Here is a 112,811-nt window from a genome sequence, read left to right as displayed (position 1 = left end):
CGCGCGGGCGAGCAGGGCCGGGGCTTCGCGGTGGTGGCCAGCGAAGTGCGCAGCCTGGCCGGGCGCAGCGCCGAGGCGGCCAAGGAAATCAAGACCCTGATCAGCGCCTCGGTGCAGAACGTGGAATCGGGGTCGGCCCAGGTGGCGCAGGCGGGCCAGAGCATGGAGGAAATCGTGGCGAGCGTGCAGCGGGTGAGCGACCTCATTGGAGAGATCACGGCATCCTCGACAGAGCAGCGCGACGGTATCGCCCAGGTGAACCAGGCGGTGACGCACCTCGACCAGATGACGCAACAGAACGCGGCGCTGGTGGAGGAGTCGACGGCGGCGGCGGCCTCGATGCGCGACCAGGCGCAGAGGCTGGCCGAGGTGGTGGCCATGTTCAACGTGGGGGCCGTGGCCAGCCGGGCTCCCACCGCGCCCGCCCGTTCCGCGCCACCCGCCATGGCGCCGAGGCCCGCCCCCGCCGCCAAGGCCCGCGTGGGTACCAGTGCCAGCGGCAAGCCCGCGGCCAGCACCAAGGCGCCAGCGGCCGCGCGGCTGTCTTCCCCCGCGCCGGCCGCCGCCCCCAAGGCGGCTGCCCCGGCACCATCTCACCCACCGGCGCCACGCGCCACCTCGGGAGGCAACGACGATGAGTGGGAAAGCTTCTGATCCGGGGTGGAGGCCCTGGCCGCTACCGAACTGATTGCTCTCGAAATAATAGCTGAAGGCGCTTGACCAGCAAGCGCTGGAGGCCATTTTTTGCAAAAATAGGCGCCAGGGGGCGCTGGCGCCCTGACTCTTGCCTCCCCCGTTCCACCTCTGTGCCCCGTTTGCGCCGCTCGCGGTCCGTGCCCGGCGTGCGCCCGCGTGGCCGCCGGTGGGGAATGCGGGTTTCTCCCGGTGAGGTGCTGGCGTGGCGGCGCGCCGGGCTGGCGTAGGCTATGGGTTGTTTGCTGATGTAATCGGATGTTTCCCTGGCGAGCCTCGCCTTGCATGAAAACACTACAGATCCACGAGGAAGAACAACCCATGCAACTCGACAATATCCGCGTTTCCCGCAAGCTGTGGGGCGCATTTCTGGGCCTGATGATCGGCATGCTGCTGCTCTCGGGCTTTGCCCAGAACCGGGCCAACAGCTCCATGTCCTCGGCGATCGACGCCGTCGTGGACATCGAGGGGCGCATCTCCGCCGCCGTGCGCTGGCGCGGCGCCACCGAGACGGCCGTCACCATGGTCATGGGCGGCGCCGTGACCACGGATGCCGTGCTGGCCGAGCAGTATGGCGCCAAGGTCAAGGAGATCATCGGCAACATCAACAAGGTGCAGGAAGGCATCGTGGCCTCGGCCACCGCCCCCGAGGAAAAGGCTGCGCTGGACAAGGTGCTGGAGGCCCGCAAGGCCGTGCTGGCGGCCACCGCCAAGACCTGGGAGCTCAAGGGCGCCGGCGACGCCGTGGCGACCCAGCGGTTCGCCGACAACGAATTCGCCCCCCTGGTCACCAAATACCTCAAGGCGCAGGACGACTTCGTCGCCACGCTCGAGACGCGCCGCGACGCCATCCGCGCCGACGCCTCGGCGCGCCGCGTGGAATACGCGATCTGGGGAATCATCACCTCGCTGGTGCTGATGGCCGTGGGGCTGTTCCTGGCCTGGAAGCTGGTGCGCTCCATCACCCTTCCGTTGGATGAGGCGGTGAACACCATCGACGCCATCGCGGCGGGCGACCTCACCCAGGAGCTGCAATCCGTCCGCAAGGACGAGTTCGGCCACATGCTGCGTTCGCTGTCGGCCATGTCGGCACGCCTTCGCGGCGTGGTGAGCGAGGTGCGCTCGGGGGTGGACTCGGTGTCGTCGGCGTCGATCCAGATCGCCAACGGCAACCATGACCTGTCGGCGCGCACGGAGCAGACGGCCTCCAACCTGGAAGAGACGGCGGCGAGCATGGAAGAGCTGACGGCCACGGTGAGCCAGTCGGCGGACACCGCGCGCCAGGCCAACCAGCTGGCCGGAACGGCCGCGCAGGCGGCGGCACGCGGTGGCGAAGTGGTGGGCCAGGTGGTCACCAGCATGCAGCAGATCACCGACAGCTCGCGCAAGATCAACGACATCATCGGCGTCATCGACGGCATTGCCTTCCAGACCAACATCCTGGCGCTGAATGCTGCGGTGGAGGCGGCCCGCGCGGGCGAGCAGGGCCGGGGCTTCGCGGTGGTGGCCAGCGAAGTGCGCAGCCTGGCCGGGCGCAGCGCCGAGGCGGCCAAGGAAATCAAGACCCTGATCAGCGCCTCGGTGCAGAACGTGGAATCGGGGTCGGCCCAGGTGGCGCAGGCGGGCCAGAGCATGGAGGAAATCGTGGCGAGCGTGCAGCGGGTGAGCGACCTCATTGGAGAGATCACGGCATCCTCGACAGAGCAGCGCGACGGTATCGCCCAGGTGAATCAGGCGGTGACGCACCTCGACCAGATGACACAGCAGAACGCGGCGCTGGTGGAGGAGTCGACGGCGGCGGCGGCCTCGATGCGCGACCAGGCGCAGAGGCTGGCCGAGGTGGTGTCGGTGTTCAACGTGGGCGCGGTCGCGGTGCGCGCGCCAGCAGCACCCCGCCCGGCGCCCGCTGCCGCGTCCCGGCCGGCCGCGGCCAAGGTGGCCGCCACCCACCACCCGCGCGTGGCGGGGGCCAAACCCGCCGTTGCACGGCCTCCAGCACCGGCCCCGGCCCGGCTTGCGCCGCCCGCGGCCCCGGCGGCCCGGCCCGCGCCACCGCCGGCGGCGGCTTCCCGTGGCGGCGATGACGACTGGGAGAGCTTCTGACGGCCGCCCCTGGGTTGGGCTGGTTGCTACTAAATAGATAGCTTCCGGCGCTTGCCAGCCGTGCGCGGGCGGCCCATTTCATCGCGCCATCTGCCGCCTTCTCCATGAAGGCTGCCCCCACTGCCTTGGTTCCTGTGGCGCCTTGTGCGCCGTTCGTTTCCGCGCACCCCCGAAAAGGACTTGCCCATGCCCCTCGTCAACATCCGCCTCGCCCGGCGCGACCTGCCCACCACGGCCGCGCAGAAGGCGGCGCTCATCGCCGGCGTCACCCAGCTGATGCAGCAGGTGCTGGACAAGCGGCCCGAGACCGTGACGGTCATCATTGACGAAGTGGACCCCGAAAACTGGGGCCAGGGCGGGGAGCCGGTGACGGTGATCCGCCAGCGCCGCCAGTGACCCGTGCGCGCAGTCCTCAGAGCTGCGCGCCCTCGACCAGGAACTGCACCTTGCGCTCGCCCTTCCACTCGTTCACATCGAGGCGGAAGGCCAGCAGCACGCGCGCGGGCAGTTGCTCGGTGTGGCCGAACCAGATGGCATCCACCGGGTTGCCCTGGTGCATGAGCTTGATCGACAGATGGTTCTTGGACTCGCCCACCAGTCGCTGGCTCACGATCTGCACTTCTTCGCTGAACGTGGGGGGCGCAAAGCCCTGGCCCCAGACCTCGTGGTGCAGGGTGTCCACCATGTCGGCGCGGCAGTATTCGGGGGCCAGGGGGCCGTCGGTCTCGATGCGGCGGGTGAGGGTGGAGGCATCGAGCCACTCCTGCGCCACCTGGGCCAGGGCGCGCTCGAACACATCGAACGCTTCTTCGGCCACGGTGCAGCCCGCCGCCATGGCATGGCCGCCGAACTTCAGCAGCACGCCCGGGTGGCGCTTGGCCACCAGGTCCAGCGCATCGCGCAGGTGAAAGCCGGGGATGGAGCGGCCCGAGCCCTTCAGCTCGTGCTCCTTGCCCGGTGCGCTGCTGGCCGCGAACACGAAGGTGGGGCGGTGCAGCTTGTCCTTGATGCGGCTGGCCACGATGCCCACCACGCCTTCGTGGAAGTCGGGGTCGAACACGCTGATGGCCGGGGGCGGCTCCTCGTCTTCCTGGAACAGGCTCTCGGCCATCAGCATGGCCTGGTCGCGCATCCCGCCCTCGATCTCGCGGCGCTCGCGGTTGATGCCGTCGAGCAGGCCCGCCAACTCGGCGGCGCGGCCTGCGTCGTCGGTCAGCAGGCATTCGATGCCCAGCGTCATGTCGGCCAGGCGACCCGCGGCATTGATGCGCGGGCCCAGCGCAAAGCCAAAGTCGAACGTGGTGGCCACCGGGGCCTTGCGGCCTGCGGCATGGAACAGCGCGGCGATGCCTGCGGGCATCTGGCCCGCGCGGATGCGCTTCAAGCCCTGGGCGACCAGGCGGCGGTTGTTGGCGTCGAGCTTCACCACATCGGCCACGGTGCCCAGCGCCACGAGCGTGAGCAGCGGGTCGAGCTTGGGTTGCAAGGGCTGGTGCGCCCCCACGCTCCCCACTACGTGTGGTTCGCTGCCCCCCAGGGGGGCGCTCGCGCCTTGGGGCGGCCCGGCGGCACTCGGCGCATCAAAGATTCCGCGTGCGCGCAGCTCGGCCCGCAGCGCCAGCAGCACGTAGAACATCACGCCCACACCGGCCATGGACTTGCTCTCGAACGTGCAGCCGGGCTGGTTGGGGTTGACGATGGCGTCGGCCGCCGGCAGTTCGGGCCCGGGAAGGTGGTGGTCGGTCACGAGCACCTGCAGGCCCAGCGCCTTGGCCTCGGCCACGCCGTCCACGCTGGCGATGCCGTTGTCCACGGTGATGAGCACGTCGGCGCCGCGCTCGGCCACGCGCCGGGCGATGGGGGGCGTGAGGCCGTAGCCGTCGGTCACGCGGTCGGGCACGAGGTAGTCCACGTGCTGCGCGCCCAGCAACCGCAGGCCGCGCACGCCCACGGCGCAGGCGGTGGCGCCGTCGCAGTCGTAGTCGGCCACGATGACAAGGCGCTTGTTTTGCGCCATGGCGTCGGCCAGCAGGCGGGCGGCGGTGTCAATGCCTTTCAAACCCGAGGGAGGGAGCAGGCGGCCCAGGCCGTCGTCCAGCTCGTCCTTGGCACGCACGCCGCGCGCGGCATACAGGCGGGCCAGCAGCGGGTGCACGCCGGCTTGCTCCAGCACCCAGGCGGCGCGGGGGGGGATGTCTCTTGCTACTATTTTCATAGCTTCTCGCGCAGTTCTGCAAAGCGCTGGGGCCTGAAAAGGCTTTGAAAACGCTGGGCCAGGGTGCGGGGGGCGGTGTGGAAGGCCAGCGTATTGCGCTCGCCGCACAGGGTCAGCAGCACGGGCGTGCCGCCTTCGGCCTTGCGCAGCAGGTCGGCCACCGGGCCTGCGTCCAGCGCGGTCCAGGCGGCGGCCCAGGCGCGCCAGTCTTCATTCAGCGCCGCGCCGCGCAGGGTGGTGGGTACCGTCGGCGCAGTGGCGGAGGTGGGGGCGGGCACAGGCAGCGGGCCGGTGCCATGCACCCAGAACGAGTTGATCACCGGCAGCCCGCGCGCCGTGCGCTCGTCGTTGAAGGCGTGGGTGTAGAGCAGCATCTGCATCTCGCTGTGCAGGCGGTGCAGCGTGCGGGCCTCGCGCGCATCTGGCATCCAGGCGCGCACGTCGCGCAGCAGCACGCGTTCCAGCGAGGCGGTGGCAAGCAGGGCAAACAGCGGGCTGCGGGCCAGCCAGCGCGTGGGCTGGTCGTAGTGCAGGGTGATGCCGTCTTCGGCGAACCAGGGGGACACGATGGCCAGCAGCGCGCGCGATGCGGCCTCGTCCAGCGCGAGGTGCTCGGGGTCGCGCAGCGTGACGTGGTCGGTGCTGACCTGCCACTGGCAGGGCGTGACAAAGGCCCAGGCCGCTCCATCGGCGGGCTGGCCCTGCTGGTGGCGGTGCCACGCGGCCCAGGGGATGCGGCCGTCCTGCGCAGGCAGGCCCAGGGCGCGCGCCAGGGCGCGTTCGTGGGGGGCGGAGAAGGTTGTTTCCTCGCCGCTGTCACTCTGGGCGGGATGGGGGCTGAGCCGGGCCAGAAGCCGGTCCAGGTGGGGCAGGGCCAGGCCCTGCAGGGCTTGCTGGCATCCCGGGGAGGCGCTGGCGGCGTAGGGAATGAGCAAATGGGTGGTGTCCGACATGGGCCTATTGTCCGGGATGCCACAATCTGGCCGGCCTGTGGCGTGCATTCCGCACCCTGCAGTGCCTTCTTTCCTTATTCATGCAAATCCCCTACGAACTGGCCCTGGGCTGGCGCTACACGCGCGCGGGCCGCGCCACGCGGCGCAATGGCTTCATCTCGTTCATCTCGGGCGTGTCCATGCTGGGCATCGCGCTTGGGGTGGCGGCGCTCATCATCGTGCTGTCGGTGATGAACGGCTTTCAGAAGGAAGTGCGCGACCGCATGCTCAGCGTGGTCTCGCACATCGAGATTTTTGCGCCCCAGGGCGCTGCCTTGCCCGACCCGGCGCGCACGCTGGCCGAGGCCAAGCAGAACCCCAACGTGGTGGGCGCCGCACCCTTCGTGGCCGCGCAGGCGCTGCTGGCGCGCGGCGAGGACATGAAGGGCGCGCTGGTGCGCGGCATCGACCCGGCGCTGGAAGGCGCGGTGACGGACCTGGCCGCCACCAACGAAAAAACGCTCAATCTGCTGGTGCCCGGCGAATTCCGCGTGGTGCTGGGCGGCGAGCTGGCCCGCGCTTTGGGCGTGCGCGCCGGCGATGTGGTCACCCTGATCGCCCCCGCGGGCCAGGTGACCCCGGCGGGCGTGGTGCCACGCCTCAAGCAGATGACGGTGGCGGGCACGTTTGATTCCGGCCACTACGAATACGACTCGGCGCTGGTGCTGCTGCACCATGAGGACGCCCAGCGCATCTTCCGCCTGGAAGGCCCCACGGGCGTGCGCCTGAAGCTCAAGGACCTGCACCAGGCGCGCGACGTGGCCCAGCAGCTGGCGGGGTCCTTAAGCGGCCAGCTGCTCATCCGCGACTGGACGCAGCAGAACCGCACCTGGTTCGCGGCCGTGCAGCTTGAAAAGCGCATGATGTTCATCATCCTCACGCTCATCGTGGCCGTGGCGGCGTTCAACCTGGTGTCCACCCTGGTGATGACGGTGACCGACAAGCGCGCCGACATCGCCATCCTGCGCACGCTGGGCGCCAGCCCGAAAAGCATCATGGGCATCTTCGTGGTGCAGGGCGCCATGGTGGGCGTGATCGGCACGGCCGTGGGCCTGCTGCTGGGGCTCTCCATCGCCTTCAACATCGACGTGATCGTGCCGGCCATCGAGAGGGCGCTGAACGCGAGTTTCCTGCCCAAGGACATTTACCTGATCAGCAAGATGCCCAGCGAGCCGCAGAGCAGCGACATCCTGCCCATCGGCATCATCTCGCTCGTGCTGGCCTTCGTGGCCACGCTCTACCCCAGCTGGCGTGCCAGCCGTGTGAATCCTGCCGAGGCCCTGCGCTATGAGTAATACGACCCCCACGCTCGGCACTGGCGTGTCCCCGCGGCCCTTCAAGGCGGCGCCCGCCGCCCACGCGGGCTTGAATGGCCCGGTGGTGCTGGAGGCGCACGGCCTGACCAAGCGCTTCACCGAAGGGCGCCTGGACGTGACCGTGCTGCAGGGCGTGGACCTGCGGGTCCACACGGGCGAGACGCTGGCCATCGTCGGCGCCTCGGGCTCGGGCAAGAGCACCTTGCTGCACCTGCTGGGCGGGCTGGATGCGCCCACCTCGGGCACCGTGCGCCTGAAGGGGGAGGCCATGTCGTCCCTCTCCGCCGAACGGCAGGGCCAGCTGCGCAACCAGCACCTGGGCTTCATCTACCAGTTCCACCACCTGCTGCCCGAGTTCAGCGCGCTGGACAATGTGGCCATGCCGCTGCGCATCCGCCGCATGCCGTACGAGCAGTGCCAGCACGAGGCCGCGAAGGTGCTGGCCGCCGTCGGGCTGAAGGAGCGCCTGCACCACCGTCCGGCCGAGCTGTCGGGGGGGGAGCGCCAGCGCGTGGCCATCGCCCGGGCACTGGTCACCCGTCCGGCCTGCGTGCTGGCCGACGAGCCCACGGGCAATCTCGACCGCACCACGGCCGACGGCGTGTTTGAACTGATGATGCAGCTGGCGCGGGACCAGGGCACGGCGTTCGTGATGGTCACGCACGACGAATCCCTGGCCGTGCGCTGCAGCCGCGTGGTGCGGCTGGTGCTCGGCCACCTGACCTGATATCTGGCCCGGGTCCGGCGTTCCTCGCCTCGCCAGCCGGCGACCTGCGGCCTGCGCAGGGTGCGAGGATGGCGGGGCGGGTCTAGATGCCGAGGATCTTCTTGGCTTGCGCCAGGGATTTCATCGAGTCGTCATGTTTGCCGGCCTTGTGCTGGGCCTCGCCCTCCGCGCGCAGCTGTTTGACCTTGGCGGCGTTGTCGGCCGTCAGCGCCGGATGGGTGGCCAGCTTGGCGTCGATGGCCTTCATCTCGTTGGGGCAGTTGTGGGCCAGCGCGGAGCCGGCGGCCATGGCGAGCAGCGCCACGGCTGCGATCTGGATCAGGAAGCGCATGAAATGTCTCCTCAGGTTCGAGCCATGATCCCCGGCACGGGCGGCCATGGGCCGCTATCCGTGCATGCCCGCTGGCGTGGCTGCCTGCCTGCGGGCTCGCGTGGCGCCGGGGGCCTACATCACCCTCCCGTACCACCAGACCGAAAGTGCTGCTGCCAGCAGTGCCAGCACGGCGCCCGCCAGTGCCAGCAGGGCAGAGATCTCGGTTTCCTTCTTCTCCACCGTCAATCGCGAACTGAGCGTTTCGTAGACCTTCTTGAGGTCGGCCGCCGTGGCCGCGTGGAAGTACTCGGCGTTCGTGCGCGTGGCCACGGCCTTCAGGGTTTCTTCGTCGAGCCGCACGCGCATCGACCACCCTTCGAACCCTATCGTCTCGCCCTGCACGGTGCCCACGCCCACGGTGTACACGCGCACGCCGCGGTCCGCCGCCCACTTGGCGGCTTCAAGCGGGTCCACGCCCGTGGTGCGCTGCCCGTCGGTCAGCATGATGATGGCCGCCGAGGTGTAGGAGCCCGGCGCCACCGGGGTGAAGGGCTTGGCGGGGTCCTGCTTGTTGCCGATCTCGTCGATGGGCTTGGGACGCATCGCCTGGCGGCCCCCCAGCGCCGCGATGTCGATGCCCGCATCCGGAAAAATGGTGGCCAGCGACAGCATGATGCCGTTGCCCGTGGCCGTGCCGCGCTGCAGCTGGAAGCTGTCGATGGCCTTGACCAGGTCTTCACGGCTTTGCGTGGGCAACTGGGCCAGCTGCGCGCTGCCCGCGAACGCCACGATGCCCACGCGCACGTGGCGCGGCAGCTCGGCGATGAAGGCCTTGGCGGCATTCTGGGCGGCGGTGATCCGGTCGGGCTCCACGTCGGCGGCGCGCATGCTGCCCGACACGTCCATGGCCAGCATGATGGTCTGGTCCTGCGAGGGCAGGGTGATCACGGCCAGCGGGCGCGCGGCCGCCAGCAGCAGGGCGATCAGCGCCAGCAGGAAGAGGGCGGGCGGGATGTGGCGCCGCAGGCGCTGGCCGGGGCCCATGGCCTCGCGCACCAGCGATAGGCTGGAGTAGCTGAGCGCCGTCTTCTTGCGCCGGTGCAGCAGCCACCAGTACAGCAGTACCAGCAAGGGCGCGACCAGCAGCAGCCAGAGCAGGGTGGGCCAGAGAAAAACCATGGTGCGGTCCTTGGTGGCGTGGTGGTTCAGGCGGCGGTGGGCAGGGCCGCTTCCGAGGGCACGGGGGCGGAGGGGGCGCGCGGGGCCCGCACGCGGCGCTGGCGCAGGTCCATGAAGCGCAGCAGCGCATCGACCAGGTCGTCGTCGGTGCACAGTTCCAGCGTGTCGGCGCCGGCGCGGGCCAGGCCCTCGCGCAGCGCGGCCTCGCGCTCGGCGGCCAGGTGGGCGAAGCGGCGGCGAAAGGCCGCGTCGTGCGTGTCCACCTGCAGCTGCTCGCCGCTTTCGGCGTCGCGCAGCGTGATGAGGCCGACGTCCGGCAGCGCGAGCTCCAGCGGGTCCAGCAGGCGCACGGCCACCACGTCGTGCCGCTGCGCCAGCTGGGCCAGGGGTTTCTCCCAGCCGGGCGCGCTGATGAAGTCCGACACCACGAACACGGTGGCGCGGCGGCGCAGGTTGGCAAGCCCCGCCTGCAGCAGCCGGTGCAGTTCGGTGGCGGCGCCGCCGCCCTTCGCGCGTGTGGGCGTGGCCGCCTTTTCAGGGGCCAGCAGGCGGTGCACCAGGTGCAGCACATGGGCGCGGCTGCTGCGCGGCGGCAGCACGGCGTCCACCGCGCGTTCGGCCTGGCCGCTGGCGCCGCCGTACAGCATGGCGCCCACGCGGTTGCCGTGGCGGGTGAGCAGGCGCGAGAGCACGGCCACGAAACCCGTGAGGATGTCTCGCTTGGCATGGCCCTCGGGGCCGAAGCTGATGGAGGGGCTCAGGTCCAGCAGGAACCAGGCGGTCATTTCGCGGTCTTCGGTGAACACGCGCACGTGCGGCGTGTTCAGCCGCGCGGTCACGTTCCAGTCGATGTGGCGCACGTCGTCGTGCGGCTGGTACTCGCGCAGGTCGGCCAGGTCCAGCCCGGTGCCGCGCATCAGGGTGCGGTAGTCGCCCTGCAGCAGGCCGTCGAGCCGGCGGATGACCTTCCACTCCAGCTCGCGCAGCAGGCGGTCGGCCTGCCCCGGCAGGGTGGGCAGGACGTGGACCGTGGCGCCGGGGGGGTCAGGCGGCTTTTTGCTCATGGTGCAGCGGGCGCGCGGGCGCCGGTATCTTGGCCATGATGCGCTGGATGAGCGCGTCGGCGTCCAGGCCTTCGGAGAGCGCCTCGTACGACAGGGCGACGCGGTGGCGCAGCACGTCGGCCGCCAGGGCGGTCATGTCCTCGGGCAGCACGTAGTTGCGCCCGCGCAGCATAGCCAGGGCCTGAGCGCCCTCGGCCAGGGCAATGGTGGCGCGCGGGCTTGCGCCGCAGCTGATGTAGCCGGCCAGGTCCTTGAGGCCATGCCGCGCGGGCTCGCGGGTGGCGGCCACCAGCTTCACGGCATATTGCAGCATCGACGGGTCTACATACACCGTGCGGCATTCGGCCTGCAGCGCCGCCAGCTGCGCGGTGGTGGCCACGGGCAGCACCTGCACGGGCAGGTCCAGCGCGCGCTGGGCGATCACGAACTCTTCTTCCTCGGTGGGGTAGCCCAGCAGCACCTTCATCATGAAGCGGTCCACCTGGGCCTCGGGCAGCGCGTAGGTGCCCTCGGTCTCGATGGGGTTCTGCGTGGCCATCACCAGGAAGGGCTCGGGCACCTTGTGGGTCTCGCCCGCGATCGTGACCTGGCGTTCCTGCATCACCTCCAGCAGCGCGCTCTGCACCTTGGCGGGCGCGCGGTTGATCTCGTCGGCCAGCAGCAGGTGGGTGAACACGGGGCCCAGCGCGGTGCTGAATTCGCCGGTCTTCTGGTTGTACATGCGCGTGCCCACCAGGTCGGCGGGCACCAGGTCGGGCGTGAACTGGATGCGCTTGAAGCTGCCCTGGATGGTGCTGGCCAGCGTCTTCACGGTGAGCGTCTTGGCCAGTCCCGGCACGCCTTCGACCAGCAGGTGGCCCTGGGCGAGCATGGCCACCATCACGCGTTCGAGAAAGCGGTCCTGGCCCACCACCACGCGCTTGACTTCGTAGAGCACCTGTTCCATCAGGGTGGCGGTGTTCGTTGTGGCTTCCATGGCTTTCCTTCCTTGTCAGGGTTCAACGATGCTGCGAGCCGTACGCGGCCCATGCCACAGGGTGCGTTCCCCTCCCGAAGGAGAGGGGGAAGGCGCGAAGCGACTCAGGGGGTATTGCATGCTAGAACGGCGGCATGCCCACGGCCGAGGCCGCGTTCTCGATGGGCACCGCGAAGCCGATGCCGATGAAGGTGCGCGCCGGGGTGGGGTTGAGGATGGCGGTGACGATGCCCACGACCTCGCCGTCGAGCGTGACCAGCGGCCCGCCGGAGTTGCCCGGGTTGGCTGCGGCGTCGAACTGGATCAGGTTGCTGAGCTGGCGCTTGCCCTCGGGCGAGGTGAATTCGCGTTTGAGGCCCGACACCACGCCGGCCGAGGCGGAGGGGCCGATGCCGAAGGGAAACCCCACGGCCACCACATGGTCGCCGGGGCGCAGGTCCTGGGTGGAGCGCAGCGGGGCGGCGAACAGGTCGTCGGGCACCTTGTGGGCCTGCAACACGGCCAGATCGTTTTCGGGCTGTGCGCCGGTGATGCTGGCCGTGGTCTCCAGGCCGTCATGGAAGGTGATGGCGATGCGGTCGGAGCCCGCCACCACGTGCAGGTTGGTCAGGATGATGCCCTTGTCGACGATGACCACGCCGGTGCCCACGCCACGCTCGACTTCCTCCTTGCCATTCTTGCCGCGGCCGTAGCCCACGACACGCACCACCGAGGGCGAAATCGCTTCCGCCGCGCGCGCAGCGGCGGAGGGCGGGGTGGTGGTCTCCAGCGTGCGCAGCACGGCGGCATCGATGTCTTCCTGGGTGATCCTGCGGGGGGCGGGGCCCTGGTGCAGCCACAGGCTGGCGATGAGCAGGGCGCCAAGCAGCGCGATCATGGTCCACAGGCCGCGCACGTGGCGCCGGGACAGCGTCGTGCCGCCCGCGGTGGCGGCAGGCGCAGGAGACGGAGGCGCAAGGGGGGCGGCTCCATCGGCATCGGCCGTGGGTGCGGGGAGCGTGGCCGCCGCTTGCGCCGGGGGGCGGCGGGCAGGGCGGGAGCTGCTGTAGAGGGCGGGCCGGGGCATCCTAGTCACCTTTTCTACTGCGCCGGGGAAAAGCGCATGGTTTTCACGTTAGCACGTATCGCGGCCGGATGCACATCCAAGGTTTCGTCAGGCATCATGGCCGGATGACCGCCTGGATCGATACGCACTGCCACCTGGATGCCCCGGAGTTCGACCCCGACCGCGACGCGGTCCGCCAGGAGGCGCGTGCACGCGGCGTCGCGCATTGCGTGATCCCGGCCGTCGAGCGCGGCAACTGGGGCACCGTGCGGGAGCTGGCGCACCGGCATGGGGACAGCTATGCGCTTGGCATCCACCCCCTGTGCACGGGGCGCGCCGACGACGGGGACCTAGATCTCCTGGCGCAGGAGCTGGAGCAGCACCACGCGGACCCGCGCCTTGCCGCCATCGGCGAGATCGGTCTGGACTATTTCGTGGGCGGCCTGGACCCCGCCCGGCAGGAGCGGTTCTACCGCGCGCAGCTCCAGCTGGCACGCCGGTTCGATCTGCCCGTGATCCTGCATGTGCGGCGTTCCGCCGACAGGCTGCTCAAGGGCTTGCGGGAGCTGCCCGTGCAGGGCGGCATCGCCCATGCCTTCAACGGCAGCCTGCAGCAGGCGCAGGCCTTCATCGGGCTGGGGTTCAAGCTGGGTTTCGGCGGCGCGATGACCTACGACCGGGCGCTGCAGCTGCGCCGCCTGGCGGCCGAGCTGCCCGGGGATGCACTGGTGCTGGAGACCGATGCACCCGACATCCCGCCCCACTGGCTGTACACCACGGCGGCGCAGCGCGCCGAAGGCCGGTCCCAGGGCCGCAACGCGCCGGCAGAGCTGCCGCGCATCGCCCAGGCGCTGGCGCAGCTGCGGGGCCAGTCCGCGCGGATCCTCGCGCGGGCCACCACCGCGAATGCCCGCGCGGCGCTGCCCCGGATCGCGGCGCTGGTGCCGCTGGAAGCTCCAAATGAGGAGTAATTTTGGAGGTTTCGGCTGTGTGGTGCACGGTTTGCAGCTATCTTTTTTTGTGAACGCGCACAGGGGCTGGCGCGGTTTCAGTCCAGAATCGGCGCATGCCTGATGTCCATGCACCTGGTTCCATGCCCGTGCCCGCCACCACCCGGTGGCAGGGGCTGCCGCCCATCGCTGGCGAAGGGACGGTGGTGCTGATCCTGGGCAGCTTTCCGGGCGCTGCCTCGCTGCGGGCGCGCCAGTACTATGCCCATCCGCAGAACCATTTCTGGAAGATCCTGCAGGCCCTCTGGCCAGGGCACCCCCTGCCGCCCGCAGGGAGCGGCGATCCCTACGCGCAGCGCTGCGAATGGCTGCTGGCGCGGGGGCTGGGGCTGTGGGATGTCTATGAAAGCTGCGAGCGGGAAGGCAGCCTGGACACCAGCATCCGCAACGCGAAGGTCAACGACTTTGCGCGCCTGCACGGGCGCTGCCCCCGGCTGGCGGCCGTGGCCCACAACGGTGCCGAAAGCTACCGGCATGCCCCGGCGGTGCTGCGAAGCCTGGGGCCGATGTGCCTGCCGCCGGTCGATGCCGTGCGCCTGCCCTCCACCAGCCCGGCCAACGCCTCCTGGAGCTTTGAACGTAAATTGGCCGCCTGGGCGGAGCTGATGGCCGCCCACGGACTGCTTTGACTGCCTGGAATGACCCGAAAAAAGAACACCACCCCCCGCGAACTGCCCGAAGTCAGCGTCTCCGACGATGGCGAGGTGCGGCACCTGCACCTGGGCACGCCCTGGATCCAGGGCTCCATGCGCGTGGCCGAGCCCTTCGAGCTGGAGCTGGAATACGTGCAGCGCATGATGGCCTGGCTGCTGTTCGCCGAGCCCTCCCAGGTGTCCAAGGGGCATGCCATGCAGCTGGGGCTGGGAGCGGGCGCCATCACCAAGTTCTGCCACAAGAAGCTGCGCATCTGCACCACGGCCATCGAGCTCAACCCCCAGGTGCTGGCGGTGTGCCGGCAGTGGTTCAAGCTGCCGCCCGACGGGCCCAAGCTGCGCGTGGTGCTGGCCGATGCCGCGCAGGAGATCAGGAACCCCATGTGGCTGGGCACGGTGGATGCGCTGGCCGTGGACCTGTATGACCACGAGGCGGCCGCGCCCGTGCTCGACAGCCCGGATTTCTATGCGGACTGCCGCGCGCTGCTGACCGATACCGGCAGCATGACCGTCAACCTGTTTGGCCGGGCCTCGAGCTACGGCCGCAGCCTGCAGAGCATGGCGACCGCTTTCGGCGAAGAGGCGCTCTGGTCGTTCAAGCCCACGCGCGAGGGCAACACCGTGGTGCTCGCGCAGCGCATGCCCACCCGCCCCAAGCGCACCGAACTGGCCGCGCGGGCCGAGGCCATCCAGGCCCGCTGGGATCTGCCCACCGCCAAGTGGCTGCGGGCCTTCAAGCCGGTGGTGGCCTGACCACCGCCGGCCCATGGCTTCATTCTGGAAAGGTTCTCGATGAAAACATCCCTTGTTTCTCCGGATGGCGTGGCGGTCCGGCCCTATGCGGGGCCGGTGGACTGGCGCCGGGTGGTGCAGTGGCTCAGCGATGACCAGGTGATCTCCCCGGAAGAGGCGCAGCGCACCATCGCGCGCTGCTCGCAGGCCGAAAGCTCGCAGCATGCACTGGTGCGCCTGGCCAACGTGGCCATGGAGCGCGCCAGCGACGGCAAGCCGCTGGACATCGAGACCCTGTCCGAGTACCTGGCCAAGCGGGCAGGACTGCCCTACCTGCGCATCGATCCGCTCAAGGTGGACGTGGGGCGCGTGGCCGACACCATGAGCGCCACCTATGCCGAGCGCCACAAGGTGCTGCCCGTGCAGGTGACCCCCAAGGAAGTGGTGGTGGCCACCTCGGAGCCCTTCATTGACGACTGGGTCGCGGAGGTGGAACGGCAGTCGCGGCGGACCGTGCGCCGCGTGGTGGCCAGCCCGCTGGACATCCACCGGTTCACGGCGGAGTTCTTCGCGCTGGCCAAGTCGGTGCGCGCCGCCCAGAAGGCGGGGGGCAATTCCGGGGGCAGCAGCTTCGAGCAGCTGGTCGAGCTGGGCAAGAGCAACAAGCAGCTCGACGCCAATGACCAGGGCGTGGTCAAGGTCGTGGACTGGCTCTGGCAGTACGCGTTCGACCAGCGCGCCAGCGACATCCACCTGGAGCCGCGGCGCGACCAGGGCGTGATCCGTTTTCGCATCGACGGCGTGCTGCACCCCGTCTACCAGATGCCCATGGGGGTGCACAACGCCATGGTCTCGCGCATCAAGCTGCTCGGGCGCATCGACGTGGTGGAAAAGCGCCGCCCGCAGGACGGCCGCATCAAGACGCGCAACCAGCGCGGCGACGAGGTGGAAATGCGGCTGTCCACCCTCCCCACGGCGTTCGGCGAGAAGATGGTCATGCGGATCTTCGACCCGGACAACGCCGTCAAGGACCTCGATGCCCTGGGTTTTGCCCAGCACGACGCCGCCCGCTGGGAAGGGCTGGTCAAGCGCCCGCACGGCATCATCCTGGTGACCGGGCCCACTGGCTCGGGCAAAACCACCACGCTGTATTCCACGCTCAAGCGGGTGGCGACCGAGGAGGTCAACGTCAGCACGGTGGAAGACCCCATCGAAATGATCGAGCCCAGCTTCAACCAGACGCAGGTGCAGCCGCAGCTCGACTTCAACTTCGCCGAAGGCCTGCGCGCCCTGATGCGCCAGGACCCGGACATCATCATGGTGGGTGAAATCCGCGACCTGGAGACGGCCGAGATGGCCATCCAGGCGGCGCTCACGGGCCACCTGGTGTTCTCGACCCTGCACACCAACGATGCCCCGTCCGCCATCACCCGGATGATGGAGCTGGGCGTGCCGCCCTACCTCCTGAACGCCACCCTGCTCGGGGTGCTGGCGCAGCGCCTGGTGCGCACCCTGTGCAGGCAGTGCAAGCAGAAGGACGATGCGGCGGACCGCGAGACCCTGATGGCGGTGGTCAAGCCCTGGAAGCTCAGCGGCGGCTACCAGCCGTACAAGCCCGTGGGCTGCGTGGACTGCCGCATGAGCGGCTTTCGCGGCCGCATGGGCCTGTATGAGCTGCTCACGGTGAGCGAGGCGCTCAAGGAAAAGATCAACCAGGCGCCCTCCATCGACATGCTGCGCCGCCAGGCCGTGCAGGACGGCATGCGGCCGTTGCGCCTGGCGGGCGCCTTGCGGGTGGCCGAAGGCCTGACCACGCTGGACGAGGTGATCACCGCGACGCCACCCCTGGAGTGAAGTCCGCCGCGCGGGCGGGGTCTGGGCGGCCAGTCGTTACCGGATGTAGGTGGAATCCACATCCGCGCGCGCTCTGGTTGCCCCCACAATCGCGCAGTCGAGATTTCCGCCAAGGAGACAATTCGTGAAAATCAAAAGTCAAAAAGACTTCTTTGCCGGCCTCATGTTCATGGGTGTCGGTGTGGCGTTCGCGTGGGGTGCAACCACGTACAACGTCGGTAACGGTGCCCGCATGGGCCCGGGCTACTTCCCGCTGCTGCTGGGGATCCTGCTGGCCATCATCGGCAGCGCGATCACCTTCAAGGCCACCACGGTGGAAACCCAGGATGGCGACAAGATCGGAAAGTGGGCCTGGAAGCCGCTGTTCTTCATCCTGGCCGCCAACTTCGCGTTCGGCATCCTGCTGGGCGGCCTGCCGAGCCTGGGCATTCCGGCCATGGGCCTCATCGTGGGCATCTATGCGCTGACCTTCATTTCGAGCCTGGCTGGCCAGGAGTTCCATGCGAAGTCCGTGTTCGTGCTGGCCACGGTCTTGGCTGTCGGCAGTTACGTGGCATTCGTCTGGGCGCTCAAGCTGCAGTTCCCTGTGTGGCCGAGTTTCATCACGGGTTGAGCAGGAGCACCGACCATGGAATTATTTGACAATCTCTCGATGGGTTTTGGCGTGGCTTTCACGTTCCAGAACCTGATCTACTGTTTCATCGGCTGCCTGCTGGGCACGCTGATCGGCGTGCTGCCCGGCATCGGCCCCGTGGCCACCATCGCCATGCTGCTGCCTGCCACCTATGCGCTGCCCCCGGTGGCCGCGCTGATCATGCTGGCCGGTATCTACTACGGTGCGCAGTATGGTGGCTCGACCACCGCCATTCTGGTCAACCTGCCGGGCGAATCATCCTCGGTGGTGACCGTGATCGACGGCTACCAGATGGCGCGCAAGGGCCGGGCGGGCCCGGCGCTCGCGGCGGCCGGCCTGGGTTCGTTCTTCGCTGGCTGCGTGGGCACGCTGATCCTGGCGGCCTTCGCGCCCCCGCTGACCGAAGTGGCCTTCAAGTTCGGCCCTGCCGAATACTTCTCGCTGATGGTGCTGGGCCTGATCGGTGCCGTGGTGCTGGCCTCGGGTTCGCTGCTCAAGGCCGTGGCCATGATCGTGCTGGGCCTGCTGATGGGCCTGGTAGGTACCGACGTGAACTCGGGCGTGGCCCGCTTCAGCTTCGACATCCCTGAACTGACCGACGGCATCGGCTTCGTGACCATCGCCATGGGTGTGTTCGGCTACGGCGAAATCATTGCCAACCTCTCGCGCCCCGATGACGAGCGCGAAGTGTTCACTGCCAAGGTGGAAGGCCTGTTCCCCACCAAGGAAGACTTCAAGCGCATGATTCCTGCCGTGCTGCGCGGCACGGCACTGGGCGCGGCGCTGGGCATCCTGCCCGGTGGCGGTGCGCTGCTGGCGGCGTTTGCGGCCTACACGGTCGAGAAGAAGACCAAGCTCAAGCCCGGTGAAGTCCCCTTCGGCCAAGGCAACATCCGTGGCGTGGCGGCTCCCGAGTCGGCCAACAACGCCGGTTCGCAGACCTCCTTCATCCCGCTGCTGACGCTCGGTATCCCTCCCAACGCCGTGATGGCGCTGATGGTGGGCGCGATGACCATCCACAACATCCAGCCTGGTCCCCAGGTGATGACCAGCAACCCCGAACTGTTCTGGGGCCTGATTGCTTCGATGTGGATCGGCAACGCCATGCTGGTGATCCTGAACCTGCCCCTGATCGGCATCTGGATCAAGCTGCTGACCGTGCCGTACCGCTGGCTGTTCCCTTCCATCGTGCTGTTCTGCGCGGTGGGCGTGTACTCCACTAACAACAACACCTTCGACATCTGGATGGTGGGTATCTTCGGCCTGGTGGGCTACATCTTCCACAAGCTGGGCACGGAACCGGCACCCTTGCTGCTCGGGTTCATCCTGGGCCCGATGATGGAAGAGAACCTGCGCCGTGCGCTGCTGCTGTCGCGTGGCGACTGGAGCGTGTTCGTCACGCGTCCGCTGTCGGCCGGCCTGCTCGCTGCCGCTGCGCTGCTGCTCGTCATCGTGCTGCTGCCTTCGGTGAAGAACAAGCGCGAGGAAGCGTTCGTGGAAGACTGATCGCACCTCTTTTTCCATCCGACTCCAGAACAGCGGCACCTTCGGGTGCCGTTGTTTTTTGGAGAGCCCGGGGGCCTGCGCACCCTCGGCGCCAGTGGACAATCGCGGGCAGAGGTCCGCATGTCCACTCCATTCCATCTGCCGCAGCATCCCCACCGGGCGATGCTGCACAACGAAATCCACGCCCGCCCGCCCGAGGCCATGACGGCCCCCCTGGCCATCGCGCACATCGTGATGCTGGCCGATGCGGCCGGGCGCGAAGCGAGCCGGGCCCATGTCGCCGCCCTCCTGCGCGACCACCACATGGCCCTGCCCGATGCGCACACCACACACCTGCGCATGGACCTGGGCGCCTACCGCATGCGGTGGGAGCTGCACACCGAGTTCGTCTCCTGGACTTTCATGGTGCCCGCGACGGCGGATGCCTTCGGCGAGCGGGAGCCCGCCAGCGCGGTGGATGCCGTGCCCCGCGAGTGGCTGGCGGCCCTGCCCGGGCAATGCCTGTGCAGCCTGAATCTCTGGGTGCTGCCCACGCACACCTTTGGCTCAGGCTCGCTGGTCAAGCACGTGCTGCACGAGGACACGCTGGTGGCCTCCACCGTGGCCGACGGGCATGGCGAGGTCTACACCGACTTCGCCATCCATGCCGACGGTTTCTCGCGCATGGTGCTGCTTGCGGGGGGCATGACGCAGCGCCGCCTGGGGCGGCTGGTGCAGCGCCTGCTCGAAATCGAGACCTACCGCATGGCGGCCCTGCTGGGCCTGCCCGCGGCGCGCGAGGCGGCCAGCGTGCTGGCGTTCGCCGAACGTGAGCTGGCCGAGCTGGCCGACGCCATCCGCACCGCCAACCGCGATGCCGAGCCCGTGCTGCTGGACCGCCTGACCCGGCTGGCCGGGCAGGTGGAAAGCCAGTACGCCGCCACGCACTCGCGTTTCTCGGCCAGCAGTGCCTACTTCGAGCTGCTGGACCGCCGCATCGAGGACATCGCCGAATCGCGCCTGGCGGGCATGCAGACCATCCGCGAGTTCATGGACCGGCGCCTCACGCCCGCGCGCAGCACCTGCGAGTGGGCGACCCGCCGGCAGGATGCGCTGTCGCAGCGCGTCTCGCGCATGAGCAACCTGCTGCGCACCCGGGTGGAGATCGAGCAGCAGCAAAGCAGCCAGGCGCTGCTGACCACGATGAACCACCGCCAGGACCTGCAGCTCCAGATGCAGTCCACGGTGGAAGGCCTCTCGGTGGCGGCGATCACGTACTACATCGTTGGCCTGGTGAGCTACCTGGCCAAGGGAGCGCAGAAGCTGGGCTGGCCGCTTTCCCCCGAGACGACGGCCGCCATTGCGATTCCAGTGGTGGCCGTGGGCGTCTGGTGGTCTCTGCGAAGGCTGCACCACAAGGTGTTCCGCAAGCGCCATTGAAGCCGCGCAGGGGGCGGGGCGCAGCCGCCGGCAGCGGCAGATAATGGCCCGATGCCGTTCAGCTACACCTCTTCCTATGCCAGCACCCGCCTGCCGGTGTTTGCGCGCAATGTCGTTTCCACGTCCCACCCGCTGGCTGCCCAGGCGGGCTTGCGCATGCTGCAGCAGGGCGGCAATGCCGTCGATGCGGCCGTGGCGGCGGCCGCTGCCATGACGATCTGCGAGCCCGTGAGCAATGGCCTGGGCAGCGATGCGTTCTGCATCCTCTGGGACGGGCAGGCCTTGCAGGGGCTCAACGCCTCGGGCCGCGCGCCCGCCGCCTGGACGCCCGGGTACTTTCACAGCCGCTACGGCAGGGAGCAGGCGACGCCGCCCCGGCGCGGCATGGATGCCGTCACCGTGCCGGGCGCCGTCAGCGCCTGGGTGGCCCTGTCCGAGCGCTTTGGCAAGCTGCCTTTTGCCGACCTGATGGAGCCCGCCGCCGAGATCGCCGAGCGCGGCTACCTGGTGCCGGTGGTGGTGCAGCAGAAATGGGCCGCCGCCGTGCCCGAGCTGCAGTCGCAGCCAGGGTTTGCGCAGAGCTTCATGCCCTGGGGGCGCGCGCCGCGGGTGGGTGAGCTGTTCCAGTTCGCGGCGGCTGCGCGTGCCTTGCGCGCCATCGGCGCCACGCGGGGGCAGGCGTTCTACACGGGCGAAATCGCCCAGGCGCTGGTGGCCTTCTCGCAGGCCCAGGGCGGCAGCCTGGCGCTGGCGGATCTGGCGGCGCACCGGCCCGAATGGGTCACCCCCATGGCCCGCAACTACCGGGGCCACACGCTGCACGAGATTCCGCCCAACGGGCAGGGCATCGCCGCCCTCATCGCGCTGGGCATCCTCGACCAGTTCGATCTGGCGGGCCTGCCCGTGGATGGCACTGCGTCCCAGCACCTGCAGATCGAGGCGATGAAACTCGCGTTCGCCGATGTGTACCGCTACGTGGCCGAGCCATCGTCCATGGAGGTGACACCCGCCCAAATGCTCGATGACGCGTACCTGGCATCCCGTGCCAAACTGATCGACATGAAGCAGGCGCAGGATTTCGGGGCGGGCAATCCGGCCAAGGGCGGCACGATCTACCTGACCGCGGCCGACGAGAACGGCATGATGGTGAGCTTCATCCAGAGCAACTACATGGGCTTTGGCTCGGGTTGCGTGGAGCCCACGTTCGGCATCAGTCTGCAGAACCGGGGCCAGGCGTTCAGCACCGACCCCGATGGCCCCAATTCCGCCAATCTGGTGGCGCCGGGCAAGCGGCCGTTTCATACCATCATCCCCGCCTTCCTCACGCAGAACGGCCAGCCCGTGATGAGCTACGGCGTGATGGGGGCCAACATGCAGCCCCAGGGCCACCTGCAGACCCTGGTGCGCATGCTGGACTATGGCCAGAACCCGCAGGCGGCCTGTGATGCGCCGCGCTGGCGCTTCAACGAAGGGCTGTCGATCAACGTCGAGGCCGCCATGCCCGCCGCCACGGTGCAGGGGTTGCTCGGCCTGGGGCACCAGATGGAGGTGCTGCAGGACTCCTACCAGGACTTCGGTGCCGGCCAGTTCATCTGGCGCATGGGCGACCCCAAGGTGCAGGGCTACCTGGCCGCCAGCGATCCGCGCCGCGATGGCCAGGTGGCCGGCTATTGATGAGATTTGAGAAAAAAGTGCCTCCAGCCCAATCAGTACAAGCGCTAGCAGCTAGAAAAAATGTAGCAACCGGCCTGTTGCTCGCCCTGCTGGGCTCCATCGCCTTCAGCGGCAAGGCCATCATCGTCAAGCTCGCGTACCGCTACGGAGTGGACGCGGTCACGCTCATCATGTACCGCATGCTGTTTGCGCTGCCCATCTTCGCCGTGATGGCCTGGTGGGCCAGCCGGGGCAAGCCGCCCCTGTCGCGCAAGGACTGGCTGGGCGTGCTGGGCCTGGGGCTCACGGGCTACTACCTGGCGAGCTTTCTGGACTTCGCGGGGCTGGCCTACATCAGCGCCAGCCTGGAGCGCCTCATCCTGTACCTGAACCCCACGCTGGTGGTGATGCTCGGCTGGGTGCTGTACCGGCGCGGCATCCACTGGGGCCAGGCCGTGGGCATGCTGATCAGCTACTGCGGCGTGGTGCTGGTGTTTGGCCACGAGGCCAACCTGCAGGGCGCCGATGCGGCCTGGGGCACCCTGCTGGTGTTCCTGAGCGCGGTGAGCTATGCCATCTACCTGGTCTACAGCGGCGAGCTGGTGCGGCGCCTGGGGTCGTTGCGGCTGGTGGGGCTGGCCACCACGGTGGCGTGCCTGTGCTGCCTGCTGCAGTTCGTGGTGCTGCGGCCCTTCAGCGCGGCCGTGGTGGCGCCCGAGGTGATCTGGCTGTCGGTGCTCAACGCCACGCTGTGCACGGCCGCGCCCGTGCTCATGGTGATGATGGCGATCGAGCGCGTGGGCGCCGGCATGACCGCGCAGACCGGCATGGTGGGGCCGCTGTCCACCATCCTCATGGGTGTCTGGATCCTGGGCGAACCCTTCACGGTGTGGGTGGCCGCGGGCACGGCGCTGGTCATCGCCGGCATTTTCGTGTTCACGCAGCTCGCGCGCCGCCAGCAGGCCTGATGAAGGCCCTTGCCGTGGTGCTCCGAATGCCACGCCATACGGCCGGGGGGAGGGGCGCTGTCGGGCATGGAAAAGGGCAGCGCGCGCTGCCCTTTTTTCTTGTTGTCCCGCCGCGCGGGCACACCTTTTGGGGGCCCCGGGCACCGCTCCGCTACGAGGTCTTTTTCCGCGCGGGCGGCGCGGGCTTGCGGGCGGGCGCCGCCGCCGGATTCACCGCGCCTGGCACCGCGGCGGCGGGGCCAGAGGCCGCCGAAGGCTGGGGGTTGAGGCGCTGCGCCACCGTGACGGGCGCCACGCCCATGAAGCCATCCAGGTTCTTGCCCATGGCCAGTTCCAGTTGCTCCAGCCGTGCCTGGGCGGGCGGATGGGTGGCCAGGGCCAGCGTGAACATGGGGTTGTCGGGCGCGGCCGTGCGCAGCTGCTGCAGCACCGCCACCAGCCCATACGGATCGAAGCCCGCGCGCGTGGCCAGGGCCACGCCGGTGCGGTCCGCGTCGTACTCGTCGGCCTGGTCCAGGCCGCGCGCATACAGGTTGCGGCCCAGGGCGAGGAACTGCGAGGCCACCAGGTTCCCCACGGCGTTGGTCTTGATCTGCGACGCCACCAGCTGCGTGAACATGCCGGACTGCGCGGTCTTGCGCATGGCGTGCAGGTGGTGCCTGGCGGTGACGTGCGTGATTTCGTGGGCGAGGATGCCCGCCAGTTCGGCCTCGTCCGCGCAGCGGTCGATCAGCCCCTTGGTCACGAACACGTAGCCCCCCGGCGCGGCGAATGCGTTGTACCCGGGATCGTCCAGCACGACGAAGGTCCAGGGAAGATGGGGGCGCTCGGACTGCAGGCTGATCCAGCGCCCGAGGTTGTTCACATAGCGCTGCAGGGCCATGTCCGGGTGCAGTGGTTTGCTGCCCAGCAGCACGGCGGCGAGCTGGCGGCCGATTTCAATCTCTTTCGGCTCGTCGATGCTCTCCACCGAGCGCGTGAGCAGGCTGATGAGGTCGTCGCCCCGGGCGGCATTGCCGCCGCCGCCGGTGACGGCGCCCAGCAGGCCGCCACCGCTGCTGCTGGTGCCTCCACCGAGCGAGTTGAGCAGGTTCATCACGTTCTGGGCATGGCCGCAGACCGGCACCAGGGTGAGCGCCAGGGCGGTGCACGCAGCGGCCAGCGGCCGCGTGCAGGCAGGGGAAAAGGGCAGTCGCATGGCGGCTTTCCTCAGTTGGGGCTGAAGTTGGGGTCGGAAGGATTGGCCGAGGAGCCCGTGGCTCCCGGGCTGCCGCTGGATGACGGACGCTGGGGCGCCGCCAGTGGCGGCACGGCGCGTGGCTGCAGGGAGGCGGTGGTCGCGAACTGGCGTGCCTGGTCCGCATTCACCCGCAGGCCCTCCGCCTGGCCGACGGCGGCCGGGTTGGGCTGCGCGTTGGCGATGTCTTCGGCGCCCAGGCCGCGGATGCCCACGGTGGATGTGGCCGTGGTCGTGGGGCCGCTGTTGCCGCCGAACAGACCGCCCAGGCCCCGCAGGCCGCTCGTGGCCGCGTTGCTGGAAGGCGCGGCCGAGCCCGACTGCGGACCCAGGTCGAACATGTGCACCCAGCCCGTCGCGCCCTGCGGCGTGCTCACCCGGGTCCAGGGGCCCTTGCGCTCGTTGCTGCGGGTGACCACGGTGTTGGCCTCCAGGGGCGCCACGCTCGCGCCAGTGTCGGCGGGGGTGTCGCGCAGTTGCGTGGCGCGCTTGACCACGGCGGACTCCTGCGCTTGCGCGCCCAGGGGCGCCAATGCGGCCAATGCCAGCCAGGCGGCAAGGGCTCCGCGGTGCAGCCAGTTCATCTTGCAACTCTCCACGTATGATGGTTTTCAAAGGCCGCAGGGTGCAGCCGTCAGAACCGGAGATTGTTATGGATTTGGGTATCGCAGGCAAATGGGCGCTGGTGTGCGGCGCGAGCAAGGGCCTGGGCTACGGCTGTGCGCTGGCCCTGGTGCGCGAGGGCGTCAATGTGGTCATCAACGCCCGCAATGCGGACGCCCTCGATCAGGCTGCTACTCAATTGATAGCTGAAGCCGCACAAAATTCTAGCGCTGGCGGGCAGAATCAGCCAAAGCCACGGGTGCTGGCCGTGGCCGCCGACATCACCACCGCCCCCGGAAGGGAGGCCGTGTTCTCCGTGGCCGGCGGGCCAGGGCGTGACTTCGACATCGTGGTGACCAATGCCGGCGGCCCCCCCACGGGCGACTTCCGCGACTGGGACCGGGACGCATGGATCAAGGCCGTGGACGCCAACATGCTCACCCCCATCGAACTGATCAAGGCCACGGTGGACGGCATGGCCGCACGGGGCTTTGGCCGCGTCGTCAACATCACTTCCAGCGCCGTGAAGGCGCCCATCGACATCCTGGGCCTGTCCAACGGCGCGCGCAGCGGGCTCACCGGCTTCGTGGCCGGCGTCTCGCGCAGCAAGATCGCCGCGCGCGGCGTGACCATCAACAACCTGCTGCCCGGCAAGTTCGACACCGACCGGCTCGCCGCCACCGTGAACGCGGCCGCCAGCAAGGCCGGCAAGAGCGTGGACGACGTGCGCAGCGCCCAGCAGGCGCAGATTCCGGTCGGGCGCTACGGCACGGCCCAGGAGTTCGGAGCCATCTGCGCGTTCTTGTGCAGCCAGCAGGCGGGCTACATGACGGGGCAGAACGTGCTGGCGGACGGCGGCGCCTACCAGGGCACTTTCTGACCTTCTGATCCGGGCGGCGGCGCAGGCGCCTGCCTGAGCCTGCGCGTCGAAAACGCTGCTGGCGCGCCCGGGCTGCGTGCTGGAGGGGGCGGCGCGGGGTGCTTTCCGGCCACCCGCGGGCGGTGGGTTCTTGTGCGCGCGGCAGGTTCTGCGGCGGTACCTCGTGGCATTTTGCCGACAGCTTTTCCTCCGGGTGGAAAAACTTGGTGAAGAATGGGGCCCCCAGTCCTCCAACCCGAAAGCACCGGAACATGACACTGCGCACTCCCCTCCCGGGCAGCGTTGCGAATCCATGCGGTATCCGCCGATACCGCTGTGGGTTTCGCCGCGCCCAGGGCGCGAAGGCGCTCCGTTCATGGCCTCGCTCCGCGTGCGGGCTGCAGTACCAGAACCCCCCATGCAGCCCATGCCCGCTCTGAGGTTTCGCCTTCGCCGCCGCGCCGCGGTGCTGCTGTGCGCGGCATGCGCGGCGCTGGGCGGCCTGCCCCAGGCCATGGGCCAGACGGCCGCGCCCCCGGCGACGGCCGCCGCAGCGCCCTACAAGTTGCGCATCGTGGGCGGCCTGGCGGGCATCAACCAGTACACCCGCCAGGAGGAGCCGTTCTGGACGAAGGAGCTGCTGCGCATGAGCGGCGGACGGTTCGACGCCGAGATCGTGCCCTTTGACCGGGCCGGCGTGCCCGGCGCCGAGATGCTGCGCCTGCTGCAGCTGGGCGTGGTGCCTTTCGGCACGACGCTCATGAGCTCATTCACGGCCCAGTACCCCGAGTACACCGCGCCCGACCTGGCCGGCCTCAATCCCGACATCGCCACGCTCAAGTCCACGCTGGCGGCATTCCGGCCCTACCTGGAGAAGGTCTTACGCGACCAGCATGGCGTGGAGGCCCTGGCGGTGTACGTGTACCCCGCCCAGGTGGTGTTCTGCAAGAAGCCGCTGCGCGCGCTGGCCGACCTGGCGGGGCGCCGCACCCGGGTGTCCTCCTCCACGCAGGCCGATTTCGTCGGGGCGCTGGGCGGCGTGCCGGTGCTCACCGGTTTCGCGCAGATCGTGCCCAGCCTCACCGCGGGCAACACGGAATGCGCGATCACCGGCACCATGTCGGGCAACACCCTGGGCCTGCCCGCGATCACCTCGCACATGCATGCGCTGCCCGTGACCTGGGGGCTGGCCATCTTCGGCGCCAACCAGGCCGCCTGGGAGGCGCTGCCGCCCGACCTGCGTGCGCTGCTGCGGCGCGAGCTGCCCAGGCTGGAGGCCGCCATCTGGGAAGAGTCCGAGCGCGAGACCTCCGATGGCATGGCCTGCAACCGTGGGGCCCCTGCCTGCGTGGGGGGCCGCAAGGGCAGCATGGTGGTGGTGCCGGTGTCGTCGCAGGACGAGCGCAACCGGCACGAGATCCTCGCCTCCACCGTGCTGCCGCGCTGGGTGCAGCGCTGCGGGGTGCGCTGCGCCCAGGTGTGGAACCAGACGATCGGCCCCGTCCGCGGCCTGGCGGCGGCCCCCGCGAAATGAGTGAGTCCAACACCCCGCTGCGGATCAAGGCCTTCGTATGGGCCGGGGCGGCGGTGTTCATGGCGGCGGTGGTGCTGGTGTCGGCCGCGCTGGCATGGAACGCCCGCAAGGTGGCGCTGGACGACAACGAAGCCCAGGCCACGCGCTTCGTGGCGGGCGCCGAGGCGGCGCTCAACCGGTCCCTGCTGGCGGTGGATGTGCTGCTGGCCAGCATGGATGAACTGCTCGGGCTGTCCGGCGCCATGCGCGACTGGATCGATCCCGAGCTGGCCAGCCAGCGGCTGCGCAGCTCGGCGCGGCAGAACCTGATGGTGCGCTACGTGGCCCTGCTGGACGCCAACGGCAAGTCGATGGCGTCCTCCGACGCCGCCGGCAGCGCGCTGCCCGTGCAGTTGCCGCCCGGTTTCCTGGCGACGGTGCTGGAGCAGCCCGTCTCCACCCTCATGATCAGCCCGCCGGTGGTGAGCTTCGCCACGTCCGAGCGCGTGCTGTACTTCGCTCGCCACCTGCGCATGGCCGACAGCGCCCGCGTGGTCGCGGTGGCGGAGGTGCCCGTCGGCGCGCTCAGTTCGGTGCTGGTGCAGGGGGTGGACATCAGCGGCCTGCAGGTCACGCTGGAGCGCGCGGGAGGGCTGCTGCTGCTGAGCGTGCCCAACCGGGAGGAATCCATCACGCCCACGCTCAGTCCGCCGCTCCACGAACTCGCGGAAAAGGGCCAGGAATGGAAAGCGCCGGCCCGCCTCAGTGGGGAGCCCGCGCTGGTGGTCTACCGGCCCATCCTGTACCAGGACCTGCGCATTTCCGCGAGCATCCCGCTGCGCGATGCGCTGGCGGGCTGGCGCGAGCAGCGCAACGCCATCGCGCTCACGGGGCTGCTGTTCGTGGCCATGATCGCAGCGGCCGGCAATCTGGCGCTGCGCTACCTGGACCGCATCTCCCAGGCCCGCATCGCGATCGCGCAGTCCAAGGCCACGCTGGACCAGGCGCTGGAGTCGATGGTGAGCGGCTTCCTGCTGCTCGACGGCGAGTACCGCGTGGTGCAGTGGAACAGCCGGTTCGAGGAGATATTTCCGTGGCTGCGCAGCGTGATCGCGCCGACGGTGCCGTTCCGGCGCGTGATGGAGGAAACCTCCCGCCACCACCTGCCGCGCGCCAGCGAGGACGAGCGCATGCGCTGGGTGGAGCTGCGCCTGCTCAAGCAAAAGCAGCACCAGGAGCCCCATGAACAGGTGCTGCCCAATGGCCGCACGATCCAGATCACCGAACGGCCCACGCCCGAAGGGGGGCTGGTCATCACGTACCACGATGTGACCGCCCTGCGCCGGGCCAGCGCCGAGATCGAAAGCCTGGCCTTCTACGACCCGCTCACCAACCTGCCCAACCGCCGGCTGCTCATGGACCGCATGCAGCAGGTCATCGCGGCCAGCCTGCGCAGCGGGCAGTACGGCGCGCTGCTCTTCCTGGACCTCGACCACTTCAAGACTCTGAACGACACCCTGGGCCACGAAGTGGGCGACCTGCTGCTGCGCCAGGTCGCCGAGCGGCTGAAGACCTGTGTGCGGCGGGAGGACACCGTGGCGCGCTTGGGCGGGGACGAGTTCGTCGTCATGCTGCACGAGCTGTCGCAGCACAGCGAGGAGGCGGCTGCCCATGCCCGGCGCGTGGGTGAAAAAATCCTGCGCACGCTCAACGCGCCGTATTCGCTGGGGGGGCACACCCACCACAGCACGCCCAGCATCGGCGCCACGCTGATGGGAGGAGCGCTGCAGCCCTCGGTCGATCTGCTCAAGCAGGCCGACATCGCCATGTACCAGGTCAAGTCGCAGGGGCGCAACGCGCTGTGCTTCTTCGATCCGCAGATGCAGATCGCCATCAGCGTGCGCGCCCAGCTGGAAGGGGACCTGCAGGCGGCGCTGACGGCGCGGCAGTTCGTGCTGCACTACCAGCCCCAGTTCCACCTGGACGGCCGCATCGTGGGCGCCGAGGCGCTCATCCGCTGGATCCATCCCGACCGCGGGCTGATCGCCCCGGGTGATTTCATTGGCGTGGCGGAAGAAAGCGAACTCATCGTGCCGATGGGCCACTGGGTGCTGCGCACCGCCTGCGAGCAGCTGGCGGCGTGGCAGAACGATGCCCGCTACCGGCATGTGCAGCTGTCGGTCAACGTGAGCGCCCGCCAGTTCCGCCAGCGCGATTTCGTGGCCCGCGTCGTCGAGGTGCTGCGGGAAACCGGCGCGCGGCCCCACCTGCTCAAGCTGGAACTCACCGAGTCGCTGGTGCTGGACAACGTGGACGACACCGTCGCCAAGATGGGCCTGCTCAAGACCAAGGGCGTGCGCTTCTCCGTGGACGATTTCGGCACGGGCTACTCGTCGCTCGCCTACCTCACGCGCCTGCCTCTGGACCAACTCAAGATCGACCAGTCCTTCGTGCACAACCTGGGCGTGCGGCACACCGACGACGTGATCGTGCAGACCATCATCGGCATGGCCCGCAACCTGGAGCTCGACGTGATCGCCGAAGGCGTGGAAACCCCGGCGCAGAAGACCTTGCTGGCGGACTATGGCTGCCAGCTCTTCCAGGGCTACCTGCTCGGGATGCCCGGGCCCGTGGCCGACCTGGAAGTCCTGCTGCAGAACGCCGCCGAGGCCACCCAGGCCGCCACCACGCCCCCGGCCGCCGGCGGCGCGGCGGACTGAGCCGCCAGTCGCCGGCCGCATGGTGTTCCTTCCGTTCGCTCTTTCCATTTTGCTGATGGCGAGGTCCGATATGCACCCTTCTCCGCACACCCGCCCCGCCGCCAGCGCCACGGCGCGCGGGCGCCTGGCTGCATGGGCCACCCTGGCATGTGCCGCAGCCGCTGCCTGCACCCTGGCCGCCGCCGAGCCCGTCGCCCTCCAGACCCCCAGCGGGACGCTGCGGCTGCAGGCGCCGGCGGGCTACACCGCGCTCACCGACGAGGAGCTGCAGACCAAGTTCGGCCGGCACGGGCGCAGGCCGCTGGCCGCCTGGGGCAACGCCCGGCGCAGCAGCACCGTGGCCGTGACCTGGTCGCGCATGGCGCAAAAACCGCTCACGCCCGATGCCTTGCCCGCGTTCATGTCCGCCATGGAAACAACCTTGCCCAGGCTCACCCCGGGCCTGGTGATGCGCGACGCCTCGCTGGTCACCCTTGGCGGGCGTGCCTGGGTGCGCATGGACAGCACCGCGCCGGCCGCCGATACCGACGTCCGCAACCTCATGTACCTCACGGACCTGAACGGCCACATGGTGGGCGTGAACTACAACGCCACCGTGGCGGACTTCCCGGCGCAAGAACCGGGTTTTGGGTCCTCTGCCGGCACCTTGCGGGTGCAGGAGTAGAGCCGCCGCAGCGGCGCTATCGGCGAGAGGACACCACGATCCCGCCCACGATCAGCGCGAACGCGATGCCATGAAAGAGCTGGGGCGTCTCCCCCAGGAACGCGGCCGACAGGATGCCGGCGAACAGGGGCGTCAGGTTCACGAAGAAGCCCGCCACGGCGGGCCCCGCGCGCTGCACGCCCACGCCCCAGAAGCGGTAGGCCAGCACCGCGGGCCCCACCGCGATGAATGCCAGCGCGGCCGCCAGCGGCCAGCCCCATGCGACGTGCGAGCGGCCCGAGGCCCATTCCGCCCCGGCGAAACTGCCCGACCATGCGAGCCCGAACACCATCTGCGCCATCAGGAACGCTGCCCAGTCGCCGCGGATGCGGGTGGGCTCGGTGGTGCGCGACAGCAGCCAGCTGTAGAACGCCCATGAAATCGTGGCAAGGAGCATGAACAGGTCGCCCGGCACGAGCCGGAAGGCCATCAGCTGCGCCCATTCGCCACGGCTGAGCACGAGCAGCACGCCGCAGATCGACAGCAGCGCCCCCAGCAGCTGCCGCCGCGTGACGCCCGCGCCGAAGAACAGCGCGCCCACGCCCAGCATCCACACCGGCATGCTGGAGCCCACCAGGGTCACGTTGATGGGCGTGGAGGTCTGCAGGGCCATGTACTGGAACGCGTTGTACAGCCCGATGCCCAGCAGCCCCAGCAGCGCGTAGCGGCGCCAGTGCGGCCACAGCGGGCTGTCCTTGCGCAGCACACCGTGCGCGAGGGGCAGCAGGATGCCGAAGGCCAGCACCCAGCGGATGAAATTGAGGGTGAGGGGCGGGATCAGGTCGTGCACCAGCCGCCCCACCACGGCATTGCCGGCCCAGAGCATCGGCGGTACCACCAGCAACGCCGCCGTGCCGGGCGTGAGTTTTTGTGTCATGGGGCTGGACTGTAACGGCGCGCGTGCCGCCCCGCTGCGCGCGGCCACAAGGCCCCAGGGCGGCGCGGCCGTCCACACGCCCACCCGCCATCGCCCAGGGCCGTCTCCTCGCGGCGTGGCGGTGCCCGCCGGCAAGTAGCCCGGCCTGCGGCAGGTTCGCGGGATTCGTGGCAGGATGGCCGCCGTTTGTCTCACCGTTACAGGAGCGTTAGCCATGAGCCTTGCCGTCCAGATCCGCCAGCACGGTGGTCCCGAAGAACTCCACATCGTTGACGTCGCCGTGGGCGAGCCCGGCCCCGGCGAGATCCGCATCCGCCACCACGCCATCGGCCTGAATTTCATCGACGTGTACCACCGCACGGGCCTGTACCCGCTCGGCATGCCCGCGGGCATCGGCATGGAGGCCGCCGGTGTGGTCGAGGCCGTGGGCGAAGGTGTCACGCACCTGAAGGTGGGCGACCGCGCGGCCTACGCGAGCCAGCCGCCCGGCAGCTACTGCGAGCAGCGCGTGATGCCCGCCAGGTGCGTGTGCCGGCTGCCCGACGCGATCAGCTTCGAAACCGGCGCGGCCATGATGCTCAAGGGCCTGACCGCGCAGTACCTGCTCAAGAAGACGCTGCCCGTGCAAGGCCTGCAGGCCGGCGACCACGTGCTGTTCCACGCCGCCGCCGGCGGGGTGGGGCTGATCGCCACGCAGTGGGCCAGGGCGCTCGGGCTCTCCCTCATCGCCACGGCGGGCTCGGACGCCAAGTGCCAGCTCGCGCTGGCCAATGGCGCGGCCCATGCGATCAACTACAACACCGAGGACTTCGCGGCCCGCGTGAAAGAGATCACCGCCGGCCAGGGCGTGAAGGTGGTGTACGACTCGGTGGGCAAGGACACGTGGGACAAGTCCCTCGACTGCCTGCGCCCCTTTGGGCTCATGGCCAGCTTTGGGAATGCATCGGGCCCCGTGCCGCCGTTCGCTCCGGGCGCGCTGGGCGCCAAGGGCTCGCTGTACGTCACGCGCCAGACACTGTTCACCCACATCGCCACGCGCGAGAGCACGCAGGCCATGGCGGACGACCTGTTCAGCGTGGTGGCCAGCGGGCAGGTCGTGATTCACATCGACCAGCGCTACCCGCTCGCGCAGGTGCAGCAGGCGCACCGCGACCTCGAGGCGCGCAAGACCACCGGCTCCACCATCCTCACGCTGTGAGCGCGGCGCACGGCAGCACGCCGTTCGGGCACTGGCTGGCGGGCGCCCGGCAGGCCGCGCGGCAGCCCGCCGCCCAGTCCCGCCAAGCCTTGCTGGCGGCCGGGCAGGTGGTGGGCTCGGTGGCCGAAGGGTTCTTGGAGCAGATTGGTGCCTCGCGCGCCATCGACAAGCGCTTCGAGCTATCAAAAACAGAGCATCAGGGGGCACCCGCCTGGCACCTGCAATCGCCCCCGGGAGGGGCCACCGAGGCGCTCAACGCCCTGGCGGCGGTGCTGCGGGGCGCCGGCCGGTGCGGCCCCTGGCGCAATGAGCAACTGGCCGTGTGCAATCCGCAGGGCGACGTGGTGGCCACCGTGGAGCGCGGCGCCGTGCGCGTGCTGGGCATCGCCACGCGGGCCGTGCACCTGGTGGGGCTGGCCCCGGACGGCCGCATGTGGGTGCAAAAGCGGGCGCTGACCAAGCCCAACAACCCGGGCCTGTGGGATACGCTGATGGGCGGCATGGTGGCGGCCGCCGACACCCTGCCGCAGGCGCTGGCGCGCGAGACCTGGGAGGAGGCCGGGCTGCGCATCGAAGCCCTGGCGGGCGTGGCGCACGGCGGCCATGTGCTGTTCAGCCGGCCCAGCCGCGAGGGCGGGGGCGTGGGCTTCATGGTGGAGCGCATCGACTGGTTCCGCGCCCAGGTGCCCGACGGCCTGGAGCCCTGCAACCAGGACGGGGAGGTCGAGCGGTTCGATCTGCTTTCCCTCGACAGCCTGCGCGAACAGGTGGCGCAAGGGGCGTTCACCCTGGAAGCCGGACTGGTGATCGCGGGCTTCCTGGGCGCCTGACGCGGCGGCCCTTGCGGCCGCTGCCCCCTGCGCAAGGGCGGCGGGCCGCCGTGGGCGCAAGCCGCCGCCTCAGGCCTGGTCCACCATGGCCCTCAGGCGGCTGGGCGCCAGCGCGCCCGCCGACTCCAGGATCGGGTAGGCCACCGAGCACAGCAGCGAGTTGATGCGCTTGAGCTCGCTGATCAGGTCGATGTGCAGCGAGCTGGTCTCGATGCTTTGCACCGTGTTGTCGGACAGGCGCGCCAGGTGGGTGGCCGAATACGCGTGCTCCAGGTCGCGGAAGCGGGCCTTCTCCTCCAGCAGCTTCTGCGCATCGCGCACGCTGCCGTTGAGGAACACGCTCATCGCCAGGCGCAGGTTGTCGATCAGGCGCGCGTGCAGCTCGTTGATCTCTTCCATGCCGGCCTCGGAGAACTGGCGGCCCTTCTTGATCTTCTTGTCCTCGATGTCGATCAGCACGCGCTCGATGATGTCGCCGATCTGTTCCATGTTGATCGTGAAGCTGATGATGTCGGCCCAGCGGCGGCCTTCGCGCTCATCCAGCGCCTCGCGCGAGATCTTGGTCATGTAGTACTTGATGGCCGAGTACAGGCCGTCCACCTCGTCGTCGAGCTTGCGCAGATCCTGTGCGAGCTTGAGGTCGTCCGTGCGGATCACCTTGTGCAGGCCCAGCAGCATGGACTCGACCACGTCGGCCTGGTGCAGGGCCTCGCGCGCGGCGCAGGAGATGGCCAGCGAGGGCGTGGCCAGGGCGGAAGGGTCCAGGTGCTGGGGGCGCGTGCCCGCCGCGGCCTGGGTCTTCTCCTGCGGCAGCAGGCGCTGCACCGCGCGGGCCACCGTGCCGGTCAGGCCGATGCAGATGATGCCCACCACCATGTTGAACGCCAGATGGAACAGCACCACCAGCGTCGCGATTTCCGGCACGTAGGGCCGCACGTGCTGCAGCCACAGCCCCGTGAGCGGCGTCATGATGACCACGCCGATGATCTTGAAGATCAGGTTGCCCAGCGGCACCTGCCGCGTCTGCACGTCGGCCTTGAGCGTGGTCAGCACCGCCAGCACGCCGCTGCCCAGGTTGGCGCCCAGCACCAGGCCCAGCGCCACGTCGGGCGGGATGCCGCCCGAGCCCGCCAGGGCCGCGGTGAGCAGCACCGTGGCCAGGCTGGAATAGGCCACGATGGCGAGCACCGAGCCCGTGAAAATCTCGAGCAGCAGGTCGCTGGTGAGCGCGGAGAGCAGCGTGCGCACGGTGGGCGACTGGGTCAGCACGGTGGTGGACTCGGTGATCAGGCGCAGCGCCAGCAGCATCAGGCCCAGGCCGATCAGCACCCGGCCCACGCGGCCGGCCGCCGTGTCCTTGCGCGAGATGAACAGCACCACCCCCGCGAAGATGAACAGCGGCGAGAGCCAGGACAGGTCCATGGAGAACACCACGGCCATCACGCTGGTGCCCACGTCGGCGCCCAGCATCACGGCCAGCGCGGCGGGCAGGCCCACCAGGCCCTGGCCCACGAAGGACGACACGATCAGCGCCGTGGCGGTGCTCGACTGCACCACGGCGGTCACCCCGATGCCCGACAGCACGGCCGTGAACCGGTTGCTGACGCTGTGCGCGATCAGCTGGCGCAGGTTGGCGCCGAATACGCGCAGGATGCCGGTGCGCACCAGGTGGGTGCCCCAGATCAGCAGCGACACCGCTGCCAGGAGATTCAAGAGATGCTTCATGGAAAACCGTTGTTTCTTCTTCTTGTGACGTGCGCAAACGCGGCGCCTGGCCCACGGCGGACGCAGGGCACATCATGCGCCCCTGGCCAGGGTGGCGTGTTCACTTTTGTGCCCGGAGGCCAGGGCAGACGGGTCTGCGGTGCCGGGCGGCGCGGCTTCCGGGGCGGGGCGGGCGCGGGCAAGGCACCCCTCCGTCATTTGTCACAAAACTGACATATAAGCATACTCCCGATTCCATAGCATGGATAGCAGTCCGGGTTTTGCCGGGCGGGGCACGGCGTGTGGCGCCTGCCGCACGGGCACTACACAGGTGGGGCAGGCCCCTGCCGGTGAATCCGCTCCCCGCCTTTCGCCTGGCAAAAGGCCCGCGCGCGGCGGGCCTGGGATGCAGGGAGCGGGGGTGTTGCTTCAGCGCGCGCGCCGCGCTCTGAGCAGCTCGTCCAGGATCAGGCAGGCGGCCCCCACGCTGATGGCCGTGTCCGCCAGGTTGAAGGCCGGGAAATGGCCGCCGTGGAAGATCCCGGCGAGGAAATTCCAGTGGAAATCCAGGAAGTCCACGACGTAGCCGTGCATCAGCCGGTCCACCACGTTGCCCACCGCGCCCCCCAGGATGCTGGACAGCGCGAAGCTGAACAGCTTCTGGCCCGGGTGCGCGCGCAGTTGCCACACGATGAAGATCGTGGCCGCCACGCCGATGCCGGTGAACAGCCAGCGCTGCCATCCGCCCGCATCGCGCAGGAAGGAGAACGCCGCGCCGGTGTTGTGCGCCCGCACGATGTTGAAGAAGCTGGTGATGAACGTGGCATCGCCCAGCTGGTAGTTCTGGATGATCCAGGTCTTGGTGATCTGGTCGGCCACCAGAAGCACCACGGCCCAGGCCAGCCAGGGCCACATGCCCGCGCCGGAGCGCCCCGCCAGTGCCGCGCCGCGCGCCATCACGCGTGCGCCCGGCTTTCGCCGTCCCCGTAGAGGTTGCTGGTGCAGCGGCCGCAGATGGTGGGGTGCGCGGCATCCTGCCCCACGTCGGGGCGGTAGTGCCAGCAGCGCTCGCATTTGGCATCGGAACTGGGCTTGACGCTGATCTGCAGTGCGCTACCAGCTACCAATTCAATAGCAGAGGTGATGAAGATGAACTTCAGGTCGTCGCCCAGGCTGGCCAGCAGCGCATGGTCTTCGGGCGCGGCCGTGAGGGTGACCACGGCCTGCAGCGAAGAGCCCACCTGGCCGGCGGCGCGCAGCGCCTCGATCTCCTTGTTCACCGCATCGCGGATCTCGCGCAGGCGCCCCCACTTGGCCAGCAGGCCCTCGTCGGCCCCGGCGATGGAGCCATAGGTTTCCACGAAGATGGAGTCGGACTGGCCGAACAACTTCCAGGCCTCTTCGGCCGTGAAGGACAGGAACGGCGCCATCCAGCGCAGCATGGCATGCGTGATCTGGTAGAGCGCGGTCTGCGCGCTGCGGCGCGCCAGGCTCTTGGGCGCGGTGGTGTACAGGCGGTCCTTGAGCACGTCCAGGTAGAACCCGCCCAGGTCTTCCGAGCAGTACAGCTGCAGCTTGGCGACCACGGGGTGGAACTCATACACCTTGTAGTGCGCCAGCACCTCGGCCTGGAACTCGGATGCGCGGGTGAGGGCGTAACGGTCGATCTCCAGCATCTGGTCGAACGGCACGGCGTCCTTGGCCGGGTCGAAGTCGCTCACGTTGGCCAGCAGGAAGCGCAGCGTGTTGCGGATGCGGCGGTAGGCATCCACCACACGGGCCAGGATCTTTTCGTCCCCCGCGATGTCGCCGGAGTAGTCGCTGGCGGCCACCCACAGGCGGATGATCTCGGCGCCCAGCTTCTTGTTGATCTCCTGCGGATCGATGCCGTTGCCCAGCGACTTGCTCATCTTGCGGCCCTGGCTGTCCACGGTGAAGCCGTGGGTCAGCAGGCCCCGGTAGGGCGCGCGGCCTTCCAGCGCCGATGCCAAGAGCAGGGAGCTGTGGAACCAGCCGCGGTGCTGGTCGTGGCCTTCCAGGTACAGGTCGGCCTCGGGGCCCGTGTCGTGGTGCACGTCGGGGTGCGTGCCGCGCAGCACATGGCTGAACGTGGAGCCCGAGTCGAACCACACCTCCAGGATGTCGGTGCTCTTGGTGTAGCAGGCCGCGTCCTCGGCGCCCAGGATTTCCTCGGGCGTCACGCGGCTCCAGGCCTCGATGCCGCCCTTTTCCACGATGTCGGCCGCCTGGTCCATGATTTCCATGGTGCGCGGGTGCAGTTCGCCCGAATCCTTGTGCAGGAAGAACGGGATGGGCACCCCCCAGCTGCGCTGGCGCGAGATGCACCAGTCGGGCCGCCCGGCGATCATGTCGTGCAGGCGGGTCTTGCCGTTCTCGGGGTAGAAGCTGGTGTGCTCGATGGCGTCCAGCGCGATCTGGCGCAGCGTCTTGGCGGGCTTCATGCCGGGCTGGGTGAAGACGCCTTCGCCTTCGTCCATGCGGATGAACCATTGCGCGGCCGCGCGGTAGATCACCGGCGTCTTGTGGCGCCAGCAGTGGGGGTAGCTGTGCGTGATCTCCTTGGTGGCCATCAGGCGGCCGGCATCGCGCAGTGCTTCGATGATGACGGGCACGGCCTTCCAGATGTGCTGGCCGCCGAACAGCGGGAAGTCCGGCGCATAGGTACCGTTGCCCTGCACGGGGTTCAGGATGTCGTCCAGCGCCAGGCCGTGGGACACGCAGGAGTTGAAATCCTCCAGCCCGTAGGCGGGCGAGGAGTGCACGATACCGGTGCCATCGTCGGCCGTGGCGTAGTCGGCCAGGTACACGGGGGACAGGCGCTGGTAGCCTTGGCTGCCGTCCTCGCTTTTCACATCGTACAGCGGGTGCTCGAACTCCAGCCCACCCAGGTTCTTGCCCAGGGTGGTGGCCAGCACGCTGCCCGTGAGGCCATAGCGCTCCAGGCACGAGGCCACCAGCGGCTCGGCCACCAGCAGGACGCGCTCGCCGGTGTCCACCAGGGCGTAGCCGATCTCTGGGTTCAGGTTGAGCGCCTGGTTGGCGGGGATGGTCCAGGCGGTGGTGGTCCAGATGACGACGAATGCGTCTTTGGTCAACGCGGGCAGGCCGAACGCGGCCGCCAGCTTGGCAGGCTCGTGCGCCTTGAACGCCACGTCCAGCGTGGTGCTCTTCTTGTCCTGGTATTCGATCTCGAACTCGGCCAGCGAAGAGCCGCAGTCAAAACACCAGTACACAGGCTTCAAGCCGCGGTAGACAAAACCACGCTCCATCACACGCTTGAACGCGCGGATTTCGCCCGCCTCGTTGGCGGGGTTCATGGTCTTGTAGGGGTTGTCCCATTCGCCCAGCACGCCCAGGCGCTTGAAGTCCACCATCTGCTGCGCGATCTGCTCGGTGGCAAACGCACGGCTCTTGGCCTGCATGTCGTCGCGGCTCAGGTTGCGGCCGTGTTTCTTCTCGATGGCGTTCTCGATCGGCAGGCCGTGGCAGTCCCAGCCGGGCACGTACAGCGCGTCGAAGCCCTCGAGCTGGCGCGCCTTGGTGATCATGTCCTTGAGAATCTTGTTGACCGCGTGGCCCATGTGGATCTGGCCGTTGGCGTAGGGCGGGCCGTCGTGCAGGATGAACTTGGGCGCGCCGCAGCGTGCGTCGCGCAGGCGCTTGTACAGGCCCTTGTCTTCCCATTCCTTCACCCAGCCCGGCTCGCGCTTGGGCAGGTCGCCGCGCATGGGGAAGGGGGTGTCGGGCAGGTTCAGGGTGCTGCGGTAGTCCGTGGCGGTGGATTCGGTGGTACTGGCGTTGTCGGACATGAGGGAGCCTTAAAACGGGGCATTCCGGGGCAGGCCCGGAGAAAACGGGAAAAGAGGAGGCGTGAAGAGGTGTCGGGCCTGCCGGGCAGGCGCTGCGCAGGCAGCCCCCTCAAATTCGGTCGCGCGTGGTCTGGCGCCGGGTCTCGGTGTGATTGGGTGCCTGGGCCGACGCGAAGTAGGCGCGCGCATCCGCACAGTCCTTGGCGATGCCCGCCGTCAGGGCAGCCAGACCGTCGTACTTGAGCTCGTCGTGCAGTTTGTGCAGCAGTTCCACGCGCACGATTTTACCGTACGCCCCTTCGGCCCCCAGCTCGGCGGGCCATTGCAGGCAATGTGTCTCCAGCAGCACCCGCCCGCCGTTGACGTCGTCGGGGTCGAGCGACGGGCGCACGCCCAGGTTGGCCACGCCCTGCAGCAGAGCATCGCCCTCGCGCCCCAGGCCGTGCACCAGCACGGCGAAGATGCCGCTGGCGGCGGGCTTCCAGTGGGCAAAGCGCAGGTTCAGCGTGCGAAAGCCGTCGCCCGCGCCCTCGGCCGTGGCGCCCAGCTCGCGCCCGAGCTTGCGGCCATGCACCACATGGCCCGAGATGGTGTAGGGCCGTCCCAGCAGGCGCGCGGCCGCGTCCATGTCACCCTGGGCCAGCGCTTGCCGCACGGCGGAGCTGGAGACGCGCAAACCGTGCACCTCGTAGCTGTTCATGCGCGCCACGTCAAAGCCCCGGGCCTGGCCGGCCGCGTCCAGCATGGCGTAGTCGCCCGCGCGCTGGCGCCCGAACCGGAAGTCATCGCCCACCAGCACGTAGCGGGCGCCCAGCCCCTGCACCAGCACCTCGTCGATGAAGGCCTCGGGCGACTGCGCGGCCAGCGCCGCGTCGAAGGGCAGCACCACCGTCTGCTGCACGCCGCAGCGCGCCAGCTCCGTGAGCTTGTCGCGCAGCGTGCCGACGCGCGCGGGCGCCAGCTCGGGCTTGTGCAGCGCCCCGGCGAAATAGTCGCGCGGATGGGGCTCGAAGGTCAGCACGCAGCTGTCCACTTGCCGGTGGGCGGCCTCGCTGTTGAGCAGGGCGAGCATGGCCTGGTGGCCCCGGTGCACGCCATCGAAATTGCCGATGGTCAGCGCGCACGAGCGGGCGATGCCAGGATGGTGGAATCCGCGAAAGATCTTCATCGGTTTGTTATCTTTTTGATAGCAGCATGCGCAGGTGCATCAAGCGCAAGACGCCAATTTGTCATGAAAACGGAGTATATTGTGACCCACGGACGGCCCGGTACGGGGCTGCCCGCGAGACATCAGCGTTCCGAATCCTTGTGTACTTACCGTTCCAGGAGGCGTGTTTTGAAGGTCTTGAAGCTGTCGGCCCAAGGGCTGCCCCAATCGTGGATTTCGCTCGAGCAGGCGGTGATTCATTACGCCGCCGGTGAGGTGCGCTGGGAATCCGGCGGCCAGATCGCCCGGTTCCGCGGCGGGCACAACGCCGTGACGGGTGAACAGTCGGTGATTGCCGTCAACAGCATCATCGGCACCAAGGGCGTGCCCACGATCAACCCGTTCGACCTCAAGCCCGGCCTGACCAACAGCAAGCTCTTCATCCGCGACCGCAATGTGTGCGCCTACTGCGGCGGGCATTTCCACGAAGACAACCTCACGCGCGAGCACATCGTGCCCTTCGCGCGCAACGGGCAGGACCACTGGATGAACGTGGTCACGGCCTGCCGTCCCTGCAACCACCGCAAGGGGCCGCGCACCCCCGAACAGGCGCATATGCCACTGCTGTACGCGCCCTACGTGCCCAGCCTGTGGGAGGACTTCATCCTGCGCAACCGGCGGATCCTGGCCGACCAGATGGAGTTCCTGATGGCGCACGTGCCCAAGTCCTCGCGCCTGCTGGCCTGAGAACCAGCTCCAGGTCTTTGCGGGGGCCGCCCGGGCGCGGCTCGCCTGCGGGGGTCAGGTTGCCCAGGATGATTCGCCCCGGGCCCGGACCTGCCGCTGGTGGTGGGCGCTGCCGGAGGCCATGGGCTGTGTGGCCAGGGTCAGCGTGAAGCAGGTCCCCTCGCCCAGCCGCGATTCCACGGTGATGTCGCCCCCGTGCAGCCGTGCGATGCGGCGGGTCACCCACAGGCCCAGGCCGAAACCCTTGCTTTGGTCGGTGCGGTCTCCGCGTTCGAAGCGCTGGAAGATGCGGTTCATGACCTCCAGCGACATGCCCGAGCCTTCGTCCGCCACGGAAATCTCCAGCAGCCCGGATTCGCCCTTGCGCGCCGCAATGAAGATTTCCCCTGCGGATGCGTACTTCACCGCGTTGTCCACGAGGTTGGACAGCGCGATGCGCACCAGTGTCCCGTCGCAGACCCACTCCGGCGGAGCGAGGTCGGTGAAGAGGCGAAGGTGGTGGCGTGGAGACCAGTGGACCAGCTGCGCCGCATGCTCCAGAAGGTCGGCCGTGTTGACCGGCGACGCCTGGAGAGAGAAACCCGCCGTGTCCATCCGTTCGCTGATCAGGCAGCTGTCCACCAGCGAGGCGAGGCGCCGGCAGGCGCGCCGTATCTGCGCTGCCCGGTCCTTCTGCGCGTTGATATCCGCGGAGGGGAAGGCCTGCTGTTCCGCGGCAGCGCTGTCCACCACCGCGAGCGGGGTCCGGAACTCGTGGCTGATCATGTGGAAGAACTGCCGCTGCTCCAGCCGCAGGGCGCGTTCGTTTTCCAGGGCCTGGCCCAGGGCGTCCTGCGCCTGCGACAGCTCCGCCGTGCGCTGTCCGATGCGCTCTTCGAGCGACTGCTCGGACTGGGCCAGCCGTTCGATGGCCAGGTCCTTGGTGCGCTGGATGTCGCGGTAGCGCAGGACCATGCCCACGAAGACGGCGCACGCGATCATCGCGGTAAAGAGGATCACCTCCCATTGCCACAGTGCCGTCGCGTCGATGTTCCAGTGCAGCGCGCCGGTCATGATGATGGCGATGGGCACTCCGGCCATCGCGTGCAGGCCATAGGCCGAGAGCAGCAGCGCGTGCAGGGCCCGCCGCTCGCGCGTGCGCAGGGCGAGCACGCACAGGACGATGGCGATCACGTCGCTGGCCAGCAGGGACAGCAGGTTGACCCATGCCACGGACCCGTAGAAGCCCAGCGGAACGCTGGCCATGCCCGCCAGGTTCAGGGCTGCGAGCGCCATCAGCCACCTGCCGGTGCGGCGGTGGCGGCCGGTGTTCGCCAGCTGCTCCCTGATCTGCCAGGCCAGCGTGGCCGCCAGGGCAAATGCACCGATCCCGACCGAATGGCTGGCCCACAGCGTCCACGGCGCAGGAACCCAGAGGCTGGAGTAGCCGCGCACGTTGAAGATGTGGATCACGCTGACGGAGCCCAGAACGGCGAGGGCAAAGAGCGCGCGGGTGCGAAAGATGGCCGCCGCGGCCCAGATGCCCAGCAGCAAGGCCGCCACGGCGCCAAAGTGCAGGCCCATGCCGCGTTCCGCATCCGCCAGGCTGGCGCCCAGCGCCTGCGCGCCGAGCACGCTGCCCTGGAACTGCATGGCGCTGCTGGTCTGGATGCGGATGAGCGCCATGGCACCGGGTGCCAGGCGAAACAGGTGCTGGCGGACGCCGGCTTTCCGGGGGGCCGGCACATGGTCGCCGCTCTCCTGCGCCGACCAGTCCCCCGTGGCGCTGCGCTGGTAGAGCGTGACCGTGTCGAGATAGGTGGGCTGCGCCAGCAGCCACAGTGCCCCGGGTTCGGCATCCGGGGGCAGGGACGGCACCTGGAAACGCAGCCACACCGGATGGCCGAGGTAGCCCGCATTCAACGAATGGTGCAGCCGCGGCGACCCTTCGCCGACGGGTGCCGCGGCCGCATCGCCCGGCCCCATCCGGCCGAGCGGATCGTCGATCCGGTCCATGGGGATGTCCCATCCCAGCTGGAAGCGGAAATCCGGCGGCAGCTCGCCCGCGCGCGCCAGCACGCAGGAGAAAAACAGGAGAAGGCACGCGGCAAGCGCCCTGGCGTGCCACGGCACCGCCGTGCGGCGCCTGGGGCTTGTGAGTATTCGTGAGTATTCGTGCATGGCTCGGTGCAAAAGGCACTGACACAATAGTACGTATCAAACTGTTTCGCACCCCAATTGACCGTCTCAATGTCCGCTGAACCCACCATCGCAGTCGTCGAAGACGACGAGGACATCCGCAGCAATGTATGCAGCTATCTGGCGCGCTCGGGCCTGCAGTCCTGGGGGGCCGAGTCGGCGGAGGATTTCTACGTGCGCCTGCTGCGCGCGCGCGCCGATCTCGTGGTCGTGGATATCGGCCTGCCTGGCGAGGATGGGCTGAGCCTGCTCACCCGCCTGGCGGCGCAAGGGGTGCCCACCGTGCTGATGACGGCGCGCGCAGACCTGGACAGCCGGATCGAAGGGCTGGAGGCTGGCGCGCTGCAGTATTTCGTCAAGCCCGTCGACATGCAGGAGCTGGTGGCCGGCATCCGTTCGCAGCTGCGCAACAAGCGGCTGCAGGGCGGCGGGGATGCGCTGGCGGCGGTGCCGTGGCAACTGGACAGCGTGGGCGGCGCGCTGCGGGCCCCCAACCAGCAGGTCGTCTCGCTGACCACGCGAGAGCTGGAGCTGCTGTCCTGCCTGCTGGAGAACCCCGGCGTGGTCGTGAGCAAGCAGGCGCTCGCGCAGGCCGTGGGCGGACGCAATCTCGACGATGACTTTCACCGCATCGAATCGGCACTGACCCGGCTGCGCCGCAAGACGCTGGACGACACTGGCCTGGCCCTGCCGGTCAGGGCGGTCTTTGGAAAAGGGCTCGTGTTCGCACCATGAGCTGACCACCCTGGCGCAAGCCCGCTGACCGGGTGCCCCGAGCCCCGGTCCACCACCACCCCACCCATTTCATGGTTGCGCATGCCGTCCCGGCAGGGCGCAGCCTGGGCCGAACTCGGCCCGCAGGTTTCGACGACAGAGATCTGATTCAAGAGGAGACGGCAAATTGACCACTGAGATTTTCCTGGGCGGGCTGCGCGGCAGCATGTCCCGCTTCCTGCGCCGCCTGGCGCTGCTGTGGCTGGGGGGGCTCGCCCTGCTCGCCGCCGCAGGCTCCGCGCACGCGGCGTTCGTGAATGGCGGCTTCGAGAGCGACCTGGACAGCTGGAACATCCGGCACCTGCGTGTGCCCGGTGCCGGCATTGCGCTGGCCAACTTCCCGCCCGGCTCGGAGAGTGATCTGGGGCTGACGCCCAACACCACCTCCACGCCCGCGCCGACCGATGCCGTGGGCAATGACTCCGACATCAACGTCAGTGGGCAAGTGCGTTTCCCGCTCTATGGGGCCAAGAGCGCGCGCGTCAACTACCTGGGCGCCCAGAACCGCGCCGCCGCCATCGACCAGACGGCCGTGATGACGCTGGCCGACGTGGACCCGGCGGACGGCAAGGCGCACGTGCGTTTCGCCATCGCCCCGGTGCTGCAGAACCCCGGACACTCCGGGCACGAGCAGCCCTACTTCTTTGTCGAGGTGTACAACGTCACCAAGAACAAGCAGCTGTTCTACACGTTCAACTTTTCGGGCCAGTCCGGCGTGCCCTGGCAGACCGTGGGGGGCTTCCAGTACACCAACTGGCAGACCATCGATATCGCGCCCGGGGAGGGCGTGCTGGATGTGGGCGATCAGGTCAAGGTCACCGTGATCGCGGCGGGCTGCAGCCAGAGCGGGCACTCGGGCCACATCTACGTCGATTCGGGGGCCGGCCTGACCAACCTGCCGGGCCCCGGCATCAAGGCCGATGCGCCGGAGTACGCGGCTGCCAACGGCAGCGTGGACTACACCTATTCGTACTCGAACCAGGGTGACGTACCCCTCACGAGCACCGTGGTGACCATCGTGTCCCCGCAAGACAACACGCCGGGAACACCCAGGAATCTGCGCATCGATCCGGGCTCCGTGCCCGCCGCGTGCACGACCAGTGTGTCCGGCACCGCGGGCAACGAGATCGATAGCATCTCCTGCCCCCTGGGAACCCTGAACCCGGGCAGCAGCGGCACGCTCCAGCTGTCGTTCGTGGCGCCGGCGCTCACCACCGGCCCCATCAACCACGGCAACTATTCCATCGTGGGCGATGCGATATCGCCGTTGCTCGGGCCGCTGGTCCAGAGCCAGATCACCACGGACCCCCTGGTCGACCTGAGCGTGGCCCTGTCCGACGGACAGAACGCCGTGATCTGGGGGCAGGCCCTCACCTACGCCATGACGGTGACCAACCTCGGCCCGACCGCGGTGCCGGCTGGCGCCATGGTCCAGGAGCTGGCCCCGGCATCGCTGACCGGCATCGCATGGACCTGCGCGGCATCGGGCGGGGCCGTGTGCCCGCTGGCCTCGGGCACGGGGCCCGTGAGCCAGACCCTGCCGGACCCGGTGCCGGTCGGTGGAACGCTCACCTACACCATCGCGGCCCAGGCCGACCCGTCCGCCAGCGGCGCAGGCACGATCCGGCACACGGCCACGGTGACGGCACCGGCTGGCGTGCGGGACCGTGAAAGCTCCAACAACACGGCCACCGACTCCGATCCCGTGGGGGCGGGGCTGTTCAACCTGCAGGTTCACACGATCGGCACGGGCACGGTCACTTCGGTGCCCTTGGGCATCTCCTGCGGAGCCAGCTGCGCCTCCGACCAGCCTGGCGGCGCCGAGGTCATCCTCTACGCCACGGCGCCGGCCGGCTCCATCTTCACGGGCTGGAGCGGCGGCGGCTGCTCGGGCGCGGCCACCAGCTGCACCGTGTCCATGGATGCTTCCAAGACCGTGACCGCGAGCTTCACCATCCCCCTGGATGTGACGCCCGTGGTGGGCGCCAACGGCTCCGTGACCCCTGCCGTGACGCAGCCTGTCGCACCGGGCGGCACCACCTCGTTCATGGTCATGCCGAATGCGGGCTACGCACCGGTCATCACCGACAACTGCGCCGCCGGCGGCGCACAGACTGGCGGCGCGCTGGTGGGCAGCACCTACACGACCAACGCGATTGCCCAAAACTGCGTGGTCAACTTCAGCTTCGTGAACTCCGGCGTGGCCACGGTCACGCCGTCTGTGGGCACCGGCGGCGCCATCACGCCGAATGCGCCGAAGACGGTGCTGAACGGGGGCTCCGTGTCCTACGTGGTGACGCCGACCACCGGCTACACCAGCGCCCCGCCCACGGGCTCCTGCCCCGCAGGCACCTGGTCCGGCACCACCTACACCATTGCCCCGGTGCCTGCCGACTGCACGGTGAACTTCGGTTTCCTGGCGCCCGTGGCGGTGACGGCTTCCGTGGCATCCGGAAGCGGCAGCGTCACGCCTGCGTCGCAATCGGTGGCAGTGGGGGGCACGGCCGTCGTCACGCTCACGCCGGGCGCCGGCCAGCGCGCCACCCTGGCGGCAGGCAGCACCTGCACGGGCGGCAGCTTCAATGCCGACAGCACGGTGTTCACCGTCCCGGGCGTGGCGGCAGCCTGTTCCGTGTCGTTCGCCTTCGTTCCGAACCCGGTGGTGACGGCCTCCGTGCTTTCTGGCAGCGGTACCGTCAGTCCCGGTGCGCAGTCCGTGCCACCCGGCGCCAGCGCGCTGGTCACGCTGTCTCCCGCCGCGGGTTTGCATGCGACGCTGCATGGCTCCAGCACCTGCACGGGCGGCAGCTTCAATGCCGACAGCACGGTGTACACCGTCCCCGGCGTGGCGGCCAACTGCTCCGCGGTATTTGCCTTCGTGCCGAACCCGGTGGTGGCGGCCTCCGTCCTTTCCGGCGGCGGAACCGTCAGCCCTGCGACGCAGTCCGTCATGCCGGGGACGAACGCGGTGATCGTGCTGTCGCCTGCCAAGGGCATGCGCGCTGCATGGGATGCCTCCAGCACCTGCGGTGGCGGCAGCTTCAACGCGAACTTCACCACCTACACCATCCCGTCCGTGGCGGCGGACTGCGCGGCCGTGTTCCGGTTCGCACCCGCCCCGGTGGACGCCAATGCCATTCCCACGCTGTCGGAGTGGTGCATGGTCCTCCTGTCGGCCCTGCTCGCCGCCATGGTGTGGGTGCACCGCCGCCGGCTGGGCCGCTGATGCGCTGATGCGCTGACAGATAGACAGATACGGCAACCCGGATGCGCCAGGCCCCCCCCGGAGCCTGGCGCTCCACCGTTACCCCCTGAATCCATGAAACCTCTCGTTGTAGCCGCCTCTTTGTCCCTCTCGCTGGGCCTGCCGCTGGCCCAGGCCGACACCCTGCCGGCGCGCAAGCCGGGCCTGTGGGAGGTCTCCATCGCCGCTGCTGGCCAGTCGGTGATGCGCCAGCAGAAGGTGCTGCAGTGCACGACGCCCCAGGTGGACGCGGTGACCCTGCTTGCCGTGGTTCCGGGGCAGGAGCATTGCCATGAAACACGCGTGAAGAAGGGAGAGAACGGCACCCGGTTCGACGTCCAGACGGTGTGTTTCGTGCACGACAACCGGGTCACCGCGCGCATCCAGCTGTCGGGCGACTTCCAGGAGTCCTACCAAGGGCAGTTCGAGGTGTCCTATTCCCAGCCCGTTCCCCACGGCAACGCCGGCGTGACGCAGTTCAGCGGGCGCCGCCTGGGAGACTGCAGGCCGGGCATGAAGCCCTCGGACATGGTGTTGCCCAACGGCGTGACCGTCAACATCGTCGACAGCCTCAAGCAGCGCGAAGGCCATGGGGGGCACTCGCACTGACGCCCGTGCGTGCTTTCCCTCCCAGGACAAAAAAACAACCCCACGGGCGCTTGCCGCCCGTGGGGTTTTTCCATGCATGCCGCTGCCGGCGCCTTGCTTACTGGCTGATTTCCAGCATCACCACATGCCCTTGCGCCGCCGGCCAGGTCTGGCCCGTTACCCGTTCGCCGTTGAATTCGGCCGCGATGCCGCGCACGCCGCCAGCGGGCTTGACCTTGGCGGATGCCACGCCCGCTCCGGGGGGCACGCCAGCGGGCGGGGCGCCGTCCAGCAGCATCCTGTCGCGCGCCGGGTCCAGGTAGCCGCGGGGGCGGGCCAGGGTGATGATGCTGTCCGCGCCCTTGTCCGCGTCGGCCATGCGTTCAGGGCGCAGGTGGATCAGGTCGCTGCCGCGCGGGAAGCCGCTGCGGTAGATGTGGGTGGTGGCGTAGCCGGGCGCGGTGATCACGAACTCGATGGGCGAGCCGGTGGGGACGGCGAGCGGGCCCCACTGGCCATCCGCGCCCACGGCCTTGCGCAGCAAGGCGCCGCCGGTGCGGGCGCCGGTGGCGGGGTCGGTCGTGTACACCTCCAGCTGCGCCCCCGGCAGGGGCAGGTTGTTGCTGAAATTGCCGGTCCTGGGGTCGGTGGAATCCACGCCCAGGCCGGTGACCTTGCCATTCAGCACCACGGCCTTCTCGGCGGCGATCTCGGTGCGTGCCGGGGCCTTGCCGGTGATGAAGCGGTAGGTGGCCTCGAACGCGGCGGGTGAATAGGATGTCTCGCGGTGGTCGATGCGCGGGATGACCACGTTGGTGGCGCCCTTGAGCTCGGGGCCCGCGGCCGTGACGTTGGTGGCCGTGCCCTTGGCGCCGATCCACACGCCGTCGGGCTGGGCGAACTTGTCGTTGTTGTCCGAGCGGATGGTCAGCCATTTCACCGGGCCGCTCACCTCGTCCCCTGCGGCGTTCTTGGGGGCATTCAGGGCCTTGAGGAACGGGCCGGTGCCCGAGAACTCGTTGCCTTCCCGAAAGCCTGGAACCGCCCACACGCCGTGGTTGGGCGTACCGCCGAGGATGGCGTGGCTCACGGTCTGGTCGCCGCCGCCGTTGTAGACGTAGTTGCGGATGGCATTGCCGCCGCGCGAGTTGCCCACCAGCACGACCTGCCGGGCGCCGGTGGCCTGGAGCACCTTGTCCACCTCGGCCTTCAGGTAGGCCATGTGCTCCGCCGCCGAGGTGCGGCCGGGCTGGGGCTTGCTGTCCTCGTCGCGCGAGAGCGGGTAGGGCACGTCGATGGCGTGCAGGCGTTCGCGCGGCCAGCCGTTCGACTCGAACCGCCACACGGTGGTCTGCCACAGCGCGGCGGTGTCGCCGTTGCCATGCACGAAGACGATGGGCGGCGCCTCCGCCAGGCTGGGGCTGCGGGTGGCGCAGCCCGCCAGGGCCAGGCTGGCGGCGGCAGCGGCGGCCACCAGAAGGGAGCGGCGTGGCAGCAAGTGCGTGGTGTTCATGAGGGGGCTCCAGAAAGAAAAAATGCCCGTGGACCGGTGGGCCCACGAGCATTGCATGGTTGCGTGACAGTCCTCTTCAGGCAAACACGCCTGCGGTGTCCTGCATGCGGCTCGACACCTCGCCCAGGTGGTGCAGCGTGTCGCCAAAGGTCATTTCCAGCTGCGTGAGTTTCTTGAAGTAGTGGCTGCCGATGTATTCGTCGGTCACGCCGATGCCGCCGTGCAGCTGCACCGATTGCTGGCCCACGAAGCGCATCGATTGGCCCAGCTGCACCTTGGCGCGCGCCATGGCGGCGCGGCGTTCGGCGGCGGGGGCGCCCAGCTTGAGGCTGGCGTAGTAGCTCATCGAACGGGCCAGCTCCAGCTGCATCTTCATGTCGGCCACGCGGTGGCGCAGCGCCTGGAAGCTGGCGATGAACACACCGAACTGCTTGCGCTGGTTCATGTATTCGACGGTCAGCGACACCGTCTTGTCCATCACGCCCACGGCCTCGGCGCAGGTGGCGGCGATGCCGGTGTCCACGGCCAGCTCCAGCGCGGCCAGGCCGTCGGTGGTGATGAGCGTGGCGGGGGCGTTGGCCAGCTGCACTTCCGCCGCGCGGCTGCCGTCCTGCGTGACGTAGCCCCGCGTGGTCACGCCAGCGGCCGAACGTTCCACGAGGAAGAGGGCGATCTTGCCGTCCAGCTGCGCCGGCACGATGAAGGCATCGGCCTGGTCACCGGCGGCTACTATGCTTTTTGTAGCTGTTACCGCATGTCCTGATTGCGCTTGAGTGGCTTTTGCTTCACAAACGTCCAGGCGGTAGCGCGCCTTGCGCTCCTGGTAGGCCAGTACCACCAGCGCCTCGCCGCTGGCCACGCGGGGCAGCCAGGCGGCTTGCACGGCGGCAGTGCCGTATTGCGACAGCACGCTGCTGGCGATGAAGGCCTGGGCGATGGGCTCGAGCACCATGCCGCGGCCCAGTTCCTCGGCCACCACCATGGCGTCGATGGCGCCCTGGCCCATGCCGTCGTGGGCTTCGGGCACGGTGAGTGCGGTCAGGCCCAGCTCGGCCAGCTCGCCCCACGCGGCGCGGTCGAAGCCGCCAGCGGCCACGGCGGCGCGGCGGCGCTCGAAGGTGTAGCCCTTGTCCACCCACTTGCGCACGGCATCGCGCAGTTGTTCCTGGTCGTCAGAAAAATCGAAATCCATGTTCTTGTCTCCTGGAACTTGGGTTCAGCCGAGGACGGTCTGAGCCACGATGTTGCGTTGGACTTCATTGCTGCCGCCGTAGATCGTGGTCTTGCGCAGGTTGAAGTAGGTGGACGCCAGCGGCGCGTTGGCGGTGACGCCGCCAGGGAAGTCGCCTTGCCAGCCCGCTTCCATCGCTTCTTCGATGAAGGGCAGGCTGAACGGGCCGGCGGCCAGCATCATCAGTTCGGCGTAGCGCTGCTGGATCTCGCTGCCCTTGATCTTGAGCAGGCCGGCGATGTCGAGCGAGTTCTTGCCCGATTTTTCCGCCGAGAGCACGCGCAGCACCAGCATTTCGAGGGCCACGACGTCCACTTCCAGCAAGGCGATCTGGTCGCGGAAGCGCTGGTCGTCCCACATGCCCTCGGTCTTGGCGATGCGCTTCAGGCGCTCCAGCTCGCGCTTGCTGCGGTTCACGTCGGCGATGTTGGTGCGCTCGTGGGAGAGCAGGTGCTTGGCGTAGGTCCAGCCCTTGTTCTCTTCGCCGATCAGGTTCTCTGCAGGCACTTCGACGTTGTCGAAGAACACCTCGTTGACCTCGCACTCGCCGTCGAGCAGCTTGATGGGGCGCACGGTCACGCCCTTGGACTTCATGTCCAGCAGCAGGAAGGAGATGCCCGTCTGGGGCTTGCCCTCGGTGCTGGTGCGCACCAGGTTGAACATCCAGTCGCCGTGCTGGCCGAGCGTGGTCCAGGTCTTCTGGCCGTTGACGATGTACTTGTCGCCCACGCGCTCGGCGCGGGTCTTGACCGAGGCCAGGTCCGAGCCCGAGCCCGGTTCGCTGTAGCCCTGGCTCCACCAGACTTCGCCGCTGGCGATGCCGGGCAAGAAGCGCTTTTGCTGTTCGGCATTGCCGAAGGCCATGATCACCGGGGCCACCATCACGGGGCCGAAGGGGATGATGCGCGGCGCGCCGGCGAGCGCGCACTCTTCTTCGAACAGGTGCTTTTGCACGGCGGTCCAGCCAGGGCCGCCGAATTCCTTGGGCCAGCCGAAGCCGAGCCAGCCCTTCTTGCCCAGAATCTTGGCCCAGCCCTGCATGTCTGCACGGGTCAGGCGCAAGGCGTTGTGGACCTTGTGGGAAATTTCCTGGGGTAGGTTGGCGTGGACCCATGCGCGAACTTCTTCGCGGAAGGCCTGTTCTTCGGGGGTGAATGCGAGATCCATGCGGCTTGTCTCCTGAGAAGTCCTGTTTGTAGCACGGTCGTTCGTTTTATTCCTGTCCGGGTGGCGACATTCCATCCGGCGCGGGGGCGATGCCCAGTTCGGCGCACAGCCGTTCCACGGTGGCGCGCAGGCCCGCCACCTGGGCTTCCAGCGCCTCCACCCGCGCCTGCAGTGCGGCCGGCGTGCCGCCACCGCCGCTGCCCGGGGCGGGAACGGCGGCGCTGTGGGTATCGACCGGCCCGCACAGCAGGTGCGCCCAGCGCTGCTCGCGCGCGCCGGGCGCGCGGGGCAGCAGCACCACCAGCGGGCCGCCTTTTTCGGCGCTGCGCTCCTGCAGCTCGTCGAGGAAGGCCTCCACCGAGGAGATGTCGGCGAACCGGTACCAGCGCTCGGCGTTGATGCGCAGCTCGCCCGCCGTCTGCGGCCCGCGCAGCATCAACAGGCCCAGCAGCACGGCCGACTGCTCGGGCACGCCCACGCCGCGCTGGAAGTTGTGCTCCCAGCGCGTGGTGCGGTTGCCGGTGGTCTCGAAGGCCAGCGTGAGGAGCTTGAGCGAGTCCAAGGCCTCCTGGGCGTCGGCGTCGCTCAGGTGCATCACCGGGTCGCGGCTGGTCTTCTGGTTGCAGCCCGTGAGCAGGCCGTTGAGCGACATGGGGTAGCTGTCGGGCACGGTGCGGGCTTTTTCCATCAGCGTGGCCAGCACGCGGGCCTCGTTCGGGGTCAGGGGGCGGGTTGCGGGGTCGAATGGCATGGCAGGGATAATCCGGGGTTGAGCGTCGCAGTGCAATTTATGAAGAACATCGTGATTTTGATCTCCGGCAGCGGCTCCAACATGGCAGCCATCGTGCGGACCGCGCAGCAGGAGAACTGGGAGCAGCGCCATGGCGCCCGTGTGGCCGCCGTGGTCAGCAACAAGCCGGAGGCCGCCGGCCTGGCCTTCGCGCGCGAGCAGGGCATCGCCGCCGAGGCGCTGGACCACAGGGCGTTCGCGAGCCGCGAGGCATTTGACACCGCACTGGCCGCCACCATCGACCGCCACGCCCCGGCGCTGGTGGTGCTGGCCGGGTTCATGCGCATCCTCACGCCCGGCTTCGTGGCGCACTATGCGGGGCGGCTGATCAACATCCACCCCTCTTTGCTGCCGGCTTTCACGGGGCTGCACACGCACCAGCGCGCCATCGACGCGGGCTGCAGGTTTGCGGGGGTGACGGTGCACCAGGTGACGGCGGAGCTGGACGTCGGGCCCATCCTGGACCAGGCGGTGGTGCCAGTCCTGCCGGGCGACACGGCAGACACCCTGGCTGCCCGCGTGCTCACGCAGGAACATGTGATCTACCCCCGCGCCGTGCGGGCGCTGGTGCGGGCCCTGTAGCGCACCCGCCGTTGCGCGGGGATGCGCCGTGGTGAGCGGGCTAGAGGGTGCTGACCACCTCGGCCGAGTGGCCTTGCAGCACCTCCTTGACCCTGGCCGCCTGCTCCGCGCTGGTGGGGTGGGCGACCACGGCCCAGTGGTTGTGGCGCAACGCCGAGCGCACCTTGGTGATGAGCAGGACGTGGTCGGGCCGCATCGACAGGAGCCCCCCGCCCAGCATGCCGAACGTGGTGCCAAAACCCACCAGGGCGATGAAGGCCAGCAGGGGGCTGCTCACGATCATGGGGTGGCCTGCGTTGTAGAACCATGCAAAGAGCGCCAGGCCTGCCACGGCCCCGGCGGCGCCCACCACGATGTGGGTCTGGAAGAAGGTGCGGGCAATGCCGCGCGGTTCCGGCTCGAGCGAGCGCGCGAACAGGTCGCGGCGCGATGCGCGCGCATCCTGCGGGCCCAGCAGCCGGACCTGTCCGGCCTGCAGGCCGCCGATGCGCAGCATCTGCGCCATGGAGGTCTCGGCCTGGCTTTGCTGGGCAAACAGGCCGGCGACCTTGGTGAGTGAGCGTTCTCCGAACAGCCCTTGGAGTAGATAGCCCATGGGAACCTCCTGGGATCAAGCCGGGCCCTCCGTGCCCGGCGGTGGGGGTGGGAGGAATGCTGCAGGGAGCTGGCAGCCTCCCACCGGGTGCCAGGGCATGCGGGCCCAGAGCCCACGGTAGGCCGCATCTGGCCGGGGCGCTGTAGGACGCGGCGGGCCGTCGGGGTAGGTGCCCTGCGTTCGGGGGCATGTCGCCCTGCGCGGCCAGAAACCCGTGGCGCCAGCGCAACGCGTTCCAGCTGGCCGATACCGCCTTCGCGCGTGCCGTGCCGTGGCGTGGCCGGACCGGGTTCAGCCGGGACCGGCCTCGTCGCCGCATTTCTCGAACCGGGGCCGCTCCACGCCATCGATGAGCACCTGCTCCTCGAACATGGCGGCGGGGCGCACCCACAGCCCCCGCTGGCCATAGAGCGCGCGGTACAGCGTCATGGGCTCCAGGGTCTCGCTGTGGCGCACGGTGTCGATCACCTCGTAGAGCATGCCCTTGTAGTGGCGGTACAGGCCCGGCGGGGTGCGGATGAGCGCGGGGAGGTCGTTGTCGTTCATGGTTAGGATGGCGGCTGAAAATCAACCAAGAGTGGGGGGACGCCAGTGGATCAGGCAGATTTTGTGCACATGGTGCGCATGAGCGAGCATGCCAGTGCCGACAACAGCCGAGCGTACCGCCGCAGCGTGGCCGCGTTCGCGGCGCTGGGCTATGCGTGGGTGCTCGGCTGCCTGGCCCTGGCCGTGGGCATCCTGGCGTGGGTGGTGCCGCAGCTCCTGCACGGTCGCTTTCGTTTTGCCATGGTGTGGCTGCTGCTGGGGGCTGGCGGCCTGCTGTGGGTGAGCCTGCGGGCCCTGTGGGTGCGCTTTGACGCACCCGCCGGCGTGGAGATCACGGTGCTGGAAGCGCCCGAACTGTTCGAGGCGCTCGACCGCATCCGCCGCAAGATCAAGGGCCCGCCCATCCACAAGGTCACGCTGAACGACGAGTTCAACGCGAGCATCCAGCAGTTGCCCCGCTTTGGCCTGCTGGGGGGCGCGGTCAACCATCTGAGCATCGGGCTGCCCCTGCTCATGGCACTGGATCGGCCGCGTTTCCTGGCCGTGCTGGCGCATGAATACGGGCATCTGCGCGGCGACCATGGCCGGTTTGCGGCGTGGATCTACCGCACGCGGCTGTCCTGGATGCGCCTGAACCACAGCCTGGCGGACGACGAAGGCCCGGTGGCCGCCGCCACGCAGGCCTTCATGCGGTGGTACTTTCCGCGCTTTTCCGCCAAGACCTTCGCGCTGGCGCGCCAGGACGAGTACGAGGCCGATCGCATCGCGGGCAAGCTGCTGGGCCGAGAGGTGGCGGCCGCCGCGCTGGCTGAAATCGAGATTCGTGGCGCGTGGCTGCAGGCGGAATTCTGGGGAAACCACTGGTGCGAGGCCGCGGGCAACCCGCTTCCCGTGGGCCCCTATCGCGCCATGCGCCGCTGCCTGGCGAAAGCCCCCGACCCGGCGTTCGCCAACGACGCGCTGCGCCAGGCGCTCAAGCGCCTGAGCAGCGTGGACGACACCCACCCTGGCCTGCGCGACCGCATCGAGGCGCTGGACGCAACGCCCACGCTGCCGGACTGGTCGCGCGGCAACGCGCTGGCCCTGCTGGGCACGGAGGCCAGGCGCTGGGTGGCCCACTTCGACAAGCAGTGGTGCCGCGACAACGCCACGGAGTGGAAGCAGCACCATGCGTGGCTGGGGCGCGTGCGCGCACGTGCCGAGGCCCTGGGTGCATCGACCGCCCAGAGCAGCGCCGCCGACCTGGTGGAACTGGCGCGTCTCCAGCGCCATCTGGACCCCCGTGCCGATGTGCGTGCCCTCTACGAGCTGGCGCTGGAACGCAGCCCCGAATACCCCGCCGCCCTGCGCGGGCTGGTGCCTTGCCTGCCCGACGATGACCGCGAGGGCAAGCTCCAGCTGCTGCACCGGGTGTGGGAGGCGGGCAGCAGCGACCGCTACTGGGCGGCACGCACCGCCCTGGCCGAGCTGGAGACACCCCGCCTGGGTCTGGACCATGATGCCGCCGCCTTCAAGCAGTGGCGCAAGCGGCTGGAGCGCGCCCAGGAGTCGGAGGAGCGGGCCTGGGAAGAGCTGTCGGGCACCTCGTTCTTCAGCCAGATCGTGCGGCACGACCTGAGCTCCTTCGAGCTGGCCGAGCTGCAATCGGAGCTGGCCCGTTGTGCGCCCCTCGCCCGTTGCTGGCTGGTGCGCAAGAACCTGCGCGAGCATCCGCAGCGTCGTGCGTACCTGGTGTTCCTGGAGCTGCCAGGCATGGACGACGAAAGCCGCTACCACCTGTGCCGCGCCCTGGAGCGCAATCTGAGCCTTCCGGGCCCCGCGCTGGCGCTGTGGGCGGGCGAATCTCCTTCGCTCAAGGAAATCGAGCGCCATGCGTTCGATCCGATCTATGCCCGTTGATGGCCAACTTTTTGCTCGTCCCTTTCTCGTCTGCACGGTGAGTTGCACACGGCGTACCCCTCCGGGGGGTGACGGTAAGCAGCTCAGGGGGTGGACAATACGGGGATGCATCCCAAAGTTCTTCTCGACGCCTGCGCCGAACTGGTCAGGCTCACCCTCACGTTTGAACACCCCGCCGACGCGGTGGTGTCACGGTTCTTCCGCGACAACCGGGGCCTGGGGCCCCGCGAGCGGGCCACGCTGGCCGAAACGGTCTACACCGTGCTGCGCAAGAAGCTGCTGTTCGACCACATGGCGCCTTCCGGCTCGGGCCCCAAGGAACGCCGCCTGGCCATCCTGGGTTTCTACGGCCCGCGCGATTTCCTCAAGAGCGCACTGACCGACCAGGAGAAGAACTGGCTCGACCAGTGCGACGCCGTCACGGTCGATGACCTGATGGAGCGCCACCGCCACAACCTGCCCGAATGGCTCGTCAAGCCCTTGAAGGACCAGCTGGGCGAAGGCTTCTGGCCGCTGGTGGAAAGCCTGGCCCAGAGCGCGCCGCTGGATTTGCGCGTCAACGCGCTCAAGGACAAGCGCGCCGATGTGCAAAAGGAGCTCGCCAAGGCCGGCATCAAGGCCAGCCCCACGCCGTATTCGCCCTGGGGCCTGCGCATTGACGACAAGCCTGCGCTGACCAAGCTCGATGCGTTCACGCGCGGCGCCATCGAGGTGCAGGACGAAGGCTCGCAGCTGCTGGCCCTGCTGCTTGACGCCAAGCGCGGCGAGATGGTGGTGGATTTCTGTGCCGGGGCGGGCGGCAAGACGCTGGCCATCGGCGCGGGCATGCGCAGCACGGGGCGCCTCTATGCGTTCGACGTGTCGGCGCATCGCCTGGATGCGCTGAAGCCGCGCCTGGCCCGCAGCGGCCTGTCGAACGTGCACCCCGCCGCCATCGCCCATGAGCGCGATGACCGGGTCAAGCGGCTGGCGGGCAAGATCGACCGCGTGCTGGTGGACGCCCCCTGTTCGGGCCTGGGTACCTTGCGCCGCAATCCTGACCTCAAATGGCGCCAGTCGCCCAAGGCCGTCGAGGAGCTGGTGGCCAAGCAGACCGCCATCCTGGACAGCGCGGCGCGCCTGCTCAAACCCGGCGGCCGCCTCGTGTATGCCACCTGCAGCATCCTGCCGCAGGAAAACGAGGCCATCGCGGACGCGTTCAGCGCCTCGCACCCTGATTTCGAACTGCTAGACGCCGGCGAACTGCTGGAGCAGCTCAAGGTCGAGGGGGCCAAGGGCCTGTGCAGTGGCGGCGAGACAGGCAGTGGCTTTCTGCGCCTGTGGCCCCACCTGCACCAGACGGACGGCTTTTTCGCCGCCATCTGGTCCAAAAAGAGCTGAGTTACCGCTCTAAAGTTTCTAAATACGCGTAAATACTGTGGATACCCCTGAACTCTGCACGGGGTACTCCCTCTAAAATCAGGTACCCGCTCCGCTGGCGAGCGGGTTCTCTGTAGTAAGGCTTCCCGAATATGCTGTTACCCGATTGGGCTGTGCTGAACGCCGCCATTGACTGGCTCGGCCATGGTTTGTGGAACCTGGCCTGGTGGCAGATCATCCTGTACACCCTGGCGACGACCCACATCACCATCGCGGCGGTCACGATTTTCCTGCACCGCGCCCAGGCGCACCGCGCGTTGGATTTGCATGCCATCCCCTCGCACTTCTTCCGCTTCTGGCTGTGGATCGGCACGGGCATGGTCACCAAGGAATGGGTGGCGATCCACCGCAAGCACCACGCCAAGTGCGAAACGGTGGACGACCCGCACAGTCCCCAGACACGGGGCCTCGATACCGTGATGTGGCGTGGTGCCGAGCTGTACCGCGCCGAGTCGAAGAACATGGAGACCATGAAGAAGTTCGGCCACGGCACGCCGGATGACTGGATGGAGCGCAACGTCTATACCCGCTACGGCTGGCAGGGCGTGGGCCTCATGCTGATCCTGAACCTCGCCCTGTTCGGTGCCCTGGGCGCTGCCGTGTGGGCGGTTCAGATGCTCTGGATTCCCTTCTGGGCGGCGGGCGTGGTCAATGGCGTGGGCCACTACTGGGGCTACCGCAACTTCGAGGCGCAGGATGCCAGCACCAACCTGGCGCCCTGGGGGATCATCATTGGCGGCGAGGAACTGCACAACAACCACCATACCTACCCCACCTCGGCCAAGTTCTCGGTCAAGCCCTATGAGTTCGATATCGGCTGGGTCTACATCAGTTTGATGAAGAAGATCGGCTGGGCCACCGTCAAGAAGGTTCCACCCAAGCTGCAGTTGGGCGATGTGAAGCCCGTGGCGGACGAAAAGACGCTGGAGGCCCTCATCGCCAACCGCTACGAGGTGATGGCCGGTTATGCGCGCGGTGTGCGCCAGGCCTGCAAGGAGGAGATTGCCGCATTGCAGGCGCGCCAGGCCGATGCGTCGGTGCTCAAGGCCGCCAAGCGCTGGCTTCACCGCGATGCGGAGAAGGTGCCTGCCGTGGCCCTGCCGCAACTGGCCCAGGCGCGCGCCGCGCACCCGGCCCTCGACAAGATGGTGACCATGCGGGAAGAATTGCGCCAGCTGTGGCTCAATACCTCGCACTCCCGCGAGCAGTTGACGGCCGATCTGCAGGCATGGTGCCGCCGCGCCGAGGAAAGCGGCATTGCGGCGCTGCGCGAGTTCTCGCTGCGGTTGCGTGCGGCCCAGGCCTAGAGACAGCCGGCCGCCTGCCGCGGCGCCCGGATGCGAAGGAAAAAGGCCTTGCCGTCCGGCAAGGCCTTTGTCTTTTCTGCCGCCTTGCCGCTTCACCGTGCGGCGTGCAAGGCGCCGCCAAGTGTCCCCTCCTTGCGGGCCTTCCCGCCCGCCGAGAAAGCCCTGAGCAGGCGTCTCCAGGCTTTCTGGCCCAGTCCGGACACGGGTGTGCCTTCCACGATCCTGACTTCCGCCGGGCCCTGCGTGGCGCTGCCAAGCTGCACCCAGGTGGCCTGGCGGTGCTCCACCACCCACGGCAGGTGGTCGCCCGCCTTCAACCGCGCCAATGGTGGCGAGTGCAGCGCGTGCCCGAGAGAGCGGGGCGCAAGGCGGATGGCCACGTCCCCCCGGGTCGCGTGCACCCGGCTGCCGGGTGCGAGGCAGGCCCAAAGGCTCTGGCCGGGCGCGATATGCAGGGTGAGGAAAGGGGTGGGGATGGCGGTGGGCTGGGGGCGCGGTTTCATGGTGCGGGTCCTCCGGGGACAAAAGGCTGTAGCGAGGGCTTGAGCGTAGGAAATGCCGCCCCGCCGCAACAGGTACACGCTCCCCCGTGAGGAGGTAGAACAGCAGCGATAGCGGGCATGCTGTTATGGTTGCTTCTGCCCTTTCCTGTATCTGTACCCGTGGATGGCGTTCAGGCACCATCCACAGACCGGCTGCGGCGCCCATCCCATGGCGCAGCGGCATCCTTCGTTCTCCAGCCATGCCACGCTCCTCCGACACCCGGGAACCTCCCCTCTACCGCCAACTGGCGGCCTTGTACGAGCAGGCGATCGCCGCGGGCAGCCTTAAGCCCGGCATGCGCATGCCGTCCGTGCGCGAACTGTGCCAGCGCCATCAGGTGAGCCTGACCACGGCGCTGCAGGTGCTGCGCCACCTCGAATCCCAGGGGTGCGTGGAGGCGCGCGAGCGCGTGGGCTACTTCGTGCGCGAACTGGGCGGCGTGGCGCTCCCGGAGGCGCGCGAACCCGAGGTGCATGAACCGCTGGCCAGCGACCCCCAAGCCTTTGCGGGTATCAATGAGCGCATTTCGGTTTTTCTGGACAAGGCCCGCCGTGCAGGCCCTCTGCCGCTGGACCTGGGCAGCGCGATGCCGGCGCCCAGCCTGTTCGATGCGAAGGCGCTCAACCGGCTTGCCCATGGCCTGCTGCGGGAGCAGCCGGACATCCTGGTGTATGGCCCTTCGGCACCCACGACGCATCCCGAGTTCCAGCAGGCCATGGCGCGGCATGCGCTCACCTTTGGCGTGTGCGTGGCCCCGGCGGACATCGGCGCCACCCACGGAAACTCCGAGGCGGTCAACCTGGCCCTGGATGCGGTGGCCGAGCCGGGCGATGTGATTGCCGTCGAATCGCCCACCTTCTTCGGCATCCTCCAGGCCATCGAGGTGCGCGGGCTGCGCGCGCTGGAGATTCCCTGCAGCCCCCACACCGGCATATCGCTGGAGGCGCTGGAACTGGCCGCGCGCAACGAGCCGCGGCTCAAGGGCGTGGTGGTGGTTCCTCATCTGCAGATGCCGCAGGGCAGCGTGATGCCCGACGCGCAAAAGGAGCGCCTGGTGGCGCTGTGCGTGGAGCATGGCCTGGCCCTCATCGAGGATGATATCTACCGCGAATTCGTGGAGTCGCCGCATGTGCTGCGCCCCGCCAAGGCCTGGGACCGGCCGGGCGATGCGGGGCAGGTGATCTATTGCGCCTCGCTCAGCAAGAGCTTCGCCCCCGGCCTGCGCCAGGGATGGATGAGCGCGGGGCGCTGGCAGGCCCGGGTGCAGATGCTCAAGTTCGCCCGCACGCGCAACATGCAGACGTGGTCGCAGCTGCTGGCAGCGCGCAGCGTGGATTCCCCGGCCTATGAACGCCACATGCGCCGCATGCGTGTGCAGCTGCGCCTGCAGCGGGAGCAGTCCGCGCGGGCCGTGGCCCGCTACTTTCCGACCGGCACGCGGCTGAGCCTGCCTCCGGGAGGGTTGAGCCTGTGGCTGGAGCTGCCGGCCGGCATTTCGTCCACGCTGCTGTACGACCAGGCGCTGCAAAACGGCATCCGCATCGCCCCCGGGCCCATGTTCACCAACACGGGGCGCTATGAACATTTCCTGCGCCTGAGCTGCGGCATGCCCTTCACCGCGCAGGTGGAGGAGGGCTACCGCACGCTGGGTGCCTTGATGGCGGACCAGCTGGCCGTGCGGGCGCCCGCCCCGCGCAAGGTTGCCTAGGGGGCCGCCAGCGCTGCCCTGCGCACGGCTCTGGGCAGGTGCAGGCGGAAACAGGCATAAAAAAACCGCCCTGGGTCCGGGCGGTTCTTTGGGGAGAAAACGAGGCTGAACGATTACTTCAGCTTCATTTCCTTGTATTCCACATGCTTGCGAGCTTTTGGATCAAATTTCATGATCAGCATTTTCTCGGGCATGGTCTTCTTGTTCTTGGTCGTGGTGTAGAAGTGGCCGGTACCCGCAGTGGATTCCAGCTTGATCTTGTCGCGTCCGCCTTTGCTTGCCATGGTGCTTCTCCTTAAGCCTGACCACGTGCGCGCAGGTCTGCGAGCACCGAGTCGATACCGTTCTTGTCGATCAAACGCAGGGCAGCGCTCGAAACACGCAGGCGAACCCAGCGGTTTTCGGTCTCGACCCAGAAACGGCGGTATTGCAGGTTCGGCAGGAACCGGCGCTTGGTTTTGTTGTTGGCGTGGGAAACATTGTTTCCGACCATGGGCTTCTTGCCCGTTACGTCGCAGACGCGTGCCATGAGGACACTCCGATACTTTTAACGGCCGTTCGCTGGGCCCTGGGGTTGTTTCCCCAGGTTGGCTTGCGGCCTCACCTCGCCAGAATAAAGGGTGGCGGTAACCCGATTTGCCTGTTTCGAAAGGACCGCAAAAACGGGCCGAATTCAGCAAAGCCGCAGATTATAGCCTGATGCCCAGTTTTTGATCAACTCTCCTGTTCCAGGAAGCGCTGGGCGTCCAGCGCGGCCATGCAGCCCGTGCCGGCGCTGGTGATGGCCTGGCGGTACACGTGGTCCTGCACGTCGCCCGCGGCGAAGACGCCCGGCACGCTGGTCTGGGTGGCAAAACCCTTGAGGCCGCCCTGGGTGATGATGTAGCCGTTTTCCATCTCCAGCTGGCCCTGGAAGATCTCGGTGTTGGGCGCATGCCCGATGGCGATGAAGCAGCCTTGCAGCTGGATGTCTTGCGTGCTGCCGTCCTTGGTGCTCTTGATGCGGATGCCGGTCACGCCGGTGTTGTCGCCCAGCACTTCGTCGAGCGTGTGGAACAGCTTGAGCTCGATCTTGCCCGCCGCGACCTTCTCGTTGAGCTTGTCCACCAGGATGGGCTCTGCCTTGAACTTGTCCCGGCGGTGCACCAGGGTGACCTTGCGGGCGATGTTCGACAGGTACAGCGCTTCTTCCACCGCCGTATTGCCGCCGCCGACCACGCAGACGTCCTGCTCGCGGTAGAAGAAACCGTCGCAGGTGGCGCAGCCGGACACGCCCTTGCCCATGAAGGCCTCTTCCGAAGGCAGGCCCAGGTACTTGGCGGAGGCGCCCGTGGCCAGGATCAGCGCGTCGCAGGTGTAGGTGCCGCTGTCGCCGGTGAGCGTGAAGGGGCGCTGGCTGAAATCGACCTTGTTGATATGGTCGAAGATCACCTGGGTCTTGAAGCGCTCGGCGTGCTCCAGGAAGCGCTGCATCAGCTCGGGGCCTTGCACGCCGTGCACGTCGGCGGGCCAGTTGTCCACCTCGGTCGTGGTCATCAGCTGGCCGCCCTGGGCCATGCCGGTGATGAGCACCGGATTCAGGTTGGCCCGTGCGGCATAGACGGCCGCCGTGTAGCCCGCGGGGCCGGAGCCAAGAATCAGAACTTTCGCGTGTTGGGTGGTGGACATGGTAAAAGCCTGTGTTTTGCGCCCGCTACATGGGGCGCTGTTGGGAAAGCTGGGGCTGAGCCGCCGAGTATCAACCGGCGGCCGTGGGTGCAAGCGGCCCCTTTTTCAATCACGGCGATTGTAAGAACCCATTGATGACCCGTTGCGACTCCGGTTGGGTCGCGCACCTGAGAGGAGAAGTTTTCATGTCGACGATGTTGTCCAACCTGGACCTGCTGCGCCGGGTTCCGCTGTTCTCGCTGCTGACGGTGACGCAGGCCGAGGTGATCAGTGGCGCGGTGATCAAGCGCCGCTTCAAGCGGGGCGAGGCGCTGGTGGAGCAGGGGCAGAAGTCCAATGCGCTGTTCATCCTGCTCACGGGACGCGCCCGGGTGATGACCTCCGACAGCCGGGGGCGCGAGGTCATCCTGGCCACGCTCTCGCAGGGCGACTACCTGGGCGAGATGAGCATCATCGACAACGAACCCCATTCGGCCACGGTGCGTGCCGAGGTGCAGACCGACGTGCTCATGCTCGGCCGCGCCGAGTTCGCCCGCTGCCTGACCGAGAACGCCTCGATGTCGCTGGTCGTGATGCGCGGCCTGGTCAAGCGCCTGCGCCATGCCGACCGCAAGATCGAGTCGCTGGCTCTGCTGGACGTGTACGGCCGGGTGGCCCATGCACTGCTGGACTTCGCGCTGCCGGATGCCCAGGGCCAGCTCGTGATCAAGGACAAGATCTCGCGCCAGGACCTGGCCAAGATGGTGGGCGCCTCGCGCGAGATGGTCAGCCGCGTGATGAAGGACCTGGAAGAGCGTGGCTTCGTCGAGGTCCTGCCCAGCGGCGCCACCCTGCTCAAGGAGCGGCTGAACGCCCTGGGTTGACGGCGCCGCGGTGTGGCTGCCTTTCGGCACACACCCCCTGCGGTGCTTGGGGTAAGCTCGCCCGGCACGCATATGACCTATTCCCTCAATACCCTGAATGCATCGGCGGCGGCCAAGTCGCCGCCCCGCACGGGCGCTGCCCGTTTTGGCCATGAAATCGGCCTCATGGTGGGGCTGCTGGCCCTGGTTTTCTGGCTTCTGGCCCTGTTCAGCTATTCGGCGCAGGATGCCGCCTGGTCCACCTCGGGCGTCCGGGGCGGGCGCATGGTCGCCAACTGGGCGGGCCGGTTCGGCGCGTGGCTGGCCGATGGCAGCTACTTCGCGCTGGGGTTTTCGGTGTGGTGGTGCGTGGCGGCCGGCGTGCGCGCCTGGCTTTCGTCGCTGGCGCGCTGGATGCGCGGCGGAGAGTCCGTTGCGGGGGCCGCGGGCCCGATGCGGCGGCGGGCACTTTTCTGGGCCGGCCTGGTGGTGCTGATGTGCTCCAGCACCGCGCTGGAATGGTCGCGCCTGTACCGGTTTGAATCCTTCCTGCCCGGGCATGCCGGTGGCGTGCTGGGCTACATCATGGGCCCCGCCAGCGTGAAGTGGCTGGGCTTCACGGGCTCGGGCCTGCTGGCCATCGTGCTGGCGGTGCTGGGCGCGGCGCTGGTGTTCCGCTTCTCGTGGGGCCACGTCGCGGAGTTCGTGGGCGGCCGCATCGACGCGCTGGTGCAGTCGCGCCTGGCCCAGCGCGAGGTGGCCAAGGACGTGGCCGTAGGCCGCAAGGCCGCGCGCGAGCGCGAGGTGGTGGTGCTGGAGGAGCGCACCGAGAGCGAGGTGCACCATCCCGAGCCCATCCAGATCATCGAACCCGTGCTGGTGGAGGTGCCGCAGAGCACCCGCGTGGTGAAGGAGCGCCAGAAGCCCCTGTTCACCGAGATGCCCGACAGCAAGCTGCCGCTGGTGGACCTGCTCGACGGCCCGCTGCAGCGCCAGGAGACGGTGGCGCCCGAGACGCTGGAGATGACCAGCCGCCTCATCGAGAAGAAGCTCAAGGATTTCGGCGTGGAGGTGCGCGTGGTCGCGGCCATGCCCGGTCCGGTGATCACGCGCTACGAGATCGAGCCCGCCACGGGCGTGAAGGGCTCGCAGATCGTGGGCCTGGCCAAGGACCTGGCGCGTTCGCTCAGCCTGGTGTCCATCCGCGTGGTGGAGACCATCCCGGGCAAGAACTACATGGCGCTGGAGCTGCCCAACGCCAAGCGCCAGTCCATCCGCCTGTCCGAGATCCTCGGCTCGCAGGTCTACCACGAGGCCAAGAGCATGCTCACCATGGGCCTGGGCAAGGACATCGTGGGCAACCCGGTGGTGGCAGACCTCGCCAAGATGCCGCACGTGCTGGTGGCCGGCACCACGGGCTCGGGCAAGTCGGTGGGGATCAACGCCATGATCCTCTCGCTGCTGTACAAGGCCGAGGCGCGCGATGTGCGCCTGTTGATGATCGACCCCAAGATGCTGGAAATGTCGGTCTACGAGGGCATTCCGCACCTGCTGGCGCCCGTGGTGACCGACATGAAGCAGGCGGCGCACGGCCTGAACTGGTGCGTGGCCGAGATGGAGCGGCGCTACAAGCTCATGTCCAAACTGGGCGTGCGCAACCTGGCGGGCTACAACGTCAAGATCGACGAAGCCAAGGCGCGCGAGGAGTTCATCTACAACCCCTTCAGCCTGACGCCCGAAGAGCCCGAGCCCCTGCAGCGCCTGCCGCACATCGTGGTCATCATCGACGAGCTGGCCGACCTGATGATGGTGGTGGGCAAGAAGATCGAGGAGCTGATCGCCCGCCTGGCGCAGAAGGCGCGGGCGGCCGGCATCCATCTGATTTTGGCCACGCAGCGGCCCAGCGTGGATGTGATCACCGGCCTGATCAAGGCCAATATCCCGACCCGCATCGCGTTCTCGGTGGGCTCCAAGATCGACAGCCGCACCATCCTGGACCAGATGGGCGCAGAAGCCCTGCTGGGCATGGGCGACATGCTCTACATGGCGAGCGGCACCGGCCTGCCGATCCGGGTGCATGGCGCCTTCGTGTCGGACGAGGAAGTACACCGTGTCGTCAGCTACCTCAAGGAACAAGGGGAGCCGGACTACATAGATGGCGTGCTCGAAGGCGGAACTGTGGATGGCGAGGGGGATCTGTCAGGGGAGGGCGGCGGCGACGGGGGTGAGAAGGACCCCATGTACGACCAGGCCGTCGAAGTGGTGCTCAAGGACCGCAAGGCGAGCATCTCGTACGTGCAGCGCAAGCTGCGCATTGGCTACAACCGCTCTGCGCGTTTGCTGGAAGACATGGAAAAGGCGGGCCTCGTCAGTGGCCTGACCACCAGCGGCCAGCGCGAGGTTTTGGTGCCGGCGCGCAGCGAGTGATCCGGGCGGGGCGCCAAGCCCGGCCCATGCCCCTTACAGGAGTTTTTGTTGAAAAAGATCGCCACTGCAATTTTGATAGCTGCCAGCGCAACACTGGCAAGCGCTGATGGCCTGAAAAGCCTTGAGTCCTTCATGAAGGGCACGCAGACCGGCCGGGCGGATTTCAGCCAGACGGTGACCTCGCCGCCCAAGGACGGGCAGACCGCGCGCACCAAGAATTCCAGCGGCAGCTTCGAGTTCCAGCGCCCCGGGCGCTTCAAGTTCGTCTACAAGAAACCTTTCGAGCAGACCATCGTGGCCGACGGCCAGACCCTGTGGCTCTACGACGTGGACCTGAACCAGGTCACCCAGCGCGCACAGGCGCAGGCCCTGGGCACCACCCCGGCGGCGCTGCTGGCCTCGGCGCCCGATCTGTCGGCGCTGAAGGCCGAATTCACGCTGGAGTCCGCGCCGGATCAGGATGGCCTGCAGTGGGTGCTCGCCAGCCCCAAGGCCAAGGACGGCCAGCTCAGGAGCGTGCGCGTGGGCTTTGCCGGCGAGCAGCTCGCGGCGCTGGACATCCTGGACAGTTTCGGCCAGCGCTCGCTGATCCGTTTTACCGGCATGCAGGCCAATGCCGCGCTGCCCGCCGGCACGTTCCAGTTCAAGCCCCCGGCCGGGGCGGACGTGGTCAAGCAGTAACGTTCTGCGGCGGCCGGTTGCCGGTGCCTGGATTGCCGACCTGCTATTGAATAGATAGCTATTGGCGCTTTCTGGCAGGACGCCAGCGGCCGCAAGGGACCGCAAGGGTGGCGCTGGCTGCCCGGGCGCGGCTCACCCCAGCAGCAGCAAGGCAAGGCCGATGGCGGCCGGCACGGACTGGATGAACAGGATCTTGCGGCTGGCCGTGGCCGCCCCATACAGGCCGGCGACCAGCACGCACAGCAGGAAGAACACCTTCACGCCCAGACCGGCGTCTCCCAGCGTCAGCCCCCAGAACAGGCCTGCCGCCAGGAATCCGTTGTAGAGCCCCTGGTTCGCCGCCAGCACCTTGGTCGCGGCGGCCTGCTCGCGGGACTGGCCAAAGGCGCGCCGTCCGGCGGGCTTTTCCCAGAGGAACATCTCCAGCACCAGGATGTACACGTGCAGGAGGCCGATCAGACCGACGACGATATTGGCGGCAAGGGACATGAAAACTCCATGGGGTGGTGGCAGGCAAGGGCCGCGGGTGCGGTGCGAGGGCACCACGGTAATCCATTTCAGGCCGCGGGTGTTGCCCGGCACAGTCACCTGGGCGCGCCAGGTCGTGGGCGTGCCTCCCCTTGCGCGCGCGGCGAAGAAAGAAAGAGTGCTGCCGGCGGCCTGGTTCCTGACGGTGCCCTTGCCGGAGCGCGGCGGCCGGTTGTGTTGGAATGGCGGCATGAAGACCGTTTTCCGCCTGCGCACCCGGGCCGCGCAGCCAGCCGATCCTTGCGTGCCTGGCGCCCTGTCGCGCCAAGTGCCCTCTCTGCATGCCCTCGCCACCGGGCCGCGCGCCCCGGCCGCCCGTTCTGGCGCCCGCGCCGCGGGGGACTGAGATGGCCGCCCGTAACGCGCCCCCAGAAACCTCGCAGGCGCTCCACCGCCCCCTGGCCGAGCGCCTGCGGCCCCGCACGCTGGGCGAGGTGATCGGCCAGCAGCATGTGCTGGGCCCGGGCATGCCGCTGCGGCTCGCGTTCGAGTCGGGCCGCCCGCACAGCTGCATCCTCTGGGGGCCGCCCGGCGTGGGCAAGACCACCATCGCGCGCCTGATGGCCGATGCGTTCGATGCGCAGTTCATCAGCATCAGCGCCGTGCTGGGCGGGGTCAAGGACATCCGCGAGGCCGTGGAACGCGCCGAGGCAGCGCGCGACGGGCTGATGCAGCAGCGCACCATCGTCTTCGTCGACGAGGTGCACCGCTTCAACAAGAGCCAGCAGGATGCCTTCCTGCCGCATGTGGAGAGCGGGCTGTTCACCTTCATCGGCGCGACCACCGAAAACCCCTCGTTCGAGGTGAACTCCGCGCTGCTGTCGCGCGCCGCCGTCTATGTGCTGCAGCCGCTGTCCGAGCAGGATTTGAAGCAGATTGTGGCCCTGGCCCAGGCGGAGCAAGCGCTTCCAGCTATTGAAGATGTAGCAATCGAGCGCCTGGTGGCCTACGCCGACGGCGATGCCCGCCGCCTGCTCAATACGCTCGAAACCCTGGCGATGGCGGCGGCCCAGGAGAAGCTGCCCGAGATCACCGACGCCTGGCTGCTCAAGGTGCTGGGCGAGCGCATGCGCCGCTATGACAAGGGGGGCGAGCAGTTCTACGACACCATCAGCGCGCTGCACAAGTCCGTGCGGGGCTCCGACCCCGACGCCGCGCTGTACTGGCTGGTGCGCATGCTCGACGGCGGTGCCGATCCGCGCTACATGGCCCGCCGCCTGGTGCGCATGGCCAGCGAGGACATCGGCCTGGCCGACCCGCGCGCGCTGCGCCTGGCGCTGGATGCGACCGAGGTGTACGAGCGCCTGGGCAGCCCCGAGGGCGAACTGGCCCTTGCCGAATGCGTGGTGTACCTGGCCGTCGCGCCCAAGTCGAACGCGGTCTACAAGGCCTACAACGCGGCCCGCGCCTGGGTGAAGAAGGACGGGACCCGCCCCGTGCCCATGCACCTGCGCAATGCACCAACCCAGCTCATGAAGCAGCTGGACTACGGCAAGGGCTACCGCTACGCGCACGACGAGGAGGGCGGCTTCGCGGCGGGCGAGAACTACCTGCCCGAAGGCATGCCGGAGCCCGGTTTCTACGCGCCGGTGGAGCGCGGGCTCGAAATCAAGATCGCACAGAAGTTGCGTGAACTGCGGGACCGCAATGCGTCGGCCGATTCCGGGGACGGGCAGGGCGGCGGCACCTGATCGGCCGGCAGGGGCGGGGGCGCGCCCCCTTCATGCCGATTTGGCATGAATTGGGTAATAAGTTCGCACATCAATTTTCCTGCTTGCATCATGTGCGCTTATGGATTGCGTTGCCCGCTGATGTGGCCCCAACCCGAGGGAAAACCCCGCCCGGCTTGGCGGGGGCCGCTTGTGACTACTCGCTACAATCCCGTCCACAAACCCGCACAGCTGCACTTCTGGCGGGTTTTTTGCTAGATGGCAGTCGGGCCCACAAGGCTGTACCGATTCCGGTGCCAAAGCGGTGGGTACGTTACAAACGAAGGACTTCTCTTATGGACATTTTGCTGCAACAGATCATCAACGGTCTGGTACTCGGCAGCATGTACGCCTTGATAGCCTTGGGCTACACCATGGTGTACGGCATTATTCAGCTGATCAATTTCGCCCACGGCGAGGTGCTGATGATCGGGGCTCTGACCAGTTGGAGCTGCATAGGAATGATGCAGGCCGCGATGCCGGGCGCGCCTGGCTGGCTGATCCTGCTGCTGGCGACCCTCATTGCCTGCGTGGTCGCCGCGACGCTCAATTTCGTGATCGAGAAGGTGGCCTACCGGCCCCTGCGCAACAGTCCGCGCCTGGCACCCCTGATCACCGCCATCGGCATGTCGATCCTGCTGCAGACGCTGGCGATGATCATCTGGAAGCCCAACTACAAGCCCTATCCCACGATGCTGCCCAGCACGCCGTTCCAGGTCGGCGGCGCCTTCATCACCCCCACGCAGATCCTGATCCTGGGCGTGACGGCCGTGGCCCTCGCTTCCCTCGTGTACCTGGTGAACCACACCAACCTGGGCCGTGCCATGCGCGCCACGGCCGAGAACCCCCGCGTGGCCTCGCTCATGGGCGTCAAGCCCGACATGGTGATCTCCGCCACCTTCATCATCGGCGCCATCCTGGCGGCCGTGGCCGGCATCATGTATGCCTCCAACTACGGCACGGCGCAGCACACCATGGGCTTCCTGCCCGGCCTCAAGGCCTTCACGGCAGCCGTGTTCGGCGGCATCGGCAACCTGGCCGGCGCGGTGGTGGGCGGCATCCTGCTGGGCCTCATCGAAGCCATCGGCTCGGGCTACATCGGCACGCTCACGGGCGGCCTGCTGGGCAGCCACTACACCGACATCTTTGCGTTCATCGTGCTCATCATCATCCTGACGCTGCGCCCCTCGGGCCTGCTGGGTGAGCGTGTGGCGGATCGCGCCTGAGGAGCCTAGGACCATGAAGAACACCAAAACCAACTGGATCATCGGCGCCGTCGCGCTGCTGGTGCTGCCGCTGATCCTGCAATCCTTCGGCAACGCCTGGGTGCGCATCGCCGACCTGGCCCTGCTGTATGTGCTGCTGGCCCTGGGCCTGAACATCGTGGTGGGCTACGCCGGCCTGCTGGACCTGGGCTACGTGGCGTTCTACGCCGTGGGCGCCTACCTGTTTGCCTTGATGGCTTCGCCGCACCTCGCGGACAACTTTGCGGCCTTTGCCGCCATGTTCCCCACCGGCCTGCACACCTCGCTGTGGCTGGTCATACCGTTGGCGGCATTGCTCGCGGCGTTCTTCGGGGCGCTGTTGGGAGCCCCCACGCTCAAGCTGCGGGGTGACTACCTGGCCATCGTCACGCTGGGCTTCGGCGAAATCATCCGGATCTTCCTGAACAACCTGGACCACCCCGTCAACCTGACCAACGGCCCCAAGGGCCTGGGCCAGATCGACTCGGTCAAGGTCTTTGGCCTGGACCTGGGCAAGCGGCTGGAGCTGTTCGGCTACGACATCAACTCGGTCACGCTGTACTACTACCTGTTCCTGATCCTGGTGGTGATCTCCATCGTGATCTGCTACCGCCTGCAGGATTCGCGCATCGGCCGCGCCTGGATGGCCATCCGCGAGGACGAGATCGCCGCCAAGGCCATGGGCATCAACACCCGCAACATGAAGCTGCTGGCCTTCGGCATGGGCGCTTCGTTCGGTGGCGTGTCGGGTGCGATGTTCGGTGCGTTCCAGGGCTTCGTGTCGCCCGAGTCGTTCAGCCTGATGGAGTCGGTCATGATCGTCGCCATGGTGGTGCTGGGCGGCATCGGCCACATCCCTGGCGTGATCCTGGGGGCCGTGCTGCTGTCGGCCCTGCCCGAGGTGCTGCGCTACGTCGCCGGTCCGCTGCAGGCCATGACGGACGGCCGCCTGGACTCCGCCATCCTGCGCCAGCTGCTGATCGCGCTGGCCATGATCGTCATCATGCTGATTCGCCCCCGCGGCCTGTGGCCCTCGCCTGAGCACGGCAAGAGCCTGACGCAGAAGACCTGAAGCAGAACACCACCGAAAGTTAGCAATGACAGAGAAATCCAATGAAGTGGTGCTGAAGGTCGCCGGCATTTCCAAGCGCTTTGGCGGCCTGCAGGCCCTGTCCGACGTCGGGATCACCATCCAGCGCGGCCAGGTCTATGGCCTGATCGGCCCCAACGGAGCGGGCAAGACCACGTTCTTCAATGTGATCACGGGCCTGTACACCCCCGACAGCGGCACGTTCGAGCTGGCCGGCAAGGCCTACGAGCCCACCGCCGTGCACGAAGTGGCCAAGGCAGGCATCGCCCGCACCTTCCAGAACATTCGCCTGTTCGCCGAGATGACGGCACTGGAGAACGTGATGGTCGGCCGCCACATCCGGACCAAGTCCGGGTTGCTCGGCGCCGTGCTGCGCACCAAGGGCTTCAAGGAAGAAGAAGCCGCCATCGCCAAGCGCGCGCAGGAGCTGCTTGACTACGTGGGCATCGGCAAGTTCGCCGACTACAAGGCGCGCACCCTGAGCTACGGTGACCAGCGCCGCCTGGAAATCGCCCGCGCCCTGGCCACCGACCCGCAGCTGATCGCCCTGGACGAGCCCGCCGCCGGCATGAACGCCACCGAGAAGGTGCTGCTGCGCGAGCTGATCGACCGCATCCGCAACGACAACCGCACCATCCTGCTCATCGAGCACGACGTGAAGCTGGTGATGGGCCTGTGCGACCGCGTGACGGTGCTTGACTACGGCAAGCAGATCGCCGAAGGCAACCCCGCCGAAGTGCAGAAGAACGAAAAAGTGATTGAGGCCTATCTGGGCACCGGAGGACATTGAGAATGGCCGAAAAATCCAACAAGGTACTGCTGCAGGTCAAGGGCCTGAAAGTGGCCTACGGCGGTATCCAGGCCGTCAAGGGCGTGGACTTCGAAGTGCGCGAAGGCGAGCTGGTCTCGCTGATCGGCTCCAACGGCGCCGGCAAGACCACCACCATGAAAGCCATCACCGGCACCCTGGGCATGAACGATGGCGACATCCTGTACCTGGGTGAAAGCATCAAGGGCAAGGGCGCCTGGGACCTGGTGAAGAAGGGTCTGGTGATGGTGCCCGAGGGCCGTGGCGTGTTCGCGCGCATGACCATCACCGAGAACCTGCAGATGGGCGCCTACACGCGCAGGGACAAGGCGGGCATCCTGGCCGACATCGAGAAGATGTTCACCATCTTCCCGCGCCTGCGCGAGCGCAAGGACCAGCTGGCCGGCACCATGTCGGGCGGCGAGCAGCAGATGCTGGCCATGGGCCGCGCGCTGATGAGCCAGCCCAAGGTGCTGCTGCTGGACGAGCCCTCCATGGGCCTGTCGCCCATCATGGTGGACAAGATCTTCGAGGTGGTGCGCGATGTGTACGCCCTGGGCGTGACCATCCTGCTGGTGGAGCAGAACGCGAGCCGCGCGCTGGCCATTGCCGACCGCGGCTACGTGATGGAGTCGGGCCTCATCACGATGACGGGCCCCGGCCAGGAACTGCTGAGCGACCCCAAGGTGCGGGCGGCCTACCTGGGCGAGTAACCCGGCTGCTGCGCATGGGCGCCGTGGGTGCCACCGGAAAAAAGGCACTGCCCAGCCGCAGTGCCTTTTTTCATGGCGGCACGAACCGCCGCCGGCAGGAAGGCGTCTGTGCTTGATTTGCTATTTATTTCGTAGCAAAAAAGGATGGTGCGTCAGGCGCCATGGGCTTGTTTTGTCCATAATCTGGCCCCTTGCCGTCTTTCTTCCGTCCGCGCTGCACCGCCATGAACGCCCTGCAATCCCTGCCGATCTCGCTCCAGACCGTCCTGCTCCTGGTCGCCAGCAATGTCTTCATGACCTTTGCCTGGTACGGGCACCTCAAGAACCTGGCCACGTCGCCCTGGTACACCGCCGCGCTGGTGAGCTGGGGCATCGCCCTGTTCGAGTACCTGCTGCAGGTGCCGGCCAACCGCATCGGCTTCACGCAATTCAACGTGGGCCAGCTCAAGATCATGCAGGAGGTGATCACGCTGGCCGTGTTCGTGCCGTTCGCGGTGTTCTACATGGGCCAGCCGCTGAAGTGGGACTACCTGTGGGCGGGCCTGTGCCTGGTGGGTGCGGTGTACTTCATCTTCCGAAGCGCCTGAGCCCGCCCGCGCCCCGGCGGGGCGGACGGTTAAACTCACCGGGTCACGGAACAGTCATGTTTCTGTCATGACGCCGTCCCTCTTTTCAGAAATCCGATCCCCCTCCAGGAGCCCCCATGCTGTTTGCCAAGCTGTTGCCACGCGAAGGCAATTTTTTTGAAATGTTCAACCAGCATGCGGACCGCATCGTGGAAGCGGCCCGCGCTTTTTCGCAACTGGTGGCCAATTACAACGACCCGCACCTGCGCGACAAGTACAACCAGGACGTGGACAACGCCGAGCGTGCCGCCGACCGCGTGACGCACGAGGTGAACAAGGCCATCCACAAGACCTTCATCACCCCCATCGACCGTGAGCAGATCCACACGCTCATCAACACCATGGACGATGTGGCCGACCTGATCCAGGATTCCGCCGAAACGATGGCGCTCTACGACGTGCGCCACATGACCGAGGAGATCACGCGCCTCACGGACCTGAGCCTCAAGTGCTGTGAACGCCTGCGCGACGCCGTCAAGCTGCTCGACAAGATCGCCGACCCGGCCGTGGCCGAGGCCGCGCTCAAGACCTGCGAGGAGATCGACAAGCTCGAGTCCGACGCCGACCGCGTGATGCGCAGCGCCATGAGCAAGCTCTTTCGCGAGGAGCCCGATGTGCGCGAGGTGATCAAGCTCAAGGCGATCTACGAGCTGCTCGAGACGATCACCGACAAGTGCGAGGACGTGGCCAACTGCATCGAGGGCATCGTCCTCGAGAACTCCTGATCCCCGCGGGCTGACCAGCATGGAAACCGTACAAACGGCCCTCTGGGTTGTGGTCCTGCTCGTGGCGCTGGCGATCCTGTTCGACTTCATGAACGGGTTCCACGACGCCGCCAACTCCATTGCCACGGTGGTCTCCACCGGCGTGCTCAAGCCCGCGCAGGCGGTGCTGTTCGCGGCATTCTTCAACTTCGTGGCGATCTTCGTCTTTCACCTGAGCGTGGCCGCCACGGTGGGCAAGGGCATCGTGCAGCCCGGTGTGGTGGATACGCACGTGGTGTTTGGCGCCCTGGTGGGCGCCATCACCTGGAACGTGATCACCTGGTACTACGGCATTCCCAGCAGTTCCTCGCATGCGCTCATCGGCGGCATCGTGGGCGCGGTGATCGCCAAGGCGGGCGCCAGTGCGCTGATCTCCGCCGGCATCCTCAAGACCGTGGCGTTCATCTTCGTCTCGCCGCTGCTGGGCTTCACCCTGGGCTCGATCATGATGGTGGCGGTGGCCTGGATCTTCCGGCGAACGCGGCCGAGCAAGGTGGACAAATGGTTCCGCCGGCTGCAGCTGGTGTCTGCGGGCGCTTACAGCCTGGGCCACGGCGGCAACGATGCGCAAAAGACCATCGGCATCATCTGGCTGCTGCTGATTGCGACGGGGTATTCTTCGGCGTCCGACGCATCACCACCGACCTGGGCCATCGTGAGCTGCTATGTGGCCATCGGCCTGGGCACCATGTTCGGCGGCTGGCGCATCGTCAAGACCATGGGCCAGAAGATCACCAAGCTCAAGCCCGTGGGCGGCTTCTGCGCGGAGACGGGTGGGGCGATGACTCTGTTTCTTGCGACCACGCTGGGCATCCCGGTCTCGACCACGCACACCATCACGGGTGCGATTGTCGGCGTGGGCTCCACCCAGCGCGCCAGCGCTGTGCGCTGGGGTGTGGCGGGCAACATCGTCTGGGCCTGGATACTGACCATCCCGGCCAGCGCGTTCGTCGCGGCCGTGGCGTACTGGATCAGCCTGCAGATGTTCTGAGCCTGGAATCCTTGATTTGCTATTAGATATGTAGCTAACAAGGCAATTCAGATAAGCGCTAACGCCCCAATTGAATGCAAATTCAATGGGGCGTTTGTCCTGGTGCCAGCGGGATCACTGCGAGATCTTGCGGGCTTCCTCGATCTGGTACTCGAAATACCGTTGAAAGCTGAACGCGAGGCTGGCCATCAGCACGGCGGTGCCGACCATTAGCGAGACCACGATGGCGCCGATGGTGATCCATTGCGTCCTGCCGGCCGGGGCGTCGGGTGCGGCGGCTGGGTTGTAGCGCGCGTTCCACGCCTCGGGTGTTTTCAGCGCGAACAGGATGGCCTGCAATGCGCAGCCGGCGATCGTGAAGCCCAGCAGGGGAATCAGCATCCAGCTGTAGTGGTCGTCCTGGCCGAGCTGCTGCACGCGCTGGATGCCGTAGATGCCCAGCGCCGTGGGAATCGGCAGCAGCCAGCCGAGCAGGTCGCCCAGGCCGTGAAGATAAAAGCGGTGCAGGCCCAGAGGGCCGCCGAGGAAGGCCAGCCAGGCGGCCAGGGTCTTGTTCTTCATCGCCGGGCCGTCCCGGGAAAAAATGCGGCTGCCTCGGGGGCCGTGGTCACACGAAGCGGGAGAGCGTGGGGGGTATGTTCCATGCCCCGATTATTCAGGCGAACTGGTATCGCCCGCGCCCAGGGTCTTTTCCATGAGCACGATGTCGCGCCAGGCGCCGAATTTCCAGCCCACCGAGCGCATGACGCCCACGTCGGTGAACCCCAGCGACCGGTGCACGCCGATCGAGCCCAGGTTGGCCGAATCGCCAATCACCGCCAGCAACTTGCGCACCCCGGCCGCCTCGGCCTGGACGGCCAGCTCGGCGAGCAGCTTGCGGCCCACGCCCGTGCCGCGGGCGTCGTCGGCCACGTAGATCGAGTCCTCGGCCGAAAAGCGGTAGGCCGGGCGTGGCTTGAACCAGTTGGCGTAGGCAAAGCCCGTCACCCGCCCGTCCTTTTCGGCCACGATGTACGGCAGATTGCGCGCCAGCACGTCGGCCCGGCGGCTCGCCATGTCGGTTTCGGTGGGCGGATCGATCTCGAAAGTGCCTGTTCCGGTCAGGACGTGGTGGGCATAAATGGCGGTGATGGCCGCGATATCTTCGTCGCGGCTGGGGCGGATGGTAGGCATTTGCGGGGAAGTGGATATAATCGTGGGCTTTGCAGCGTGTCGCTGGCCGGGTGGCCATGTCGCGTGTCTCAAGCGTTGCGAATATGGTTGCGAACACTGTGGCTCAAGGCAAATGTTGCCGGAGTTCACCACCCGAAGGATAAATCATGGTCGTCATTCGACTCTCCCGCGGCGGCTCCAAGGGCCGTCCTTTCTTCAATATCGTCGTTGCTGACAAGCGCGTGCGCCGTGACGGCCGCTTCATCGAGCGCATCGGCTTCTACAACCCCACCGCCAAGGAATCCGAAGAAGGCCTGCGCATCGTGCAAGACCGTCTGACGTACTGGAAGAGCGTGGGCGCCCAGTCCTCGCCTACCGTGGACCGCCTGATCAAGCAAGCCGCCAAGAAGGCTGCTTAAAGCTCCCTGAAAAGGGCGGGTTCCGTCGGCTTGCCGCGCGGAACCCGCCCTTTTCCTATTCTGGAATCACCACCATGGCCGCCACCCTGACCCTCGAACCCGCCGAGCTGCCCCCCGATGCCATCGAAGTGGGCCGCATCGCCGACGCCTGGGGGGTCAAGGGCTGGTTCAAGGTGCTGCCCCACAGCAGCAGCCCCGAGGCACTGTTTTCCTCCAAGCGCTGGTACCTGCAGCCGTCCGAGCGCGGGGCCAGGACGTTCACCGGGACCGTGCTGCTGCCCATCCGGCAGGCCAAGGACCATTCCGACACCGTGGTGGCCTGGGCGCAGGGCATTGACGACCGCAATGCCGCGGAGGCCTTGCGCGGCGCGCGCATCTTCGTGCCGCGATCGAGCTTTCCGTCCACCACGGACGACGAGTACTACTGGGTCGACCTGATCGGCCTTGCGGTCCTCAACCGCGAAGGCGTGGCGCTCGGCGAGGTGCGGGAGCTCATGTCCACCGGTCCGCAGACGGTGCTGGTGCTGGCCTACGAGCAGGACGGCAAGGCGCTGGAGCGCATGATTCCCTTTGTCTCGGCCTTCGTCGACAAGGTGGACCTGCCGGAAAAGCGCATCACGGTGGACTGGCAGCCTGACTACTGATCGGCCTTGACGGACCGCGCCGCGCACCATGCGCTTTGACCTCATCACCCTGTTTCCCGAGCTGTTCGCGCCCTTCCTGGCCGGCGGCGTGACCCGGCGCGCCTACGCCAGCGGCCAGGTCGATGTGCGCCTGTGGAACCCGCGGGACCATGCCGACGGCAACTACCGCCGTGTGGACGACCGCCCCTTTGGCGGCGGCCCGGGCATGGTGATGATGGCGGAGCCCCTCGCGCGGTGCCTCTCGGCCATCCGGGCCGAGCGCGGCGAGCTCCAGGGCAGCCAGGCGCCGCTGGTCCTTTTTTCGCCCATTGGCGAGTCGCTCAACCATGCGGCCGTGGAGCGCTGGTCGGCCAGCGCGGGGGCCATCCTGCTGTGCGGGCGCTACGAGGGCATCGACCAGCGATTCATCGACGCCCATGTCGATGTGCAGATGAGCCTGGGCGACTTCGTGCTGTCAGGAGGCGAAATCGCAGCCATGGCCTTGCTGGACGCCGTGGCGCGCCTGCAGCCCGGCGTGCTCAATGACGAGGGTAGCCACCAGCTCGACAGCTTCAATCCAGCGCTCGATGGCCTGCTGGACTGCCCCCACTACACGCGCCCCGAGGAATGGGCAGGGCAGCAGGTGCCGGCCGCGCTGATGTCCGGCCACCACGCGCACATCGAGCGCTGGCGGCGCGACCAGCGCCTGGCCATCACGGCCCGGCACCGGCCCGACCTCATCGACGCCGCGCGAAAGGCGGGGCGGCTGGCGCCCGCTGACGAGGCGGTATTGGCCAAGCTCGCCTGAATTGCTATAATCAAAGGCTTTTCGATCCTCTGGCCGGCCGTTTTGACAGGGAGTTCTCCCGCGAAACACTGAGACGTCAATCCCGACGCAGCCATTTTTGGCGCGGACAAGATCGCTAGGAAACTCACATGAACCTGATCCAGACCCTGGAAGCGGAAGAAATCGCCCGCTTGAACAAGACCATCCCCGAATTCGCCCCTGGTGACACCGTCATCGTGAGCGTGAACGTGGTGGAAGGTACCCGCAAGCGCGTGCAGGCCTACGAAGGCGTGGTGATCGCCAAGCGCAATCGCGGCCTGAACAGCGGCTTCACCGTGCGCAAGATCTCCAGCGGCGAAGGCGTGGAACGTACGTTCCAGACCTACAGCCCGCTGATCGCCAGCATCGAAGTCAAGCGCCGTGGCGACGTGCGCCGTGCCAAGCTGTACTACCTGCGTGACCGCAGCGGCAAGTCGGCACGTATCAAGGAAAAGCTGCCTTCGCGCGTCAAGGTTGCAGCCACCGCCGCATAAGGCGCGGGCTCGTCCTGACAAAGCCGCTACAGCATCTGCCTGTAGCGGCTTTTTGTTTTCTGGTCCGTTGAACCCCCTTTCGTGAACCCATCTTCCATCCCTGCCGTTTCGTCGGTCATTGCGCCGCTGTCGAGCCTGCCCGACTTCGACCCCCGCCTCGTGCCGGTGGTGGGGGTGGATGCGCACCTGCCCGCGGTGCCGGCGGCCGCGCAGACGCCGCAGGCGCTGCGCGCGCGCTTCGCGCACCCGCCCCGCTGGGAGCCCGAGGTGCTGCTGGAGAAGAAGTTCATGAACCGCGAGCCGGCCCACGCGTCGGTCCTGCTTGCCATCGTGCTGCGCGAAGAGCCCATGGTGCTGCTGACCGAGCGCACGGCCCATCTGTCCACACATTCGGGGCAGGTGGCCTTTCCAGGAGGGCGGGCAGACGCTGGCGATGCTTCCCCCGCCGACACGGCCTTGCGCGAAGCGCAGGAAGAGGTGGGGCTCGGCCGCGAGTTCGTGGAAGTGCTCGGAACCCTGCCGACCTATGTCACGGGGTCGTCCTTCATCATCACCCCCGTGGTGGCGCTGGTGCGGCCCGACTGTGTCCTGCAGCCCAATCCCTACGAGGTGGCGGACCTCTTCGAGGTGCCGCTGGATTTCCTGCTGAACCCCGCCAACCACCGGCGCCATGTGTTCGACCGCGATGGCGTGCACCGCGAGTGGTTCTCGATGCCCTACCAGGATGGTGGCAAGAACCACTACATCTGGGGTGCCACGGCGGGCATGCTGCGCAACTTCTACCGCTTCATGATGGCCGAGTGAGGCCTCCCCGGCCCGGGGGGCTGTCCCCGGCGCGGCGGGGCGGACCTTGCGCGGGAGGGCTGGCCTGGGCCGCGCCAGTTCCGCGGGCTGCGGGTGTGTCGCGCTGTTCATGGTGGATGTATCGCTGAGGTTCGGCGCAAACACGCGCTCCTGCGGCTTGGCGCCAGTATCATTGCCCTCCATGAGTTTCTTCGCCATCCTGTTCGCTCTGCTGATCGAGCAGGCCCGCCCGCTGGCACGCAGCAATCCCATCCATGCAGGTCTGCGTGCGTGGGCCTTGTCCGTCAGCCGCAATTTCGATGCGGGCAAGCCGCACCATGGCTGGGTGGCCTGGGGCCTCGCAGTCGTCGTGCCCGCGCTCCTCACGCTGGCCATCCACTGGCTGTTGCTGTGGGGCCTGGGCTGGCCCTTCGCGGTGCTCTGGAGCGTGGCGGTGCTCTACATCACCCTGGGCTTTCGGCAGTTCAGCCACCATTTCACTGGCATCCGCGATGCGCTGGAAGAGGGCGATGAAGATGGCGCCCGGGAGCGCCTGGCCCACTGGCAGCAGGTGGACGTGGGTGCGCTTCCACGCAGCGAGATCGTGCGCCACGTGATCGAGTACTCGGTGCTGGCGGCCCACCGGCATGTGTTCGGGGTGCTGGCCTGGTTCTCGGTGCTGGCCGCGCTGGGCCTGGGGCCCACGGGTGCCGTGCTGTACCGGCTGGCCGAATTCGTATCGCGCTACTGGCACTACAAGCAGCGCACGGGCGCCCAGCCCGCCAGTGCCTCGCTGCAGCAGGCTTCTGCCCAGGCGTGGACGGCCATCGACTGGCTTCCGGCCCGGCTCACCGCGCTGAGCTTTGCCGTGGTGGGCAGCTTTGAGGAAGCCATCGAGGGCTGGCGATTCCATGCGCAGCGTTTTCCCAATGACAACGACGGCGTGGTGCTGGCGGCGACCGCGGGCGCGATCAATGTGCGCCTGGGGGGCGAGGCGCTGAAGGCGCGCACCGAGTTGCATGCGCCGCAGGGCCTGGAGATCGACGCCGACATGGGCGACAGCGATTCCACGCCGGGCCGGGAGCCCGAGGTGGGCCACCTGCGCAGCGTGGTGGGGCTGGTGTGGCGCTCGGTGGTGGTGTGGATGCTGCTGCTGGCGCTGCTCACGCTGGCGCGTTTGCTGGGGTAGCTGGAAATCCCCCTAGTAGCCTTCGGCGCCTTCCCCCGGAGGGGGCGCACCCGGTGGCCATGCAAAGCCAGTTCCACGGGTGCGCTGGCGTGGTACATGCCATGCGGAGGGCGGTTCGCGTCGATGCCCTCGTATCTCCGGCTCCGACCCGGCCGTCGGCGCTGCGCATGCATCGATACTGATCAGCACTGATCAACACCGGTCAATACCGCGTATGGCTCAGCTCTTCGAATAAATCGCTATATATTTTGTAGCGTGTAGGGCTGATCCCGCCTGCGGAAGGGCCCAGTTTCACTGCGTCCAGCACGCCGCAGCCCGGCTCGTGCAGGTGGGTGCAGTTGTAGAACTTGCAGTGGGTCGCGTGTTGGGCGATGTCGGGCATGCAGGCGGCCAGCTGCATCGGGGCGATGTGGTGCAGCCCGAATTCCTGGAAACCCGGCGAATCGATGAGGGCCGTGGTGCGGGCCTTGTCCATCCAGTACCAGTGGGTGCTGGTGGTGGTGTGCTTGCCTGAGTTGAGGGCCTGCGAAATTTCGCCGGTCAGCACCGAGGCGCCCGGCACCAGCAGGTTGATGAGGGTGCTCTTGCCCGAGCCCGAGGGCCCCAGCACCAGCGTGGTCTTGCCCTGCAGGTGCTCCATCAGCAGCGCGCGGTCCACATCGCTCGATAGCGCCAGGGACAGCGGCAGCACGCCGTAGTGCTTGCCAGAGCCCATGTGGCGGTAGGGGAGCAGGCGCTCCCAGGCCCGGGCGAAGGGTTCCACCAGGTCGCTCTTGTTGAGCGCGATGAGGGGCGTGATGCCTTCGGCCTCGGCGGCGATCAGCGCGCGGGAGAGCTGGCTTTCCGAGAACACGGGTTCCGCCGCGATGAGGATCAGCACCTGGTCGAGGTTGGCCGCAAACGATTTGGTGCGGATCTCGTCCTGGCGGTAAAAGAGGTTGCGCCGCTCCTGGACCTTTTCGATGGTGCCCTCTTCGCCCTGGCCAGGCGGGGGGGCCTGCCACAGCACATGGTCACCCACCACGGCCTGGCTCTTCTTGCCGCGCGGATGGCAGATGCGGCGTTCGCCGTCGGGCGTCTCCACCATGCAGTGGCGGCCATGGCTGGCCACCACGGTGCCTTCCATGAGCGCGCTGCGTTCAGCCATGGGATGTTGTGTTGGTGGTGGTGCGCGGCGTCATGGGGTCACGCCACCAGGGCATCGAACTGGGTCGCGCATTCGAAATCGGTGGACGAGATGCCGTGCACGTCGTGCGTGTTCAGCCGCACCACGCAGCGGTTGTAGTGCACCGACAGGTCGGGGTGGTGGTCCTGCGCGTTGGCGATGAAGGCCAGTGCATTCACGAACGAGATGGTTTCGTAGTAGTTCGCGAACCGGTAGGTCTTCTCGATGGCCACGTCGGCGCCATCTCCGGTCAGGCTCCAGCCTTCGAGTTTGGCCAGGTTTGCTACAACTTCAGTAGCTGTCAGCGCACGGCGGGTCTGCGTGGACCAGTCTTTTTTCTTCAGCATAGTCGTCATGGGTGGGCGGGGGTGTGCATGCGCGCCAGCCGCTCGGTGGCGGGTGGGTGCGAGTAGTAGAACTTCACGTACACCGGGTCGGGGGTGAGCGTGGAGGCATTGTCTTCGTAGAGCTTGAGCAGGGCCGAAGAGAGGTCGGCGCCACTGGCCTGGGCAACGGCATAGGCATCGGCCTGGAACTCGTGGCGGCGCGATTGCCGGGAGAACACGGGCGAGATGAAGAATGTGAACACCGGCACCACCAGCATGAACAGCAGCAACGCCAGCGCGTCGTTCGGCGCGGCGGCCATTGCCGGGTCGAAGGAGATGTTGGGGCGCACTCCCAGGCCTGTGTAGAACCAAACCTGGGTGGAGAGCCAGCCGAGCAACGCGAATCCGGCCAGGCTCAGCGCGAACATGGCCACGATGCGCTGGATGATGTGGCGATGCCGGAAGTGCCCGAGCTCATGGGCCAGCACCGCCTCCACCTCGCCCGGCGACAGCTGGCGCAGCAGCGTGTCGTAGAACACCACGCGCTTGGCGGCTCCAAAGCCCGTGAAGTAGGCGTTGGCGTGGGCGCTGCGGCGGCTGCCGTCCATCACGAACAGCCCCTTGGCCGAGAAGCCGCAGCGCTGCATGAGGGCCGTCACGCGGGCCTTGAGGGATTCGTCCTCGAGCGGCTGGAATTTGTTGAACAGCGGTGCGATGAAGGTGGGGTAGACCACCATCAGTAGCAGGTTGAACCCCATCCAGAAGCACCAGGCCCACAGCCACCACAGCGGGCCGGCAGCGCCCATGATCCACAGGATCAGCGCGGCGATCGGAAGGCCGATGGCCGCACCGACCAGCAAGCCCTTGGCGGCATCTGCAAGCCACAGGCGCCAGGTCATCTTGTTGAAACCGAAGCGCTCCTCCACCACGAAGGTCTGGTACAGCGACAGGGGCAGGTCGATCAGCCCGCTGATCGCCGCAAACGCCGCCAGCAGCGCCAACTGCTGCCACATGCCGCCTCCGAGTGCGTCCAGCAGGAGCTGATTCAGGGCGTCCAGGCCGCCCAGCAGCGTCCATCCCAGCAGCACGGCGGCGCCCAGCGCCATCTCCAGCAGGCCCAGGCGCCCCTTGGCGATGGTGTAGTCGGCGGCCTTCTGGTGGGCTGCCAGCGCAATGCGCTCGGCAAACGGCGCCGGCACCGCGCCACGGTGGCGGGCCACGTGCCGCATCTGGCGCGTGGCCAGCCAGAGCTTGAGGGCCAGGCCCAGCAGGAGTGCCGCCGCGAAGGCGAACGTCAGCACCGAGGAAGGAGAGAGGGCGTCGGAGGAGGTGGGCATGGTGGTGGGGGGAGTTTAATGGGGAAGCCCCTGGGACTGTGGTTCAAGGGCTGCGGGCCATCGGCGACAATGCGCGCCATGCCAGAAGCCAACCATCCCACTCCCCACGCGCTTGCCAAGTCCGACCAGAACCTCGTCTGGCTCGACTGCGAAATGACCGGCCTGGAGCCCGATACCGACCGTCTGCTCGAAATCGCCGTCATCGTGACCGGCCCCAGCCTGGAGCCGCGCATCGAAGGCCCGGTGTTTGCGATCCACCAGCCTGACGAACTCCTCAACAAGATGGATGCCTGGAACAAGGGCACCCATGGCCGCAGCGGCCTGATCGACAAGGTCAAGGCCTCCAGCGTGACCGAAGCGCAGGCCGAGCAGCAGATCATTGCCTTCCTGAGCCAGTATGTTCCCAAGGGCACGGCACCCATGTGCGGCAACAGCATCGGGCAGGACCGGCGCTTTCTGGTGCGCTACATGCCCAAGCTGGAGCGGTTCTTTCACTACCGCAATGTGGACGTGAGCACCCTCAAGGAGCTGGCCAAGCGCTGGAAACCCGAGGCCTACACGAGCTTCAAGAAGGCCCAGAAGCACACGGCCCTGGCCGACGTGCATGAGTCCATCGACGAGTTGGCGCACTACCGCAGGCATCTGCTGTCGGTGTGATCTGCTGCGCGGCCGGGCTGCACCTGTGCGAGACCGGCTTGCGATCCCTTCGAGACCGTGGCCGCGCTGAGGCATGAAGCGTGCTGCAAGGTGAAGGGGCTTGCGGGGAAACCCCTATTCATGCCATAATCAGCGGCTGCGCAGGAAACAGTTTCTCGCAGATTGTGCATCTCCCCTCACACACCGGGCTTGCCAGCCGACTGCTTCGTGCAGTGCAGGACTAGCGAACAACGCCCACCAGCATCCGCCCAGAGCAATGCAGGTTTCGTTTGATGGTTGATGTTTTTTAACCATTGACGAAGCCACTCGCAGGCTGCGCCTGCGATCGTCTTCGTGAGAGAAAAATCATGACCGACACCTCCTTGGTGCAGGGCGAATTCGCGCCTGCAGAAACTTCCTTTGCTGCCGACCTTTCCGTGCAGCCTTCCCCCCTGGACGCCGTGGTGGCCGCCGCTGAAGGCGATGCCGCCGTCACCGCCGAACCCAATGGCTTCGTCGAACTGGGCCTGGCGCCCGAACTGGTGCAAGCCGTGGCTGACCTAGGCTACACCCAGCCCACCAGCGTGCAGCTCAAGGCCATTCCCCTGGCCATGGGCGGTGGCAACGACTCCACCAAGTTCATCGACCTGATGGTCTCGAGCCAGACCGGCTCCGGCAAGACCGCCGCCTTCCTGCTGCCCGTGCTGCACACGCTGATCAACCAGCAAGCCGCCGCCGAAGCCGAGGAACGCGCCGCTTTCGAGCGCGCCGTGGCCGAAGCCGCTGCGCGTGGCGAACCCGCTCCCAAGCGTGCCAAGCGCAAGGACCCCACCAGCTCGCGCAACTTCAAGGCCGCCACCCCGGGCGCCCTGATCCTGTGCCCCACGCGTGAACTGGCCCAGCAGGTGGCGCACGACGCCATCGACCTGGTCAAGCACTGCCGTGGCCTGCGCGTGGCCAACGTGGTGGGCGGCATGCCCTACCAGTTGCAGATCGCCAAGCTGCAGAACGCCGACCTCGTGGTCGCCACCCCCGGCCGCCTGCTGGACCTGCAGCGCTCGATGCAGATCAAGCTCGACAAGGTGCAGTTCCTGGTCGTCGACGAAGCCGACCGCATGCTGGACCTGGGCTTCTCGGACGACCTGGCCGAACTGAACCAGCTGACCGCCCAGCGCAAGCAGACCATGATGTTCAGCGCCACGTTCGCGCCGCGCATCCAGCAACTGGCGATGCGCGTGATGCACGACGGCGGTTCGTCGGTGCAGAAGGTGACCATCGATTCTCCGCAAGAGAAGCACGCCAACATCAAGCAGATGCTGTACTGGGCCGACAACGCCCAGCACAAGCGCAAGCTGCTGGACCACTGGCTGCGCGACACCACGATCAATCAGGCCATCGTTTTCGCCAGCACCCAGGTGGAGTGCGATGGTTTGGCCAACGACCTGCAGCAGGAAGGCTTCTCGGCCGTGGCGCTGCACGGCGCGCTGAGCCAGGGCCTGCGCAACCGCCGCTTGATGGCGTTGCGTGCCGGCCAGGTGCAGATCCTGGTGGCCACCGATGTGGCTGCGCGCGGCATCGACGTGCCCACGATCACCCACGTGTTCAACTTCGGCCTGCCCATGAAGGCCGAGGACTACACCCACCGCATCGGCCGCACCGGCCGTGCGGGCCGCGATGGCCTGGCCATCACGTTTGCCGAGTTCCGCGACCGCCGCAAGATCTACGACATTGAGTCGTACAGCCGCCAGCAGTTCAAGGCCGATGTGATTCCCGGCATGGAGCCTTCGCAACGTGCTCCCCAGGCACCGCGCGGTGGTGACTTTGGTGGCCGTGGCCGCCCCGGTGGCGGTTACGACCGCGACAGCCGTGACCGCAAGTTCGGGGGCCCCGCACGCGGCAACAACGACCGCGGCGGATTTGGTGGTGGCTTTGGCGGCGGATTCGCCGGCCGCGACAGCCAGCGTGCAGCCCCTGCCCGTGGCGGCGAGGGTGGTGGTTTTGGTGCCCGTGATGACCGGGGCTTCGCTCCCCGCCGTGACGGTGACGGCTATGGCCGCAAGCCCGGTTTCGGTGATGCAGGCCGGGGTGGTTTTGCCCCCCGGGGCGACGCTGGCGCGCCCCGTGGCGACTTCGCACCCCGCAAGCCCGGCTTCGCCAAGCCCGCAGGCGGTGGCGGCGGCAAGCCCTTCGTGGCCCATGATGCGCGCAAGCGCCCTGCGCGCCCCGCGCGCTGATTCGGCCGCCCCGTCGTTTCGACGCGAGCCCTGAAAGGCTGGCACCGCAAGGTGCCAGCCTTTTTTTGTTGCCGCCACCTGCCGGGCGCGAGAATATCGAGAGCGGCTCGACAATAATCCCTCCGGGAGGAATCTGCAGTGTCGTCTTCGTTATCGTCGGGTGCGGACTTTGAGCACATGTTCGAGCTGGCCCCTGTGTCCCTCTGGCTGGAGGACTACAGCGCACTCAAGCAGATTCTGGACGGCTGGCGCGCCACCGGAGTCACGGATATCCGTGCCCACCTCGCGCAAGACCCGGCACGGGTGCGGCAATGCAGTGCCGCGCTCCAGGTTCTGAAGGTGAACCGCCGCACGCTGGAGCTGTTCGCTGCCCCGAGCCAGCAGGTGCTCGAGGCGAATCTGGACAAGGTCTTCAGGGATGACATGCACGATGCGGTCTCCCATGAGCTGGCGGCGCTTTGGTCGGGGCAGCTGGAGTTTTCGAACCAGACCGTGAACTACGCGCTCGACGGCCGGCGGCTCGATGTGCAGATCCGCGCGCGCATCCTGCCAGGGTATGAGGACGACTGGAGCCGCGTCCTGCTCTCGCTGGAAGACATCACGGCCCAGATGCGGGGCGCGCGCCAGCTGCGGCGCAGCGAACAATATGCCCGGGATCTGTTCGAGCATTCGCCCGTCTCCCTGTGGGTGGAGGATTTCAGCGCCGTGAAGAACCTGCTCGATGGCGTGCGCGCGCAAGGCATCGACGACTTCAAGACCTTCATCACGGTGCATCCCGAGTTCGTCACGCGCTGCATGCAGGAGATCCGGGTGGTGGATGTCAACCAGCAGACCTTGCGCATGTTCGGAGCATCCAGCAAGGAGATGCTGCTCAACAACATCGGCCGGGTGTTCCGGGGGGAAATGCACGAGTCTTTCGCCGACCAGTTGCTGGATCTGTGGGAGGGCAAGACCTTTCAGCAGCGCGAAGTCGTCAACTACGCCCTGTCGGGCGACGCGGTGCACATCCACATGCAGTTCTCGGTGCTGGCGGACCATTTGGCGGACTGGGGGCTGGTGCTGCTCTCGCTGGTGGACATCACCGCGCGCAAGAAGGCCGAGGCTTACCTGGAGTACCTGGGCAAACATGACGTGCTGACCCAGCTTCGCAACCGGGCCTTCTATGCCGAGGAGCTCAACCGGGTCACGCGCAAGGGGCCCTGGCCCTTGTCCATCATTGCGATCGATCTGAACGGGCTCAAGGCCGTGAACGATGAGCAAGGCCATGCCGCGGGCGATTCGATGCTGCGAAGGGTGGGTGAAGTGCTGGCCAAGGCGGTGGATCCGCCGGCATGCGCCGCGCGCATTGGCGGCGACGAGTTCACCGTGTTGCTGCCGGGCATGGATGAGCGCAGTGCCTTTGCGTTGCAGGACCGCATCCTCTCGATGCTGGACCTGAACAACCAGTTCTATCCGGGGCAGCCGATCAGCCTGGCCATGGGGGTCGCGTCGTGTCGATCCGGCGATCAGGTGGAGGCGACGATCAACCGCGCCGACCAGGCCATGTATGCCGAAAAGAACCGCTACTACCAGGACAATGGCCTGGACAGGCGGCACGCCAGCTAGCCGCACCGCGCAAACGCCCGCCCCTGGCTGGATTCAGCCCGTGTGCACCGCGTAGCCGTACAGCCGCTCGGGAGGCACTCTGGCCAGCAGGCTGCGATCCGTGGCCGGGCCCGTGATGGCGTAGGCGGCCTGTGACGTGTCGCGCTGCAGGGTGCTGGTCACGCTCTTGCCTTGGGAGTCCGTCACGGCGGCCACAAGCGGGGTGCGTGCTTCGGCCCCCCGCCGCATCACGACCCCCATTTCTCCGGACGCGAGTTTCACGAAGTCGCCAGGTGGATAGATGCCCAGCACCTTGATGGTCGCCGTGGAGAAGGGGCCCCCCTTGTCATCCCTGAACATCAGCCGGGCGGCGTCCTGGATGGAGAGCGGCTGGCGCAGCTGCCGGGGGCTGATGCGTGCCATGAACAGGTCCGCCATGCGCAATACCTGCGCAGTGTCGCTCACCGATGAGATGCCGTGTGGATAGCCGCTGCCATCCGGCTGCTCGTGGTGTTGCATCACCGCGGCGATCCATTCGGCGTCGGTAACGCCGGCTTTCTCCAGCAGCGCGGCACTCAGGGCAGGGTGTGCGCGGATCTGGGTGCGTTGCCGGTCCAGGGCCGGATAGTCCTGCGCGGCCATCTGGCCCTGCAGCTCGGCGATGCTGGCGTTCATCGTCAGCGCCGCCAGTGCGATCTGCCGGATGCGCACGGCGGCCCAGCCGAGCTGCCGCGCCATCAATATGCCCAGCAGCGCTGTGTAGACCGCATGGCTGTATCCGTAGCGCAGATGCTTTGCATGGTCCTGCCGCACGGCCATGAACAGGCCGATGTCGGGGTCCGCGTCGGCAAGCTCCAGTATCTCGTCCGCCAGCGCTTGGATCGCATCCAGGCTGTCGGAGGTTTCACCCAGGTGCGGCAGCGCCGATTCCAGTGCGTCAATGGCCAGCGCCCAGCGGGTATAAATGCTTTCCGGTGGTTTTGCCGCAGGGGCCGCCAGCGCCTGCACCGCCTTGAATTCTTCGATATCGACAAACATGCCGCGCTCGAGCAGCGCTTCCAGCTGGCTGTCGTTGCGGATCACGTGCCCACGGGCGAGCAGCAGGGTGCAGTCCTGGTTGCGCACATTCCAAGGCAGCGGCACGCCCACCCGTACCTTGGATTCAACCAGTTTCAGCAGCTGCATGGTCGTCCTCCAGTGCCTGAGCCTCCTCGTCCGCTGCGCGAGCACACGGGTTCTGTCGAGAATGAAATTTCGCCCCATTGTTGCAGCATGCGTGGGGTTCCACAAACAGGCGGGTCAGCCTGGCGTGGCGGTCCGTCCAATATCGGGCCAGCGATGGTGCAGGTAGATCCATGCGGCCATGCCCACGCACATCATCAACAGCGAGGCCAGTGCCAGCAAGACGGTGGAATGCATCACCAGCGGCACCACGACCCCTGCCACCAGGCCATTGGCGGTGGAGCCTACAAACGCCTGCATGGACGAGGCCATGCCGCGGCGCTCGGGGTGAAGGTCCAGCACCAGCAAGGTGACCACGGGCACCATCAGGGCCCAGCCAAACGCGAAGACCGCGATCGGCGCGAGTGCCCACGCCGCATGCACCGGGAACAGCAGATTGGCCCCCAGGTTGAGGATGGCCACGGTGAACATGATCACGAAGCCATGGCGTATCTGCCGCTTCGGCGCGATCTTGCCGGCCAGGCGGCCGCTGAGCCAGGCGCCGCCCATGATGCCGGAGATGGTGAGGACGAAGAACCAGAAGAACTGCGTGGGCGCCAGCGCCAGGTGCTCGCCCAGGAAGGCCGGCGCCGCCAGCACATACAGGAACATGCCGTTGAAGGGCACGCCGCTGGCCAGCGCCAGCAGCACGAAGCGTGGGCTGGACCCCAGCTGCCAGTAGCCGCGCATCAGGTGGGGCACGTTGAAGGGCTGGCGCAGCTCGGGCTGCAGGGTTTCGGGCAGCAGGCGGAAGTTGGCGATCCACAGGACCACGCCGACCAGCGTCAGGAACCAGAAGATGCTGTGCCAGCCCGTGTGCACGAACAGCCAGCCGCCCACGATGGGGGCGATGGCCGGGGCCACGCCAAAGTAGATCGTCACCTGGCTCATCACCTGCTGCGCGCGTGCCGGGGGGAACATGTCGCGGATGACCGCGCGCGACACCACGATGCCGGCGCCCGTCGATAGCCCTTGCAGCGCCCTGAATGCAATGAGCTGGCCGATGCTTTGCGACAGCGCGCAGCCCGCGGAGGCCAGCGTGAACATCGCGATGCCGCACAGCACCACGGGGCGCCGGCCAAAGCTGTCCGCCAGTGCGCCATGGAAGAGGTTCATGAACGCAAAACCGAAGAGATAGGCCGACAGGGTCTGCTGCATCTCCACGGGGGTGGCGCCCAGTGCCTGCGCAATGCCGGTGAACGCGGGGATGTAGGTGTCGATGGAGAAAGGCCCCAGCATGCCCAGCACGGCGAGGAGGACGGCCAGGGCCCATTGGGGAGCGCGCCAGAGCGTGTGGGCGTTAGGGTTCATGGATGAATTTCGAAGGGCGGTGGAAGGGGGCGTCGTGGGATGGAGGGCGGTGGGGCTGCCGCGGGATCGTCAGGGCCTGGGCCGCCTGGGCAGGAGCTGGCCCCCGGGCGAAAACCGGTACCAGCCCTCCATCCACCCCAGCCCGAAGAGTGAGAGGGTCTGTTCATAGTAGGCCGTGGTGCGCACGGGGCTTGCTGCCAGGCGGTTGCGTTGCGCTTGCAGCGCGGCGCTGTCTCCTTGCGCCTGCAGGAAGGGCAGCATCGCGGCAGAGAAGCCCGACGGGCCTGCCCCGGATGCTTGTCCACTCCGTACATCGATGGATTCGGGGGGGTGCCCCTGTTCCCGCACGTAGCGGGCCATGGGGGCCAGTGCCGACAGCAGCGCCTTGCGGCCGCTGGCGGCCGGGTGCAGCATGCCGGCCCACAGGTAGACGCGGATCGCGTTGTAGGTGCCCTGGCCTTTTTCCTTGCCCTTTTCGTCGATGAGAAAGCCCTGCCGCGCGTCGTAGATGGCCCAGTCCGGGGCATAGCCTTGGGGGGATGCGCCCACGATGACCTTCTCGGAGCTTTGTACCAGCTGCTTCCAGGCGGTCTGCGGGTACAGCGCGCCGAGCCGTTGCATTGCCTGCAAAGGCAGGTAGCTGGGGTTGAGCTTCCATCGGTCGCCGGCTTCCACAAAGCCGCGTGGCGCGGGCAGCAGGCACAGGCCCAGGCCTGGCAGGTCGGCTGTTTCTTCGGCAATGATGCGTGCGGCCAGCCGGGCTCCCAGTGCGTGGTAGCGCGGCACTTGCCACAAGCGGGCCGCCTCACCCAAGGCATAGGCAATCCAGAGGTCCGCGTCCGATGCGGCGTTGCTGTCGAGGATGCCCCAGGTACCGTCAGGCCGGCGGCCCCATAGCCACGCGGGCAAGCGGGCGCCGAGGTCGCCGCCGCTCAGGTTGTTTTCAGTCCAGCGCAGGAGGACATCGAACCCCTTGCGGTCATTGGCCACCAGGGCAAAGAAAATCCCGTATGCCTGGCCTTCGGAGTAGGTACGCCCGCCTTCGCCATCGTCGGAGATCACACGGCCTTCGTCGCTGACGAATTGCCCCTTGAAGCGGTCCCATGCGGGCCACTGGCCGCCGCTGGCCAGGCCCGCGGAGGGACGTGCCTGTCCGTTGGCGCCCCGGAACGCCGTGGGTGCGAGGAAACCCAGCCCCGTGAGCAGGGCCGTCCGCCGTAAGAGCAATGCAGCAGTCATGTCGGGAGAGTTTTCGTTTCGCATACTGTGGTGGAGCGCCTTCTTCTTTCCGCCGTCCTGTCAATGCAGCGCATTGGAGGCACCCGGGGAAGCACGGGTTGCCACGGGCCTGGACAGCGTGGCGGGCGCAAGGGTTGCCTATACTAGCCAAGGAAATCCCGGGCGGGTTCTGGCGGCATTGTTTGCATGCAGGTGCCGTGCCCTTTGGGTGCAAGGCCTGAAGTGCTACAAAATGCAGAGTGCCCTGACCCCAGAAATATAGCCACAAGGCCTTTTCGTGGCCAATTCGCTCAAAGTCGTGGATCAAAATGGAACAACATCTATTGGGCCGGGTTGAAGACATCCCGGGAGTCCAGGTCAGGCGACTGCATCCCAGAAAAGACGAGCGCGGAACGCTGACGGAAGTCTTCCGCAACGAGTGGCACCCGGGCAGCCTGCCGTTGCAATGGAACCATGTCAAATCCCGGCCCAACGTCTTGCGAGGGGTTCATGTGCACGTGCGGCACACCGACCATTTGCTGGTGCTGACGGGCACCATGCTGCTGGGCCTGATCGACCTGCGCGAGGGCACCGACCATTTCCGGCAGAGCACGGTGATCGAGCTGACCGGTGCCGAGCCCACCATGGTCAGCATTCCTACGGGGGTCGCGCACGGCTTTTACTTTCCGGAAGCTGCGGACATGCTGTACAGCGTCACCCACTACTGGGATCCCGTGACGGATGAGCTTGGCTGCCGCTGGGATGACCCTGGCCTGGGGCTGGACTGGCCGGTCAGTGCCCCGGTACTGTCCCCAAGGGATCAGGCCGCAACGTCCCTCGACGGATTGCTGGAGGAGTTGCGCGGCAGCAAGGACAAATCATGGTGAGGATAGGACTTCTGGGGTGTGGCCGCTGGGGGCGATTGATTCTGCGTGATCTCAAGCAACTGGGGGCCTACGTGGCGGTGCTGGCGGTGGGAGAGGCCAGCCGGGCCCGTGCATGCGAAGGCAATGCCGACGTGGTGGCATCCTCCCTGGAAGATCTCCCTGAGGTCGACGGGTATGTGGTGGCCGTGCCCACCGCCCAGCACGCCGCCTTCCTTCGCCAACTGGTGCCCTCCGGCAAGCCGGTGTTCTGCGAAAAACCGTTCACGTCCAGCGCTGCGGAGGCAAAGGCCATCGCCCAGCTGGCGGGTGACCGGATCTTCATCATGGACAAGTGGCGCTATCACGGGGGCGTGCTCGCACTGGCCGCGCTGGCGCGGTCCGGAGAACTGGGCCCGGTGCTGGGACTGAAGACCACCCGCCTCGGATGGGGCAATCCCCATGCAGATGTGAGCGCGGACTGGATTCTGCTTCCACATGATCTCAGTATCGCCATCGAAATCCTGGGCGACTTGCCCGAGCCCGCCGCGGCCTGGGCGGAAACCAGCGCAGAGGGCCTGGTCGCGCTCTCGGGCGTGCTGGGTCTGAAGGATCGCAGTCAACCGTGGATGCAGTTTGAAATCGGCGTGCGCTCTCCTTCCCACCGGCGGACCATCGAACTGCGCTGTCGTGACGGCATTGCATCGCTCAGCGACGCCTACGACGCCCATGTCGCCGTGCAGCGCACTTCGAGTTGCCTCTCCGACGGACCCGTGCCCGGCACCGAGCTGCGTTCCGTGGACACCGCCATGCCCCTTTTGCGGGAACTGACGGCGTTCCTGGACTATCTTTGCCATCGTGGTCCACCCCCCAAGAGCAGCGCGGCGGAGGGCTTGATGGTGGTGGAGCGCATCGCGTCGCTGCGGGCGCTGGCAGGACTGCCCGAATGAGCGATCCGCTTTTCACGGTCGTGATTCCAACCCACGACCACGCGGACACGCTGTGGCATTCGGTTGCCAGTGTGCAGTGGCAGACCTGCCAGAGCTTTGAAGTGTTCATTGTGGGCGACGGTGCGCCTGAGCGCACCCGCTCGATTGCCCAGTCCTTGGCGGAGCGCGATCCCCGGATTCGCTACTTTGACAACCCCAAGGGGGCGCGGCACGGCGAAGCGCACAGGCACCGGGCCTTGCAGGAGGCGCGAGGCCGTTTTGTCGCCTACCAATCCGATGACGACCTGTGGCTTCCAGACCATCTTGACATCCTGGCGGCGGCACTTGAAGACCATGACCTGGTCCACACCATGCAGATCGACGTATCGCCGGCAGGCGAGACCGCGACATGGCCTTTTGATGCTTTCGAGGATGATCTCCAAATCGACCGCATGCGGAAATCGGCTGGTGGCTTTGGCTTGGCGTCGGGCGCGCACACGCTTCGGGCCTACCGCGCTCTGCCGTTGGGGTGGAGCCCGGCACCCCTTGGCATCCACACAGATATTCACTTTTGGTTGCAGGTGCTTGAACAAGTGGGGGGGCGATACTCGTCGGTGAAGTGGCCGACCGTCCTTCATTTCTCATCTGTCACGCGCAAAACGCTGTCCAATGCTGAAAGAGTGGCCGAATTGGAAGAATGGTGGAAACGCATGCAAACTGCCGAGCAACGGTTGATGTTGCTGAAAAAGGTGTTGTTTCCGGTAAATTTCTATTGCTACGCACAACCCAAGCTACGAGCAGAAATCGAATCACTCAGGGCCAGCCTGTCCTGGCGGATCACGGCACCTTTGCGCGCGCTTGCGCGGCGAATGAAGTAGTACCGACGGAAAGTTGTTGGTTTTCTAACATGGCATGGCCAGCCAGGAAGCTATTTAAATTCGACATTCCACCGTATCTCTCGCCCCACGCGCCGGCTCGACTGGATGCCGTTTCCGGTCAATCGACAAAGAGCTTGCAGCACTGCCGGGTAATAAATGCGATGGTGGATAGGCTACTGCAAGCCTCGGTCGCCGTGCTCATGGAATCTGTGGAACTTCAAGGGGCTTCGTATCAATGCCTTGCACGGTGTCGGATTGCAGCCCAAGTCCCAATCTGAGATGAGCGCTAGAGCGGTGCTGTTCGAGATGGTCCGGTGATTCGAGCGTGACAATGACGGCTTCTTGAGGCAAGCCTCGATCTCCGGTGAGAGGTCAGTAGCCCATGGCGGGCCCTCGCCCCCATCCAAAGTACGACCCCGGCGCACTCGAATTCAAGAGGGGCGCTGCATGTGCCGGACTATCGTTCCCCGGTGCCCGAAGTCGAGCCGCAAAGGCCATTATTTGCGCGCGCAAATCTTGGCGAGCCCGTGGAGATGCGAGAAACCCATCCACGGATGGCTCTTCGTTGGGCGCCACGGTTCCGTTCCGTTCGCCAGAGCCATCTCAGCCAAGAGCAAGCCGCGCGTAGCCGATGGACTGCACTCAGCCTTTTAAACCGTTGATAGGCATCAGGGTTTTGATTGATATATGCTGGGCGCCCCGGACATGTATGCAAACAGGTCTGGGATTGGCCGACAGTTGAGTGTATCGATATTCTTTTTCAATATAGGAGTTTTCAATGTGGTCTAAGAAAGCATTGGTCACGGCATTTGCTCTGTCCGGGGCTGTTGTGGGAGCATCCGCTGCTTCTGACAACGGGATCCTTTCCGCAACCGGGGGGACAGCGGGGTTCGATTTTTTCTATCCAAGTGGATTCACAAAGCCAATTCCAACTCCTGGAGCGGCACCTATAAAACTTCAAAGTCGCTTCACATGGGGATCGCCCACTAGCCCAATGAGCGATCATGCAATTGTGGCTTATGTGCAAGGCGCGAATCCCGCGTATATGAACTCTGCACCTATCGGTTTTAAGAGCCCCTTATGGACCTATGGAGCAGGAGCATTTGTCGCCGCGAACGGACTTAATCTGGAGTTGTGGTTTAATCCAACGACTGCCACGAACGGCAGCGCGTATGTGTGGAATGCTGCTAATTTGTGTGGGCAGGCGGTGAATACGGCGCCAATAAGTGTATGTGTTGGAAGTACTTATTCGGCTGGCGGTGCGTATGTTGAGCCACTCCCTGCTGATTGGAGTTTCGTGCCTGGTGATCATTATTGGGTGAAAATATCTCTTGCGCCAACCACCGGAGACTGGTTGAACCTTTATGCGGAGTTGATCCACGAAAGTTCAACCTCGGTTAAGGTCGTGCAGCGAGCCCAAATTGGGCTTCAAAAATCCGCTTTCCTGCCTTTGAGCTCTTCCGCCTCCGGGACTTTTGCGCGGGCGCCCGGATCAGGCGCCAACATCACATGGTTTGGTTATGACTATTTCTAGGTGGCCTTTATTCGTACGGCTATCTGATCCTATTCGCTCCTGAAATCCTTGGAAAGGCTCGCACTGCTCGGGCCTCTTTGTTCAGGTTGTTGGTGCAGCTGGTCGTCTTCTGTTAGTGGATGGCGTGTTGCGGCGGTCCATGCGAGACGTATGAGCGACCAGAGTTTTGCAACAGGCGTCAACATCGAATGCTGCATCCTGGGTAATGTGCTCAATCGCGCCATGCAGGGAGGCGAGAGGGGGCGCTGTTGCGGGTCAGGACATGTTGCGTCAGTTGAATTGCGACGGTGAGATTGACCTGGTCGTTGTGGATGGATGGGGTGGTTAGAAAAACGCCTTGGCGCTCATCGTAGATGGAGTGCTATTGAAGGTAAAAAGAAAGAGATTGTAAAAAATCCAGGATAGTGCATTTTTTTCACTACGATCACACTCGGTCTGTAGGGATTGCTATTTGATTGTCGAGAGGATTGAATATGAAGAGAATGTCTGGTGCATTTTTTGCGGTTAACTTTGCTATTGCTGCACTTTTGAGCTCAGGTAGTGCTTTTTCTTATGAACGCCAACAAGTTGGCAGTCCTGCTCAGTGCTCTATTGAGTTCAACGGGGATAGCATCTTGCATGGATTTGGGTATGATTCTGGAGGGACTCTATATACAACTCCTGCGACCTGGCTTAGAAATTATGGTTATACGGTGAATCCAAATAATGCTATAAATGGGCAGAGTACATTTCAGTTGGCTCGAAACGGCGGATTTTATGGTGTCCCGCATAGCTTAATCGTTGTAATTCAAACGGGCATAAATGATCTCAGAAAAGAGTATGAGGCTGGCCCTTTTGGTACGCCTACGGTGCAAGGGGTGAAACAGGATTATCGTCAAATGGTTGACTATGTCAGGTCGATCAATAGAATTCCGGTCATTTCTGGAATTACTGACTTGCAATATCCGCAAGTTCTTCAGTATTTCACTCAAAGTCAATATGACACGGTAGTGGCGATTCAGCAGGCGGTTCGTGAGGTTGCTGTTGAAAAGAATGTTCACTATGCAAGCTTTGACACGAATCCTCTTGGGTGGACAGACACAGTTCACCTTGATCAGGCAAGTAGTAATGGCATTGCTGAAAATCTTCGGTATGTGGCGGCCTATATTTGCATGTTGCCTTACTAAGAATGCCGTACATAGTGCGGACGGCGAAGGGGGCCGAGCACGGAGTGCGATAGCACTCTGGCCAGTGCGTTTGGCTAAAACGGTACTCGCGGCACGATGACATCGGGGGGGGGGGTGGGCTTATCTCGTTGGGAGAATTGGAGGTTGGATTTAACGCGGTGGGGCCTGTTGTCGTACTCGCTGCCACAGCGGCGCTGCATCCTTGAAGTACAGTGCGCGGAGCCGCGATGGCTGGGGTGGGCTCGAGTTGGCCTTGTATTGGGAGGTCCCCAAATACCCAATCGACTCAGGATGTCCAACCGGATGAACCTCCATAGGCACGCCCGACTTACCTTTGCCCGCCGAATCGAGATGCTCAAGCAGATGGCGCAGGGAGGCTGGGGTGCCGTGTGAGCGGCCACCATGTATGGCCTGACTGCACCAACAGCCAGGAAGTGGCTCGGTCACTACCGGGCCGGTGGCGAAGTCGCCTTGGCCGATGGGCGCAAAGCTCCTGGTGACTTGCTGCATTTCGACACCAAGGAGCTCGGGTGCATGGTGCGGCCCAGCCACCGCGTCACCGGCAATCGAAAAGACGCTATTGACGGTGCAGGCTGAGAGGCGCTGTTCGTGGCCATCGATGGTCACGCGAAGCTGGTGTTCACCGCCATTCACCCGCACGAAAAGCAGGTACATGCGGTACCGTTTCTGCGCAATGCGGTGACCTGCTACGTCCGATTGGGCATCACCGTGAAGCGCCTGCTGACGGACAGAGGGTTGGCGTTCTGCTCGCGTGACTTCCGAGCGGCATGCGTCGACCTGGGTATCAAGCACGGCTTCACGCGGCCCTGCCGGCCGCAGACCAATGGCAAAGCCATGGATCCGGGTCGACCGCCTCAAGCCACAAAGTGGATGATGGAATCCGTTGATCTACCCGGCTCCCGTGTTGGGAATGAATGAAAAAAGCCGCTACAACTTGATAGCTGTAGCGGCTTTTTTAGTTTGGTGGGTCCTGAGTGACTCGAACACTCGACCTACGGATTAAGAGTCCGCTGCTCTACCAACTGAGCTAAGAACCCAAACTTGTTAATCTGTCTGCATTGCTGCAGAGCCTCGAATTATGCACCAATTTTCTGCGAGTTAGCAAGCGCCGCAAAAAATTATTGCATCGCATTGCGGCTTGCGAGTTCCACAAAAAGGCCGCTGTGGTCCAGTTCACCCAGGCCATGCTCGACGCCTTCGGCATAGAGGGTCTCGAAGAGGGCCGTGATGGGGGCATCGAAGCCGATCTCGCCGGCGGTGGCCAGGGCGTTGCGCATGTCCTTGAGCTGCACCGCCATGCGGCCGCGCGGGGCAAAGTCGCGCTCCACCATGCGCTGGCCGTGCAGTTGCAGGATGCGGCTGTCGGCGAAGCCTCCCTGGATGGCCTCGCGCACCTTGGCCATGTCGGCCCCGCCCTTGGCGGCGAACAGCAGAGCCTCCGCCACCGCGCCAATGGTGATGCCCACGATCATCTGGTTGGCCAGCTTGGTGAGCTGGCCAGCGCCATGCGGTCCGACGTGGGTGGCGCGGCCGCAGGCGGCGAAGAGAGGCTGGGCCCGCGCAAAATCCTCGGGGCGACCGCCGACCAGGATGGCGAGCGTGCCGTTTTCCGCACCCACGGTTCCGCCGGACACCGGCGCATCCAGGTGGGACAGCCCCATTTCGCCCAGGCGAGCGGCATGGTCCCGGGCCTCGCGGGGCTGGATGGAGGCCATGTCGATGAACAGCGCGCCCTTGCGCATGCCCTTGGCCGCGCCGGCCTCGAACAGCACCTGGCCGACCACGGGGCCGTTTTCAAGCAGGCTGACCACCACGTCGGCGTTCTGGACGGCATCGGCGGCCAGGGAATGCACGGTGATGCCGGATGCAGCCAGGGGCTCCGCCTTGGCGCGGGTGCGGTTCCATGCGTGCACCTGATGTCCAGCGTCCTTCAGGCGCCGCGCGATGGGCAGGCCCATCATTCCGATGCCGAGGACTGCAATGCGAAGCGGTGTGGTGGTCATGGCGTCATTCACCCAGGAAGGTTGTCTCTCTGTGCATCATGTGCCTTTTTGGTGCGTCACCCTGTCACGGAGCTTGCAGCATGGTCGGATTGGAATGATGATGCCGCACCGCCACAGGAGACTTCATCCATGAGCCTGCCCCTGCACGACCCCGCCTGGCTCGAGCGCATGTACAACAACCGCGCGCTGGTGCCCGACCACATGGCCTATCTGCAGCGCTGGGCCGACGATTCCGCCCGGGTGCGGACGAGCCACCCGTGCGTGCTGGACGTGGCGTACGGTACCGGGACGGGAGAGGCGCTGGATATTTTCCCGTCCGCACGTGCCTCGGATGACGGTGTTCCCGTGCTGGTGTTCGTGCACGGCGGGTACTGGCGCTCGCTGGACAAGTCCGATCATTCGTTCATTGCCCCGTCCTTCACGCAGGCCGGTTTCTGTGTGGTGGTGGTGAACTACGCGCTGTGCCCCGGCACGCCGGAGGCGCCGGTCACCATTCCCCATATCGTGCGGCAGATGGAGAAGGCACTGGAATGGGTGTGGCGCCACATCGCCAGCCACGGCGGGGACCCCCGGCGCATCACGGTGGCCGGGCACTCGGCGGGAGGGCAGCTGGCCGCCATGCTGCTTACCGGCGTGTGGCCCCTGGTCGGCCAGGGGCTGCCCGATGGGCTGGTGCGCAATGCGCTGTCGATTTCCGGGATCCACGATCTGGAGCCCATCATGCACACCCCCATGTACCAGTCGGTGCTGAACCTGACGGAGCAGCAGGTCCTTCAGTGCAGCCCCGCGCGGCTCCTGGAGCCGCCGGCGGGCACGCTCTACTGCGTGGTGGGGGCCGATGAAAGTACGGAGTTCCTGCGGCAGAACCAGCTCATGCAGGACGCCTGGGGCAGCCATTTCGTCCCCCGCAGCCAGGCACTGCCGGGCCTGCACCATTTCAGCATCGTGGATTGCCTGGCCAGGCCGGGGCATGACCTGCACCACATGGCGCAAAACCTGCTGCGCGCCTGAAGTGGGGGCAATCCCCTGCGGCGCTGCCCGTGTTTCCCGCCCCTCGGGCTTCGCGCTGGGGTGGCGCCCGCTGGCCTGGGCTGCGCCATCCGCATGTGCCGTGGCGGCGCAAGGGGCCGGCGCTGCCGTGCCGGCCGCCCGTGCTACATCAGCAGGTGCTCGCCTGCGTTGTCGCCGCCCAGGATCACGTAGTTCACCTTGCGGATGTCCATCAGCTTCTTGCCGCCCGCGTAGCTGATGGAGCTTTGCACGTCCTGCTCCATTTCGATCAGGGTGCCGGCCAGCTTTCCCTTGACGGGCTCCAGGATGCGCTTGCCTTCGACGTGCTTGTACTCGCCCTTGTTGAAGTCGCTCGCGGAACCGTAGTATTCCTTGTACAGCGCGCCGTCCACCTCGACGGTCTGGCCCGGCGATTCCTCATGCCCCGCAAACAGCGAGCCGATCATCACCATGCTGGCGCCAAAGCGGATGCTCTTGGCGATGTCTCCGTGGCTGCGGATGCCCCCGTCGGCGATGATGGGCTTGGTGGCCACGCGCGCGCACCACTTGAGCGCCGAGAGCTGCCAGCCGCCCGTGCCAAAACCCGTCTTGAGCTTGGTGATGCACACCTTGCCCGGGCCCACGCCGACCTTGGTGGCATCGGCCCCCCAGTTTTCCAGGTCGATCACCGCTTCGGGCGTGGCCACGTTGCCGGCGATCACGAAGGCCTTGGGCAGGTGCTGCTTGAGGTAGCCGATCATGTTCCGCACGCTGTCGGCATGGCCGTGCGCGATGTCGATGGTGATGTATTCGGGGGTGAGCCCCAGTGCCACCAGCTGGTCCACGGTGTCGTAGTCGGGCTGCTTCACGCCCAGCGAGATCGAGGCGTAGCAGCCCTGGGCGTGCATGTCCTTGACGAACTGGACATTGTCCAGATCGAAGCGGTGCATGACATAGAAGTAGCCGTTCTGTGCCATCCAGGTGCAGATCTTTTCATCCACCACCGTCTTCATGTTGGAGGGCACCACGGGCAGCCGGAACGAGCGTCCGCCCAGTTCCACGCTGGCGTCGCATTCCGAGCGGCTGTCCACCCGGCACTTGCGCGGCAGCAAGAGAACGTTGTCGTAGTCGAAGATTTCCATGAGATTCCAAGCTCCATAAAGGGACGCAGCCAAACAATTTCAGCGGCGGTGGGCGCTTGGCTTGGGACCGGCTTTGTGGGCGGGGCCGTTCAGGCCGCTCCGAACCCCGCGGTGCGCGGGCACAAAAAAACCGGACGCCAAGAAACTTGGGCCCGGTGATTGATTCTACCCGCCTGTCCGTTCCACCCTATAACGATGGTGGTATTACCGGTATCACCGGCAGGTGGATTGCGCCGCGGCGATGACCGTCCCCCGGGCATCCTGCACCCAGCCCACCATGCGCAGCCGCTCGGCCTGCGCCCCTTCGGGGATGCGCATGGACCGTGTTTCCATCCATTTCGATGGCCCCAATCCCGACACCGGCCGCTGGCCGGGCTTGCCCCATGCGCCGTGGAGCATGTTCCTGACGATATTCCGGGGCACGGCCGTGCCATCGGTTCCCGCTGGCACGGCCTCCACGAGCAGCAGGTAGAACTCCAGGGGGCCAGGCGCGGCGGTCCGGCCCGGGGTGAACGCGATCGCCGTGCCCAGGTAGTCGTTGAACGGCATGCCGTGGGCTACCCGCAGTCCGGCAGGCCGGGCTGCCTGTACCGCAGCGGTGTGCACGTCGGTGGCCCGGGGCGACTTGCGGCCCAGCGCCTCCAGCCGGACCAGGGCGTCGCGGGCGGCAGCGGCGGCCAGCGGTGCATCCTCGCCCGCCGCGCCGGGCACGATCCAGTCCAGCACCGCCGTGCCGGCGCCGGCGGTCGGCGCGGGGGGCGCGCGGTCCGTCCAGCAGGCCTCGCAGTCCGCGCTGAGGAAGCGCTCGAAGAGGGCGGTGGGCCGTGGGGTGCCGTCGCTGCTGCAGCTGGCCTGGGCCCAGGTGGCCGCGGGTGCATGGGCGAGTACAAGGGCCACGAGGCTGGCCAGGGTGCGGGCAGTGTTTTTCATAAAAGAATGGGAGGGCGGCGGGGCGCTTTCTACAATGGCTGGATGTTCCCACAAGACCCGTTCCCGGGGGGGCCAGATGTGCTGGCGCCCACCTCCCTTGATGCGCCCTCGGCTGCGTCGCCCCTCCTGGCCCATCTGAACCCCGAGCAGCTCGCCGCCGTCACCCTGCCGGCGGGGCATGCGCTCATCCTGGCGGGCGCTGGCTCGGGCAAGACGCGGGTGCTCACCACGCGCATCGCCTGGCTGCTGCAAAACGGCTACGCCACGCCCGGCGGCATCCTGGCCGTCACCTTCACCAACAAGGCCGCCAAGGAAATGGTGGCGCGCCTGTCGGCCATGCTGCCGGTGAACGTGCGCGGCATGTGGATCGGCACCTTCCACGGCCTGTGCAACCGGCTGCTGCGGGCGCACCACAAGGCGGCCGGCCTGCCGCAGTCGTTCCAGATCCTGGACACGCAGGACCAGCTTTCGGCCATCAAGCGCCTGTGCAAGCAGCACAACGTGGACGACGAGCGCTTTCCGCCCAAGCAGCTGTCGTACTTCATCGCCGGCTGCAAGGAAGAGGGCATGCGCCCCGGCGACGTGCCCACGCACGACAGCGATGCCCGCAAGAAGGTCGAGATCTACCAACTGTACGAAGAACAATGCCAGCGCGAAGGCGTGGTGGACTTTGGCGAGCTGATGCTGCGCAGCTACGAGCTGCTGCGCGACAACGACCCGATCCGCGAGCACTACCAGCGCCGCTTCGCGCACATCCTGGTGGACGAATTCCAGGACACCAACAAGCTGCAGTACGCCTGGCTCAAGCAGCTGGCGGGCAACGACACTGGCGGGCGCTTCGAGGCGCGCGGCAGCGTGATCGCCGTGGGCGACGACGACCAGAGCATCTACGCCTTTCGCGGGGCGCGGGTGGGCAACATGGCCGACTTCGTGCGCGAGTTCGATGTCCAGCAGCAGATCAAGCTCGAACAGAACTACCGCAGCTACAGCAACATCCTCGACTCGGCCAATACGCTCATCAGCCACAACAGCCGGCGCCTGGGCAAGAACCTGCGCACCACGCAGGGGCCCGGCGAGCCCGTGCGCGTGTACGAGGCCAGCACCGACCTGGCCGAGGCGCAGTGGATGGTCGACGAGATCAAGCAGCTGGTGCGCAGCGACGGCTTCGAGCGCAAGGAGATCGCCGTGCTCTACCGCAGCAATGCGCAAAGCCGGGTGATCGAATCGGCGCTGTTCAACGCCAGCGTGCCCTACCGCGTGTACGGCGGCCTGCGCTTCTTCGAGCGCGCCGAAATCAAGCACGCGCTGGCCTACCTGCGCCTCTTGGAGAACCCGCACGACGACACGAGCTTCCTGCGCGTGGTCAACTTTCCGCCGCGCGGCATCGGGGCGCGCAGCATCGAGGTGCTGCAGGACGCGGCGCGCGCCGCCGGCTGCTCGCTGCACGACGGCGTGAGCGCCGTGCCCGGCAAGGCGGGCGCCAACCTCGGCGCCTTCGTCGCCATGGTGGACGTGCTGCGCGAGCAGACGCAGGGCCTGAACCTGCGCGGCATCATCGAGCAGGTGCTCGAATCCTCGGGGCTGGTGGAGCACTACCGCACCGAGAAGGAAGGCGCCGACCGCATCGAGAACCTGGAAGAACTGGTCAACGCGGCCGAGAGCTTCGTCACGCAGGAGGGGTTTGGCCGCGATGCCGTGGCCCTGCCGCTGGACGAGCATGGCACGCCGCTCACGCAGAGCGCGGTCAGCCAGGGGCTGGATCCCGATGCCCCGGTCGTCGACGAACCGCTCCAGCCCGTGCCGGGCATCGTGGACGCGGACACGGGCGAAACCCTCTCGCCCCTGGCCGCCTTCCTCACGCACGCCGCGCTGGAAGCGGGCGACAACCAGGCCCAGGCCGGGCAGGACGCGGTACAGCTGATGACCGTGCACGCCAGCAAGGGCCTGGAGTTCGATGGCGTGTTCATCGGCGGCATGGAAGAGGGCCTGTTCCCGCACGAAAACTCCGCCAGCGAGCGCGACGGACTGGAGGAAGAGCGCCGCCTGATGTACGTGGCCATCACCCGCGCGAGGAAGCGCCTGTACCTGAGCCATTCGCAGACGCGCATGCTGCACGGCCAGACGCGCTACAACATCAAGAGCCGCTTTTTTGACGAACTGCCCGAGGGCGCGCTCAAGTGGATCACGCCCAAGCAGCAGGGGTTTGGCTCCTTTGCTCCTAATTCAGGAGCTTCTGGCGCTTATGGGTCAAGCGCTAGAGGCTCATTTGGCTTCAAGTCCGAGACCTTCGCCAGCCCGCCGGTGCCCGTGCAGAAGACCGCGCCCGCCCACGGCTTGCGGGTGGGCATCGCGGTGTTCCACACCAAGTTCGGCGAAGGCAAGGTGCTGGCCATCGAAGGCACGGGCGACGACGCGCGCGCGCAGGTCAATTTTCCGCGCCATGGCACCAAGTGGCTGGCGCTGTCGGTGGCCAAGCTCACGGTGGTGGACTGATTGAAATCATCGCCCGCCGCTCCGGCGCTGGTGGTGCTCGGCGGGCTGCCGGGCGTGGGCAAGAGCACGATCGCCCGCGCGCTGCTGGGGCAGTGGCCGGCGGTGTACCTGCGCATCGACACCATCGAGCAGGCGCTGCGGGATTGCGGCGCGCTGGGAGGCAGTGGCGTGGGGGCCGCGGGCTATGTGGTGGCGTATGCCCTGGCGCGCACCCATCTTTCGCAAGGACTGTCCGTTCTGGCGGACTGCGTGAACCCCTGGGCCGAGACGCGCGCGTCCTGGCACCGCGTGGCCCTGGACGCGCAGGCGCCGATGCTGGCCGTGGAGGTGGTCTGCGGCGATCCCGCCGAGCACCGCCGGCGGGTCGAGCAGCGGGTGAGCGACGTACCCGGTCTCGTGCCGCCCCTCTGGGATGCCGTGTGCCGGCACGACTACGCGCCCTGGGCGGCGGACAACAACCAGCTGGTGGTAGACACCGCGTACCGCAGCCCGGGCGAAGCGGCCAGGCACATCCTGGCCGCGCTGCGCGAACGCACGGCCGGCTAGGCGGGGAGGCAGCGCGCCGTGGTGTCCGGCAGCGCCAGCTTTTCAGCGTATAGCCCGCTGCGCTCGGGCGAGATCAGCGCCCCCAGGCCCTGCATCACCGTGACCTCGGCCCCGGCCTGCTGGTCCCGGTAGCACTTGCCCAGCAGTTCCAGTGTCGCCTCCAGCGCACCCGCCTGCTGTGCCGAGGTTTTCCGGAGGGTTTCGGCCTGCTGCCTGAGCCAGCCTTCATAGGCCTCCAGGCTGGCCTGCGGCAGCTTGGCGCGCTCGGCCTCGGGGATCATGCTGCCGTACAGCCCCAGGAGGCTTTGGGTCCCCGGCTGCCCCATCACCAGCACCGCGTCGTAGCGGGCCTCATACGAGCCCTGGCGGTAGATCACCTGGTGGATCTGATAGCGCAGCTTGCCCTTCTCGCCCCCGAGCGTGCGGATCAGGTCGCGCGCAGCGGCGCTGTGGCGGTCGCTGGCGAACTGCGTCTCCAGGGCCGCCGAAATCTGCGCATCGCTGGGATAGGTGATGGCCGCAGGCGAGCAGGCCGCCAGGGCGCCCACGGCCCCCATATACAAAAAGCCACGAAAGATAATTGATTTCATATTTGTGACAATAAAACAGGAGATTCCATTCATTTTCTTGAAAGTATGGATTTCTGAATGTTATTGCGGGTTTCATGATGATTTGAAGTGTAAAGACTTGTTTGTTTTTACGGTGGATTATGGAAGTGCGGCGGCATCGTTCAAATGTGGGAATGCACCCGCTGGCGGAGTAAGTGCTTGTCCTACATACCAAAACCCCGTGCGGCTCAGAGCGTGGATCCTGGGAGGTACGACCTGTGGATAACTCGGAAAATGCCAGCCCGGGCCGGGCCTACATTTCTTTACGGTGTGGACGGGTGCGCGCCTCAAGAATTCGTTCGCAGGCCGCAAGCGGCTGCTTCGTCAATTAATTTCAACCCTTCGAAGGATTATTGATATGCGCAAACTTGCCATTACCACCGTCGCAGCACTCGCATTTACCTGCAGCGCAGCTTTCGCCCAGAGCGGCAACGTCGCGATTCCCGGCCTGATCTCGGGCAAGGGCTCCGCCGGCTCCGAAGTGACCAACAGCCGCATCACCGTCACCAACAACAAGGCCACCAACGTCATCGCTGGCGGCGGCAAGGCCGGCATCAAGGTGGCCGAGATCTCGATGGAAGGCGTGGCCAACGTCAACAGCGTCAACATCACCGGCTCCAAGATCCGCAACTCGGACATCACCGTGAGTGGCAACGAAGCCACCGACATCAAGGCCATCGGCGGCACGGCCAACGTGAACAGCGTCAACATCAACTGACCGGCGTGCCGCGGGTCCGTCCGGCAGCCGCCGGCCGGACCGCAAGCCGTCCGACCATCCTGTCCATCCAGAAAAGGGGCTGTGAGTGCACACAACGCGCAAGACGCAACGCCATGAAGCCGCGGCGCTCTGGCTGCTCGGTCTTTCCGTGGCCCTGGCGCCGCTGCGCGGTCAGGCGCAGGAGTCCATGCTCGCCGGGGTGGGCTGGCACAAAAACAGTGCCGGCACGCAGGTGGACGCGGGCAGCCAGATCCAGGTGCTCGGCAACCGCTCCACGGGACCGGTGATCTCCACCGGCGGCAAGGGCTCCGCCCTGGCCAATGTCGGCATGCGCGTGGACCTGGCGGGCACCGCGCAGGCCAACGGCATCGGCCTGGCAGCGATGGATGTGCGCCAGTCCCAGGTGCAGGTGCTGGGCAACCAGGTGACGGGCTTCGTGCACGCCCTGGGCGGTGCCGCCACCGCCAACATGGTGCTGGCGGCCAGCGCCACGGGTACGAAGCAGCTCACGGCGAGCCGCCTGATCGTGCAGGGCAACCGCGCGGCCGACGTCGCGGCCTTCGGCGCCAAGTCCGAGGTGCTGCTGGGCACCGGTTCGCTGCAGATGCCCGGCCGCGCCACGGCCAACAGCGTGCTGCTGGATGCGACCGACGTGCGCAATTCCGAGGTGGCGCTGGTCGGCAACGAGGCCCGTGGCGTCACCTCCATCGGCGGATCGGCGCTCGCCAATGCGCTCTCCGCGGCCCGGTCCACCCTGGAGGACACCCGCATCCTGCACACCGGCAACCGCGCGCAGGACGTGCGCGCAGGCGGCGGCAGCGCCGGCGTGGGGCGCGGCACCATTGCCCAGGTGGATCTGACGGGGGTGGCTGCGGCCAACGCGGTCACCCTGGCGTCGAGTGAGCTCAAGGGCGCGCAACTGGTCCTGGCGGGCAATGAAGCGGCCCAGGTCATCGCGACGGGCGGCAGCGCCCTGGCCAACAGCATCAGCTTTTCCGACCACAAGCTCGCCGGTTCGGCGGGCTACCAGGCGGGCGTTTCGGGCAATACCGCACGCAACGTGCAGGCCTGGGGCGGTGAAGGATCCATTCTCGGCGGGGCGCTGGCCGACGTGCGGGTGTCCGCCTCGGCCCTGGCCAACACCATCTCCGTGACCCGGGGCGAACTGGCCGAGGGGCCCGTGCACCGCCTCAGCGGCAACCAGGCGCGCGATGTGGTCGCGACCGGGGGCGGGGCGGCGGCCAACAGCCTGTGGCTGGACAACGCGACCGTGCGGGCTGGCACCGTGCTGCTGGCGGGCAACGTGGCCGACCAGGTGCGCACGGCCGCAGGCTCGGGCACCATTGGCGGTGGCCTCGTCGGCGCCCTGGAGCGCAACGGCCGCGCACTGGCCAACACCGTGGTGGCGGACCACCAGTCCACGCTGGAGCGCGCCGCCGTCACGGTCAGCGGGAACCGCGGCCAGTCCATCACGGGCTCGGGCGGGTTGGCCGCGGCCAACACGCTGATGGTGAGCGAGGGCCGCGTGCAGGACACCGCCCTGACCCTGGCGGCCAACAGCGCCGACGGGGTGCGGTCCACCGGCTATGCGGCGCAGGCGGGCGGGGGGCTTCTGTTTTCGGCCAGCCAGCAGTCGGCCGCGCTGGCGAACACGCTGGCGGTCACGGGGTCGCAGCTTGATGCGCAGACGCTGACGCTGGCGGGCAACACCGCATCGCGGCTGACGGCACGCGGAGGCGCGCTGCTGGCCAACAGCATTGCATTGGAAAACGGCGCGGGCGCGCCCTCGCGCCTGTCGGCGGCGGGTGTGCTGAGCGGCAACACGGCCAGCGACATGAGCACCGCAGCGGATTCGGTCTCCGGCGCGGGGGGGCTGGCCGGGCGCGAGAGCCGCGCGCGGGCCGCCGCCAATGCCCTGGTGCTGCACGACGATGCGCTGGTGGATGCATCCTCGCTCTGGCTGATCGCCGGGAACTCCGCGCGCGGCGTGCACGCGCCCGGAGGCACCGCCCTGGTCAATGTGCTGGCGGCCTACCGTGGCGCGCGGGTGCAGGGCAGCCCGGTGGTCATCGCGGGCAACACGGGCGAGGACATCCGCGCCGCCGGCAGTGGCGCGCAGGCACTGGGCGTGGGCACCAAGTCCAATGGCGTGCTGGCGGCCAACGGGCTGTACATGGATGGCTCGGGCGCCACGGCGCTGGCCCGCAGCACCCTGCAGGTGGTGGGCAATACGGCCCGGCAGCTGAACGCGGACGGTGGCCGCATCAACGCCAATGCGCTGTCGGTCAACGCCCAGGGCCGCGTGGAGGCCAGCACGCTGACGCTCGCGGGCAACACGGCGGCCGACGTGCGCAGCGAAGGGCGCGAGGGCACGGTGGGCGGCTTTGCCGCGTTTGGCAGGGGCGTGGGGCAGGCCAATGCCAACGCCATCCAGGTGCTGGGGGACATGCGCGTGGCCAGCCTGCAGCTGATGGGCAACACGGCGGGGCGTGTGTTCGCCACCGAGGGCCTGGCGGCGGCCAACAGTTTTTCGCAGGGCTCCGGTGGCCGTGTGGACGGGGTCCAGGCGCTGGTGGCCGCCAACACGGCGGTGTCCACCCAGGCCGAGCAGGGCAGCACGGCGCTGGCCAACAGCGTGCAGGCCGACGGGACGCTGCAGGGCAGCGCGGTGCAGGTGGTGGCCAACCAGGGCAGCGCCCGCGCCGCCGGCCGGGACGGGCTGGCCAACAGCGTGCGCACGCAGGGCCGTGGGCGCGTGGCCGGCTCGTCGGTCACCGTGACCGCCAACCAGGGCTCGGGCGAGCAGGGGGTGGCCAACAGCGTGGACATCGCGGGCACGCTGCAGGGCGGCAGCATCACCATCCTGGGCAACCAGGGCTCGGCGCGGGATGGCGGGGCGATCAACAGCGTGGTGGGCGATGGCCGCATCTCGGGCAGCCAGATCACCATCATCGGCAACGCGGGGTCGGCCAGCGGCGGGCTGGCCAACAGCGTGCGCGGCGGGGGGAGCATCACGGCGTCGAGCATCACCATCCTGGGCAACCAGGCCAGTGCGCAGGGTGCCAGCAGCAAGGTCAACAGCGTCACGGGATCGGGCTCCATCAAGGGCAGCCAGATCCTGATCGCGGGCAACACGGGCCGGGCCAGCGGCGGCGGCCTTGTCAACGGTGTGAACAACAGCGGCAGCATGGCGGGCGCGCAGGTCGTGGTGACCGGCAACCAGGGCAATGCCACGGGCGGTGGCACTGTCAACAGCGTGGACAACCGGGGCCAGCTCTCGGGCCGGGTGCTGATCGCGGGCAACCGGGGCAGCGCCACGCTGGGCGGCACGGTCAACTCGCTGGTGAACCACGGCGTGATGGCGGGCACGGTCGTGATCGCCGGCAACCAGGGCCATGCGGCCGTGGGCGGCGTGTCCAACTCGGTGGTCAACCAGGGGGTGATCACCGGCGCGGTGACCATCGTCGGAAACATGTCGGCGGCCGCGGCGGGCATGACCTCTGGCAGCGTGCGCAATGTGGGCGGGGCCATCACCGGCGTGGTCGGCGTGGCGGGCAACACCCCGTTTGCCGCCAATCCCGGCTACACGTACGCCATCCCCTCCACGGGCGTGGTGAACCAGTCCGTCACGGTGCTGCCGGCCGTGAACCTGCTCAGCATGTAGGGCGGCGCTGCCTGGCGGGTGCGCAGCGGCGCGTTTTTGGTTTTCAGTGGATGAAGGAGTCGCAATGAAAAATCTGGACGAAAACTCCCATCGGCGCACGCTGCGCGCCCTGGGCCTTTGGTGCGGGGCAGGGGCGCTGGCGCTGATGGGCGCCGGCGCGCAGGCCCAGCTGGTGAACTACGGCGAACAGCTGGGCGCCTACAAGGACATGGCGCAAAGCGGTGTGCGGCTCAACGACGGGGTCTATCCGTCGGTGAGTGCCAAGGCCCGCGTGAACCGCGCCATCTCGCAGAACACGCTGGTGGACCAGAGCGCGCTGGTGCAGCCGGACGGCACGCTGAAGCTGCCCGACGGGCAAAAGAACATCGTGATCCGTTCCACGTATTCCGATGTGCAGCGCGCGCCCGACGGCACGCTGCGCATCGCCAGCCCCGTGATCCAGGGCAACGTGAACGGCAACGTGACGCTGTACGTGGAAGGCAAGGGCGTGGAAAACATCACCGTCCTCAACTCCGGCCGCTGACGGCCGCGGGCCTTCTGCCTTGCAGCCCCGGGAGAGCGGGGCTTTTGATACCACCACCACAACAAAGAACCATGACGAAAAGAACATTGCGATGGGGAGCGCTGGCGCTGGCAGTGGCTACGCTCGCTGGCTGTGCATCCACGGAAAACGCCCTCAAGGACGCCAATACGCTGCTGCAGGAGCGCGAGGCCGACAAGCTGCTGCCGGTCACCAACCTGAGCCCCTACGCGCTGGCGCTCGGCCGCTTCGGGCGCATGCTCGATGTCTACAAGGAAGGCGATCCCGTCATCTACATGCAGACGCGCAGCATCCTGGATGCCACCAACCTCTCCAGCCCGCTCGTGGGGGCGGAGATTCCCGGCGACATCACCGAGATGGTGCGCACGGCCGTCAACCGCATCGGTGCGCGCGTGGTCTATGTGCCCTACCACCCGGACTACCTGGTGTCGCAGGCCCAGCTGGGCGCCAAGTTTGGCGTGACCATGCCGGACTTCCTGATCACGGGGGCGCTCACGGAGTTCGACCGCGCCATCGCGGGCGCGGGGCGCGTGAATTCGGCGGGCATCGAGTTCGGCAAGGGCAACGGCAAGACCACGCTGGGAGGCGACATCAAGCGCACGGCCATTTATTCGGCACTGGCGCTGGACCTGAACCTCGTGAGTTTCTCCACGCAGCAGATGGTGCCCCAGGTGCAGGCCTCCAACGTGGTCAAGGTGCTCAACTTCAGCTCCGAGGACAACGCCAGCCTGGGCTTTTACGGCGATGCCTTCGGCTTCAAGCTGGAAGGCAAGTACCTGCAGGGGCGCCATTCGGCCATCCGCACGCTGGTGGACCTGAGTGTGCTGGAGCTGATCGGCAAGGCCACCAACACGCCGTACTGGCGCTGCATTCCCAACGGCACGCCGGACCCCGTGGTGGTGGAGAACATGCGCGCGGCCTACAACGGGCTGACGCCCGAGCTCAAGCTGGGGCTGATCCAGGTGACGCTGCGCAAGTACGGCGAGCCGCTGCAGGTGACGCAGAAATACGACGACGAGACCCGGCAGGCGCTGGAGAAGGTGTATGCGCAGCGGTACCCCTCCCTGGGCGCCGTGGACGTGATGACCTGGCAGGGTTTTGAGCCCCTGTTCTTTGGTGTGCCCATGGCCTGGGACACGGCGCAGACACCCGCGTTGGCCGGTGCGGCGCCGGCCCCCGGCGGCGCCCCGGCGGGCACGAAGGCTGGCACATGATGCGTGGCGCCCGCATGTTCTACCGCTGCGCGCCCTGGGTGGTGGGGGCTGCCCTGCATGCGCCCGCCTTCGCGCAGCTGCCGCCGGCCGCTCCGCCGGCGCCTGCACCCGCGCCCACGCCGGCACAGCAGGCGGCGGCCCCCGGGGCCACGGCGGGTGCGCGTTTCCTCGAAGCGTGCAACGAGGCGCTGGAGCGCGGCGTGGCCGAGCTGGGCTGCCAGGGGCCGATCTACCGCAACGAGCTCGAGCGCCTGAAGCGCGAAGCCCTGAACACGCAGAACCCGCAGCTGCTTTCGTTCGTGGGCGATGCGTACCAGAACCCCCGGTCCGGCCTGGGCGACATGGGCCAGGCCTACCGCTGGTACCTGCTGGCCGCCGTGCGCGGCGATCCGCGCGCGATGCAGCGCCTGACTGAGATGAACCGCAAGGGCCAGGGCGTTCCCAAGGACAACGTGCGGGCCCTGGGCTATGCACGCCTGCTGGAGCGCATGAGCCAGCCCGACACCGGCACCCACCGCAATGTGGTGTCGGTGATCAACGAACTGGGCGCGGAAATGGCCGTGGAAGAAGTGGCCCTGGCCGAGCGCTTCGCGTCGGAACTGGAGGCGCGCATCCAGCGGCAGGCTGCGGGGGAGGGCTCCGACAAAGGCGGTGACCCGCGGCCCGCGGCGGCGGGGGCCGTTCGGCCGGGTTCGGTCCTGCCGGGCATGTCGGCCGTGCCCCGCCCGGCCTCGGGTGCGCCGGCTCCGGCTGCGGTGCCTGGGGGCAGCTTGCCTGGAACGCCCGGAAAGGCACCGCCCTGATGCGAGGTTTTCCCACCATGAACGGCACATCATTGTTCGCGCTGCTGTTGCTGCT

Annotated in this window: 101 protein-coding genes, 1 tRNA gene and 1 pseudogene (2 of these 103 only partly in view); 64 read left to right on the top strand and 39 right to left on the bottom strand. The window is 67.2% G+C overall.

Annotated elements, in window-relative coordinates:
• The 3 genes from KW843_RS14265 to KW843_RS14255 all read left to right on the top strand — a co-directional run.
• On the top strand, positions 1-654 hold the 3' portion of the coding sequence (locus KW843_RS14265; protein ID WP_218295776.1) for a methyl-accepting chemotaxis protein. Its footprint begins 1,149 nt before the window's first position; the window shows 654 of its 1,803 coding nt (coding positions 1,150-1,803); its start codon lies off the left edge, out of view; the stop codon is at positions 652-654.
• A 360-nt stretch (positions 655-1,014) separates the two neighbouring features.
• The gene (locus KW843_RS14260; protein ID WP_218295775.1) at positions 1,015-2,796 is read left to right on the top strand and encodes a methyl-accepting chemotaxis protein; all 1,782 of its coding nucleotides are present in this window, start codon (positions 1,015-1,017) and stop codon (positions 2,794-2,796) included.
• A 186-nt stretch (positions 2,797-2,982) separates the two neighbouring features.
• On the top strand, positions 2,983-3,192 hold the full coding sequence (locus tag KW843_RS14255) for a 4-oxalocrotonate tautomerase family protein (protein WP_218295774.1): 210 nt from the start codon (positions 2,983-2,985) through the stop codon (positions 3,190-3,192).
• Positions 3,193-3,208: 16 nt separating this feature from the next.
• Here the strand turns inward: KW843_RS14255 and recJ are convergent, their stop codons facing one another.
• Together recJ and KW843_RS14245 are read right to left on the bottom strand one after the other, a co-directional pair.
• On the bottom strand, positions 3,209-5,011 hold the full coding sequence (gene recJ / locus KW843_RS14250; RefSeq protein ID WP_218295773.1) for a single-stranded-DNA-specific exonuclease RecJ: 1,803 nt from the start codon (positions 5,009-5,011) through the stop codon (positions 3,209-3,211).
• Positions 5,008-5,964: a phosphoglycerate mutase gene (locus tag KW843_RS14245; RefSeq protein WP_218295772.1), complete on the bottom strand. Its 957-nt coding sequence runs from the start codon at positions 5,962-5,964 to the stop codon at positions 5,008-5,010. The genes recJ and KW843_RS14245 overlap by 4 nt, the downstream gene beginning before the upstream one ends.
• A gap of 80 nt (positions 5,965-6,044) precedes the next feature.
• Between KW843_RS14245 and KW843_RS14240 the strand changes: the two genes are divergently transcribed.
• The gene (locus KW843_RS14240) at positions 6,045-7,298 is read left to right on the top strand and encodes a lipoprotein-releasing ABC transporter permease subunit (protein ID WP_218295771.1); all 1,254 of its coding nucleotides are present in this window, start codon (positions 6,045-6,047) and stop codon (positions 7,296-7,298) included.
• The gene (lolD, locus tag KW843_RS14235; protein WP_255594738.1) at positions 7,291-8,046 is read left to right on the top strand and encodes a lipoprotein-releasing ABC transporter ATP-binding protein LolD; all 756 of its coding nucleotides are present in this window, start codon (positions 7,291-7,293) and stop codon (positions 8,044-8,046) included. Before KW843_RS14240 ends, lolD begins: the two co-directional genes overlap by 8 nt.
• An 82-nt stretch (positions 8,047-8,128) precedes the next feature.
• On the opposite strand, the gene KW843_RS14230 is transcribed toward lolD, so the two are convergent.
• The 5 genes from KW843_RS14230 to KW843_RS14210 all read right to left on the bottom strand — a co-directional run bounded on the left by KW843_RS14230 (position 8,129) and on the right by KW843_RS14210 (position 12,644).
• A complete protein-coding gene (locus KW843_RS14230) occupies positions 8,129-8,377 on the bottom strand; it encodes a hypothetical protein (protein ID WP_218295770.1) in 249 nt (82 codons plus the stop codon).
• A gap of 114 nt (positions 8,378-8,491) precedes the next feature.
• Positions 8,492-9,538 carry a VWA domain-containing protein gene (locus KW843_RS14225; protein WP_218295769.1) on the bottom strand — a complete coding sequence of 349 codons (1,047 nt, stop codon included), beginning with the start codon at positions 9,536-9,538 and terminating at the stop codon, positions 8,492-8,494.
• Between the two features lie 26 nt (positions 9,539-9,564).
• Complete coding sequence (locus KW843_RS14220; RefSeq protein WP_218295768.1) at positions 9,565-10,602, bottom strand: DUF58 domain-containing protein; 1,038 nt, start codon at positions 10,600-10,602, stop codon at positions 9,565-9,567.
• A complete protein-coding gene (locus tag KW843_RS14215) occupies positions 10,583-11,578 on the bottom strand; it encodes a MoxR family ATPase (protein ID WP_218295767.1) in 996 nt (331 codons plus the stop codon). Before KW843_RS14215 ends, KW843_RS14220 begins: the two co-directional genes overlap by 20 nt.
• A gap of 121 nt (positions 11,579-11,699) precedes the next feature.
• Positions 11,700-12,644, bottom strand: coding sequence for a S1C family serine protease (locus KW843_RS14210; protein ID WP_218295766.1), 945 nt, complete (start codon positions 12,642-12,644; stop codon positions 11,700-11,702).
• Positions 12,645-12,748: 104 nt separating this feature from the next.
• On the opposite strand from KW843_RS14210, the gene KW843_RS14205 reads away from it, so the two are divergent.
• From KW843_RS14205 to KW843_RS14165, 9 genes are all read left to right on the top strand, one after another.
• Complete coding sequence (locus tag KW843_RS14205) at positions 12,749-13,594, top strand: TatD family hydrolase (protein WP_218295765.1); 846 nt, start codon at positions 12,749-12,751, stop codon at positions 13,592-13,594.
• Positions 13,595-13,689: 95 nt separating this feature from the next.
• Positions 13,690-14,262: a DNA-deoxyinosine glycosylase gene (locus tag KW843_RS14200; protein WP_370628499.1), complete on the top strand. Its 573-nt coding sequence runs from the start codon at positions 13,690-13,692 to the stop codon at positions 14,260-14,262.
• A gap of 9 nt (positions 14,263-14,271) precedes the next feature.
• On the top strand, positions 14,272-15,039 hold the full coding sequence (locus KW843_RS14195) for a spermidine synthase (protein ID WP_218295764.1): 768 nt from the start codon (positions 14,272-14,274) through the stop codon (positions 15,037-15,039).
• A gap of 39 nt (positions 15,040-15,078) precedes the next feature.
• Positions 15,079-16,872 carry a GspE/PulE family protein gene (locus tag KW843_RS14190; RefSeq protein ID WP_218295763.1) on the top strand — a complete coding sequence of 598 codons (1,794 nt, stop codon included), beginning with the start codon at positions 15,079-15,081 and terminating at the stop codon, positions 16,870-16,872.
• Positions 16,873-16,996: 124 nt separating this feature from the next.
• Positions 16,997-17,485: a tripartite tricarboxylate transporter TctB family protein gene (locus KW843_RS14185; RefSeq protein ID WP_218295762.1), complete on the top strand. Its 489-nt coding sequence runs from the start codon at positions 16,997-16,999 to the stop codon at positions 17,483-17,485.
• Between the two features lie 15 nt (positions 17,486-17,500).
• A complete protein-coding gene (locus KW843_RS14180) occupies positions 17,501-19,012 on the top strand; it encodes a tripartite tricarboxylate transporter permease (RefSeq protein ID WP_218295761.1) in 1,512 nt (503 codons plus the stop codon).
• A gap of 120 nt (positions 19,013-19,132) precedes the next feature.
• On the top strand, positions 19,133-20,431 hold the full coding sequence (locus KW843_RS14175; protein ID WP_218295760.1) for a DUF3422 family protein: 1,299 nt from the start codon (positions 19,133-19,135) through the stop codon (positions 20,429-20,431).
• Between the two features lie 51 nt (positions 20,432-20,482).
• Positions 20,483-22,105, top strand: a complete 1,623-nt coding sequence (locus KW843_RS14170; protein ID WP_218295759.1) for a gamma-glutamyltransferase family protein — start codon at positions 20,483-20,485, stop codon at positions 22,103-22,105.
• Entirely contained in the window at positions 22,105-23,052 is a 948-nt protein-coding gene (locus KW843_RS14165) for a DMT family transporter (RefSeq protein WP_218295758.1), read from the top strand. The genes KW843_RS14170 and KW843_RS14165 overlap by 1 nt, the downstream gene beginning before the upstream one ends.
• 151 nt (positions 23,053-23,203) lie before the next feature.
• Here the strand turns inward: KW843_RS14165 and KW843_RS14160 are convergent, their stop codons facing one another.
• Entirely contained in the window at positions 23,204-24,250 is a 1,047-nt protein-coding gene (locus KW843_RS14160) for a M48 family metalloprotease (protein ID WP_218295757.1), read from the bottom strand.
• An 11-nt stretch (positions 24,251-24,261) separates the two neighbouring features.
• Complete coding sequence (locus tag KW843_RS14155) at positions 24,262-24,873, bottom strand: SH3 domain-containing protein (protein ID WP_218295756.1); 612 nt, start codon at positions 24,871-24,873, stop codon at positions 24,262-24,264.
• A 68-nt stretch (positions 24,874-24,941) separates the two neighbouring features.
• Here KW843_RS14155 and KW843_RS14150 point away from each other — a divergent pair, with 68 nt between their 5' ends.
• The 4 genes from KW843_RS14150 to KW843_RS14135 all read left to right on the top strand — a co-directional run bounded on the left by KW843_RS14150 (position 24,942) and on the right by KW843_RS14135 (position 30,648).
• On the top strand, positions 24,942-25,772 hold the full coding sequence (locus tag KW843_RS14150) for an SDR family oxidoreductase (RefSeq protein WP_218295755.1): 831 nt from the start codon (positions 24,942-24,944) through the stop codon (positions 25,770-25,772).
• 397 nt (positions 25,773-26,169) lie between these two features.
• Entirely contained in the window at positions 26,170-27,285 is a 1,116-nt protein-coding gene (locus KW843_RS14145; RefSeq protein ID WP_370628498.1) for a TRAP transporter substrate-binding protein, read from the top strand.
• Positions 27,282-29,984 (top strand): EAL domain-containing protein, encoded by a 2,703-nt coding sequence (locus tag KW843_RS14140; protein ID WP_218295754.1) that lies wholly within the window; start codon positions 27,282-27,284, stop codon positions 29,982-29,984. The genes KW843_RS14145 and KW843_RS14140 overlap by 4 nt, the downstream gene beginning before the upstream one ends.
• A 70-nt stretch (positions 29,985-30,054) precedes the next feature.
• On the top strand, positions 30,055-30,648 hold the full coding sequence (locus KW843_RS14135) for a hypothetical protein (protein ID WP_255594737.1): 594 nt from the start codon (positions 30,055-30,057) through the stop codon (positions 30,646-30,648).
• Positions 30,649-30,664: 16 nt separating this feature from the next.
• Here KW843_RS14135 and KW843_RS14130 read toward each other — a convergent pair whose 3' ends face one another.
• Complete coding sequence (locus KW843_RS14130) at positions 30,665-31,564, bottom strand: DMT family transporter (RefSeq protein WP_218295753.1); 900 nt, start codon at positions 31,562-31,564, stop codon at positions 30,665-30,667.
• 214 nt (positions 31,565-31,778) lie between these two features.
• Between KW843_RS14130 and KW843_RS14125 the strand changes: the two genes are divergently transcribed.
• Positions 31,779-32,762: a quinone oxidoreductase gene (locus KW843_RS14125; protein ID WP_218295752.1), complete on the top strand. Its 984-nt coding sequence runs from the start codon at positions 31,779-31,781 to the stop codon at positions 32,760-32,762.
• On the top strand, positions 32,759-33,592 hold the full coding sequence (locus KW843_RS14120) for an NUDIX domain-containing protein (protein WP_218295751.1): 834 nt from the start codon (positions 32,759-32,761) through the stop codon (positions 33,590-33,592). The genes KW843_RS14125 and KW843_RS14120 overlap by 4 nt, the downstream gene beginning before the upstream one ends.
• Before the next feature lie 69 nt (positions 33,593-33,661).
• On the opposite strand, the gene KW843_RS14115 is transcribed toward KW843_RS14120, so the two are convergent.
• From KW843_RS14115 to KW843_RS14100, 4 genes are all read right to left on the bottom strand, one after another.
• Positions 33,662-35,317, bottom strand: a complete 1,656-nt coding sequence (locus KW843_RS14115; protein WP_218295750.1) for a Na/Pi cotransporter family protein — start codon at positions 35,315-35,317, stop codon at positions 33,662-33,664.
• A 408-nt stretch (positions 35,318-35,725) separates the two neighbouring features.
• Complete coding sequence (gene lspA, locus KW843_RS14110) at positions 35,726-36,253, bottom strand: signal peptidase II (RefSeq protein WP_218295834.1); 528 nt, start codon at positions 36,251-36,253, stop codon at positions 35,726-35,728.
• Positions 36,253-39,126 carry an isoleucine--tRNA ligase gene (ileS, locus tag KW843_RS14105; protein ID WP_218295749.1) on the bottom strand — a complete coding sequence of 958 codons (2,874 nt, stop codon included), beginning with the start codon at positions 39,124-39,126 and terminating at the stop codon, positions 36,253-36,255. Before ileS ends, lspA begins: the two co-directional genes overlap by 1 nt.
• Before the next feature lie 109 nt (positions 39,127-39,235).
• Positions 39,236-40,294 carry a bifunctional riboflavin kinase/FAD synthetase gene (locus KW843_RS14100; protein ID WP_218295748.1) on the bottom strand — a complete coding sequence of 353 codons (1,059 nt, stop codon included), beginning with the start codon at positions 40,292-40,294 and terminating at the stop codon, positions 39,236-39,238.
• Between the two features lie 168 nt (positions 40,295-40,462).
• Here KW843_RS14100 and KW843_RS14095 point away from each other — a divergent pair, with 168 nt between their 5' ends.
• On the top strand, positions 40,463-41,020 hold the full coding sequence (locus KW843_RS14095; RefSeq protein ID WP_218295747.1) for an HNH endonuclease: 558 nt from the start codon (positions 40,463-40,465) through the stop codon (positions 41,018-41,020).
• A 54-nt stretch (positions 41,021-41,074) separates the two neighbouring features.
• Here the strand turns inward: KW843_RS14095 and KW843_RS14090 are convergent, their stop codons facing one another.
• Complete coding sequence (locus KW843_RS14090; protein ID WP_218295746.1) at positions 41,075-43,078, bottom strand: ATP-binding protein; 2,004 nt, start codon at positions 43,076-43,078, stop codon at positions 41,075-41,077.
• 171 nt (positions 43,079-43,249) lie between these two features.
• Between KW843_RS14090 and KW843_RS14085 the strand changes: the two genes are divergently transcribed.
• From KW843_RS14085 to KW843_RS14075, 3 genes are all read left to right on the top strand, one after another.
• A complete protein-coding gene (locus tag KW843_RS14085; protein WP_218295745.1) occupies positions 43,250-43,933 on the top strand; it encodes a response regulator transcription factor in 684 nt (227 codons plus the stop codon).
• Between the two features lie 166 nt (positions 43,934-44,099).
• The gene (locus KW843_RS14080) at positions 44,100-47,198 is read left to right on the top strand and encodes an IPTL-CTERM sorting domain-containing protein (protein ID WP_218295744.1); all 3,099 of its coding nucleotides are present in this window, start codon (positions 44,100-44,102) and stop codon (positions 47,196-47,198) included.
• Positions 47,199-47,291: 93 nt separating this feature from the next.
• Positions 47,292-47,825, top strand: coding sequence for a DUF3617 family protein (locus tag KW843_RS14075; RefSeq protein WP_218295743.1), 534 nt, complete (start codon positions 47,292-47,294; stop codon positions 47,823-47,825).
• Positions 47,826-47,922: 97 nt separating this feature from the next.
• Here the strand turns inward: KW843_RS14075 and KW843_RS14070 are convergent, their stop codons facing one another.
• The 4 genes from KW843_RS14070 to KW843_RS14055 all read right to left on the bottom strand — a co-directional run bounded on the left by KW843_RS14070 (position 47,923) and on the right by KW843_RS14055 (position 52,466).
• Positions 47,923-49,317, bottom strand: coding sequence for an alpha/beta fold hydrolase (locus KW843_RS14070; protein ID WP_218295742.1), 1,395 nt, complete (start codon positions 49,315-49,317; stop codon positions 47,923-47,925).
• Between the two features lie 76 nt (positions 49,318-49,393).
• On the bottom strand, positions 49,394-50,509 hold the full coding sequence (locus KW843_RS14065) for an acyl-CoA dehydrogenase family protein (protein WP_218295741.1): 1,116 nt from the start codon (positions 50,507-50,509) through the stop codon (positions 49,394-49,396).
• A 24-nt stretch (positions 50,510-50,533) separates the two neighbouring features.
• Entirely contained in the window at positions 50,534-51,715 is a 1,182-nt protein-coding gene (locus KW843_RS14060; RefSeq protein ID WP_218295740.1) for an acyl-CoA dehydrogenase family protein, read from the bottom strand.
• Positions 51,716-51,761: 46 nt separating this feature from the next.
• Positions 51,762-52,466, bottom strand: coding sequence for a YceH family protein (locus KW843_RS14055; protein WP_218295739.1), 705 nt, complete (start codon positions 52,464-52,466; stop codon positions 51,762-51,764).
• A 39-nt stretch (positions 52,467-52,505) separates the two neighbouring features.
• Between KW843_RS14055 and purN the strand changes: the two genes are divergently transcribed.
• On the top strand, positions 52,506-53,087 hold the full coding sequence (purN, locus tag KW843_RS14050) for a phosphoribosylglycinamide formyltransferase (RefSeq protein WP_218295738.1): 582 nt from the start codon (positions 52,506-52,508) through the stop codon (positions 53,085-53,087).
• A 40-nt stretch (positions 53,088-53,127) separates the two neighbouring features.
• Here purN and KW843_RS14045 read toward each other — a convergent pair whose 3' ends face one another.
• Positions 53,128-53,682 carry a hypothetical protein gene (locus tag KW843_RS14045; RefSeq protein WP_218295737.1) on the bottom strand — a complete coding sequence of 185 codons (555 nt, stop codon included), beginning with the start codon at positions 53,680-53,682 and terminating at the stop codon, positions 53,128-53,130.
• Between the two features lie 291 nt (positions 53,683-53,973).
• On the bottom strand, positions 53,974-54,228 hold the full coding sequence (locus KW843_RS14040) for a DUF1653 domain-containing protein (RefSeq protein WP_218295736.1): 255 nt from the start codon (positions 54,226-54,228) through the stop codon (positions 53,974-53,976).
• Between the two features lie 45 nt (positions 54,229-54,273).
• Here KW843_RS14040 and KW843_RS14035 point away from each other — a divergent pair, with 45 nt between their 5' ends.
• The 3 genes from KW843_RS14035 to KW843_RS14025 all read left to right on the top strand — a co-directional run bounded on the left by KW843_RS14035 (position 54,274) and on the right by KW843_RS14025 (position 58,853).
• On the top strand, positions 54,274-56,127 hold the full coding sequence (locus KW843_RS14035; RefSeq protein WP_218295735.1) for a M48 family metallopeptidase: 1,854 nt from the start codon (positions 54,274-54,276) through the stop codon (positions 56,125-56,127).
• A gap of 105 nt (positions 56,128-56,232) precedes the next feature.
• Entirely contained in the window at positions 56,233-57,507 is a 1,275-nt protein-coding gene (locus KW843_RS14030) for an RsmB/NOP family class I SAM-dependent RNA methyltransferase (protein WP_218295734.1), read from the top strand.
• A gap of 131 nt (positions 57,508-57,638) precedes the next feature.
• Positions 57,639-58,853, top strand: a complete 1,215-nt coding sequence (locus KW843_RS14025) for a fatty acid desaturase (protein WP_218295733.1) — start codon at positions 57,639-57,641, stop codon at positions 58,851-58,853.
• 92 nt (positions 58,854-58,945) lie between these two features.
• Here the strand turns inward: KW843_RS14025 and KW843_RS14020 are convergent, their stop codons facing one another.
• Positions 58,946-59,356 carry a hypothetical protein gene (locus KW843_RS14020; protein WP_218295732.1) on the bottom strand — a complete coding sequence of 137 codons (411 nt, stop codon included), beginning with the start codon at positions 59,354-59,356 and terminating at the stop codon, positions 58,946-58,948.
• Between the two features lie 239 nt (positions 59,357-59,595).
• Between KW843_RS14020 and KW843_RS14015 the strand changes: the two genes are divergently transcribed.
• Positions 59,596-61,104, top strand: coding sequence for a PLP-dependent aminotransferase family protein (locus KW843_RS14015; protein WP_218295731.1), 1,509 nt, complete (start codon positions 59,596-59,598; stop codon positions 61,102-61,104).
• Between the two features lie 113 nt (positions 61,105-61,217).
• On the opposite strand, the gene rpmG is transcribed toward KW843_RS14015, so the two are convergent.
• The 3 genes from rpmG to trxB all read right to left on the bottom strand — a co-directional run bounded on the left by rpmG (position 61,218) and on the right by trxB (position 62,772).
• Complete coding sequence (gene rpmG / locus KW843_RS14010) at positions 61,218-61,388, bottom strand: 50S ribosomal protein L33 (RefSeq protein ID WP_008904999.1); 171 nt, start codon at positions 61,386-61,388, stop codon at positions 61,218-61,220.
• Between the two features lie 11 nt (positions 61,389-61,399).
• Positions 61,400-61,633 (bottom strand): 50S ribosomal protein L28, encoded by a 234-nt coding sequence (gene rpmB / locus KW843_RS14005; RefSeq protein ID WP_007859763.1) that lies wholly within the window; start codon positions 61,631-61,633, stop codon positions 61,400-61,402.
• A 185-nt stretch (positions 61,634-61,818) separates the two neighbouring features.
• The gene (trxB, locus tag KW843_RS14000; protein ID WP_218295730.1) at positions 61,819-62,772 is read right to left on the bottom strand and encodes a thioredoxin-disulfide reductase; all 954 of its coding nucleotides are present in this window, start codon (positions 62,770-62,772) and stop codon (positions 61,819-61,821) included.
• A 185-nt stretch (positions 62,773-62,957) separates the two neighbouring features.
• Here trxB and KW843_RS13995 point away from each other — a divergent pair, with 185 nt between their 5' ends.
• From KW843_RS13995 to lolA, 3 genes are all read left to right on the top strand, one after another.
• Entirely contained in the window at positions 62,958-63,635 is a 678-nt protein-coding gene (locus tag KW843_RS13995; RefSeq protein WP_218295729.1) for a Crp/Fnr family transcriptional regulator, read from the top strand.
• Between the two features lie 72 nt (positions 63,636-63,707).
• Entirely contained in the window at positions 63,708-66,041 is a 2,334-nt protein-coding gene (locus KW843_RS13990; RefSeq protein ID WP_218295728.1) for a DNA translocase FtsK, read from the top strand.
• Positions 66,042-66,089: 48 nt separating this feature from the next.
• A complete protein-coding gene (lolA, locus tag KW843_RS13985) occupies positions 66,090-66,722 on the top strand; it encodes an outer membrane lipoprotein chaperone LolA (RefSeq protein ID WP_218295727.1) in 633 nt (210 codons plus the stop codon).
• Between the two features lie 132 nt (positions 66,723-66,854).
• Here lolA and KW843_RS13980 read toward each other — a convergent pair whose 3' ends face one another.
• Positions 66,855-67,211 (bottom strand): DUF1304 domain-containing protein, encoded by a 357-nt coding sequence (locus tag KW843_RS13980; protein WP_218295726.1) that lies wholly within the window; start codon positions 67,209-67,211, stop codon positions 66,855-66,857.
• Positions 67,212-67,597: 386 nt separating this feature from the next.
• Between KW843_RS13980 and KW843_RS13975 the strand changes: the two genes are divergently transcribed.
• From KW843_RS13975 to KW843_RS13940, 8 genes are all read left to right on the top strand, one after another.
• Positions 67,598-68,941 carry a replication-associated recombination protein A gene (locus KW843_RS13975; protein ID WP_218295725.1) on the top strand — a complete coding sequence of 448 codons (1,344 nt, stop codon included), beginning with the start codon at positions 67,598-67,600 and terminating at the stop codon, positions 68,939-68,941.
• Positions 68,942-69,255: 314 nt separating this feature from the next.
• Positions 69,256-70,185, top strand: coding sequence for a branched-chain amino acid ABC transporter permease (locus tag KW843_RS13970; RefSeq protein WP_218295724.1), 930 nt, complete (start codon positions 69,256-69,258; stop codon positions 70,183-70,185).
• Positions 70,186-70,198: 13 nt separating this feature from the next.
• Positions 70,199-71,275: an ABC transporter ATP-binding protein gene (locus tag KW843_RS13965; RefSeq protein WP_218295723.1), complete on the top strand. Its 1,077-nt coding sequence runs from the start codon at positions 70,199-70,201 to the stop codon at positions 71,273-71,275.
• A gap of 25 nt (positions 71,276-71,300) precedes the next feature.
• Positions 71,301-72,083: an ABC transporter ATP-binding protein gene (locus KW843_RS13960; RefSeq protein ID WP_218295722.1), complete on the top strand. Its 783-nt coding sequence runs from the start codon at positions 71,301-71,303 to the stop codon at positions 72,081-72,083.
• A gap of 2 nt (positions 72,084-72,085) precedes the next feature.
• Complete coding sequence (locus KW843_RS13955; protein ID WP_218295721.1) at positions 72,086-72,814, top strand: ABC transporter ATP-binding protein; 729 nt, start codon at positions 72,086-72,088, stop codon at positions 72,812-72,814.
• A 224-nt stretch (positions 72,815-73,038) separates the two neighbouring features.
• Positions 73,039-73,401, top strand: a complete 363-nt coding sequence (locus tag KW843_RS13950) for a DMT family protein (protein ID WP_218295720.1) — start codon at positions 73,039-73,041, stop codon at positions 73,399-73,401.
• A gap of 116 nt (positions 73,402-73,517) precedes the next feature.
• The gene (locus KW843_RS13945; RefSeq protein ID WP_010463500.1) at positions 73,518-74,165 is read left to right on the top strand and encodes a DUF47 domain-containing protein; all 648 of its coding nucleotides are present in this window, start codon (positions 73,518-73,520) and stop codon (positions 74,163-74,165) included.
• A 19-nt stretch (positions 74,166-74,184) separates the two neighbouring features.
• Positions 74,185-75,195, top strand: coding sequence for an inorganic phosphate transporter (locus tag KW843_RS13940; protein ID WP_218295719.1), 1,011 nt, complete (start codon positions 74,185-74,187; stop codon positions 75,193-75,195).
• Positions 75,196-75,309: 114 nt separating this feature from the next.
• Here KW843_RS13940 and KW843_RS13935 read toward each other — a convergent pair whose 3' ends face one another.
• A complete protein-coding gene (locus KW843_RS13935; protein WP_218295718.1) occupies positions 75,310-75,756 on the bottom strand; it encodes a hypothetical protein in 447 nt (148 codons plus the stop codon).
• Positions 75,757-75,846: 90 nt separating this feature from the next.
• Complete coding sequence (locus tag KW843_RS13930; protein ID WP_218295717.1) at positions 75,847-76,368, bottom strand: GNAT family N-acetyltransferase; 522 nt, start codon at positions 76,366-76,368, stop codon at positions 75,847-75,849.
• 146 nt (positions 76,369-76,514) lie between these two features.
• Here KW843_RS13930 and rpsP point away from each other — a divergent pair, with 146 nt between their 5' ends.
• The 6 genes from rpsP (at position 76,515) to KW843_RS13900 (ending at position 80,681) form a co-directional block, all read left to right on the top strand.
• A complete protein-coding gene (gene rpsP, locus KW843_RS13925) occupies positions 76,515-76,766 on the top strand; it encodes a 30S ribosomal protein S16 (RefSeq protein WP_008904984.1) in 252 nt (83 codons plus the stop codon).
• 74 nt (positions 76,767-76,840) lie between these two features.
• Positions 76,841-77,410 (top strand): ribosome maturation factor RimM, encoded by a 570-nt coding sequence (gene rimM, locus KW843_RS13920; RefSeq protein WP_218295716.1) that lies wholly within the window; start codon positions 76,841-76,843, stop codon positions 77,408-77,410.
• Positions 77,411-77,438: 28 nt separating this feature from the next.
• On the top strand, positions 77,439-78,197 hold the full coding sequence (gene trmD, locus KW843_RS13915; RefSeq protein ID WP_218295715.1) for a tRNA (guanosine(37)-N1)-methyltransferase TrmD: 759 nt from the start codon (positions 77,439-77,441) through the stop codon (positions 78,195-78,197).
• Positions 78,198-78,325: 128 nt separating this feature from the next.
• Positions 78,326-78,709 (top strand): 50S ribosomal protein L19, encoded by a 384-nt coding sequence (rplS, locus tag KW843_RS13910; protein ID WP_218295714.1) that lies wholly within the window; start codon positions 78,326-78,328, stop codon positions 78,707-78,709.
• Positions 78,710-78,790: 81 nt separating this feature from the next.
• Complete coding sequence (locus KW843_RS13905) at positions 78,791-79,513, top strand: CoA pyrophosphatase (protein ID WP_218295713.1); 723 nt, start codon at positions 78,791-78,793, stop codon at positions 79,511-79,513.
• Positions 79,514-79,694: 181 nt separating this feature from the next.
• The gene (locus tag KW843_RS13900) at positions 79,695-80,681 is read left to right on the top strand and encodes a CobD/CbiB family protein (protein ID WP_218295712.1); all 987 of its coding nucleotides are present in this window, start codon (positions 79,695-79,697) and stop codon (positions 80,679-80,681) included.
• Between the two features lie 202 nt (positions 80,682-80,883).
• On the opposite strand, the gene rsgA is transcribed toward KW843_RS13900, so the two are convergent.
• Genes rsgA through KW843_RS13885 form a run of 3 tightly spaced genes read right to left on the bottom strand, consistent with a single transcriptional unit; the run spans position 80,884 to position 83,509 of the window.
• Positions 80,884-81,828 (bottom strand): ribosome small subunit-dependent GTPase A, encoded by a 945-nt coding sequence (gene rsgA, locus KW843_RS13895; protein WP_218295711.1) that lies wholly within the window; start codon positions 81,826-81,828, stop codon positions 80,884-80,886.
• A gap of 38 nt (positions 81,829-81,866) precedes the next feature.
• A complete protein-coding gene (locus KW843_RS13890; protein WP_218295710.1) occupies positions 81,867-82,202 on the bottom strand; it encodes a 4a-hydroxytetrahydrobiopterin dehydratase in 336 nt (111 codons plus the stop codon).
• Positions 82,199-83,509, bottom strand: coding sequence for a M48 family metallopeptidase (locus tag KW843_RS13885; RefSeq protein WP_218295709.1), 1,311 nt, complete (start codon positions 83,507-83,509; stop codon positions 82,199-82,201). Before KW843_RS13885 ends, KW843_RS13890 begins: the two co-directional genes overlap by 4 nt.
• A gap of 78 nt (positions 83,510-83,587) precedes the next feature.
• On the opposite strand from KW843_RS13885, the gene orn reads away from it, so the two are divergent.
• From orn to KW843_RS13870, 3 genes are all read left to right on the top strand, one after another.
• The gene (gene orn, locus KW843_RS13880) at positions 83,588-84,166 is read left to right on the top strand and encodes an oligoribonuclease (protein ID WP_218295708.1); all 579 of its coding nucleotides are present in this window, start codon (positions 83,588-83,590) and stop codon (positions 84,164-84,166) included.
• Between the two features lie 347 nt (positions 84,167-84,513).
• Positions 84,514-86,379, top strand: a complete 1,866-nt coding sequence (locus KW843_RS13875; RefSeq protein ID WP_218295707.1) for a DEAD/DEAH box helicase — start codon at positions 84,514-84,516, stop codon at positions 86,377-86,379.
• Positions 86,380-86,556: 177 nt separating this feature from the next.
• Positions 86,557-87,984, top strand: coding sequence for a diguanylate cyclase domain-containing protein (locus tag KW843_RS13870; protein WP_218295833.1), 1,428 nt, complete (start codon positions 86,557-86,559; stop codon positions 87,982-87,984).
• A 33-nt stretch (positions 87,985-88,017) separates the two neighbouring features.
• On the opposite strand, the gene KW843_RS13865 is transcribed toward KW843_RS13870, so the two are convergent.
• The 3 genes from KW843_RS13865 to bcsZ form a co-directional block, all read right to left on the bottom strand.
• On the bottom strand, positions 88,018-89,148 hold the full coding sequence (locus KW843_RS13865; RefSeq protein ID WP_218295706.1) for an HD-GYP domain-containing protein: 1,131 nt from the start codon (positions 89,146-89,148) through the stop codon (positions 88,018-88,020).
• 114 nt (positions 89,149-89,262) lie between these two features.
• A complete protein-coding gene (locus KW843_RS13860) occupies positions 89,263-90,495 on the bottom strand; it encodes a multidrug effflux MFS transporter (protein ID WP_218295705.1) in 1,233 nt (410 codons plus the stop codon).
• A 69-nt stretch (positions 90,496-90,564) separates the two neighbouring features.
• Positions 90,565-91,734, bottom strand: a complete 1,170-nt coding sequence (gene bcsZ / locus KW843_RS13855; RefSeq protein WP_218295704.1) for a cellulose synthase complex periplasmic endoglucanase BcsZ — start codon at positions 91,732-91,734, stop codon at positions 90,565-90,567.
• A gap of 308 nt (positions 91,735-92,042) precedes the next feature.
• On the opposite strand from bcsZ, the gene KW843_RS13850 reads away from it, so the two are divergent.
• The 6 genes and pseudogenes from KW843_RS13850 to KW843_RS13825 all read left to right on the top strand — a co-directional run.
• Positions 92,043-92,600, top strand: coding sequence for a dTDP-4-dehydrorhamnose 3,5-epimerase family protein (locus KW843_RS13850; RefSeq protein ID WP_218295703.1), 558 nt, complete (start codon positions 92,043-92,045; stop codon positions 92,598-92,600).
• Between the two features lie 35 nt (positions 92,601-92,635).
• Positions 92,636-93,526, top strand: a complete 891-nt coding sequence (locus tag KW843_RS13845) for a Gfo/Idh/MocA family protein (protein ID WP_218295702.1) — start codon at positions 92,636-92,638, stop codon at positions 93,524-93,526.
• Positions 93,523-94,383, top strand: coding sequence for a glycosyltransferase family 2 protein (locus tag KW843_RS13840; protein WP_218295701.1), 861 nt, complete (start codon positions 93,523-93,525; stop codon positions 94,381-94,383). Before KW843_RS13845 ends, KW843_RS13840 begins: the two co-directional genes overlap by 4 nt.
• 994 nt (positions 94,384-95,377) lie before the next feature.
• Positions 95,378-95,917 (top strand): hypothetical protein, encoded by a 540-nt coding sequence (locus KW843_RS13835; RefSeq protein WP_218295700.1) that lies wholly within the window; start codon positions 95,378-95,380, stop codon positions 95,915-95,917.
• Between the two features lie 473 nt (positions 95,918-96,390).
• The gene (locus KW843_RS13830; RefSeq protein ID WP_218295699.1) at positions 96,391-97,083 is read left to right on the top strand and encodes an SGNH/GDSL hydrolase family protein; all 693 of its coding nucleotides are present in this window, start codon (positions 96,391-96,393) and stop codon (positions 97,081-97,083) included.
• Between the two features lie 303 nt (positions 97,084-97,386).
• A pseudogene (locus tag KW843_RS13825) lies at positions 97,387-97,938 on the top strand (DDE-type integrase/transposase/recombinase); the annotation flags it as partial.
• Positions 97,939-98,065: 127 nt separating this feature from the next.
• Here the strand turns inward: KW843_RS13825 and KW843_RS13820 are convergent.
• A tRNA-Lys gene (locus KW843_RS13820) sits at positions 98,066-98,141 on the bottom strand.
• An 81-nt stretch (positions 98,142-98,222) separates the two neighbouring features.
• Complete coding sequence (locus tag KW843_RS13815; protein WP_218295698.1) at positions 98,223-99,107, bottom strand: NAD(P)-dependent oxidoreductase; 885 nt, start codon at positions 99,105-99,107, stop codon at positions 98,223-98,225.
• Between the two features lie 129 nt (positions 99,108-99,236).
• Here KW843_RS13815 and KW843_RS13810 point away from each other — a divergent pair, with 129 nt between their 5' ends.
• Positions 99,237-100,118: an alpha/beta hydrolase gene (locus KW843_RS13810; protein WP_218295697.1), complete on the top strand. Its 882-nt coding sequence runs from the start codon at positions 99,237-99,239 to the stop codon at positions 100,116-100,118.
• A 143-nt stretch (positions 100,119-100,261) separates the two neighbouring features.
• Here KW843_RS13810 and KW843_RS13805 read toward each other — a convergent pair whose 3' ends face one another.
• A complete protein-coding gene (locus tag KW843_RS13805; RefSeq protein WP_218295696.1) occupies positions 100,262-101,239 on the bottom strand; it encodes a GMP reductase in 978 nt (325 codons plus the stop codon).
• 213 nt (positions 101,240-101,452) lie between these two features.
• Positions 101,453-102,169 carry a hypothetical protein gene (locus KW843_RS13800; protein WP_218295695.1) on the bottom strand — a complete coding sequence of 239 codons (717 nt, stop codon included), beginning with the start codon at positions 102,167-102,169 and terminating at the stop codon, positions 101,453-101,455.
• Between the two features lie 42 nt (positions 102,170-102,211).
• Here KW843_RS13800 and KW843_RS13795 point away from each other — a divergent pair, with 42 nt between their 5' ends.
• Positions 102,212-104,662: a UvrD-helicase domain-containing protein gene (locus tag KW843_RS13795; RefSeq protein ID WP_218295694.1), complete on the top strand. Its 2,451-nt coding sequence runs from the start codon at positions 102,212-102,214 to the stop codon at positions 104,660-104,662.
• Positions 104,663-105,208, top strand: a complete 546-nt coding sequence (locus tag KW843_RS13790; RefSeq protein WP_218295693.1) for an AAA family ATPase — start codon at positions 104,663-104,665, stop codon at positions 105,206-105,208.
• Here the strand turns inward: KW843_RS13790 and KW843_RS13785 are convergent.
• On the bottom strand, positions 105,205-105,798 hold the full coding sequence (locus KW843_RS13785; protein ID WP_255594735.1) for a hypothetical protein: 594 nt from the start codon (positions 105,796-105,798) through the stop codon (positions 105,205-105,207). The two genes, KW843_RS13790 and KW843_RS13785, sit on opposite strands and share 4 nt — an antisense overlap.
• A gap of 376 nt (positions 105,799-106,174) precedes the next feature.
• On the opposite strand from KW843_RS13785, the gene KW843_RS13780 reads away from it, so the two are divergent.
• The 6 genes from KW843_RS13780 to KW843_RS13755 form a co-directional block, all read left to right on the top strand.
• The gene (locus KW843_RS13780) at positions 106,175-106,534 is read left to right on the top strand and encodes a hypothetical protein (RefSeq protein WP_218295692.1); all 360 of its coding nucleotides are present in this window, start codon (positions 106,175-106,177) and stop codon (positions 106,532-106,534) included.
• 85 nt (positions 106,535-106,619) lie between these two features.
• Entirely contained in the window at positions 106,620-110,198 is a 3,579-nt protein-coding gene (locus KW843_RS13775) for a beta strand repeat-containing protein (RefSeq protein WP_370628497.1), read from the top strand.
• A gap of 64 nt (positions 110,199-110,262) precedes the next feature.
• A complete protein-coding gene (locus KW843_RS13770) occupies positions 110,263-110,721 on the top strand; it encodes a hypothetical protein (protein WP_218295691.1) in 459 nt (152 codons plus the stop codon).
• A gap of 71 nt (positions 110,722-110,792) precedes the next feature.
• On the top strand, positions 110,793-111,953 hold the full coding sequence (locus tag KW843_RS13765) for a CsgG/HfaB family protein (RefSeq protein ID WP_255594734.1): 1,161 nt from the start codon (positions 110,793-110,795) through the stop codon (positions 111,951-111,953).
• Positions 111,950-112,756, top strand: a complete 807-nt coding sequence (locus KW843_RS13760; protein WP_255594733.1) for a sel1 repeat family protein — start codon at positions 111,950-111,952, stop codon at positions 112,754-112,756. Before KW843_RS13765 ends, KW843_RS13760 begins: the two co-directional genes overlap by 4 nt.
• A gap of 17 nt (positions 112,757-112,773) precedes the next feature.
• Positions 112,774-112,811, top strand: the start of a protein-coding gene (locus KW843_RS13755; RefSeq protein WP_218295690.1) for a hypothetical protein. The gene runs 406 nt beyond the window's last position; only the first 38 of its 444 coding nucleotides appear in the window; it begins with the start codon at positions 112,774-112,776; its stop codon lies off the right edge, out of view.

This window comes from Acidovorax sp. sif1233 (assembly GCF_019218755.1).
In the GTDB taxonomy this organism is placed as follows: domain Bacteria; phylum Pseudomonadota; class Gammaproteobacteria; order Burkholderiales; family Burkholderiaceae_C; genus Acidovorax.
The sequence above is the reverse complement of the archived record's forward strand: the minus strand, read 5'-3'. Positions and strand labels throughout refer to the sequence as shown.

What these genes read in the sequence shown, in the direction of transcription:
- KW843_RS14175 (WP_218295760.1), top strand. Translation starts at nt 19,133, where the DNA reads ATGTCCACTCCATTCCATCTGCCGCAGCATCCCCACCGGGCGATGCTG.
- KW843_RS14020 (WP_218295732.1), bottom strand. Translation starts at nt 59,356, where the DNA reads ATGAAACCGCGCCCCCAGCCCACCGCCATCCCCACCCCTTTCCTCACC.
- KW843_RS14220 (WP_218295768.1), bottom strand. Translation starts at nt 10,602, where the DNA reads ATGAGCAAAAAGCCGCCTGACCCCCCCGGCGCCACGGTCCACGTCCTG.
- KW843_RS14065 (WP_218295741.1), bottom strand. Translation starts at nt 50,509, where the DNA reads ATGGATTTCGATTTTTCTGACGACCAGGAACAACTGCGCGATGCCGTG.
- trmD (WP_218295715.1), top strand. Translation starts at nt 77,439, where the DNA reads ATGCGCTTTGACCTCATCACCCTGTTTCCCGAGCTGTTCGCGCCCTTC.
- KW843_RS14145 (WP_370628498.1), top strand. Translation starts at nt 26,170, where the DNA reads ATGCAGCCCATGCCCGCTCTGAGGTTTCGCCTTCGCCGCCGCGCCGCG.
- KW843_RS13780 (WP_218295692.1), top strand. Translation starts at nt 106,175, where the DNA reads ATGCGCAAACTTGCCATTACCACCGTCGCAGCACTCGCATTTACCTGC.
- KW843_RS13890 (WP_218295710.1), bottom strand. Translation starts at nt 82,202, where the DNA reads ATGACGACTATGCTGAAGAAAAAAGACTGGTCCACGCAGACCCGCCGT.
- bcsZ (WP_218295704.1), bottom strand. Translation starts at nt 91,734, where the DNA reads ATGACTGCTGCATTGCTCTTACGGCGGACGGCCCTGCTCACGGGGCTG.
- KW843_RS13830 (WP_218295699.1), top strand. Translation starts at nt 96,391, where the DNA reads ATGAAGAGAATGTCTGGTGCATTTTTTGCGGTTAACTTTGCTATTGCT.
- KW843_RS13795 (WP_218295694.1), top strand. Translation starts at nt 102,212, where the DNA reads ATGTTCCCACAAGACCCGTTCCCGGGGGGGCCAGATGTGCTGGCGCCC.
- rpmG (WP_008904999.1), bottom strand. Translation starts at nt 61,388, where the DNA reads ATGGCAAGCAAAGGCGGACGCGACAAGATCAAGCTGGAATCCACTGCG.
- KW843_RS14130 (WP_218295753.1), bottom strand. Translation starts at nt 31,564, where the DNA reads ATGACACAAAAACTCACGCCCGGCACGGCGGCGTTGCTGGTGGTACCG.
- KW843_RS14225 (WP_218295769.1), bottom strand. Translation starts at nt 9,538, where the DNA reads ATGGTTTTTCTCTGGCCCACCCTGCTCTGGCTGCTGCTGGTCGCGCCC.
- KW843_RS14030 (WP_218295734.1), top strand. Translation starts at nt 56,233, where the DNA reads ATGCATCCCAAAGTTCTTCTCGACGCCTGCGCCGAACTGGTCAGGCTC.
- KW843_RS13980 (WP_218295726.1), bottom strand. Translation starts at nt 67,211, where the DNA reads ATGTCCCTTGCCGCCAATATCGTCGTCGGTCTGATCGGCCTCCTGCAC.
- KW843_RS13930 (WP_218295717.1), bottom strand. Translation starts at nt 76,368, where the DNA reads ATGCCTACCATCCGCCCCAGCCGCGACGAAGATATCGCGGCCATCACC.
- KW843_RS13875 (WP_218295707.1), top strand. Translation starts at nt 84,514, where the DNA reads ATGACCGACACCTCCTTGGTGCAGGGCGAATTCGCGCCTGCAGAAACT.
- KW843_RS13805 (WP_218295696.1), bottom strand. Translation starts at nt 101,239, where the DNA reads ATGGAAATCTTCGACTACGACAACGTTCTCTTGCTGCCGCGCAAGTGC.
- KW843_RS13840 (WP_218295701.1), top strand. Translation starts at nt 93,523, where the DNA reads ATGAGCGATCCGCTTTTCACGGTCGTGATTCCAACCCACGACCACGCG.
- KW843_RS14140 (WP_218295754.1), top strand. Translation starts at nt 27,282, where the DNA reads ATGAGTGAGTCCAACACCCCGCTGCGGATCAAGGCCTTCGTATGGGCC.
- KW843_RS13990 (WP_218295728.1), top strand. Translation starts at nt 63,708, where the DNA reads ATGACCTATTCCCTCAATACCCTGAATGCATCGGCGGCGGCCAAGTCG.
- KW843_RS13770 (WP_218295691.1), top strand. Translation starts at nt 110,263, where the DNA reads ATGAAAAATCTGGACGAAAACTCCCATCGGCGCACGCTGCGCGCCCTG.
- KW843_RS14025 (WP_218295733.1), top strand. Translation starts at nt 57,639, where the DNA reads ATGCTGTTACCCGATTGGGCTGTGCTGAACGCCGCCATTGACTGGCTC.
- recJ (WP_218295773.1), bottom strand. Translation starts at nt 5,011, where the DNA reads ATGAAAATAGTAGCAAGAGACATCCCCCCCCGCGCCGCCTGGGTGCTG.
- KW843_RS14125 (WP_218295752.1), top strand. Translation starts at nt 31,779, where the DNA reads ATGAGCCTTGCCGTCCAGATCCGCCAGCACGGTGGTCCCGAAGAACTC.
- purN (WP_218295738.1), top strand. Translation starts at nt 52,506, where the DNA reads ATGAAGAACATCGTGATTTTGATCTCCGGCAGCGGCTCCAACATGGCA.
- KW843_RS14015 (WP_218295731.1), top strand. Translation starts at nt 59,596, where the DNA reads ATGCCACGCTCCTCCGACACCCGGGAACCTCCCCTCTACCGCCAACTG.
- KW843_RS14160 (WP_218295757.1), bottom strand. Translation starts at nt 24,250, where the DNA reads ATGCGACTGCCCTTTTCCCCTGCCTGCACGCGGCCGCTGGCCGCTGCG.
- KW843_RS14180 (WP_218295761.1), top strand. Translation starts at nt 17,501, where the DNA reads ATGGAATTATTTGACAATCTCTCGATGGGTTTTGGCGTGGCTTTCACG.
- KW843_RS14165 (WP_218295758.1), top strand. Translation starts at nt 22,105, where the DNA reads ATGAGATTTGAGAAAAAAGTGCCTCCAGCCCAATCAGTACAAGCGCTA.
- KW843_RS13760 (WP_255594733.1), top strand. Translation starts at nt 111,950, where the DNA reads ATGATGCGTGGCGCCCGCATGTTCTACCGCTGCGCGCCCTGGGTGGTG.
- KW843_RS13950 (WP_218295720.1), top strand. Translation starts at nt 73,039, where the DNA reads ATGAACGCCCTGCAATCCCTGCCGATCTCGCTCCAGACCGTCCTGCTC.
- KW843_RS14075 (WP_218295743.1), top strand. Translation starts at nt 47,292, where the DNA reads ATGAAACCTCTCGTTGTAGCCGCCTCTTTGTCCCTCTCGCTGGGCCTG.
- KW843_RS14040 (WP_218295736.1), bottom strand. Translation starts at nt 54,228, where the DNA reads ATGAACGACAACGACCTCCCCGCGCTCATCCGCACCCCGCCGGGCCTG.
- KW843_RS14170 (WP_218295759.1), top strand. Translation starts at nt 20,483, where the DNA reads ATGCCGTTCAGCTACACCTCTTCCTATGCCAGCACCCGCCTGCCGGTG.
- KW843_RS13865 (WP_218295706.1), bottom strand. Translation starts at nt 89,148, where the DNA reads ATGCAGCTGCTGAAACTGGTTGAATCCAAGGTACGGGTGGGCGTGCCG.
- KW843_RS14195 (WP_218295764.1), top strand. Translation starts at nt 14,272, where the DNA reads ATGACCCGAAAAAAGAACACCACCCCCCGCGAACTGCCCGAAGTCAGC.
- lolD (WP_255594738.1), top strand. Translation starts at nt 7,291, where the DNA reads ATGAGTAATACGACCCCCACGCTCGGCACTGGCGTGTCCCCGCGGCCC.
- KW843_RS14230 (WP_218295770.1), bottom strand. Translation starts at nt 8,377, where the DNA reads ATGCGCTTCCTGATCCAGATCGCAGCCGTGGCGCTGCTCGCCATGGCC.
- KW843_RS13815 (WP_218295698.1), bottom strand. Translation starts at nt 99,107, where the DNA reads ATGACCACCACACCGCTTCGCATTGCAGTCCTCGGCATCGGAATGATG.
- KW843_RS13885 (WP_218295709.1), bottom strand. Translation starts at nt 83,509, where the DNA reads ATGCCCACCTCCTCCGACGCCCTCTCTCCTTCCTCGGTGCTGACGTTC.
- KW843_RS14200 (WP_370628499.1), top strand. Translation starts at nt 13,690, where the DNA reads ATGCCTGATGTCCATGCACCTGGTTCCATGCCCGTGCCCGCCACCACC.
- KW843_RS14240 (WP_218295771.1), top strand. Translation starts at nt 6,045, where the DNA reads ATGCAAATCCCCTACGAACTGGCCCTGGGCTGGCGCTACACGCGCGCG.
- KW843_RS13935 (WP_218295718.1), bottom strand. Translation starts at nt 75,756, where the DNA reads ATGAAGAACAAGACCCTGGCCGCCTGGCTGGCCTTCCTCGGCGGCCCT.
- rpmB (WP_007859763.1), bottom strand. Translation starts at nt 61,633, where the DNA reads ATGGCACGCGTCTGCGACGTAACGGGCAAGAAGCCCATGGTCGGAAAC.
- KW843_RS14205 (WP_218295765.1), top strand. Translation starts at nt 12,749, where the DNA reads ATGACCGCCTGGATCGATACGCACTGCCACCTGGATGCCCCGGAGTTC.
- KW843_RS14255 (WP_218295774.1), top strand. Translation starts at nt 2,983, where the DNA reads ATGCCCCTCGTCAACATCCGCCTCGCCCGGCGCGACCTGCCCACCACG.
- KW843_RS13900 (WP_218295712.1), top strand. Translation starts at nt 79,695, where the DNA reads ATGAGTTTCTTCGCCATCCTGTTCGCTCTGCTGATCGAGCAGGCCCGC.
- rplS (WP_218295714.1), top strand. Translation starts at nt 78,326, where the DNA reads ATGAACCTGATCCAGACCCTGGAAGCGGAAGAAATCGCCCGCTTGAAC.
- orn (WP_218295708.1), top strand. Translation starts at nt 83,588, where the DNA reads ATGCCAGAAGCCAACCATCCCACTCCCCACGCGCTTGCCAAGTCCGAC.
- KW843_RS14070 (WP_218295742.1), bottom strand. Translation starts at nt 49,317, where the DNA reads ATGAACACCACGCACTTGCTGCCACGCCGCTCCCTTCTGGTGGCCGCC.
- KW843_RS14260 (WP_218295775.1), top strand. Translation starts at nt 1,015, where the DNA reads ATGCAACTCGACAATATCCGCGTTTCCCGCAAGCTGTGGGGCGCATTT.
- trxB (WP_218295730.1), bottom strand. Translation starts at nt 62,772, where the DNA reads ATGTCCACCACCCAACACGCGAAAGTTCTGATTCTTGGCTCCGGCCCC.
- lspA (WP_218295834.1), bottom strand. Translation starts at nt 36,253, where the DNA reads ATGGCGCGCGGCGCGGCACTGGCGGGGCGCTCCGGCGCGGGCATGTGG.
- KW843_RS13940 (WP_218295719.1), top strand. Translation starts at nt 74,185, where the DNA reads ATGGAAACCGTACAAACGGCCCTCTGGGTTGTGGTCCTGCTCGTGGCG.
- KW843_RS14135 (WP_255594737.1), top strand. Translation starts at nt 30,055, where the DNA reads ATGCACCCTTCTCCGCACACCCGCCCCGCCGCCAGCGCCACGGCGCGC.
- KW843_RS14190 (WP_218295763.1), top strand. Translation starts at nt 15,079, where the DNA reads ATGAAAACATCCCTTGTTTCTCCGGATGGCGTGGCGGTCCGGCCCTAT.
- rimM (WP_218295716.1), top strand. Translation starts at nt 76,841, where the DNA reads ATGGCCGCCACCCTGACCCTCGAACCCGCCGAGCTGCCCCCCGATGCC.
- KW843_RS13995 (WP_218295729.1), top strand. Translation starts at nt 62,958, where the DNA reads ATGTCGACGATGTTGTCCAACCTGGACCTGCTGCGCCGGGTTCCGCTG.
- KW843_RS14115 (WP_218295750.1), bottom strand. Translation starts at nt 35,317, where the DNA reads ATGAAGCATCTCTTGAATCTCCTGGCAGCGGTGTCGCTGCTGATCTGG.
- KW843_RS13810 (WP_218295697.1), top strand. Translation starts at nt 99,237, where the DNA reads ATGAGCCTGCCCCTGCACGACCCCGCCTGGCTCGAGCGCATGTACAAC.
- ileS (WP_218295749.1), bottom strand. Translation starts at nt 39,126, where the DNA reads ATGTCCGACAACGCCAGTACCACCGAATCCACCGCCACGGACTACCGC.
- KW843_RS14100 (WP_218295748.1), bottom strand. Translation starts at nt 40,294, where the DNA reads ATGAAGATCTTTCGCGGATTCCACCATCCTGGCATCGCCCGCTCGTGC.
- KW843_RS13960 (WP_218295722.1), top strand. Translation starts at nt 71,301, where the DNA reads ATGACAGAGAAATCCAATGAAGTGGTGCTGAAGGTCGCCGGCATTTCC.
- KW843_RS14245 (WP_218295772.1), bottom strand. Translation starts at nt 5,964, where the DNA reads ATGTCGGACACCACCCATTTGCTCATTCCCTACGCCGCCAGCGCCTCC.
- KW843_RS13835 (WP_218295700.1), top strand. Translation starts at nt 95,378, where the DNA reads ATGAGCGATCATGCAATTGTGGCTTATGTGCAAGGCGCGAATCCCGCG.
- KW843_RS13785 (WP_255594735.1), bottom strand. Translation starts at nt 105,798, where the DNA reads ATGAAATCAATTATCTTTCGTGGCTTTTTGTATATGGGGGCCGTGGGC.
- KW843_RS13800 (WP_218295695.1), bottom strand. Translation starts at nt 102,169, where the DNA reads ATGAAAAACACTGCCCGCACCCTGGCCAGCCTCGTGGCCCTTGTACTC.
- KW843_RS13955 (WP_218295721.1), top strand. Translation starts at nt 72,086, where the DNA reads ATGGCCGAAAAATCCAACAAGGTACTGCTGCAGGTCAAGGGCCTGAAA.
- KW843_RS14155 (WP_218295756.1), bottom strand. Translation starts at nt 24,873, where the DNA reads ATGAACTGGCTGCACCGCGGAGCCCTTGCCGCCTGGCTGGCATTGGCC.
- KW843_RS14045 (WP_218295737.1), bottom strand. Translation starts at nt 53,682, where the DNA reads ATGGGCTATCTACTCCAAGGGCTGTTCGGAGAACGCTCACTCACCAAG.
- KW843_RS14060 (WP_218295740.1), bottom strand. Translation starts at nt 51,715, where the DNA reads ATGGATCTCGCATTCACCCCCGAAGAACAGGCCTTCCGCGAAGAAGTT.
- KW843_RS13975 (WP_218295725.1), top strand. Translation starts at nt 67,598, where the DNA reads ATGGCCGCCCGTAACGCGCCCCCAGAAACCTCGCAGGCGCTCCACCGC.
- KW843_RS13765 (WP_255594734.1), top strand. Translation starts at nt 110,793, where the DNA reads ATGACGAAAAGAACATTGCGATGGGGAGCGCTGGCGCTGGCAGTGGCT.
- KW843_RS14150 (WP_218295755.1), top strand. Translation starts at nt 24,942, where the DNA reads ATGGATTTGGGTATCGCAGGCAAATGGGCGCTGGTGTGCGGCGCGAGC.
- rpsP (WP_008904984.1), top strand. Translation starts at nt 76,515, where the DNA reads ATGGTCGTCATTCGACTCTCCCGCGGCGGCTCCAAGGGCCGTCCTTTC.
- KW843_RS13945 (WP_010463500.1), top strand. Translation starts at nt 73,518, where the DNA reads ATGCTGTTTGCCAAGCTGTTGCCACGCGAAGGCAATTTTTTTGAAATG.
- KW843_RS13860 (WP_218295705.1), bottom strand. Translation starts at nt 90,495, where the DNA reads ATGAACCCTAACGCCCACACGCTCTGGCGCGCTCCCCAATGGGCCCTG.
- rsgA (WP_218295711.1), bottom strand. Translation starts at nt 81,828, where the DNA reads ATGGCTGAACGCAGCGCGCTCATGGAAGGCACCGTGGTGGCCAGCCAT.
- KW843_RS13870 (WP_218295833.1), top strand. Translation starts at nt 86,557, where the DNA reads ATGTTCGAGCTGGCCCCTGTGTCCCTCTGGCTGGAGGACTACAGCGCA.
- KW843_RS14055 (WP_218295739.1), bottom strand. Translation starts at nt 52,466, where the DNA reads ATGCCATTCGACCCCGCAACCCGCCCCCTGACCCCGAACGAGGCCCGC.
- KW843_RS14085 (WP_218295745.1), top strand. Translation starts at nt 43,250, where the DNA reads ATGTCCGCTGAACCCACCATCGCAGTCGTCGAAGACGACGAGGACATC.
- KW843_RS13970 (WP_218295724.1), top strand. Translation starts at nt 69,256, where the DNA reads ATGGACATTTTGCTGCAACAGATCATCAACGGTCTGGTACTCGGCAGC.
- KW843_RS14215 (WP_218295767.1), bottom strand. Translation starts at nt 11,578, where the DNA reads ATGGAAGCCACAACGAACACCGCCACCCTGATGGAACAGGTGCTCTAC.
- KW843_RS14210 (WP_218295766.1), bottom strand. Translation starts at nt 12,644, where the DNA reads ATGCCCCGGCCCGCCCTCTACAGCAGCTCCCGCCCTGCCCGCCGCCCC.
- KW843_RS13965 (WP_218295723.1), top strand. Translation starts at nt 70,199, where the DNA reads ATGAAGAACACCAAAACCAACTGGATCATCGGCGCCGTCGCGCTGCTG.
- KW843_RS13850 (WP_218295703.1), top strand. Translation starts at nt 92,043, where the DNA reads ATGGAACAACATCTATTGGGCCGGGTTGAAGACATCCCGGGAGTCCAG.